We start from the raw sequence: 115,343 nt of genomic DNA, 5'->3' as shown, positions 1-115,343 counted from the left end.
TAAGGGCTACGTCGGTTTGGGGCTACTGACCCCGACCAAGCGTAAGCCTGGGCTGAAAATGCCCAAGGTTGTTAAAGATAACAATCGTGTCATCAATAAGTTGCGGGCGGTGGTGGAGCGTGTGATTGCGCAGATTAAGACCTGGCGTGTTTTGCATTCGGTTTTTCGTCGGCCGTTGGGTGTTTATGGGCGGGTGTTTTCGGTGGTGAGGGGGTTGGTGTTTTTGGCTGCTGGGCACCCCTTATGAATAAGCCTCACAGTAAATCATCTTTATCGGTCAAGGCCCCGGGCGGCCAGGGCGTCGCCGGTTTCTTGGGCGTAGGCCACTGTGGCAATCACTAGGGGAATGAAAAGCCGGAACTGGGCGACCTTGATCCCGCGGGCGGCCACCGCCGCCTGAATCAGCTGCCAGCTATCCATAATCACCGGAATAGAACGCACCATCAGGGCCAGAGCCAGCCCCACCCGCTCAGGGGAGCCGCCTACCCACTTCAGGGGGGTGCACAGCCAGATAAACCCGTCAATCAACACCGGCATAGGGGTCGACCACAGCAGCACCTTTGAAGCTGCAATCATGGTGAGCAGGGTCAGAAGGACGTCCGCCCCCGACTCAATCTTGACGCTCACCAGGTAGTAGACCAACAGAATCGCCAGCAACCAGGAAAGAGAAACCAGGGACTGCACCCAGGTGCGCCAGGGAATTTTTGCCAGGGCCCCAAGAGTCAGCACCAGCACGAGGGCTGCAAGGCCAAACCCCCAGTGGCTGGTAGCTGCCAGGTAGATGCCCAGCAGAAGAATGAAGACACCTTTGACCCACAGGGGTGCACGGTGCACCGGGGTGCCGAGGGGCTGGTAGGTGCCAAAGAGCTGGTTGGCAATGTTCACACATGCCCCCCGGGACGTTGGGGCTCAGCAGATTCAGGTGGGGCAGGGAAGTCCGTGGCACACCAGCGCTGGTAATCTGCCAGGACGTCTGCCGCCGGCCCCTGCGCCAGCAGGCGGCCCTCGTGGATGACGATTGCCTCATCGCAGGTAGCTGCCAGGTCAAGGTCGTGGGTGGAGATGACCTGCTGCTGGGGAAGCGAGTCGAGCAGGTCAAATAGCCTCAACCTATTCTTGAGGTCTAAAAGCGTTGTGGGTTCATCTAAAAGTAGAACCTTAGGGTTCACTGCAAGTACAGCAGCTAGGGCGGTCAACTGCTTTTCACCGCCTGAGAGGTTATAGACAGAGTCAAAAGCGCGGTGCTCAACCCCGCGCTCAGCAAGGGCCTCCAGAGCAGCGGCGCGGCGGGCGTCCTTGCCCTTGATGTGCTGAAGGGAGAGCTCGACATCCTCAACCCCCGTCGGCATCACCAGCTGGGCGCCGGGGTCTGAAAAGAGCATACCCACCCGCGAGCGCACCGCAGGTAGATGCTCGCTCACGCTCACCCCGTGTACGGTGACCTCGCCCGAGGTGAGCTGGGAGAGCCCGTTGAAGAGTCGTAGGAAGGTTGACTTGCCCGAGCCGTTGAGGCCGAGCACTGCGGTGCGTGGGGCAGAGAGCTCCACGGTGATGTTGTGTAAGAGAGTGCGGTCGCTGGTGCCGGTATCAACGGTAACGGTGGCTGAGTGGGTGGCAAGCAGCCCGTCGTCCGAAAACCGAGCCGACGGGCTTGTAGCGCTTGCGCGTGAAGAGCGAGAAAAAAACACGGGCTCTATCGTACCTAGCGGCGGGCCAGGGTGGGGAAGGCCCGGTGCACAGCCAGGGTAACCAGCACGGCTACCAGGCACTTAATGAGATCGCCGGGGATGTAAATCAGGGCAGCGGCAACGGCAGCACCCAGCTCAAGGTCGGCGTTGATCATCATGCCGGCAACACCAAAGACCTGGATGATGGCAAAACCTGCGAGCACAGCCACCACAAAGGCTCCAAACAGGCCGGCCCCGCTCATACGGCGGCGCAGGGCTGCGTAGGCAAGCCCACCGGTAACCAGGGCACCGGGAATAAAGCCCAGCAGGTAGCCAAAGGAGGGAGAGACAATGGTGCCGAAGCCGCCGCGTCCGCCCGAGAAAACCGGAAGGCCAATCAGGCCAGCGACGACATACAGGGTAACGGCAAGGGCAGCGCGGGTGCCACCTAAGGTCAGGGCTGCGATGTAAATCGCCAGGGTCTGGAGGGTAATCGGAACAGCGGCCGGGCCCACCGGAATAGCGGGCAACAGGGCACATACGGTAATAAAAGCGGCAAAAACAGCGATAAGAGCCAGATCGCGACCGGGATTGGCAGCGGCGCGCGCCGGGCGCGCGGAAGTCTGTGATGATGTCATGCCCACTACTATAAACAGGTTTTGAACACCGTTCAAAAACTCTGCCTTTCTTTCACTTCTGTGACGCCAGCCCGAACCAACGCCCCGGTGGCCCTTCCAACATCGACCAGCACCACACCGGGGCGGTAAGATAGATAGCTGGCCAACCCACCCCCCCCACCCAAGGAGCAGACCCGTGCTGTCAGTCAACAACCTCGAACTGCGAGCTGGCGCTCGCCTGCTCATGGAGGACGTCACCTTCCGCATCGATAAGGGCGATAAGGTTGGCCTCGTGGGTCGAAACGGCGCCGGTAAAACCACCATGACCAAGGTGCTGGCCGGGCTGACCCTGCCCGCTGACGGTACCGTCACCCGCGGCGGCACCATCGGCTACCTGCCCCAGGACCCCAAGGTCGATGACATGACCCAGCTCGCCAAGGACCGCATCTTCTCGGCCCGCGGCCTGGATGGGGTTGCCCGCAAAATGCGCCAGGCCCAGGAAATGATGGCTAGCGAAGACCCCGCAGAGCACGCCAAGGGCATGCGCCGCTACGACCGGCTCGAAGCTGAGTTCATTGCCGGTGGCGGCTATGCGGCCGAGTCTGAGGCAGCTACCATCACCGCCAATCTTGACCTGCCCGAGCGCGTCCTCAACCAGCCCCTCTCCACCCTCTCCGGTGGTCAGCGCCGCCGCGTCGAACTGGCCCGCATTCTCTTTGCCAACGCAGACACCATGCTGCTCGATGAGCCCACCAACCACCTGGACGCCGACTCGGTAGTCTGGCTGCGCGAGTTTTTGAAGAACTACCAGGGCGGCATCCTGGTCATCTCCCACGACGTGGAACTGATGGAACTGGTGGTCAACAAGGTCTTCTACCTGGATGCCAACCGCTGCGTCATCGATATCTACAACATGGGCTGGAAGAACTACCTGCTGCAGCGCGAGCAGGACGAGGCCCGCCGCAAGCGCGAGCGCGCCAACGCCCAGAAAAAGGCCTCGGCCCTGATGGAGCAGGCCAACAAGATGCGCGCCAAGGCAACCAAGGCGGTTGCAGCCCAGCAGATGATCAAGCGCGCCGAAAAGCTCATGCGCGGGCTGGAAGAAGAGCGCCAGGTTGATAAGGTGGCCGCGATTCGCTTCCCCGACCCTGCCCCCTGTGGCAAGACGCCCCTGTCGGCGACGGGGCTGTCCAAGAGCTACGGCTCCCTCGAAATTTTCACCGATGTCGACTTGGCGATTGACCGAGGCTCGCGCGTGGTGGTGCTGGGCTTTAACGGCGCCGGTAAGACCACCCTGCTGCGCATGCTGGCTAAGAGCACCCAGCCCGATACCGGCGAGGTCATCTACGGCCACGGGGCCAAGGTGGGCTACTTTGCCCAGGAACACGAAATTCTGGATCACGACCGCACCGTCTTTGAGAACATGAAGTCGGCGGCCCCCGACCTCGATGACACCCGCGTCCGCACTATTCTCGGCTCCTTCCTCTTCTCGGGGGATGATGTCGATAAGCCCGCCGGTGTGCTCTCCGGCGGTGAGAAGACCCGCCTGTCGCTGGCAACCTTGGTGGCCTCGTCCGCCAATGTTCTGCTGCTCGATGAGCCCACTAACAACCTCGACCCGGCCTCGCGCGAAGAGATTTTGAACGCCCTGAAAAACTATCGGGGGGCCATTGTAATGGTCTCTCACGATGAGGGGGCAGTTGAGGCCCTTGACCCCGAGCGCGTGCTACTGCTGCCCGATGCGGTAGAAGATTTGTGGAGCAAGGAATACCAGGACCTCATCTCCCTGGCTTAGGCAGGAACGAGCGGACGCCCGCCCCGCCCGGTAGCTGACCGGGCGGGGCGGTCTTGTATCAGCCCCCTTCTTTGGTCCGTACAAATAGGCTTGTGTGTCTGTTTCTTACACAAGCCCACTGTTGGGGCCACCACACTCTACGAAAAAGACCTGTGTGTTTCGTGGGTTTTTCTTCGCCAAACAAAGGTCACGAAATGATAACGGGCCTATTTCGCTAGTGCAGGGCGGGCCGGGCGGCGTAGAGTAAATACCAGCTTCGGAAGCCAATCTTCCCCAGCTGCACCTCAAGAACACCGCCTCACCGATGAGGCGGCACACAAATCCAACACCGACGTTGGGCCGAACCTTGAAAGGATGATTCAATGCTGGAATCACACGACGTACGTTACCCCGAAATCGCTGAAGAGGGCGTAGAGGTCGACGTTTTCTGGACCGAAGACTAAACATCGTTCGCCTCAGCGGCACAGATATATTTTTGTTTTCCTTCCCACCCCACCTCATGAGTGACTACATAGAAGTGATACACGGGTGAAAGACAGGGGCCCGGCACCATATGGTGCCGGGCCCCTGTTGTTGCCTGAAGTCTTAGGCTCCTGTGAAGAAGCCGCTGATCAGCTGGGTGGGGTAGCTGGTGAGGAAACCGAAAAAGGCCAGGGTGTAGGCCCCGATATAGACGGTTAGGGCTGCGGTGAGGAAGTTCTCGCGGGCTGAGCCAGCATCACCCAGGATAGGTAGGGCCATGTAGCCGCTCTTGCGCCAGAGCTTGCTGGGCACAACGGGCTTGATGGTGACGGGCCAGAAGGGGTTAACCCCGCGGGTGGTCAGGGCATCACCCAGAATGTGGGCGGTCGCCCCGGTAAGAACCGCCCAGGGCATCAGAGCCAGTGAATCGGTATAGATGGTTCCGGCAATAACCGCGAGCGCCCCCAGCCAGCCCCCCGGTGCCTTGAAGGTGCGCAGGGCCAGGCCGCCAGCAAAACCGGCTAGAGCCAGAGCTAGGACGGGGATACCCGCGTAGGTCAGGCGGTCGGCAAAAAAGGCCAGGGCCCAAAAGGCTGCTAGGCCAACCAGAGAATGGGTTCCCTTGCGGTGGCCGCCCGAGAGCCGCCCCACCAACAGGGCAACCCAGCGACTGACCGGCGGAATCGAGTGGGCGATGGTGCCGTTATGGTGATCAATATCGGGGAGCATGCCCGCACCGGCAGCCGCTAGGGTAGTGACGGCCAGAGTGGTGGGGTCATCAATGCCCAAGACTCCCGCCTCGTTGAGGGCTAGCCAGGCTGCTGCTGCGCTAATGGAGTGGGAATAACCCATCATGATGGTGCGATCCTTATGAATAATCCTCTGGAAGTGAAAGCACCACTTTAACACAGTTTCGAATATTTGTTCTAAAAGGACGCCGGTGGTCACGGAGTGAGCATAGCTGGGGGGTGTTCGCCCAGAGCGAGCAAGAAGCGTAGACTGAAACTAGGACCACCCCGCCCCGGCAGCCCTGCCGGGGGCGAGCGTCCTTACACCCACCACAACTACATACCGAAAGTCCTTCGTTGAACGAACATACCCAAGGGTCAGACCCCCAGACCCCTGCTGAAACTTCAACCGACATGCTCTACCAGATCGACGACACCCCACCCCTCGGTGTCTCTATCCTGCTAGCGCTCCAACACATCCTGGCAGCCTTCGCTGGAATCATCGCAGTACCCCTGGTCGTCTGTACCGCCCTCGGCTTTAACGTCGCCCAAACCTCACTGATGGTCAGCGCCTCCATCTTCGTCGCGGGCCTCACCACCTTCATCCAGTCCCGCGGCATCGGCCCCGTGGGCGCTCGCGTGCCCGGCATGATGGGCACCGACTTCACCTTCGTCAACCCCACCATCGCGGTTGGCTCCCAGTTCGGCATGGCCGGAATCGTGGCCGCCACCATCAGCGCCTCACTGGTTGAGATTGTGCTCTCCCGCTTCATTAAGCCCCTGATGCGCTTCTTCCCGCCGCTGATTACCGGTACCGTGGTGGCCCTCATCGGCATCACCCTGCTACCGGTCTCCATGGACTGGGCAGCAGGCGGTGCGGGCTCCGAAGACTACGGCTCCTTGCAGAACCTCACCATCGCCTTCGGCGTCATGGCCCTCACCCTCGCAATCGCCCACTTTGGCCGCGGTATTCTGCGCGCTGCTGCCGTCTTTATCGGCATGGTCGCCGGCTACCTGGTCTGCATTCCCCTGGGCCTAGTTGACCTTTCTGTCGTCTCAGACGCCGCCTGGTTCGCCCTGCCCAACATCTTCGCCTACGGCCTGCACTTTGACCTGGCCTCCACCCTGGCCTTCGTCCCCGCCTACATCGTCTCCACCATCGGAACGGTCGGCATCATGATGGCTATCGGCCAGGCCTCCGGCGCCACACTCGACAGCAAGCGCGTCTCTAACGGCGTACTTGCGGACGGCGTCGGCTCAGCTTTAGCAGGCGCTTTCGGCGCGGGCCCCAACACCGCCTTCTCCCAGAACGTCGGCCTGATTACCCTCACCAAGGTAGCCTCCCGCCGCGTCATGATTACCGCAGGCATTATCCTGGCTATCCTTGGCGTCTTCCCCAAGCTCTCAGCCCTGATTTCCGTGATGCCCCAGCCCGTCCTCGGTGGTGCAGGCGTCATCATGTTCGGTCTGGTCGCTGCTCAGGGCATCAAAACCCTCACCACCATCGAACTGGGTGACCGCGAACTGCTCATCGTCTCGGTGGCCTTCGCCCTGGGTATTGGCGTGACTGTGCGCCCCGACATGCTCGCCAACCTGCCCACCGCCCTGCAGATGATTCTCTCCTCCGGCATCTCCACCGGAACCCTGGCAGCCCTGCTGCTCAACATCATCCTGGTTGACCGAAAGAAGAAAACCGCATGAAACTCCTCGAAGACCGCATCCGCCGCGACGGCCGCATCCTGCCCGGCAACATCCTCAAAGTCGACCAGTTCGTCAACCACCAGGTCGACCCCCAGCTCATGATGGACATGGGCCGCGACTTCGCCGAGCACTTCAAGGACGCCGGAATCACCCGCGTCCTCACCCTCGAAGTCTCCGGCATCTCTATGGCCATGACCGCCGCCCTGCACCTGGGTGTGCCCATGGTCTTTGCCAAGAAGATTTCCTCCAAAACCCTCTCCACCGACACCTACCACTCCAAGGTCTTCTCGTACACCAAGAAAATTGAGTACGACATCCGCATCGACAAGCGTTTTGTCACCCCCGAAGACCGCATCCTGATTATCGATGACTTCCTCGCCAACGGCCAGGCCCTGCACGGCCTAACCCACCTCTGCGAACAGGGCGGGGCCCAGGTAGCCGGCATCGGTATCGCCATCGAAAAGGTCTTCCAGGGCGGCGGCAAAGAATTCCGCGACCGCGGCTACGACGTCTACTCCCTGGCCATGATCGACCACTTCACCGACGACGGGGTGGTCTTTACCCACGAGGTAGAAAAAACCCAGTAGCACAGCAAGCAGCTCAAGAAAATGCTCCCCTCCACCTGAAGCGGTGGAGGGGAGCATTTTCTTTTCTCAATCACCCACAAAGCCTAGCGGTAGAGCTGCTCATCGAGCAGGGCGTCCTCCACCTCTTCATCGGTAATCTTCTTACTGCGCTTAGGGGCCTTAGGGCGCACAATGGACTTCATATGCGCGGGCATATCATCCACAAACTCCATGCGGCGGCGCACCACCTCTTCGTCCTCATCGCCGATATAGGTGCCATCAGCATCGTAGAACTGACCAAAATAGGCCTCAAGCTCAGCGGCAACCTGCGCATCGAGCTCATCGTTACGTACCTTCTGGCGGGCAGACCAGAAATAGGCAATATAGAACATGGCCGCAAAACAGTACCACTGCACCGAATACGACAGGTTCGGCCCGTAATCTTCCTCCGGCTTATCCTTAGCAACCGGGGCGCTCGCCGGGGCCGGGCTCTCAGAAGCCAGCACACCGTAATTGACCGTGTCAACATCAAGACCGGTCACCTCAGCAACCTCGGGAAGGTCAATACTGCTAATCTGCCCATCCACCGATGAAGCACCCGTATCAATCTCACCCTCCACCAGGCGAACCGTAATCGTCACCTGCCCAGCCGGGGGAGCAGGCACCGGAGAAGCCGTCGAACCGGCATCCCCAAACGCAGCCTCCATCCAGCCGCGGTTGACCACCACAATATGGCCCTGATCGGTCTGGAAAGGTACCAGCACCTCATACCCGTTCAACCCGTTATAGGGCCGATTGCGCACCAGCAACTGGTGCTCACTCAGGTACTGGCCGGTCATGGTCACCGGCTGCCAGCGCAGCTCAGAATGAGCGGACGCAAACAGGCTAGAATCGTCCGCAAAATCCAGGGGAGCGGCATCATAGTTCTGCGAAATACGCTCATTCGAAAAATCAAGCGCCTCCTTGCGGCTCATCTGCCAGCTCGCCAAATACAGGCACACCAGCGAGGCGACCACCGTCAGCACAAACAGGCCAACCCACTTACCAGAGAGCAAAAAACCGTATTTCTTCACAAGCAACCACCCTATCCCAGAGGGACAGTCTGCTTCCAAAAACTACGCGCCACCAAAAAATCCTGCAAATACTGCACGTGCTCCTCACAGGCCGCCCAGCTCTTGAGCCGCTCCGGGGCATGCACCTTCGGGTTATTCCACAGCACCTCAAAACGAGCCTGCTCCTGGCAGCCCTTACGGCTACACTTCACAAACTCAGGCCCCTGGCCACTACCATCGGCCTGCCCCTGATTCAAAGAACCTAAAATATCCACCCGCTACTCCTTACCGTCCTCATCAAAAACCACTTCACCATCAATAATCACCGGATCACCAGAACCCTCAGCCGCAGAATCTGCCGGGTGAGCGCTCGCCTGGGTGCGGCTACCAGCTGGCCCACCGGCGTCCGCCCCCTCAGCTGCAGCGGCACGAGCCGCCCGATCAGCCTGAGCCGCCTCAATAGCAGCCTGCTGCTCCGGCGGCAGCATGGCAGAAAAACCGCCACCACCCTGCTTAGCCTCACCGTTAGCCACCACCACAGCCGTCCAAGGAATAATCGCAGCCGCCGCCAGGCACACCCACTGCCACACACCGTCCACCATCACCGCAGCAATAATAAAAACAATGCGCAAAAACATCTTGAAGGCATACACCTTAGCCCGCGAACTAACCCCCACCGACTGCCGCTCAGCAGCGTCCGTAATCTCAAAAACCTCAGAATCGCCCGAAGAATACCCGGCAGCCTTCAAATCCTCAGCAGTCCAATACTTCTGCGCCACCGGCACCCTCCTCACACAGGCTCAAACTCACCCCACCAGTCTACCCCTCGCACCCACACCCCGCCCGACCCCCTAACCAAACCCGCCAGGCCAAATAACACGCGCCTACTTGAACAAACCACCACTTTTTTCTCAAGAGCGTAAGATAGGGGCAGAAACAAAACCCCACAACAAGGTGAAACAATGACCAACCCCACCGTACTCATCACCGGCGGCAACCGCGGCATCGGCCACGCCATCGCCACCGAATTCAAAAAAGCCGGCTACAACGTCGCCATCACCTACCGCAGCGGCGAACCCCCCGCCGACTTCTTCGCTGTCAAAGCTGACGTCACCGACTCAGCCTCCATCGACGCAGCCTTCACCGCCGTCGAAGCAGAATTTGGCCCCGTCGGCGTCGTCATCGCCAACGCAGGCATCACCAAAGACACCCTGCTCATGCGCATGAAAGAAGACGACTTCACCTCCGTCATCGACACCAACCTCACCGGCGCCTTCCGCGTCGCCCAGCGCGCCACCAAGGGCCTACTCAAAAACAAGGGCGGCCGCATCATCTTCATATCTTCCGTCGTCGGTCTCTACGGCAACCCCGGCCAGGTCAACTACTCCGCCTCCAAAGCAGGCCTCGTCGGTATGGCCCGCTCCATCACCCGCGAACTCGGCGCCCGCAACATCACCGCCAACGTCATCGCCCCCGGCTTCATCAAAACCGACATGACCGAGGAACTCTCCGACGACCTCAAAAAGCAGTACACCGACTCCATCCCCGCCCGCCGCTTCGCCAAACCCAAAGAAATCGCCGACGTAGCCCTCTTCCTCGCCTCCGACGCCGCAGGGTACATCTCAGGTGCCGTGATTCCCGTCGATGGTGGCCTGGGTATGGGGCACTAATACAGCAGCCTGGCCGGTGTGTGCCCGTCCGCGACCCTCTCACCCCTCCCAGGCTGCTGTGTACGCCAGAGCAGGGGCGGTAGCTCCCCGGCAGCCGGCTGGCTGGGGCTGGCATGAATCGCATGTGAGCGCTAGCGAACCGGCGAGAAGGTTAGCCGGCAGAGGGGAGCTACCGCCTATCGCTCCTTAAACAAATCATTTGTACAACGCTTATAAGGACTAAGAATGTCACTTCAGAACAAGACCATTATCATTACCGGTTCCTCCCGCGGCGTGGGCGCAGATACCGCCCAGATTCTTGCCGCCCAGGGAGCCAACATCATCGTCAACTACCGCTCCAAGGCACCCCGTGCCACCAAGGTTGTTGCCTCCATTGAAGAAGCCGGCGGCAAGGCCGTTGCTGTACAGGGCGACGTGACCAAGGCTGAGGACGCCACCGCCCTGATAGAGGCTGCCATCGAGAACTTCGGCTCCCTGGACTACCTCATTCTCAACGCCTCTGGCGGCATGGAAGCCGGCATGCCCGACGACTACGCCATGGTGCTCAACCGCGACTCCCAGCTACGCCTGGCCCGCCTGGCAGCCGAAAAGATGCCTGAGGGCGGCCGCATCGTCTTTGTGACCAGCCACCAGGCCCACTTCATCCGCGAAGTAGAGACCATGCCCGAGTACAAGCCGGTTGCTGAGTCCAAGCGCGCCGGCGAGGACGCCCTGCTAGCAGAAATCCCCGCCCTCACTGAAAAGGGCATCTCCCTGGTGGTTATCTCCGCCGACATGATTGAAGGCACTGTCACCGCGGCCCTACTCAACCGCCTGCACCCCGGCGCCATTGAGGCCCGCCGCGAAGAAGCCGGCAAACTTTACACCGTCAACGAGTTCGCCCAGGAAGTTGCCAAGATGGTAACTGCCGACGTTGAAACCGGCCACATCGAGCTGGTCGGCGGCGCAGGCGGCTTCATCAAGTAGTTTCCTGTCGAACTTTGTACCGCACCCTGCCCATTTTTAAGGTTAAAAGTGGGCAGGGCATGGTACAAACCCGATGATTTCAGCACGTAAAAGGACGCTGGTAGCCACCTACCAGCGTCCTTTACCTATAGTGTGAGGGCAGCGCCCGCAAATCTTTAGAGCCCAGCGAAGTGGCGTACCGCGTCCAGGCGCAGGGTGTTGATCTGGGCGTCGGCGACCTCCAGCAGGGCAGTCTTGGCGTTGAAAGCAACACCCAGCTCTGCCTCAAGGATCATGAGCACATCGTTGGCACCATCGCCCACAGCAATGGTCTGGGAGGACTTAATATCGAACTCCTTAGCCCACTCCTTCAGCGACTCCTTCTTGACCTCACCGGTAATGACCTCGCCGGTGACCTTGCCGGTCAGCTTACCCTCGATGATCTCAAGGACGTTGGCGCGCGCCTTGGAAAGGTTCAGGTAGCCCGCCAGCGGGGAGAGCACCTGCACAAACCCGCCCGAGACCACGCAGACCTCGTGTCCGGCTGCCAGGAAAACCTCAACCAGCTTGGTAGCGCCGGGGGAGTACAGCACCTTGGAAGCCACCTCATCAATCACCGACTCCTCGAGACCGGCTAGGGTGGCAACCCGCTCACGCAAGGACGCCTCAAAATCGAGCTCCCCGCGCATCGCCCGCTCGGTCACCTCAGCGACCTCAGCGCCGCGTCCTGCCGCAGCTGCTAGCTCGTCAATGACCTCCTGACGGATCAGGGTAGAGTCAACATCCATAATGAGCAGCTTCTTCTCATCGTTGGCCAACTCAGCGGGCACCACATTCAGGTCAAAGCCCAGTGAGCGTGCCCCATCGAGCAGCCCCAGGGCGCCGCGGGCGTCCTCAACACCACCGCGCTCCCACGAAGCCGCAGCAATATAAACCGAGTAGGCCGGGCCCTCAGCCTCGCGCTCTACGCGAGAGGCAGGAACCTCCATCAAAAGACCCGACTCAAGCTCCAGGCCCTCAACCGCCTGCAGCGCAGCAACCAACTGCTCCTCGGTAGCAATCAGGGGGGCGTCCGCACGAGAAATAGCAACAATATTCACAGAAGTACTCATAGGCACCATTATCTACTAAAGTTGTGAACCATGGCATCAGTTCTTGAACTTAATAAGGTTACTGTCTCACGAAGCGGTAAGAACCTCATCCACAACATCACCTGGTCTGTCGAAGAAGGCGAACGCTGGGTCGTCCTTGGCCCCAACGGCGCGGGCAAAACCACTCTGCTCTCCATTGCCGCCGCCCGCCTGCACCCTACCCGCGGTGAAGTTGATATTCTCGATGAAATTCTCGGTGCTGTTGACGTTTTTGAACTGCGCCCCCGCATCGGTCTTTCCTCAGCCCCCATGGCCGCCCAAATCCCCGGCAACGAAACCGTGCTCGATGTCGTCATCACCGCAGCCTACGGTGTAGCAGGCCGCTGGAACGAAGAATACGACTCCTTCGACGACAACCAGGGCAAGGCCCTGCTCGACGACTGGGGGGTAGCCCACCTAGCTGACCGCCCCTTCGGCACCCTGTCTGAGGGCGAAAAAAAGCGCGTGCTCATCGCCCGCGCCCTCATGACCGACCCCGAAATGCTGATTCTCGATGAACCCGGCGCCGGCATGGACATCGCAGGCCGCGAAGACCTGGTCAAGCGCCTCACCCACCTGGCCCTCGACCCCTACGCCCCCGCCACCATCCTGGTCACCCACCACCTCGAAGAAATCCCCGCAGGCTTCACCCACGCCCTGCTCCTGCGCGAAGGCGAAATCGTAGCAGCAGGCCCCATCGAAGAAACCCTCACCCAGGCCAACGTCTCAGCCACCTACGGCCTCGACCTCGACCTGACCATTCACGAGTCCGGCCGCTACTCAGCCTTCGCCCGCTAGCTCCCAAGCATGAAACCCAAACAACTCACCCCCGAGCAGCTGGCAGAACGCTCAGCCCGCGTGACCGCCCTGCCCAACACACGCGCGCTCAGCACAGCCCCGAGCGAGGCCACCCGCTTCTACACGCACCTCACCGACGTCAAACTGCGCTCCATCAAAGAACCCGAATGGGGAATCTACATCGCAGAGTCCTCCAAGGTGATCCGCCGGGCGCTCGCCGCCGGGCACCGGCCTCTCTCGTTTCTCATGAGCGAAAAATGGGCCGATGACCTCATTGACGTGCTGCAGGAACACCCCGAGGTGCCCGCCTTTGTGGGAAGCGAGGACGAGCTGGAGCAGGTTACCGGCTTCGCCCTGCACCGTGGGGCCCTGGCCGCCATGGCCAGACCCGAGCCCGCCCCCTTGCAGACCCTGCTCGAGGGGGTGCGGCGCATCGCAATTCTAGAAGACATCGTGGACCACACCAACGTGGGCGCCATCTTCCGCTCAGCAGCCGCCCTCGACGTCGACCTGGTGCTGGTAACCCCGCGCTGCGCCGACCCGCTCTACCGGCGCTCAATCCGCGTCTCCATGGGAACCGTCTTCCAGGTACCCTGGGCCCGACTGGACTCCTGGCCCGGCGCCCTCGACACCCTGCACGCAGCGGGCTTCACCACCGCCGCGCTCGCCCTGGAAGAGGATTCTTTGAGCCTGACCGAACTGGCAGACCGCAAAGACGAGAAGCTAGCTCTGATTTTGGGCACCGAGGGGCACGGACTGGCCACATCCACCCTGGCAGCCACCCAGCACACCGTCATGATTCCCATGAGCCACGGGGTCGATTCCTTGAATGTAGCGGCCGCCTCAGCCGTTGCCTTCTGGGAAACCCGCCCAAAGATGGTAGAGTAGTTCCTCGGTTGTAAACCGCAACCACCGGTAGGCACCCGCCCCGGTAGCAACAAGATATGCACTGGCAAAATCCAGGGCACGAAGAAGGTAAATATCATGCAGGCTGGCATCCACCCTGAATACAACTACGTTCTCTTCCGCGACCTCGCATCAGGCGAGACCTTCCTGACCAAGTCAACTATGACTTCTCAGAAGACCGAAAAGTGGGAAGACGGCAACGAGTACCCCCTCGTAGAAGTTGAAATCTCATCAGCTTCACACCCCTTCTACACCGGCAAGCAGCGCATCATGGACGCCGCTGGCCGTGTTGAGCGCTTCAACGCTCGCTTCGCAAACTTCGGCAAGAAGGCCTAAGTTTACAGCCAGTCTATTCAGGCTTAATATCACACCCCGTGACCGTGATTTATCACGCGTTACGGGGTGTTTTTGTAGGTTCACTGCGTAGAATTGGGTTCGATTCACTCCGCGTACCGCACCCTTTTGCCGGGTAGGTGCGCCCCTTTTGAGATTAGTTAGGGAGGTACCGTGTCCGTCGAGGCTCACGAAGAACCTAAAAAGAAGAAAAGCAAAAAAGCCCTCTGGATTACCCTGCTCATTCTGCTGCTGATTCCGATTATCGCTGTGGGCGGCTACCTGTTCATGATCAATAAGGCCTGGAATAAGTCCGAGACCTTTGATAACGCCATGCCCAATGAGGACGGCACCGTCACCACCCCCCATAATGACGAGCTGCAGGCCCTGGTTGATCAGGCAGCTAACGCTACGATTACCAATGAGTCGGGCGCTACCCTAGAAAGCAACGTCTCTGAGGGTGATGCTAACGGCGACGGCATTTTGGATGCTGTAGCCGGTGGTGCTGTCACCGACCGCCCGGTCAACGCCGCCTCCACCGATATTCTGCTGCTGGGCTCTGATCAGCGCTCCGGTGCCGAAGCCCAGTATGTGACCGGTGCCCGTGCCGATACCATCATGGTGCTGCACATCCCTGAGGACGGCTCAGCCGCCTACCTGATCTCGGTAATGCGCGATACCTGGGTTAATATCCCCGGGTACGGCTCCCACAAGGTTAATGCCGGTCTGAACTACGGTGGTGTTGACTTGCAGGTTGCTACCATTGAGCAGCTCCTTGGTATTCAGATGGATCACGTTGCTGAAGTTGATTTCCAGGGCTTTAAGGCTCTGGTTGATACTCTCGGAGGAGTGACTGTTGATGTTCCTCTGTCCTTCACCGCTTCTGTGCCCGGCTACTCCTTTACCGCTGGCCCCCAAACTATGACCGGTGGCGAGGCACTGGTCTTTGTACGTGAACGGTACAAGTTCTCAGACGGTGACTACCAGCGCGTCCGTAACCAGCGTGCCTTCCTGCGCGGCGTCTACAACGAACTGAAGGCCGATGGCGCTCTGTCATCAGCTAGCAAGCTGCTGCAGGTCATCGAGTCTGTATCTCCCTACATGACCGTAGATCAGGGTCTATCCCCTTCAGCCATCGTGGGTATTGCCCAGCCTGTGCTTTCCAACGGTAATACCCAGCTGGTCTCCATGACCCTGCCGAATGCCGGTACCGGATGGTCCTGGGACGGCCAGTCCATCGTGGTCCTCGATGCCGCTGCAACCAGCGCCCTATCATATGCCTTGCAGACCGATACCATGCCTAACTACATTGCTACCTACGGGTCTGACTAAACCTAGGTAGCCCCTCGCCAGAGGATATAAGGGGAGCCCCACCAGTTTGGTGGGGCTCCCCTTATATTTTCTTTTTACCTTGAGGCTAGTGTTCGAGCGGGTCGGCAGATACTTCTTCTTCGGTATAGCTGTTATCGCGACCGACGAAGAGAGCCAGGAAGGCTACGGATGCGCCGAGCACTATACCTAAAATGCCGAGCAAGGGCTTGAAGAAGACAAGGACTAAACCCGTGACCAGGATTAGCCCGCCGACAAGCCCAAGGAGAACAGAGATGCGCTGTAGGCCCAGGGAGTTCGCTGTAGTGGGTTCTGCGGCTTCTACGCCGTTGGCTTCAACGGTAGTGGGCTCGCTTGCGGCCGGACGGCTGGGCATGAGTGAGCGCTTCTTCTTGGGGGCGTTGCTGCGGGTCGCTTCACCCTCGGTCGGCACGTAGGCGGGGGGCACCTCGTAGGAGGGTGCTGCCGGTAGAAGCTCGGGTAGGTAGTTGGGGAGTTCCTGGTACCATTCGGCGGGAATTTCAGAGGGGCGGACGGCCTGCACCGTCAGGGACAGCTCAAAGGAGTTACCGCGAATCGTGCCCCAGGCGCTGGTGAGCTTATCGTGCTCATAGGCGTAGCGGATAACGGGGGCTAGCTGCTCGGAGATCTGGGTGGAGAGACGGCCTACCACCTTGCGGTCGTGCAGGACGTCGACCGAGTCAACCACGCGCCCGTCCGCGTGCTTAATCTGGTTGTTCTCCAGGGAGAGAATCACCCGGCCCTCACCGGAGGGAGGCAGGATGGAGTGCAGGTACTCGGAATGGTCCTTCTCATCGAGCACCTTCATGGAGGCCCCCTGGGGTAACAGGGTTGCCTGGGTGGGGGCGTTATTGAGGGGGAAGAGAGAACCGGGGGCACTCAGGGAGAGCTGGCCGCTGCTTTCGATGTGGGTTTCACCGGTGACCCCGCGCAGAACAGCAGAAAGCTGCATGCGGGTCACCGCATCGTAGCCCGAGGCCACAACGCGGGTAATCGGGCTCCAGTAGGCAGCGGAGTCCTCGGGAGAAAGACGCCCCAGCTTAAGGTCGTCAGCATAGACCGCAATGGCCTGGGGCTGGTAGGGGTTATCGGGTTCTGGTACAAGGCGAACCTCACCGTTCCAGACCCGTTCACGGTCAATCAAGAGTTCTTCAAAAACCTGAAGAATTTCTGCATCGTAGTAGTCATCGGTGATGACCTGCACGGTGCCGCGATCGCCCAGTACGTAGTCGGTCACAGTAGGCTCCTTATCCCAAAAAGTTACTCTCTATAGCTTCTCACGAAAAAGCCGGTTTTGGTTTGCAATGCTGCGTCCCAAAACCGGCTTTCTGCGTAGATTCCCAGGTAAAGACCTAGTTACCTGCCACCTCTTCGGTGGCAGATGCGTTATAGGCCTGGGCGTTGAGGATGCGGACGGCATCATCGAGTAGCTCCCGCACCAGTCGCACCAGGGCGGTGGGGGCGTCCGTATGCTCGGCTAGCCAGCGCTCGGTGGCGCGGACGACCGGGTGTTCCGCCGCAGTACCCTCTGCCAGCTCTACTGCCGGGTAGAGGCCGCGAATAACGCGAGTAGCCATACCGCCGGTACGGGCAGCCCAGGTAGGGGCAAGAAGCTCAAAGAAAGCATCCCGGTAACCGGTGCGCAGCTCCTCCGGCCCGTGCTGGAAACCAGCAGCGGTCGCCGACAGCAACTCGTTAGAGAGGCTCATATCTTCAGTGACCAGGTTCCAGGCGGCCTGTTTCGCAGCCGCCACCGGCAGAGCAGCGGTCGCAAAAGCATAGCCACGCTCAGCTGTGGCAGAAGGACGGAAAGACCGCGCCTCATCCAGCTCCTGCCGAGTCACCGCGTCCTGAACCGCAAGCGCCCCCAGAGCCTTCCAACCCAGAGTCTGGTTATAGCTCATACCAGGAGCATCAGAAATAAAGCCCTCAACCTGCCCGCTCGCACCCCGCGCCAGATCCTGAGCGAACTCAAGACCCAGCTGCGAATGCGCCGACACAGACAGTAGCGCCCGCACCAGAATCAGCTGCTCATCGCTACCCTCCTTCGCGCTAGCAAGAGCCTCAGACAGCGCAGCATACAGGGCATCCCACAGCTCACCACGAGCACCCGCCGGGGTGTACAAAGAAATCGCAGCCTGCGCCTGATCCACAATATTCGACAGTAGGGTAGCGGACGGCTCAGCAGCGGCAGCCTGCCCCACAGCCAGCACAAACCGGCGGCTAGCAAGCTTGCCATCACGCACCATATTCCACAAGCTACCCCACAGCAGACCGCGCGACAGAGCATCCTCCACCGACGACACCTGACTCAAAGCAAACTCAAGCCCATCAGCCTCAGCCAGGGCAACCTTCGCATAGGTCAAATCCTCAGCATTGAGCAAAACCACATCAGCAGCAGCCACAAGAGCCTGCTCCTGCTCGGTCAACTCAACCAGCACCTCATTCTGACCCACAGGAATATCAGCCGAGACCACACCCGTGGGCACCAGACGCCCGCCCTCAGAGGCGAACAGGGCAATCTTCAACAGGTGCGGACGCCCCAACTCAGCCGGAACACCCACAGGCAACTGCTGACGCACCACCAACTGCACAGAACCATCAGCACCGGTTACACGCTCACACGACAGCTCAGACAAACCACTCGTCTGCAACCACGCCTCAGCCCAGGTGCGAACATCACGATCAGAGACCTCATCGAGCACACCCAAGAAATCATCAAGAGTCGTATTACCCCACTCAAACCGCTTAAAGTAAACCCGCGCAGCCTCAATAAACTGATCAAACCCAACATAAGCAACCAGCTGCTTCAGGGCGCTCGCACCCTTGGCGTAGGTAATACCGTCAAAGTTCTGACGGGCAGCTTCAAGGTGGGGGATATCCGCAACAATCGGGTGAGTAGTCGGCAGCTGATCCTGACGGTAAGCCCAAGCCTTACGGGAATTCGCAAAGGTGACCCAGGCGTCCTTATAGCCATTGGCCTCAGCAGCGCCCAGATGCCCCATGAAGTCTGCAAAAGACTCCTTGAGCCACAGATCATTCCACCACTTCATCGTGACCAGGTCACCAAACCACATGTGGCTCATCTCGTGGCAAATCACATTAGCCCGGCCCTCAAGCTGGGACTTATCAGCGCCGGAGACAAAAATGTACCCCTCGGTAAACGTTACCAAACCGGGGTTCTCCATCGCCCCCAGGTTGTACTCCGGCACAAAAGCCTGCTCGTACTTGGGGTAGGGGTAGGCATAGTCAAAGAGGTCCTGGAAGAAGTCCAGGCCCTGCTTGGTCACGGCAAAAATATTCTGGTAGTCAAAATGCTCTTTGAGGGACTGGCGGCAGTAAGCAACCAGGGGGATAGGCCCAGAATTAACAGCGGACGCCGGGGTATAGGTATCGAAAGCGGTAAAGTACTCGCCCGCCACAATAGCGGTGATATAGGTAGAAATACGGGCAGTCGGCTTGAAAACACGCTTAGAAATCGATGAATCTGACGGATCATCAATTTCGCGATCCAGTTCGGCATTCGAGCTCACCACCCAGCTCTTAGGGGCCGTAATACGGAAGTTGAATACAGCTTTGAGGTCGGGCTGTTCAAAATTCGGGAAAACCCGACGACAATCCGCCGGCTCATACTGGGTGTAGAGGTAAACCTTGCCATCGGCCGGGTCGATATAGCGGTGCAGACCTTCGCCTGAGCGACTAAAGTATGACCGGCCCTTGATAGTGAGAGTATTCTCCGCCTGCAAACCCGGCAGGGCAATACGGGAACCCTCAACCACCTCATCAACAGGCAGCGACACTCCGTTCAGCTTCACCGACTCCACCGACTGATGAATGTAGTCAATAAAAGTACTAGCACCCTCAGACGCCGTAAAACGAACAGTCGTAGCAACCGGATAAGTTTCAAAATCAGAGCTGGCATGAGTGAGATCAACATGCACATCGTAAGTATCAACGCTGATAGTGCGGGCGCGCAGAGCGGCCTCTTCTTGAGTCAAGTTTTCGTTATTCACATCACCATAGTAAGCCCCTGTATGTACAAGGTCGAGTTTGGAAGTGCTGGTGGGGTAGGGGAAGATGGATTTTGCACGTTCACTCAACATTGTGTATAGTAATAACTCGTTGCCAGCACAGCTTCGGTTGAAGAAGTGCAAGACACCTTGCGCGGGTGGCGGAATAGGCAGACGCGCTAGCTTGAGGTGCTAGTCCTCGTATTAGAGGGTGGGGGTTCAAGTCCCCCCTCGCGCACAAGAAAACCCCATGTGGGACATAGAAAAAACCGGCTCCTGTCAACAGGAGCCGGTTTTTTGTTGAATTAAGCCCTGCTGGTTTGGTCCATGTTGGGAATCTTGAGCGCTAACCCGTAGGGGAGCGCTTGTCTGATAGTCATCTAGTGCTTGGGTGTGATGGAGCTTATGCTACCAAAGCCCCTTTCTGGTTTGCGCGCACGAGAAGCGCCCGGTATAGTTATTACTCGTTGCCAGCACAGCTTCGGTTGAAGAAGTGCAAGACACCTTGCGCGGGTGGCGGAATAGGCAGACGCGCTAGCTTGAGGTGCTAGTCCTCGTATTAGAGGGTGGGGGTTCAAGTCCCCCCTCGCGCACAAGAAAACCCCATGTGGGACATAGAAAAAACCGGCTCCTGTTGACAGGGGCCGGTTTTTTTGTTGACTTAGGTCCTTCTGCTGCAAATCAGGCCCTGGCGGAATTTTATACCCCGGTAGATTATCAACTTTACTCATCAGTTAAACTGATTATTTTCGGCGGGCGCCCTTAAAAAATTTTGAAATCGGGGGCAGCTCCCAGCCTCCAAGCCAGTCTCTCTATCCTTAGACCGGGCGATAAACTAGCCCTATGCAGCCTACTGAACCCCGTGCGTCCGCCCCGCTCCTTGACCATACCTACAGCGAGACCTTCCCCGACCTCACCCGCCCTGCCCAGCCGGACATCCCGCAGGGTACCCGCCTGGCCTGGCTCAACGAGAATCTTGCCCGCGACTTGGGGCTGAACCCGGCCTGGTTGCGCACTGACGCCGGTCTAGCCTGGATGACCGGCAGGGGAGAGGCCCCCACGGTCGCCCTGGCCTACTCGGGTTACCAGTTCGGGCAGCTCTCGCCGGTGCTGGGCGACGGGCGGGCCCACCTCATTGGCGAACTGGCTATCCCCGCGCAAGAAGAAAGCGGTAGTGCTGCCCGCTGCGATCTTCACCTGAAAGGCAGTGGTCGGACGCCCTTCTCGCGCCCCGGTTCGGACGGTAAGGCGCCGCTGTCGGCAGCCTGGCGCGAGGCTGTCATCGGAGAGTCCCTGCATGCGCTCGGCCTACCGACCACCAGGGCCCTGGCCGTGTTCGAGACCGGAGAGAAAGTGCAGCGCCGCGCACCTGAACCAGAGCCGGCGGGTCTGGTTCTGCGTGTTGCCGTCAGCCATCTGCGGGTAGGTACTTTCCAGTTTGCCCAGTATCACTGCGACCCTGAGGTACGGGGGCAGCTGGTCGATTATGCCCTGGCCCGTCATTACCCCGACCTCGCTCCGGGGGAAACCCTCAGTGAGCGGGCCCTTGCCCTGCTTCGTGCTGTGGCGCAGCGGCAAGCTCACCTGGTAGCAAGCTGGCAGGCACTGGGGTTCGTGCACGGGGTACTCAACACCGATAACGTGACTATTTCCGGCGAGGCTATCGATTTTGGCCCCTGCGCTTTCATTGATGCTTTTGAGCGCGGCAAGGTTTTTAGTTCTATTGACCGCCAGGGCCGCTACGCCTACAATCACCAGCCCGGTATTACCGCCTGGAATCTTTCCCGTTTTGCCGAAACCCTGCTCGATATCATCGACCCTGAAGATCCGAACCGGGCAATCCACCTAGCCACCGAGGTTATTTCGGAGTTCGAAGATGAAGTGGTAGAGCAGCAAATAGCTGCTTTTGCTACCAAGCTGGGGCTAGACCTGGGTGGGGTTGGTGAGGACGTCCGCGCCCAGGTAGGCAGGTTTGGGCAGGCAACCCTGGGGCTACTTGAGCGCCACGCGCTGGACTTTACAGGGTTCTTTAGGTCTTTGACAGAAGGAACCTGCCTGCTACCCGAGGAAGACCGGCAGGGCTGGTTGACTCGGTGGGAAGAACTGAAGGTCGCTACAGGTACTACCCCTGAATGGGCCACGGAACTCATGCTGGCACATAACCCTGTCTACATCCCGAGAAATTTAGCCCTCGACGCTGCCCTACGGCAGATGGAGCGTGGAAACCAGCAACCGATTGAGGAGCTGCTGGAAGCCGTCAGTAACCCCTTTGAGCGCCATGCCGGCCTGGACTATCTGGAAGGCGCTCCTGCCGAGTCCCGCTTCTTCACGAGCTTTTGCGGAACGTAGAGTAACTTCTCTTATCTAGAATTTGGTTTAAAAAGGCCGGGGCCTACCACCGAACTTGTCGGTGGTAGGCCCCGGCCTTCTGCTATTGGGAGTGCCTAGCGGGAGCGGCATCTTCAGCCTGCTTGTTGCCCTGGGCGTTCTCCTGCAGACCCGAAGCTGCACGCAGCGGGGGAGTCTTGAAGAAGAGAGCCAGAACAAAGGCCAGAACGGTGGCAAAGAAGCCAACCCAGTAGACCGACAGGGTTGAAGCGTTGAAGCCAACCATGAAGGGGCGGGTGAGGCGGGCGTCCGCACCGGTGAGGTAAGAGGTATCAGAGGTTGAAACGCCTGATCCATCACCATCGGTGGAGGTAGAAGAAATCTGCTCTGCCAGGGTGGGGGTGAGCTGATCAACCCAGTAGGAGCGCTGGGTTTCATCGGACCAGTCAACGACCAGGGTACCGTCCTGAACCGACGCGTGAGCCTGCTCGGCGGCAGATGCCAGTGCAGCCTCTTCAGCGGCAGGGGTGGCTTCAGCTACCTGGGCGTCAATGAAGGTCTGGGCCTGGTCGGCAGGCAGGGCACCAGCGTCAACCTGGGCCTGAACCGCAGCAGAAACCTGCTGGTAGACCGCATCGTCGGCGGCGGTGCGAGCCTGATCAGAGGCAGTTGAGAGCTGAGAGGCGATAGAGCTCTGGGCGGGCTCCACAATCTGATTCCACATCTGCTCCATGATGCCCTGGTTTTCAGGAGCGGAGGCCACGGCGGGAGTCAGCGCAGCGTCAAGACCCGAACGCAGGTCGTCCTCGTTGCCCATGGCCTTCATGATGTTGCCGGGCATAGCTGAGAAGAGAACCGACAGCAGGACGGCGGTACCCATGGTGCCACCGATCTGACGGAAGAAGGTAGCGGCGGAGGACGCCACACCCATGTAGGAGGGAGCAACAGCATTCTGGGCTGCCAGGGTCAGGGACTGCATGAGCTGACCCAGGCCAAGACCCATGATGAACATGCCCAGCATGAGGAACCAGAGGGGGCGGTCCGCTGTCATGAAGGTCAGGTAGTAGTAGGCAACTACCATGAGGGCGGTGCCCAGAATGGGGAAGATGCGGTATTTACCGGTGCTAGCGACCATGCGACCCGACACGATGGAGGCGGTCATAATACCGGCCATCATGGGTAGGGTTGCGAAGCCCGACTCGGTGGGGGTTAGCCCGGTGACAATCTGCAGGTAGAGGGGGATGGTCATCATGGCGCCGAACATGCCGAAGCCAACCAGGAAGCCCAGAAGGGACGACATGGAGAAGGCACCGGAGCGGAAGAGGGCTAGGGGGATGATGGCGTCCTGGCCCATCTTGGATTCGATGATGAGGAAGGCTGCTAGACCCAGGGCGGAGATGACGAAGCAGGTGATGGACGCAGCGGAGGTCCAGCCCCATTCGCGACCCTGTTCAGCCACGAGCAGGAGGGGGACCAGAGCTACAACAACGCTGGTTGCACCCCACCAGTCAACGCGGGGCTTGAGGGCAGCATCGGTGATGCGGGGCAGGTGCAGGAACTTCCAGACCATAGCCAGGGCAATGATGCCGATGGGGACGTTGATGAGGAAGACCCAGCGCCAGCCGGTAATCCACAGAATTTCGTCGCTACCGGCAAAGAGGCCACCGGTGAGGGGGCCGAGCACGGATGAGATGCCAAAGACGGCCAGGAAGTAGCCCTGGTACTTGGCGCGCTCACGGGGAGCCAGCATATCACCCATAATCGCCATAGGCAGAGACATGAGGGCGCCCGCGCCGATGCCCTGGAAAGCGCGGAAGGCAGCCAGCATAATCATCGAGGTGGAGAAGCTGGAAAAAAGCGAACCCAGAATAAAGACGACGATACCGAAGAGGTAGAGGGGGCGACGGCCGAAGAGGTCGGAGAGCTTGCCGTAGATGGGGGTGGTGATCGTGGAGGTGATCATGTAGGCGGTGGTGACCCACGCCTGCTGTTCTAGGCCGTGGAGGTCATCACCGATCGTCCTGATAGCTGTAGAGACGATGGTTTGATCGAGGGATGAGAGGAACATGCCCGCCATAAGACCGACGATGACCAGCATGATTTGCCGATGGGTCATGAGGGGTTGGTCTTGGGCGGTTGTCTGCTCTGGTGTAGCTGGTGCTGTAGACATGACGAACCTTTAGGTCTGGAGTGAATTGCGGGTTCGCGCGGTTTTGCTTGGTCTACGGTGCGCGGACGCTTGTGGCGGGCGGTTGCGTAGTCTTGGGTTCGCGAACTTAACAAGTTTAAGTGCAGTTCTGCAAAAATACTTCCTTCTGAAAGCGTCTTGTGCGCCACAGTGGGCAGGGTAGCTTGAAATTATCTACGTAAGACCGGGTGTGAGCTTTCACAAAGGGTCAAGCTGCACATATTTGGTTTTGTGGGCTTTTCTGACTAAAGGTCAGTAAAACCCCAAATGAAAAGCAGATAAACCCACATAAAAGCGTATTTTTTCTGGCATACTTGAGATGTAACGAACACAAAACAACCCCACAGCATCTGCTGAAAGGAACCTCCCATGGCTCTCGAAAAGAAGAACACCAAGCTCGGCGTTATCGGCGCAGGTGGTGTTGGTTCAGCAACCGCCTACGCAGCAACCCTGCGCGGCGCAGCTGATGAAATCGTTATCTACGACATCGCGGGTGAGCGCGCTGAGGCAGAAGGCCTCGATATCGCCCACGGCACCATGTTCGCCCACGAAGCTGAAGTTGCAGGCAGCGGCGATGTAGAAATCCTGCGCGACTCAGACCTCATCATCGTTACCGCAGGCGCCCGCCAGAAGCCCGGCCAGCCCCGCCTCGAACTGGCAGAAGCAAACGTCAACATCTTCAAGTCCATGCTTCCCAAGGTCATGGAGGTAGCCCCCAACGCTATCCTCATGATCGTCACCAACCCCTGCGACGTCCTCGCCGTTGTTGCTCAGAAGATCACCGGCCTGCCCACCGAGCGCTGCTTCGCATCAGGTACCGTGCTCGACTCATCCCGCCTGCGCTGGCTGATCGCTGAAAAGGCCGGTGTCTCCATCAAGTCAGTTCACGCCAACATCGTTGGTGAGCACGGCGACTCAGAATTCCCCGTCTGGTCAGCAGCCAACATCGGCATGGTTCCCCTTGATGAGTGGACTAACGAAGACGGCGAAAAGGTCTTCACCGAAGAGGTCAAGGCAGAACTGGCAGAAGAAGCCATGCGTGCAGCCTACAAGGTCATCGAAGGTAAGGGTTCCACCAACTACGCCATCGGCATCTCGGCGACCCGCATCGCCGAAGCTATCCTGCACGGCCAGGACGCCGTACTCAACGTCGCAACCCAGGTACGCGGCCGTTACGGCATCGAGGGCGAAGCCGCTCTCTCACTGCCCTCAGTTGTCTCCCGTGACGGCGTCAAGCGCGTACTCGACGTCCCCATGACCGACGAGGAAATCGAGCGTCTGCGCGCCTCAGCCAACGCCATCAACTCCTCACTGGCAACCCTGGGCTTCTAAAACCGGATAAGCCACTAGCGCATCCGAAGCCTAGCCCTATAGACAGTGCCGCCCCGCTCCCACCCGAGCGGGGCGGCACTGTTATGTGTGATTCACCAAATTTTCACCGCCCGGTATTTCCCACGCACTGAGAAAGGGAGTAACGTCTACTGTATGAGTAATAACCCTCGTGCCGAACTGGCTCACCTGACCGCCGCCCTCGAAGAGCACCTCAACGCTATTATCAATAGCCGCGGTGAACACGACGCCGCCGTCGACAACACCTACGTAGCCATCGCAAACGCCTTTGAACGCTACGAAGAAGCCCTGTTCGACGCCTATGAAGAGGTCACACCGCTCGAAGTTTTCATCGAAGATGAAGACGACGACGATGACTTTGACTACGACTTCGATGATGAAGACGACGAAGACGATGACGAGGTAGAGTACTACCTCGATGAAGAGCAGAAGTAGACCGGTTACCTAGGTTCTACCTGTTATTCCAAGCACAGCACCGCGAGCGGTGCTGTGCTTTTTCTTTGACTCGCGTAGAGTTTTCTGCTGTGGAATGGATACAAGCAATCATCCTGGGTCTCGTCCAGGGTCTAACTGAGTTTTTGCCGATCTCGTCATCGGGTCATATTCGTATCGTGGGTCAGTTCTTGCCGAACAGCGAGGACCCCGGTGCGGCTTTTACCGCTATCACCCAGCTGGGTACTGAAGCGGCTGTTTTGGTCTTCTTCTGGAAAGACATCGTTCGCATCATCAAGAACTGGTTCGGTTCTCTGGTGGGCAAGGTTGATAAGAAGGATCCGGACGCCCGCATGGGCTGGTTCATTATCATCGGCTCCCTGCCGATTGGTATTCTGGGCATCCTGCTGGAGAACTACATCGATTCGACCTTCCGTAGCCTCTGGATTACCGCAACCATGCTGATTGTGTTCGCAATCTTCCTGGGTATCGCAGACCGTATCGGACGCGAACAGCGCGAGCTGAAAGACCTCACCATCAAGCACGGTATTCTGTACGGTTTCGCGCAGGCCCTGGCCCTGGTTCCCGGTGTTTCTCGCTCCGGCGGTACTATCATGGCCGGTCTGCTCATGGGCTACACCCGTGAGGCTGCCGCCCGTTACTCCTTCCTGCTGGCAATCCCCGCGGTTTTCGCATCGGGTCTCTACAAGCTGGCAGGCAGCATCTCCGAGGGCTTCACCGGCTACTACGGTTTCGGTTCTACCATGGTTGCAACCCTGGTTGCTTTCGTGGTCGGCTACCTGATTATTGGTTGGTTCCTCAAGTACGTTTCCAACAAGAGCTACAGCATCTTCGTCTGGTACCGTATCGCCCTGGGTCTTGCCCTGTACATCCTGCTGGGCACCGGCGTCCTCGCCGCGTAGACCTGTCTCACTTTTTACCCGCCCGGAAATACCTTTCCGGGCGGGTATTGTTTTAGGAAGAGAAAAAGTGCCGCCCGAGACTATTCGGGGTAGGTGCACATCAACTATCGTGAGGTTTTCATGCGAGCTTGGGACCAGCCCACCATTCCGTCACTCCCGGGGCAGGCGCCCCTTCCCACCGTCTTTGATACTGCGGCCGGAGGCAGGCAGACCCTTGAGCGTGAGAGCCGCGCCGGGCTGTATGTCTGCGGTATTACCCCCTACGACGCGACCCACATGGGGCACGCTTCTACCTATGTTGCTTTTGATGTGCTGAACCGAGCCTGGCGAGATGCCGGGGTAGAGGTAACCTTCGTACAGAACGTTACCGACGTTGATGATCCCCTGCTTGAACGCGCTGAAGCGACCGGCGTTGACTGGCGGCAGCTTGCTGAGGAACAGACCGAGCTGTTCCGCACCGATATGGTGGCCCTGAACGTCATTGCCCCCGACCACTACGTGAGCGTTGTTGACTCGGTGCCCTCTGTGGCGGCTGCTGTGCAGAAACTGCTGCACGAGGGTGTGGCCTACCGCGTGCCCGGTTTCACCGACGAGCATGGTGTTACCCAGCCCGACGGTGATATCTACTTCGATATTGAGGCCGCCCAGAAACTGGGTGAAGGCCGCGAAGGCGGCTGGTCGCTGGGTCAGGTGGCCCACTACAGCATTGAAGAGATGCTGACTATTTTTGGTGAGCGCGGCGGCGATCCTGATCGCCCCGGTAAGCGTAACGCCCTTGACCCCCTGCTGTGGCGCGTTGAGCGGGCGGGGGAGCCTGCCTGGGACGCGGGGGAGCTAGGACGCGGCCGCCCCGGCTGGCATATCGAGTGCAGTGTGATCTCGAGTGAGTTCCTGGGCGCACCCTTCTCTGTTCAGGGCGGTGGCTCTGACCTGATTTTCCCGCACCACGATCTGGGTTCGAGCCATTCCTTTGCCCTGAACGGTGAGCCTATGGCCCGCCACTACATGCATACCGGCATGGTGGGTCTTGACGGGGAGAAGATGAGCAAGTCTCTGGGTAACCTGGTGCTGGTGTCGAAGCTGCGGGCTGCCGGTGTAGAACCTGCTGCTATCCGCCTGGCGATTATGGATAACCACTACCGCACCGACTGGTTCTGGCAGGAAGATTTGCTGACCAAGGCCCAGGGGCGTCTGGAACTCTACCGCTCGGCTGCGGAAGCTGCCGAGGGGCAGGCTGATGAGGCCGCCCTTTCCCTGCTTGAGAGCGTCCGCCAGCATCTTGCCGACGACCTCAACACTCCCGCCGCCCTGGTTGCCCTTGACCAGTGGGCCCTCTCTACCCTTGAGAACGGTGGTGCCGGCGGTCAGCTGGTAGCCGACCTGCTCATGGCCCGCCTGGGTGTTGATTTGGTACCTGCTGCCTAGTTGTCGTCCTGGTCCTTGAGGAATTTCTCGAACTGGGCCGCAATATCTATTTGGCTGAGGTCAGCGATATCGTCGTTGGCCTCAGCTATTGATTCTAGGGTTCGTACGTAGCTGGCCAGCTCGGGCTCGTCCTCGATGAGGGCGTCGGCCTGGTGGTTCCAGCTGGCGATGTCGTCTGCGCTGCGCTCTAGGGGCATGGGGAAGCCCAGAATCGCTTCGAGGGCAGAGAGCAGGGTGAAGGTTGCCTTGGGGTGGGGCGGCTCAGGCAGGTAGTGCGGAACCGAGACCCAGAGGGAAAGTGCCGGTATGTGAGCCTGCCCGGCTTTAAACGCCAGCACGCCAATCAGGCCGGTTGGGCCCTGGTAGGTATTGGCTTCTACGCCCTCTAAGGCGAGGACGCTGCTGGTATAGCTGGTAACGCTCAGCGGCAGGGGCCGGGTATGGGGGACCTCATCGAGCAGGGCCCCGCAGAAAACAACCAGGTCAACCTGTTCCCGCTGCACCAGGTCTTTAAAACGCTCGATGTAGGCCTGCCAGTTCATGGAGGGTTCGGGGCCCGAGAGGGTGAGCAGACGGACGCCGGCGGTGGTGTGTGCCTCGGTGAAGACTGTATCGGGCCAGGTAATGCGCTGGGTGCCGTCCTCGTCGATACTCAGAAGAGGCCGGGTTTCGGTGTAGTTGTAGCAGCCGCTCACGTCAAAGCCGGGTGCCGGTGTGGCGGGGTAGTGCTCCCACAGCGCGCGGAAGGCGTCGATGACGGCGTCGCCGGCGTCATTCCACCCTGTGAAACCGACCAGGAGCACGGTGGGGGCGTGAGCCGGTAGGGTGGAGGTGCTTGCGAAATGGTTCAGAGCGTTGAGGGGGAGGGGCTGATTAATCACCCCCATATCCTACTCCTGATAGGCCGTAACCTCTACAGGCAATAGACTAGAGAGTTCCGGGGCGGTAGCTCCGGTGATGTAGCGCTCAGGAGGTAAAGGTATGACGTCCCATCCGGGTCTTCGGATTGGTTCTTTCGCGGGGGCGCCAATATATCTGCGCCTCTCCTGGTTCCCCCTCATGGCTTTGGTCGTGGTGGGTTACGGTATGAACCTGGCGTCATTGCGGTCTTTAACGGATGTGCAGGGCTATCTTGCTGCCGGTGTGGTTGCCGGCACCCTGGCGCTGGGAGTCTTCGCCCACGAACTGGCACACGCTGCGGTGGGCCGGGCACGGGGGGTGCGGATTTCGTCCATCTCTCTGAACATGTGGGGCGGGCAGACCAAGATGCAGACCGCTTCGGCGGCTACCTCGCTACTGGTGTCGGTGGCTGGCCCGCTGGTGAACTTTGCGGTAGCGGCCCTGTGCCAGCTTATCTGGCTGGTGACGGGTTCCGCCGACTTCTTTGGCTTCGCCTTAGCAGCCCAGGTCAACCTTGCTATCGGTATTTTTAACCTGATACCTGCCTTCCCCCTCGACGGCGGTTATGCCCTCGAAGCCCTTGTCTTTATCCTGGTAGGCCGCCGGTCGGTGGCAACCCGGGTGACGGCCTATACGGGCCTTCTGCTCCTTGCCCTCTTAGCTAGCGCCCTGCTCTTTACCGGCCTGTGGCGATCCCCCTGGGTACTACTGGTGGCCGCTGCCCTGGCCTTTTATCTGTGGAGCGGTACCAACCACTCCCTCAAACAACTCGCGCAGGATTCCGACCCTCGCCACCCCCTACGGGCGTCCGCCCTGATGGTCCCCGCCCAGCTCGCTGACCCGCACAGCAGCATCGGTGGTGCCCACCAGCGCTGGGACGGCGTATCCCACCTGCTTCTGGTAGAGCAGCAGGGAGCATCCGTGCGCCCCCTTGCCCTCGTTGACCCTACAACACTCGCTGCCTCGCTGGGCTCTCTTGACCAGCAGCCCCTGGCCGCTATCGCCCAGCCCCTTGCAGCCCGCACTCTGGGCATCCAGACCGGTTACATCGACACCCTCGATGAGTACAGCGGCTTTGCCCACTACCGCTTGCCCGAAGAGCAGCGGGGGCAGAACCTCACCTGGGTAGTGATGGACGCCGCCACCCCCGTAGGGCTGGTGACCTCCCAGGCCATGACTCAGGCGGTGCTCGCCACCGTGGGCGCTGGCACGTCTTCATCTAAATGACCCCACCGCGCTTTTCTGAGACAATAGAAGAAACCAGACCAAAAACGAAAGAGAAATCTGACCTTATGAGCACCCCTACCGGTAGTGTCAACCGTCGTGGCCCCTTCCGCCCGGGAGAGCGCGTCCAGCTAACCGACGAGCGCGGACGCATGACCACCATTACCCTGGCTGAAGGCGGGGAGTACCACTCTCACCGCGGTTTTTTTAAGCACAGCGAGCTCATCGGCAACGTTGAGGGCACCGTGATTGAAAACTCCGAGGGGTTCAAGTTCCAGGCCCTGCGCCCGCTCTACAAGGATTTTGTGCTTTCTATGCCCCGCGGCGCTGCCGTGGTCTACCCCAAGGATGCCGGCCAGATTGTGGCCATGGCCGATATCTTCCCCGGTGCCCGCGTGATTGAAGCTGGCGTCGGCTCCGGTGCCCTCTCTATCGCCCTGCTGCGGGCCGTGGGGGACGGCGGCCACCTGCGCTCTTTCGAACGCCGAGAAGAATTTGCCGATATCGCCCGCGGCAACATCGAGACCTTCTTCGGTGGGGAGCACCCCGCCTGGTCGCTGACCCTGGGCGATTTGGCTGAAGCACTGGGCGAGGTTGAAGAACCCGGTAGCGTAGACCGCGCCGTCCTCGACATGCTGGCCCCCTGGGAGTGCCTGGATGCTGTAGCCACCGCCCTGGCGCCCGGTGGCGTCATCATCTGCTACGTTGCAACCGTAACCCAGCTCTCCCGCGTGGCTGAGGCCCTGCGCGCCGATGGCCGCTTCACCGAGCCCGAATCCCACGAAACCATGGTACGAGGCTGGCACGTTGAGGGCCTGGCAGTGCGCCCCGACCACCGCATGGTAGCCCACACCGGCTTCCTCATTACCGCCCGCCGCCTAGCTGACGGGGCAGAGCGTCTGGCCCCCAAGCGCCGTGCCTCAAAGACCGATTTCTCAGAAGAGGATATGAACGCCTGGACTCCCGCAGCCCTGGGCGAGCGCAATGTCTCTGACCGTAAGCTCCGCCGGGCCGGTCGCGATGCCCTGAACCTGGCTGAAAAGGCCGCCTCCGCCGCCCAAAAGGCTGAGGCAGCGCAGGCTGACCAGGATTCCGAAAACTAAAACCCCATGACGGCCCCGCCACCCGATGATTGGGGTGGCGGGGTTCTGACTCACCGGTGAGTCGTCACCAGAAGGAAGTGCCCCAGCATGAGTGAACGTTTAACCGTTTCGTCGGTAGATTACGAGCGTATTCTGCGGCAGCTCAATATCGCTAACGATAACCGCCGCAATCTTGATCGGCAGTTGCGGGCGGCTGGCGAGCGCAACCAGAAGCTGGTGACGGCTCTGACCAAGACGAAGAACGAAATTGAGCATTTGCGCATGGCGCTGGCTCAGGAGGTGGCTCCGCCGCTGAATTCTGCCCTGGTGCTGGGGGTGCACGGGGCGACGATGACCTACCAGGATCTTGCCGAGGGCAAGACTCCGGCTGAGATTGAGGAGCATCTTGATGTGCTCTTGGGCGGCCGTCTGGTGCGTATCACCTGCTCACCCCTGTTGCCGATTGCCCAGGTGAAGCCGGGTATGACCGTCTTGCTCAACGAGCAGACCCAGGCCGTGGTGTCGCTGGGGTTTGAGGGCTACGGTGATGTGGTGACGGTGCGTGAGGTGCTCGATCACGATCACCTGGTGGTTGACCTGCCCAACCAGTCAAAGGCTGTGGCCCGCATCTCGGGCGCTCTGGACCCGGACGAGCTGCGGGTGGGGGATACCGTCACCTACGATTCGCGTATTCAGATGGTGACCTCCCTGGTTCCCCATACCGATGCCCAGGAGCTGGTGCTGGAAGAGGTACCCGATGTTACCTATGACAATATCGGTGGCCTGGGTGACCAGATTGACCTGATTAGGGACGCCGTTGAACTGCCCTTCCTGCACCCCGATATTTACCGCCAGTACCGCCTCACCCCGCCCAAGGGTATCTTGCTCTACGGCCCTCCCGGCAACGGTAAGACCCTGATTGCCAAGGCTGTGGCTAACTCTCTGGCTGCGCGGGCTGCGGAGCGGTCTGAGAATGGTAAAAAGACCGGCTACTTCTTGAACATCAAGGGCCCGGAGCTGCTGGATAAGTATGTGGGTGAGACCGAGCGACAGATTCGCGATATCTTCTCTGCTGCCCGCGACAAGGCACGAGCGGGCCACCCCGTGGTGGTTTTCTTTGACGAGATGGAGTCGCTCTTCCGCACCCGCGGTTCGGGCCGGTCTTCGGACGTAGAAACCACCATTGTGCCCCAGCTTCTGGCTGAGATTGACGGGGTTGAGAGCCTGGATAACGTCATTGTGATTGGTGCGACCAACCGCGAAGACATGATTGACCCGGCCGTGCTGCGCCCGGGGCGTTTGGACGTGAAGATCCGCATTAACCGCCCCAACAGGGCCGGCACTGCCGAAATCTTCGGGCTTTACCTGACAGAGGACCTGCCGATTAGTCAGGCTGAGGTGGCACGAGCCGGGTCCCAGCAGAAAGCTGTTGCCAGCATGATTGAGACGGTCATTGAACACCTCTTCTCCGCTGAGCCGGCGAACCGTTACATCAGCGTTGATCTAGAGAACGGCGTGAGCCGCTGGCTCTTCAGGGGCGACTTCCTCTCGGGCGCAGTGATCCGCAATATCGTCGATCAGGCTAAGAAGCTGGCGATTAAGTCTTACCTGTCTACCGGGGCTGAGGGCATCAGCACCGAGCACCTGCTTGAGGCCGTGCGCGCAGAATTCGAGGACCAGGTCGAGGTGCCCCAGGCCAGCGAAATTGAGGACGTCCTCTCCACCCTCAATATTCGTTTGCGCGTGCTTAACGCAGCCCCGGTTCGTGCCGTCGATACCGGAGCGGGGGTCTAGCGATGACTGTTCGCCGTATCATGGGGGCCGAGACCGAGTACGGGGTGCACGCCCCGGAAAAGCCCCACGCCAACCCCACGGTGCTCTCTGCTTTTGTGGTCAACACCTACGACACCCTTTTCAAGCAGGAGCTCTCAGCGGCCCTTGAAACCCGCTGGGAGTACGGTTCAGAAGCACCGTTAGCCGATGCTCGCGGTTTCGACATGCCGCGCGAGCAGGCCCACCCCACCCAGCTGACCGATACCGCCCACGTGCTCACCAGCGAAGACATCGCAGCAGAAGCCCTGAGCGAGGCCGGGCATTTTGCCGAGCGTATCGACTGGGATGCGGTCACCATGAACTCGATTCTGCCCAACGGGGCCCGTTTCTATGTGGACCATGCCCACCCCGAATACTCCTCGCCCGAGGTGACTAACCCGCGCGACGCTGTCCTCTGGGATGCGGCAGGCGACCACATCGCCGCACAAACCGTAGCTACCATTGAAAAGGTGACCGCTAGCCAGAGCTCGGCTATGCCCGCGGTCAACCTCTACAAGAACAATACGGACGGCAAGGGCCAGTCCTACGGTTCCCACGAGAACTATCTGGTGCCCCGCACCGTCGATTTTGAGTACCTGGCAGCTAGCCTGCTGCCCTTCTTCGCTACCCGTCAGGTCATGGTGGGGGCAGGACGGCTGGGCTTGGGTACAGCGGGGGAGCAGGCAGGTTTTCAGATTTCCCAGCGTGCTGACTTCTTTGAGCGCACCGTCGGTCTGGAAACCACCGTCCGCCGCCCGCTGATTAACACCCGCGACGAGCCCCACGCCGACAGCAACCGTTATCGCCGCCTGCACGTGATTACCGGTGACGCTAACCTGTCGCACACCTCCAACCTGCTCAAGTTCGGCACCATGTCCCTGGTACTGAACCTCATCGAGGCCAAGACTGCTCCTGCCATTAAACTGGCTGACCCGGTTGCTGCCATGCACACGGTCAGCCACGACCTGACCCTGAGCGCCAAGCTGCCCCTCGCGGGCGGGGGCAGCATGAGCGCCCTGCAGATTCAGCGGGCCTACCTCGATGCTGCCATCGCGCTAGAGACCAACCCCGATGAGGCAACCGCCGAGATTCTGCAGCTTTGGGGCGAGGTGCTAGAGGCCCTGGCAGATAACCCCCTATCCCTGGCCGACCGCCTGGACTGGGTTGCCAAGTACGCCCTACTGAAGGGCTACGTTGACCGGGGCCTGAGCTGGGACGACCCCAAGCTGGCCGCCATCGACCTGCAGTATTCGGACGTCCGCCCCGGCAAGGGCCTGTACCACAAGCTGGTAGCCCTGGGCCGCATGAAGACACTCTTCAGCCCCGAAGACATTGCCCGGGCCGCCGCCGAGCCGCCGCGCGACACCCGTGCCTACTTGCGCGGTAAACTCATCACCACCTGGCCCGACGAGGTCGTGGGAGCCAACTGGGACACCCTCTCGGTACGCAACCCGCTCTCCATCGACCTGCACCGTCTGACCATGGATAACCCCGAGTACTTTACCGCCGAAATCGTTGAACCCCACCTGGGGCTAGAGCACGCAGACCAGCTTTTTGCCCTACTGGCCGGCCAGCAGCAGCACAGCTAGCCGTCATACCACATAGAAAGAGAGACATCATGGACCGCATTCAGCGTCAGAACACCACCTCAACCACCTCCCAGCAGGTAGAAGAAGTAGCCATCGCCCACCAGAACACCGAGGTGAACGAGCAGGCAGTATCAGACATCGATGACCTGCTGGCAGAAATCGACGGCGTGCTCGAAGAGAACGCCGAAGACTTCGTCAAGGGCTTCGTCCAAAAGGGCGGCCAGTAGGCCCAGCCCCTCACAAGCAGCCAGTACCCGCCCCAACGCCTAAGGAAGACCCGTGGAACGCAGAATATTCGGCATCGAAACCGAGTTCGGCATCAGATACATCCCGAAAGGGCTTGGCCCCCTGGCCCCAGAAGAGGCCGCCCGCAAGCTCTTCAAACCGGTGGTAGACACCTGGCGTTCCTCCAACGTCTTCCTGCCCAACGGCGGGCGACTCTACCTCGATGTGGGATCCCACCCCGAATACGCCACCGCCGAGACCGCCTCGGTTCGCGATGCCCTGATTCAGGACAAGGCGGGGGAGTACCTGCTCAATGACCTGGTCAACCAGGCAGAAGATTCCCTCGAAGCAGAGGGCTATCAGGGGCAGATCTTCCTCTTCAAAAACAATGTTGACTCGGCGGGCAACTCTTTCGGCTCCCACGAGAACTACATGCTAGAGCGCAAGGTGGAGTTCTCCCGCCTGGTCCGCTCCCTGAATCCCTTCCTGATTACCCGCCAGATTGTGGTGGGGGCGGGTAAGGTACACCCGGCAGGCCCCCCGCAGTGGGGCGGACGTCCGCTCGGGCCAGAGGGGCAGACCAGCTTCTCCTTCTCCCAGCGCGCCGACTACATCTGGGAGGGCTCATCAACAGCCACCACCAGGGCCCGCCCCATCATCAACACCCGCGACGAGCCCCACGCCGACGCCTCGCTCTACCGTCGTATGCACGTCATCAACGGGGATTCCAACATGTCGCAGGCCACCACCCTGCTCAAACTCGGAGCCACCGACCTGGTGCTTCGCATGCTTGAGGACTACTACCCCCTCGAGAACTTCGAAATCAAAGACACCGCCACCGCCCTGCGCGTTATCTCCCACGACCTGACCGGCACAGCAACCTTCCCCCTGGCGGACGGCCGTGAAGCCAACGCCCTGACCCTGCAACGTCACTACCAGGTGGCCGCCACCCGCTACATCGAAGAGAAAGGGGCCCACCACGAGGACGTGCCCTATATCCTGGATCTCTGGGGCCGGGCCCTGGATGCGGTGGAAAGCGGCGATACCTCCCAGATCGATACCGAAATTGACTGGGCCATCAAAAAGAAGCTACTCGATACCTACATCGCCCGCGGGGCCAGCGGCTACGACGACCCCAAAATCCAGCAGCTTGATTTGGCCTACCACGATATCGACCCCGCACGAGGCGTCTTTGGCCTGCTCACCCGCAAGGGCCTGGTCAAGAACCTGGTCAGCCCCGATGACATTGCCCATGCCACCGTGCACCCTCCTGCCACCAGGGCCTCCCTGCGCGGCCGCTTCATCAGTGCTGCCCGCAACGCCGGCGAGCCCTTCACCGTGGACTGGGTACACCTGAAACTCAACAACAAGCCCCACCTGACCGTCATGTGCAAGGACCCCTTCGCCACCGAAAGCGCCGCCATGGACGACCTGCTGGCCACCCTCAACCCCGGCCCCCAGGACGCCTGGTCCCCACCCTTTATCTAGGCAAACCGGCAAATTACCAGACCCCACCCAGCTCTATCCGCTAGTATGTACGCGGTGAAGAAAAGCGTTCTGCTGAAGAGCGCAACCTCAAGGAAAGTGAAACCAGTGAAGAAAAAGTCAGCCCTTTTCGCATCCAGCGGCGCCATGCTCGCCCTCGTTCTGTCTGCCTGCGGCGGCTCCGGCAGCGGCAGCAGCCTCTCAGATATCGACTACTCCATGAACGGGGCAACCGCCGAACCCTCGGTTTCCTTCGCAACCCCCTTCGCAGCCAACGGCACCGAAGCCTACAAGATTGAGGACGGCGACGGCGCCACCATCGAGGACGGCGACAGCCTGCTCGTTGACGCCACCGTCTTCAGCGGAGCCGACGGCACCTCCCTGGGCACCACCTACACCGACGCACCCATGATTATCCCCGTGGGCGAAGACCTGAAGAACGCCGCCCCCGAGCTATACGACATTCTGATCGGCTCAAAGGTCGGTATGTCCTTCTCTTACTCCACCAACATCGATACCACCTCCACCTCAACCGCTGAGGCAACCCCCACCGTTTCAGCAGGCACCGCCACCAACGTAGAGGTCTACACCGTCTCCGGTAAGCTGCTCAAGAGCGCTGAAGGCACCGAGAACGAGAAGAAGTCATCTGCCCTGGAAAGCTTCTCCCTTGCCGATGACGGCACCGCCACCCTGACCCTGTCACCAGACCGCGGCGATGCCCCCACCGAGCTTTACACCGAAGACCTCATCACCGGCACCGGTGCAACCGTGAGTGAATCCGACACCCTCTACGTCAACTACGTTGGCGTGACCTGGTCAGACGGCACCCAGTTCGACGGTAACTTCGGCGCTACCCCCACCGCCCTCTCCCTGAACGGCGTCATCGAGGGCTGGAAGCAGGGCCTGGCCGGTAAGACCGTCGGTTCCCGCGTCCTGCTGGTCATCCCCAGCGAGCTGGCCTACGGTGAGGACGCCGCCACCAGCGGCGCCCCCGAAGGTGCCCTGGTCTTCGTGGTAGACATCCTGGGCTCCTCACCCACCCGCACCGCCGCAGCATCAGCTAGCGCCTCAGCCGACGCGTCCGCAGCTGCAACCGCAGATGCCAGCGCAAACGCTACCGAGTCTGCGAGCGCTGAAGCTACCGCCTCAGCCAGCGAATAAGACCTCTATTATCACTCGATTAGAAAAGGTAAAACCTCATGTCATTTGGTCAGCGTAATCTCGACCGTAGCAAGCCCGAAATTGATTTCCCCGAAGGTGGCACCCCCGAAGAACTCATCATCATCGATGAGATTGAGGGTGCCGGTGAGGTCGTTGAGGCTGGCGATACCGTGTCAGCCCACTACGTGGGTGTAGCTTTCTCCACCGGTGAAGAGTTTGACTCTTCCTGGGGTCGCGGTGAGCCCCTGCGTTTCCAGGTCGGTGTCGGTATGGTGATCCGCGGATGGGACGAGGGCCTGCTGGGTATGAAGGTAGGCGGCCGCCGTCGCCTGGAGATCCCCAGCGAGATGGCCTACGGTTCCCGCGGTGCCGGTTCTGCTATTGGTCCTAACGAATCACTGATTTTTGTGGTTGACCTGGTAGACGTCATCAAGCGTTAATTCTCGCTGTGGGCTTGTGCCTGCGCGTGTTTGGCCCCCGGTTCGAAAGAGCCGGGGGCTATCTTTATGTATGTGACTTCTAAAGCTGTTGAACGTGCTGCTGCCTTACTTGATGTGCTCTCGTCTGCCCCTTGGGGGCTGGACCGGGATGCTGTGCGCCAGCGGGTGCCGGGCTATGACCAGGCGGCGACCGATGCTGCGTTTGAGCGTATGTTTGAGCGCGATAAGCAGGTCTTACGGGCCCTGGGCGTTGAGCTGGTGGCTGAGCGGGCTGATCGTTCTCGGCTGGGCTTTGTGTATCGGCTGGAGGCTAGGTCGCAGGCGGTGGCTGATTTTTCGGCCTTGGACGTGGTGGTGCTGAGCCACTGTGCGCGGGCCTGGGAAGGCACCGAGGTGGAGCGGCTGGCTCGTGCTGCCCTGCTCAAGGTGGGGGCGAGTGTGGGCCAGCGTCTTGGTGGTGAGCTGGGGGAGCCCGCCCGGTTCACCACGGTCCCCGGGGTTGCAGAGTGCCTGGCGGCGGTGGCTGAGGGTAAGGGCGTGAGTTTTCGCTATGCCGGTAGGGACGAGGTGCGCTCGGTTGCCTGCTGGGGGCTGGGTTTGCGCTTTGGTCACTGGTACCTGGTGGGCTGGGATCGGGCCCGTCAGGGGCAGCGTATTTTTAGGCTTGATCGGGCGGCAGGTTTGTCTGTTTTGGCTGTTGAGGGGCCGCAGCCCCCTGCCACTTTTTCGATGGTACGGGAGTTGGCCGCGCTTGAACCTGAGCAGGTTCCGCAGGTAGCTACCGTGCCCCTGCTGCCCGGGAAGGGGGCGGACGGGGTGCAGCTGGCTCCCTCCTACGGGGTAGTGGAGTCTGCCCTGCAGGCAATGAAGGACGGACGCACCCACCGGCTCCCGGAGGGCACATCAGCTCCTGGCGTGGTGGGGGACTACCAGCGAAAGGTCGCTGATGAAGAGGAAAGGCTTCGGCAGGAGCTGCGGGCCTGGCACACCCCGGCGCCCAATATCGCTGCTCCTGAACGAACAAAGGCCTGGAAGCCTGTAGCTGCTCAGCGGGCCCGTGAAAGTGCTTCAGACCAGCTCATGAGGCTTCTGCTGATGGTGTCCCTGATCGAGAGCACCGGGGGTCTGCCCCTTACTACCCTGGCAGATTTCTTTTCAACGACGGAGCAGAAGGCCCGTACCCAGCTAGAAGGTTTAGCCAGCAGCGTTGGGTTTGAGTCCTTGGATCTAGCCATTAACTCGGCTGGGTTTGTGACCCTGCGGGGGCAGCAGGTGCTGACCCGCGGTGTGTCTCTGACTGAAACAGAAGCCCTGGCGCTGAGCCTGGCTCTCGACCTGTCGGCCAGCCTCGATACAGAGTCCTTTTACAGCCACCTGCGCCAGAAGATATGGGCCTCGGTTGCTACCGAGAACCTACCCGAGGTTGCGCCCATGCCTGAACGGGTAGGGGTCTATCGGGCCGACCTTGACCCCCTAGTACAGCGGGCTCTTGATCAGCAGATTCCCCTCGATATCACCTACAGCTCCCACCGGTCTGTCTCCCGCCGCGTTATTGAACCGCTGGCCCTCATCGTTGATAACGGGCCTCGCTACCTGCAAGCTTGGTGCCGGTTGAGCGGGCAGGTGCGGCACTTTAGGCTTGACCAGATATTGAGTATGGCCCCGGTCGAGGGTGATAGCTTCACCCAGCAGGTGCTGACTGAACCCGAGGCGGGGGAGGACGCGTCCGCCCCCGTTAGCCCTCGCAGCTGGCTCACCCAGTTGACCAGCGGCCAAGTTGCTGCCGAGACCATGATTCTGGCTGTCGCTAAAAGTCTGCCGGTAGCCCAGCGCGAAAAAACCCACAGCACCCTCTACCGCTACGCCCTTGAAACAGCCGAAGAAAACGGTGTGACCTTCTACAAAATACCGGTCGCCCACACCGCCTGGGCCCTCAACCTGCTCATAGACCTGGGCCCGACCGTCCGCCTGCTCATCCCTGCCCACCTGCGGCAAGACCTACTAGAGCTACTGGGTGACTAGGGGCCACAAACAACTGCCCCGGCACATTACCCACCCATATCCCAGCAGAATCGGTGCAAGCCCACAGCAAAATATTCTCAAAACTAAAGCCGCTTGGGATATATAATTGTCACTATGCCTTGGTGGTTTTGGATAGTTTTATGGACCGTGCTCGTAGTGAGCTCGCTCTGCCTGCTAGCCTGGCTGCTATACCGCGTCTTCCGCAAAGCCTTAGGGGCACTCGATGCCGCCCAAGACTGGGAGTCCAGCATTACAGATGCGCTTGGGCAGGCCAACCACGCCCAGCCCCTCAGAGAAGAACCGCAACCGGCTCTTTTCATCCCGGTAGGAACCGCCTACGCAGACTACATCCAGGGCAAGAACACTCGAACGCTCGACCGAGCCCGCCGCCGCTCTCAGCGCCGCGACGAACTCGGACAGCCCCAACTCGTCGGAGACCTCAAACGTCTTCAAGAAAGGTGACGCTCGTGCTCGGTAACCTCGGCCCCGTCCATCTCATCATCCTCCTTGTCATCATCATCCTGCTCTTCGGTGCCCCCAAGCTCCCCGGCATGGCCCGCAGCCTCGGCCAGTCCATGCGTATCTTCAAGTCAGAAGTTGACGGCTTGAAGAACGACTCCAAGAAGAACAACGAAGCAAACGGCGACACCAACGGTTCCGTTGTTTCCGGTGAGGTCATCAACAACCCCACCACCACCGACCAGAACAAGGGCTCACAGAACTAAGTTCTCGCCCCCCAGAGCGTTCGTGAGTTAACCGCCCGACCCGTGCCCTGGCCACCCAGGGCGCGGGTTTATGGGCTCCCAGAGTTTCAGTAGAAGGCACCCATGGCTAAATCAACCAGCCGAAAGAACAACCCCCAGGCCACCATGGCCCTCGGCGAGCACTTTCGCGAATTCCGCAACCGCCTCATTAAAGCGGCTGTTGCTACCTTTATCTGCGCTATCGGCGGCTTCTTCCTCTACGAGCCCTTCATGGAGGCCATCAGCGCCCCGGTCTACGCCATCAACACCGAAGCTGGCCGCACCGCAGCCCTGAACTACTCCACCGCAACATCTCCCTTCGACCAGATGGTGCGTATCTCCCTCTACATCGGCCTGGTCATCGCAAGCCCCGTCTGGCTCTACCAACTCTGGGCCTTCATCACCCCGGCCCTCTACCGCAAGGAAAAGCTCTACACCCTGGGCTTCACCTTCACCGCCATCCCCATGTTCCTTCTGGGCACCGGCCTGGCCTGGTGGGTGCTACCCACCGCCGTCCGCACCCTGACCATGTTCAGCCCCGATGGCGCAACCAACCTCTTCACCGCCGACGTCTACGTCAGCTTCGTGGTTAAATTCATGCTGGTCTTCGGTATCGCCTTCGTACTGCCCGTTATCCTGGTCGGCCTCAACTTCATCGGCCTGATCCGCGGTAAGACCATTCTCAAGTCCTGGCGCTGGGTAGTCGTGCTCGTTGGTCTGCTCGCAGCTATGGCAGCTCCCGGTAACGACATCATGTCCATGCTCTACCTCATGCTGCCCCTGCTCTTCTTCTTCTTTGTTGCTATCGGTATCGCCATGCTTAACGACAAGCGCCGCGACCGCCGCAACGCTAAACTCGCAGAGGGACTCACCGACGACGAACTCAACCGAGCCACCAGCCTAGAAGAACTCGACCAGCTCGGTCGCTCCTAAAACTTTCCCGCCCCGGCACGCTGTGTCGGGGCGGTTTTTTGTTCGCGCTGGAACGAAAGCTGACTGCGGGGTGCCTCTGGCCGAAATCTACCGCCTAAGATTAGACATATGGCTAGCTACGCTGAACAGTACCTGCGCGCCAAAGAACGCGCCACCTTCTCAAAGACCGCTCTCTACCGTTTTGAGCAGACCCTGAGCTTTGACCTGGATGACTTCCAGCGCCGGGCCTGCACTTCGGTTGAGGACGGCCGGGGCGTGCTGGTTGCTGCCCCCACTGGGGCGGGCAAGACGATCGTGGGAGAGTTCGCTATCTACCTGGCTCTATCGCAGGGTAAAAAGGCCTTTTACACCACCCCGATTAAGGCTCTGAGTAACCAGAAGTACAACGACCTGGTGGCAGCCTACGGTGAGGACGCCGTGGGGCTGCTGACCGGCGACACCTCCATCAACTCCGAAGCCCCCGTGGTCGTGATGACCACCGAGGTGCTCCGCAACATGCTCTATGCAGATTCCGCCACTCTGGCCAACCTGGGCTATGTGGTGATGGACGAGGTGCACTACCTGGCTGACCGCTCCCGCGGGGCGGTGTGGGAAGAGTGCATTATTCACCTGCCCGAATCGATCTCTGTTATCGCCCTATCGGCCACTATCTCTAACGCTGAGGAGTTCGGTGCCTGGCTCGATACCGTGCGCGGGCAGACCGACATTATCGTTTCTGAACATCGCCCGGTTCCCCTCTGGCAGCACGTGATGGTGGGACGCCACCTTATGGACCTCTTCGCTGGCGATACCACCGTTGAGGACGCCGCAGCCGCCACAGACCTACCCGAGGTCAACCCGGAGCTGGTGCGGGTCGGACGCCGCCCCCGCCCTTCACGGGGCCCCGGCGGTAAGTCCTTCTCCCGGCTGGGCAAGGGAAAACGTGGTCGTAACCAGGGCTACCAGTCCCAGGGCTATGACCGCGAGCGCCGCAGCAGCGCGGATGAGGTGAGCACCCCCGTCCGCCCCCAGCGCATTAGTCGCCCAGAGATGATTCGTTCCCTCGATAAGGCGGGTCTGCTGCCCGGTATCTGTTTTATTTTCTCGCGGGTGGGCTGCGATGCTGCGGTATCGCAGTGTATCGATGCCGACATTCGCCTAACAACCGAGGCTGAGGCCCAGGCTATTCGGGCCTATATCGCTGAGGCTACCGCTAGCCTTGAGACCAGTGACCTGGCGGTGCTCGGTTTTTACGAGTGGCGTGAGGGCCTGATGCGGGGTGTAGCGGCCCACCATGCGGGTCTGCTGCCGGTCTTCAAGGAGGTTGTTGAGACCCTCTTTTCTGAGGGACTGATTCGCATGGTCTTTGCGACCGAGACCCTGGCGCTGGGCATCAATATGCCGGCCCGGTCGGTGGTGCTTGAGAAGCTCACCAAGTTCAACGGTGAGACCCACGTGGATATCACGCCGGGGGAGTACACCCAGCTGACCGGACGCGCGGGCCGCCGCGGTATCGACGTTGAGGGTCATGCTGTGGTTATGTGGCGCCCAGGTCTAGAGCCCCAGCAGGTAGCGGGCCTGGCCTCGAAGCGCACCTACCCCCTCAATTCTTCCTTCAAGCCCACCTACAATATGAGCGCCAACCTGATTGCCCAGTTTGGCACTGAGCGTACCAAGAAGATTCTGGAAAGTTCCTTTGCCCAGTTCCAGGCTGATAAGTCGGTGGTGGGGGTGGCTTCTCGGGTGAGGAAGAACGAAAAGGCTCTGGCAGGTTTCGAAGAGGCGATGACCTGCCATCTGGGTGATTTTACCGAGTACGCCCGCATCCGCCGTGACCTTTCTGATCTTGAGAAAAAGGCCGAGAAGGGCCGTAGTCGTCTGCGGCAGTCCCAGGCGGTGGCGTCCGTCCTTGACCTGCTGCCCGGCGATATCATCGAGATCCCCCGGGGCCGTAATGCGGGGCCTGCCGTGGTGCTGGCCAGGGCCGAGTCTCTGGACGACCCACGCCCGTCCATCCTGACGATGGCAGCGCAGCTGCGCCGCCTCGACCCCCGCGACCTCGACGGGCCTGTTCTGCCGGTTTCGAAGATTAAGGTGTCAAAGAAGTTCACCGGTAAGACCCCCAAGGACCGCCGGGACATGGCCTCTCGTATGCGTGAGGCCCTCTATCAGGGGCTTCCTGCCCGCTCGGGGTCTCAGAAGAAGTACTTCAACGAGCGCGAGCGCGGGGACGAACAGAAGATTGAGGAGCTGCGCCGGGCTCTGCGTAACCACCCCTGCCATGGGTGCTCTGACCGCGAGAATCATGCCCGGTGGGCTGAGCGCTGGTACCGCCTGTCGCGCGATACCGACGGTTTGCGCCGTCAGATTGAGCGCCGCACCAACACTATCGCCCAAGTCTTTGAGCGCATCACTCAGTTGCTGGCTAGCTACGGTTACGTTGAGACAGTGGAGGGGCGTCGCATGCTCACCGCCCGAGGGGCCTCACTGCGTCGGGTTTACGGTGAAAAGGACCTGCTGACCTCCCTCTGCCTTGAGGACGGCTTCTTGCAGGGCCTTGACCCGGCTTCTACCGCTGCGGTGGTCTCAGCCCTGGTCTATGAGGCTAAACGCGATGAGCTGGGTCTGCTATCTCGCTACCCCGGTCACGGGGTTGAGGGGGCACTGATGACCGTGCTGAAGCACTGGAACAAGCTCAACGACGCCGAAAAACTCCACCGGCTACCGCAGACCGCTTCACCCGACTTCGGTATGGTCTGGCCCGTCTATAAGTGGGCGCGGGGCAAGAGCCTTGCCCAGGCGATCGATAGTACCGACCTGGCCGCTGGCGACTTCGTGCGCTGGACCAAGCAGGTCATCGACAGCCTTGATCAGATTGCCCACGTGGCGTCGTCTGACCCCCAGCTGCGCACCCAGTGCGAGGCCGCTATTAACCTGCTGCGCCGCGGCGTGGTGGCAACCCAGCTTTAGTCTGTTTTACTGTCAGTATTTTGAAAGGACGGCAATGATGCCCGCAACTGTCATGCTCGATGGCTCTGTCTACAGCCCCGCTGACCCCTTTGCTGCCGCCCTGGTCATGAACGAGGGGCGGGTGGAGTGGGTGGGGCAGGACGCCGGTGCCCGCTCCATCGCGGATTCCTCCATGACCGTGCAGGAGCTGGGCGGACGTCTGGTCACCCCCAGCTTTGCTCTAGCGGCGGCTTCTACGACCGGGGCGGACGCTCCCGCCCTGCTTGATGAGCTAGCGGCAGCTGGCTACGGTTATGCCCGCCTGCTGCTCACTGATTTCGCGCAGGAGCTCCCGGCAGCTCACCCTGCGGTAGCTGCTGACTACTACCTCCCCGTAAGCAGCCTTGAGAGTGGCAGGGAGCTGCCCGCTGGCGTCCGCGGTGTTTTTGTCTCATCCCCGGGAGAGCTTAACTCGCAGTTACTGGCTTTGCTGGCCGAAAAGCGCCTGCAGCTCATGTTGGTGGTCACCGAGGCGGCTCAGGTAGGGGAGTACCTGGCTCATCTGGCGCCTCTTGATGGGCTCACCCGTCTGCGTATCAGCCCCAGCCTGGAGGGTCTCACCAAGCTAGCTCAGGATGAGCTGGAGCAAGCGAAAGACCTTCAGGTCACCCTCGGTTTCTCAGGTGACTTCGATCGTTCCGGCGAAGCCTTTGGCCGGGCCCTGGCGGCAGGGGCTGCAGTTACCCTAGGGTCAGACCCGGGTGACCGGCCTTCACTGTTGGGCTGGGAACTGGTGAACGCCGCCGTCAACCCTGCTCAGGCAGAACAGGCAGTATCGGCTCGCGCCGCTTTTGCCGCCTGCACCCGCGCAGTCTACCGCGCCGCGTCCGCCCCCAACCCCTTCACCGGACAGCTCGTGCCCGGAGCCCCCGCCCACTGCGCCCTCTGGACCATCACCGAACTCATCGTGCAGACCCCCGACAGCCGCATTGCAGCCTGGAGTACCGACCCGCGCGCCCGCACCCCCCTGCTCCCTGTCCTTGCCCCCGACGTACCCCGCCCTGAACTGGTCAGCCTGTACCGCAGCGGCCGCAAAGTGGGCTAGGCGTCACCTCAGACCCAGGCCCGCGATACACGCTCGGGCACCTGCACCCTATATAATGAAAAACTGGTTTACACGCCGTCCCACGATTCGGATGGGCCATGACAAGGAGACCGCATGCGAGTACTAACCGTGATTCCTACCTACAATGAGAAGGAAAACCTTCCCATCGTAGTAGAGCGCCTGCGCGCAGCCGTGCCCGACTGCGACATCCTCGTCGTCGACGACAACAGCCCCGACGGCACCGGCCAGCTTGCCGACTCCATGGCAGCAGAAGACAGCCACATCAACGTCCTCCACCGCACCGTCAAGGACGGCCTGGGTGGCGCCTACCTGGCAGGCTTCGACTGGGGCCTAGAAGCTGGCTACGACGTGCTCGTTGAGATGGACGCCGACTGCTCCCACCAGCCCGAACAGCTGCCCCTGCTCCTGCAGGCAATCGAAGGGGGAGCCGACCTAGCTATCGGTTCCCGCTACGTACCCGGCGGCAAAACCAAAAACTGGCCCCTGCACCGCCAGATCCTTTCCCGCGGCGCCAACCTTTATACCCGCCTGATTCTGGGCACCAAGGTCAAAGATATCACCGCGGGCTACCGCGCCTACCGCCGCGAAGCCCTGCAGAAGCTTAACCTCGAAGGTATCGACTCCAAGGGCTACGTCTTCCAGGTTGATTTGGCCTGGCGCTCCGAACAGGCCGGCCTGAAAATTGTAGAAGTACCCATCACCTTCGTAGAGCGTGAAATCGGTAGCTCCAAGATGGACGGCAACATCATCGTTGACTCCATGACCAAGGTAACCCGCTGGGGCCTGACCGCCCGGGCAGAGCGCGTCCGCTCCATCATCAAGAAGTAATAGCAGTTGATAGACGAAGGGCCCCGCCAGATAACTGGCGGGGCCCTTCGTCTTAGAGGGAAGCTAGCCTAGAGGGCGTGACGCTCCCGGTAAATCTCAAGACGCTGCTGCAGGGTCTCTTCGAGTTCTTCGACGCTACGGCGCTCCAGGAGCATGTCCCAGTGGGTACGAACAGGCTTTTCAGCGTTCTCTTCAACCTTGCCGTCGCCAGAAACCAGGAAGGCTTCCTTGCCGGACTTGGCGGTCCAGGTTGCGGGAATCTCAGCTTCCTGCGCGAAGGTAACGAAGACTCGTTCACCGTCTTCGGTGCGGTATTCCACACGCTGGCGGGGAGCCGGCTCCACGCCTGATTCGGTTTCCATTGACTGTGAACCCAGGCGCATACCGCGCAGGCTGCGATCGCTCATTTTCTTCCTCCATAAACGGTGACTGAAGTGCTTGCAGGTTTGTAACTACTCAAAGGCGGGTAAACCGTGCAGGCCAAATACCCATTATAACCTTTAGGCGCCGGGGGTGTGGGGGTCTGTGCCCTCAGCTGATTCGTCGGTAGGGAGCTCGCCCTCCTGAGGGATTTCAACGCCGCTATCGAGCTTGTCGAGGTTGGGGTTGAGGTCTTCAGGGGTCACGCGGATCACCGGGGTGTCGACCAGGGGAGAGGACGGGGGAGTCGCAGGGGTAGATTCTCCCTCAGTCTCAGGTGCACCCTCGCTACCCAGGGGTGAGAAGGCGTTGCCGATACCGCGCAGGGCATCGCCCAGCTCGGTGGGAATGAACCAGAGCTTGTTAGCATCGCCCTCGGCCAGCTTGGGCAGGGTCTGCAGGTACTGGTAGGTCAGTAGCTTTTGGCTGGGGTTCGAGGCGTGGATTGCGTGGAAGACCTTCTGGATAGCCTGGGCTTCACCGTCAGCACGCAGGATAGCTGCCTTAGCGTCACCCTCAGCGGTCAGAATCTGGGACTGCTTTTCACCTTCAGCTCGTAGAATCGCAGCACGGGAGTCACCTTCGGCGGTTAGAATCTGGGACTGCTTCTGGCCTTCAGCGGTCAGGATTGCGGCTCGGCGGTCACGCTCGGCTCGCATCTGCTTTTCCATGGAGTCCTGGATGGAGTGCGGAGGCTGAATTTCTTTGATATCGACGCGGGAGACGCGGATACCCCAGCGGCCGGTGGTGCTGTCGAGAACCCCTCGCAGCTCGCTGTTAATCTGATCGCGGGAGGTCAGGGTTTCTTCGAGGTTGAGACCACCGACGACGTTGCGCAGGGTGGCGCTGGTTAGCTCGTCTACGGCCTGGATGTAGTTGGTGATTTCGTAAGTCGCTGCCTTGGGGTCGGTCACCTGGAAGTAGACCACGGTATCGATACCCACAACCAGGTTATCTTCGGTGATAACGGACTGGGCTGGGAAAGATACGACCTGTTCACGCAGGTCAATGAGGGGCAGGACGCGGTCGATAAAGGGGACGGTCACATGAAAGCCCGGGTTGAGGGTGGTGTGGTACTTACCCAGACGCTCGACAATGCCAGCGCGGGCCTGAGGAATAATGCGCACAGCCTTGAGCAGGGTGATGAGCACCAAGAGCACGAGGGCTGTAAGCAGGATGGTTGTGGTGATGGTTGAAGCTGTCATAGGTTACGACCTTAATCTTTAAGTTAAAGGTTATTTTGTGGTGTGAGGGGCTAGGTAGGCAGTTGCACCGCGAATGGCTACCACGGTTGCTGTTGACCCTTCAGGGAGAACCAGCTGGTTGCTTTCGGGGCGGGCCGTCCAGGTGTCACCGGCGATATGGGCAAGACCTGTCTGCTCTGTGACCGTCTGGGTAATAAGAGCGTCCTGGCCAATAAGCCCATTAGAGTTCATCGCAATATTGGGCGAGCTTTGATGGAAACGCTTAATAAGCGGTGGGCGGAGCCCTAAGAGAAGGGCGATACTAACAACTGCAAAAAGAACAACCTGACCAACAAAGGAGTCGAGGAAGGTGGTGCTCAGTGTTGCCGACAGGGCAGCTAGGGCCATCATCAGAAAGACGAAGTCGAGCATCAAAATCTCAATAATGGCTAGAACAATGGCAGCGGTGAGCCAGAAAGCCCAGAGGTTCTGTGCGAACCATTCAATCATGTGTACCTCCCACAGGTAGGTGTGTGTTAGTACTTATCTATTCTCCCTGATGTGGTTTCTCTGTGCTAGTCATTACGTGAGTTATGAGAGGATTTGGTCAGCTCAGCTAGGCTTTCTAGTAAGCCGATAATATACATTATGTAAAGTAAAGCTAAAAATGCTCCCCTGACGCCCTCGACTTACTCCACAGCTGCTGAGCTTAGCGCTCCTGCGTTAGAGTAAAACTATGCTCAGTTCAGTTGATTCAGGTAAATATTTTTCCCAGCCGGTTCGCGCCGTGGTTGACCTGGCCCTCGTCCTTCTTTTTATTGCCATCGGGCTCACTAGCCACCAGGAACCGCTATCCCAGCTATTAGCCACCGCCGCACCTTTCTTACTGGCAGCCTGCGCTGGCCATATTGGTGTGTGGGCCGTGAGCTCCAGGCGGCAGCTTCCCCTCTTGCTTGAAGGTTTTATGATGTGGGTCAGCACCCTGGTGCTTGGGCTTGGCTTGCGCCTCTCCTTCGGCGATACTGCGGCAACTGCTTTTGTTCTTGTCTCAGCTCTTACTCTCTTGGTCTTCTTGGTGGGCTGGCGCCTTATCCTTGGCTTGGTACGCCGCAAGGCCTAAATTTCTTGATGTAGACAGTCTTTAAAAAGGTGTGGCCCCAGAAAGTCTGGGGCCACACCTTTATGTTGTTATTTACTGTTGCTGTAAGCAATCCAACGTTCAAGCACAGCCTTAGCTTTACCTGACTCCACTGAGTGGCGAGCGTCCTGCAGGGCTTCCTCAAAGCGCTCTGCGAAAGGCCTATTGTTAACCGGGCGGTAAGCAGTCAAGCCTGCTGCAGCATTCAGTAAAACCGCGTTGAGGATTGGGCCGGGAGTCTCGTCGAGAACCTGATGCACAACCTGGGCGTTATGCTGGGCATCTCCCCCGCGTAGATCGTCCAGGCTGGCACAATCGATACCAAAATCGGTGGGGGTTAGTGAGTGGTGCTCAACTCCCCCATTGAAGGTTTCCCAAACTTGCGACTCACCGGTGATGGTAATTTCGTCCAGGCCGTCATTCCCGCGGAAAATCAGGGCATGGTCCCCGCGGGAAGCGAAAACGGCGGCGATTTTCTCAGCCATCTCGGGGTCTGCTACACCGATGGCTGAAGCCCGGACCCGGGCGGGGTTGGTCATGGGGCCAAGATAGTTGAAGGCTGTGGGTACGCCAATGGAGCGCCGGGCAGGTGCTACATGGCGCATGGAGGGGTGGAAGACCTGGGCGAAGAGGAAAGTGATACCCGCAGCATCCACCGCACCTGCCACATCTTTAATGTTTAGGTTTAGATTTATGCCTAGCTCAGCCAGCACATCTGCACTTCCACTTGATGATGAAGAGGCCCTGTTGCCGTGCTTAATGACGGGTACACCCGCCCCCGCAATCACCAGTGAGGCCATAGTGGAAATATTGACGGTATTCTGCTGGTCTCCCCCAGTGCCCACAATGTCTACAGCATCTCTGGTAACTTCTATGTGTTCTGCCTTATCAAGCATGCCTTGCGCAAGTGCAGCAAGTTCTTCAGGAGTTTCACCTTTAACATGAAGTCCAACTAGGAAAGCTCCGATAATAGCTTCCGGGGTTGATCCCGCCATGATGTCTTGCATAGCCCAGTTAATCTGGTCTGACGAGAGGTCCTGCTGGGCTACGAGTTGATTGAGAATAAGTTTCCACGTGATGGTGCCTGTCATGGCTCACATTCTACGGTTCTTTTAGTTCCCGGGCGAGCTCGTGAGACGGACGTTCGCGGGGACTTTCCATCCCAGGGTGGCTGGTCGTTGGGTTACGCAAGTTTTACACACAACGTGTCGCCAAGCCTGTACTAAAAACCCCTAGATTAGGGGGAGATATGCAGGATTTACAACACACCTCCTAGCAAACCCCCTTACCTATTGGTTCACGGGCACTTTTACAGACATAATGTCTATGTGACAACTGCAACCCATACCCCAAGTAAGTCGGCACACGCCGCTCTGAATCGACCCAACCAGGTGTCTGTCGGCACCGTCGTTTGGCTTGCCTCAGAGCTCATGTTCTTCGCCGGCCTGTTCGCAATGTACTTCACTCTGCGCGCTTCTCGCCCCGATATTTGGGCTGAGAACACCCCGCTGCTTGAAGTCCCTCTCGCTCTCGCCAACACCATCGTGCTGGTGCTGAGCTCCGTTACCTGCCAGTTTGGTGTTTTCAAGGCTGAACAGCTCAAGCCCCGCCGCACCGGTTCCCTCTTCAATGTCCGTGAATGGGGCATGGTTGAGTGGTTCCTGCTCACCTTCATCATGGGTGCGTTCTTCGTTTCCGTCCAGGCTTACGAATACGCAAACCTTGTAGCTGAAGGTATGACTATCGCGTCAAGTGCTTATGGCTCAGCTTTCTACATCACCACCGGTTTCCACGCACTCCACGTAACCGGCGGCCTGATCGCCTTCCTGCTGATCATCGGCCGTGCCTATGTTGCTAAGCGTTTCGGTCACTACGAAGCAACCTCAGCAATCGTTGTTTCTTACTACTGGCACTTCGTAGACGTCGTCTGGATCGCCCTGTTCCTTATCGTCTACTTCCTCAAGTAACCGGTAACCGCTAAAAGTAAACCAACTAGCACACACACAAAGGAACAACGACGTGAAGGCACTTTCTCAAAAGCGACGTCATCCGCTCGCAGCTCTCGTGTTGCTTGCCCTTGCCCTCCTCCTATCTGGTGGCCTCTACGCAGTTGCCACGGCTACTAACGAGGCTCAAGCCGCTACAAGCACCACCTACACTGCAGAAGACATCTCAGAAGGCCAGAAACTCTTTCTGGCCAACTGTGCAACCTGCCACGGTACTAACGCAGAAGGCTCAGTAGACGGCCCCTCACTGATCGGTGTTGGCGCTGCTGCTGTTGACTTCCAGGTAGGCACCGGCCGCATGCCCATGCAGATGCAGGGCGTTCAGGCTCAGCTGAAGCCCGGCCAGTTCAACGATGAGCAGACTAAGCAGCTCGCAGCCTACGTTGCATCACTCGGTGCAGGCCCCACCATCCCCGAGGAAGAGTACCTCGATGTTTCCAAGGGCGATGCAGCCAATGGCGCAAAGGTATTCCTCGCAAACTGCGCTATGTGCCATAACGCTGCTGGCGTTGGTGGTGCTCTTACCCGCGGTAAGTTTGCTCCTACCCTGATGGGCGTTTCAGAGAAGCACATCTACGAGGCTATGGAAACTGGCCCGCAGAACATGCCCGTCTTTAACGACGCAAACATCACCCCCGAAGAAAAGCGCGATGTCATTACCTACCTGAAGTCCCAGGAAGTTAACGCATCGGTTGGTGGTTTCAAGCTTGGCTCACTCGGCCCCGTGTCTGAAGGTCTTCTGATCTGGACCCTCGGCCTGGTCATCGTCATTGCATTCACCCTCTGGCTGACTTCACGAGCTGCATAAGCTCACGCACACACATAAATTTCGTACCAAGGAAGATTTGAGGCAACACATGGGAAACCATAGTGACGGCGCACATGAAAAGGCTGCCGTAGTTACCTCTCAAGAGGCAAGTCAGGAGAAGTTCGCTAACCCCGGACTTCCCCCGCATGCTCCCCGACTCACCGACGTCGATTCCAAAAAAGCTAAGGGTGCCGAGCGACAGGTAGTTCTGCTATTCGTCATCTCCATGCTGGGCTCCCTGCTTTTCTGGATTGGCTACTTCGGTGTAGAGGTAAGCGGCAACTTCTACGATGTCATGAACCCCGAAGCAAACAACATGCTTCGTCTGCAGAACCTTCTGCTGGGTCTCGGCATCGCTTTTGCCATGTTCGGTATCGGTATCGGTATCGTCCACTGGGCACGCTCACTCATGCCCGACCACGAAATGGTCGAAGAGCGTCACGCGGTTACCTCTGAAGAGGACCGCGCAGAGGCTCAGGAAATCGTTGAAACCATCATCGAAGAATCAGGCATCAAGCGTCGCCCGCTTCTTCGTAATACCCTCATCGGTTCCGTTATCCTCGCTCCCCTGACCTTCGTCACCCTGTTCCGTGACCTGGGCCCCGCAGACCCCTCAGTACTCAAGTACACCCTGTGGGACGAAGGCGTCCGCCTCGTGCGCGACCCCTCCGGCACCCCCATCAAGGCTGCTGACGTTACTCTGGGTTCTGCCTACCACGTCCTGCCCGAAACCCTCTCTAGCCTGACCCACGAGAACGGCTACCTCGAGGAAAAGGCCAAGGCCGTTGTGCTGCTCATGCGTCTGGATCCCGCTGACATCAAGAAGGTCACCCCCGGTCGCGAAAACTGGAACGTTGACGGCATCTACGCCTACTCCAAGGTTTGCACCCACGTAGGCTGCCCCATCGCTCTGTACGAGCAGCGCACCCACCACCTGCTCTGCCCCTGCCACCAGTCAACCTTTGACGCGGCAGAAGAGTGCAAGGTTATCTTCGGCCCCGCAGGCCACGCCCTGCCCCAGCTGCCCATCGCAGTTGACTCCGAAGGCTACCTGGTCGCCCAGAGTGACTTCCACGAGCCCGTTGGCCCCGGCTACTGGGAGCGTGCAAAGCACATCAAGGAAATGGCAGGTGAAGCATAATGTCGACTTCAATGCAGTCTGATTACAAGGCAAAGACCTCAACCGGTCGTATCGCCCACTACGTTGATCAGCGTGTTGGTGCTTCAGGCATCATCAAGGAATTCGGTCGCAAAATCTTCCCCGATCACTGGTCATTCATGTTCGGTGAAGTTGCGCTCTACAGCCTGGTTATCCTGATCATCTCAGGTACCTTCCTCACCTTCTTCTTCAACCCCACCATGGTGTCGGTAACCTACGACGGTTCCTACGTCCCCATGAAGGGCACCCACATGTCTGCCGCCTACGCCTCTGCCCTGGACATCTCCTTTGACGTCCGCGGTGGTCTGCTGATGCGTCAGATTCACCACTGGGCAGCTCTGATGTTCATGATGGCGATGACTGTGCACATGCTGCGCGTCTTCTTCACCGGCGCTTTCCGCCGTCCTCGTGAACTGAACTGGGTTGTTGGTTGCACCCTGCTCATCATCGGTATTCTGGCTGGCTTCACCGGCTACTCACTGCCCGATGACGTGCTCTCAGGTAACGGTCTGCGCATTATTGACGGTATTTTCAAGTCAATCCCGCTGGTTGGTACCTACATCTCGCTCTTCTTCTTCGGTGGCGAGTTCCCCGGTACCGCTGTGATTGGTCGCCTCTACACCCTGCACATCATGATTATCCCCGCGATGCTTCTGCTGCTCGTGGCTATTCACATGTTCATGGTTGTACTGCACAAGCACACCCAGTACCCCGGCCCCGGCCGCACCGAGAACAACGTCGTTGGCTTCCCCGTGGGCCCCGTCTACGCAGCCAAGGCTGGCGGTTTCTTCTTCATCGTGTTCGGTATCATCGCCTTCCTCGGCGCAACCTTTACCATCAACGCGATTTGGAACTACGGCCCCTACGACCCCTCACCGGTACAGGCCGGTACCCAGCCTGACTGGTACGTAGGCTTCGGTGACGGCGCCCTGCGTCTGTGGCCCGGCGTCTGGCCCTGGCCCTGGGAATTCGAATTCCTCGGTGGCACCTGGGTTCTGAGTGTCCTTCTCCCCTTCGCTCTGATGGCTGGCTCAGTCATGATGGCCATGGTCTTCTGGCCCTGGATTGAGCAGTGGGTTACCAAGGACAACCGCGTCCACAACATCCTGGACCGCCCCCGCAACGCCCCCTTCCGTACCGGTGTGGGTGTAGCAGGCATCATTGGCTACGCATCCCTGATGATCGCGGCAAGCTCCGACCTAATCGCAACTCACTTCCATGTATCGCTGAACGACGTTGCCTACTGGCTCCGCTTTACCTTCGTATTCGGTCCCCTCATTGGCTTCTTCATCACCCAGCGCATCTGCCTGGCTCTGCAGCGTAAGGACCGTGAGCTCGTACTGCACGGTATCGAAACCGGTAAGGTCGTCCAGCTCCCCCACGGTGAGTTCATCGAGGTTCACAAGCCTCTCGATGAATACCGCCGCTACGAGCTGGTCTCCTTCGAGTCACCCGAGCCCATCCCGGCTCAGCCCAACAAGAAGGGCAAGGTTGGCCTAATCGAGAAGACCCGCGCAGGTCTCTCAAAGATCTGGTTCGAAGACCGCGTAGTTGCCGTAACTCCCGCTGAGCTCGAAGCAGCTCACCATGAGCACCACGGTGCACATGAGGTTGACGGCCACAAGGCCGACTCAATCGAAAAATAACATACGGTTGTAGTAACAGTGTGGGGCACCCCTGACGGGGTGCCCCACACGTGTTTTAACAGGCTTTTACTGGCCCCGCGTGATTGGTTATCAATGACCGAGCCAATCATCGCCTCTAAGGGCTTCCTGAGCCTTTTAGGAGCCAAAACTAGTTTGTTGGGTTTAGCTCTGCTCCCCTATGCAGCCATGACGGCTCTGAAAAAAGTAGCGCACTCCCGAGGCCGCGTGTGCTGGCCCCGTTCTGCGCAAGGTGCAGGGGGATTATGCAGGGTAAATGAGGTGGCTCTCCCCTAGCTCACGGAGGCCCTTATACCTCTTTGAACTGCTTTTCTGTGCATCGAGGACGCGGGGGGGCACAGCGCGCCGTCTGAACCGGGGGCGTGTCGCTGAGCGCCCGCCACAGGGATGGTCTCCCAGCTCAGGGAGCTATGTTGGCGGGTGCTCTTGACGGTTCATCACATAGTTAAAGATTCTTTGAGCGGTTCGGCGTGTCGCACTCCTAGGGTGGGCTGGCAGGGTCAGGCTGGCTCCTGTGCCGTCCTGTGCCGTCCTGTGCCGTCCTGTGCCGTCCTGTGCCGTCCTGTGCCGTCCTGTGCCGTCCTGTGCCGTCCTCCCAACCTCCCCTCAGCAATCTAAAAATGGCACAAAAAAGGGTGGGGCCCCTATCCGAGAGGATAGGGGCCCCACCCCTTGAGCCAGGTAAGACTCTTAGTGGGCGTGGTCGCCGCGGTTGTATTCGTAAACCCAACCCAGAACAGCTGCTGCTGCGAAGGGGATGGCAACGAGTACGATCCACCAGTCGATAGCCAGACCTACAACAACGATGGTGCAAGCAACACCGATGAAGAGGGGCCACCATGACCACGGTGAGTAGAAGCCGTAGTCGCCAGCGCCATCAGCGATTTCACCTTCGAGGTTCTCGTAGGGCATGTCGGGGTGCTTCTTGTCGGTGAAGTTCAGGAAGTACCAGAGGAAGAGACACATCACGGCGGTAGCCAGAATCGCGGGGAAACCGGCCCACTCGGTGAAGTCAGTCATCAGACCGTAGACAATGCCAACGGGAATCAGGAAGACGCCGATGAAACCGAAAATCTTAGCAAGAAGTTTCACAGTGGCCTCCTAGCGTGCAGTTGCCTGGCGGGCTGCTGCAGCGACGTCATTGTTGGTGGACAGTTCAGGGTGGTGCAGGTCAAGTGCAGGACGCTCTGAACGGATACGGGGCAGGGCGGTGAAGTTGTGGCGCGGGGGCGGGCAAGAAGTTGCCCATTCCAGTGAGCCACCGAAGCCCCAGGGGTCATCAACCTCAACACGCTTGCCGTTGCGGGCAGTGGTGTAGACGTTCCAGAACCAGGGAATCATGGAGATTGCCAGAATCATGGAGCCTACGGTTGAGAGCTGGTTCATCCAGGTGAAGCCATCTTCAGGCATGTAGTCTGCGTAGCGGCGGGGCATGCCGTCGACACCGAGCCAGTGCTGGATGAGGAAGGTCATGTGGAAGCCGATGAACAGCAGCCAGAAGTGGATCTTGCCCAGGCGCTCGTTCAGCATCTTGCCGGTGAACTTGGGCCACCAGAAGTAGAGAGCTGCGAACATACCGAAGACGAGGGTACCGAAGATGACGTAGTGGAAGTGAGCGACCACGAAGTAGGAGTCAGACAGGTGGAAGTCCAGCGGCGGGGTTGCCAGGATAATACCGGTGATACCACCGAAGAGGAAGGTGATCAGGAAGCCGATAACCCAGAGCATGGGGGTCTCAAAGGTGATGGAGCCCTGCCACATGGTGCCGATCCAGTTGAAGAACTTCACGCCGGTAGGAATACCAATCAGCATGGTCATGAAGGAGAAGAAGGGCAGCATGACCGCGCCGGTGACGTACATGTGGTGTGCCCACACGGTAACTGACAGAGCCGCAATAGCGATGGTTGCAAAAATCAGACCCTTGTAACCGAAAATCGGCTTACGTGAGAAGACGGGGATGATTTCTGAAACGATGCCGAAGAAGGGCAGAGCCAGAACGTAAACCTCGGGGTGACCGAAGAACCAGAAGAGGTGCTGCCAGAGGACGGCGCCACCGTTTTCGGGGTCGAAGATGTGGCCACCGAGACGGCGATCCATACCGAGGGCGAACAGGGCGGACGCCAGCGGCGGGAAGATCATGATGATCAGGATTGCGGTGATCAGGGTGGTCCAGGTGAAGACCGACATACGCCACATGGTCATACCGGGGGCGCGCATGCAGAGGATGGTGGTCAGGAAGTTGACGCCACCCATGATGGTGCCGAAGCCCTGAAGAGCCAGACCGAAGATCCAGAGGTCACCACCGACAGAGGGGCTGTAGGTGGTGCTGTTCAGCGGAGCGTATGCGAACCAGCCGAAGGAAGCTGCACCCTGGGGGGTAAGGAAGCCAGCGATGGCGACCAGTGAGCCGAACAGGAAGAACCAGAAGGCCAGGGAGTTCAGGCGGGGGAAGGCAACGTCGGGTGCACCAATCTGCAGGGGTACCAGGACGTTAGCGAAACCGGTGAACAGCGGGGTACCAAACATGAGCAGCATCAGGGTGCCGTGCATGGTGAAGAGCTGGTTGAACTGTTCCTTGGTTTCGAGGAACTGCATACCGGGGGTGAAGAGCTCCAGGCGCATAAGCAGAGCCATGACACCGGCAAAGCAGAAGAAAATAAACGCGGCGATCAGGTACATGTACCCGATGGTCTTGTGGTCGGTGGAAGTCAGCCAATTGACGATGATTCGTCCCTTGGACTTAGGAACCACCCGCGGGACAACGCTACCGGTTGTCTCAGCTGAATACTCAAGAGTAGTCACGGGTTACCTCTTAGTTGTTGGTGTTCATGTTGGGGTTACGGTTGTACTCGTCACCCAGACGGCCAATGTTGCCTTCATCTTCCAGTGACTGGATGTAGGCGTCGTAGTCTTCCTGGCTGACAACTTCAACGTTGAAGAGCATCTCTGAGTGGTACTCACCGCAGAGTTCGGCACACTTACCCTGGTAGCGAGCAGGCTCGGAACCGGTGGTGAAGTACATGTGGTTGGTCATGCCGGGAATGGTGTCGCGCTTCTCAAGGAAGGCGGGAATCCAGAAGGAGTGGATGACGTCACGGGACTTGAGCTGCAGGTCTACGGTTGAGTTGACCGGCAGGTAGAGGGTGGGGAGGGTTTCCTCAACGCCTACGTTGCCTTCCTTGTCGAGGCGAGCCTGGACGCCGGCGAAGTAGACGTTTTCGTCGAGGTAGTTGAAGTCCCATGCCCACTGCTTACCGTAAACCTCGATGGTGACATCGGCGGTTTCAGACTTGGGAGCGGTGATTTCGCGCTCAGCACGGTCTGAGAAGGTGAAGAAGCTGACGATCAGGATGATCGGGATAGCGGTGTAGAAAATTTCCAGCGGAGCGTGGTAGCTCACCTGGCGGGGGTAGCCGGTTTCGTACTTGCGACGGCGGTAGGCGATGATGCACCAAAGCATGAGGCCCCAGGTCACAAGACCTACAGCCAACGCGGCGATCCATGTACCAATCCAGAGGTCCATGATGGTATCGGCGTTATCGGTTACACCACGCTGAGTGGGCAGCCAGCCCACTGATGCCTGTTCTGAACAACCGGTCAAGAGCAGCGCTGAAACGGCTGTGGCAGCGGCTACTGCCTTGCCCTTAAGCCCCTTGCTGCTGGTTCGATGCTGCGAACTCACAGACGGCCCTTCCTGTAGCGATGTGCGTGTCACCTGGTGCTGTGTGTGGACAGCATTAACCCAGGTGTTAATTCTTTCAATACGAGCTTACCCTCAAACGGGCGTTTCTGGTGACAACCTGTCAATGAACTGACGTGTCATTACATAAGTATTTCATGTTTGGGCGGGCTGAAACAGAAAAGTGGGGGTATGCCGGAGCATACCCCCACCTGTGAAGCGGGCTGGGCGGACGCTTAGTGGAAGGAATCTCCACAGGCGCAGGAGCCCTGGGCGTTGGGGTTATCGATGGAGAACCCCTGCTTCTGAATGGTGTCTTCGAAGTCGATGGTTGAGCCTTCGAGGTAGGGAACACTCATACGATCAACGATGACTTCTACGCCGTCGAAGTCGCGGACGGCATCACCGTCGAGCACGCGCTCGTCGAAGTAGAGCTGGTAAATCAGGCCTGAACAGCCGCCGGGCTGCACGGCGATGCGCAGGCGCAGGTCGGTGCGTCCTTCCTGCTCAAGCAGGGAACGAACCTTACCGGCTGCAACCTCGGTGAGGTTAACGCCGTGGTTGGGAAGATCTTCAAGTACTGCCTCAGACATGAGCAATCCTTTCGTGGGGTGTTTTGATGTCAATCTTACGCCTCTTGGGTGCGGGGCGCGAGATGTTCGCAGTCAAGTGAATTTCCTAGTTGCCGGTGTGAGCTGCCGCCAGCATAAGGGCCTCAGCCAGGATTGCCTTTTGGAAGTCGGGGATGAACAGAGACTCGTTGGCGCTGTGGGCACGGGTGTCGGGGTCTTCGATACCGGTAATCAGAATGTGGGCATCGGGGTAGACCTCGGTGAGGGTCGCAATGAAGGGGATGGACCCGCCCATGCCGGTGGTGACAGGCTCAACTCCCCAGGCCTCCCCCAGTGCTGCCAGGGCTAGCTGGGCGCCACTGCCAGAAAGGTCGGCCTGGTAGGGCTGGCCGGAGTCTTCTGCGTGGTAGGTCACCTCTGCCCCGTGATGGTTGTGGCGGGCGAAGTGCTCGGCAAGTGCCCGGTGGGCTGCGGCGGGATCCTGGCCGGGAGCCAGGCGGACGCTGATGCGCGCCTTGGCTGTGGCAGCAATAGTATTTGAGGACTCGGCAACCGAGGTGATGTCCATACCGATGACGGAGATAGCGGGCTGGGACCAGAGGCGGGAGGAGATGGACCCCTGACCTGCCAGCTTCATGCTGTCGAGAATGCCAGAATCGGTGCGGAAATCGGTCTCAGGGTATTCAACGTCAGGTTCAGGTGCAGTAACTAAACCTTCAACCGCAACTGAACCTTGAGTATCGTGCAGGGTGGCGAGTAGCTGGATAAGGACGGTGTTAGCGTCCAGCAGGGGGCCGCCGAACATGCCGGAGTGAACCGAGTGGCTGCTCACGCGTACAGAAATATCACCGCTCGCCACACCACGCAGGCCCGCGGTAAGGGCCGGTACGCCGGTTTTCCAGTTAGCCGAGTCTGCTACAACGATGTAGTCGCCAGCAAGCTTGTCACGGTAGGTATGCAGGAAGTTATCAAAGCTGGGTGAACCAGCCTCTTCCTCGCCCTCGATAAAGAGGGTGACGCCAACCTTAAAGTCGTCACCTAGTACTTCGCGCGCAGCCTTAAAGGCAGCCAGGTGGGCGATGACGCCAGCCTTGTCGTCCGCAGCTCCGCGGCCGTAGAGGCGATCGCCCTTGCGAGTGGCGACAAAAGGCTCGGTTTCCCAGAGGGAGCGGTCGCCAGCTGGCTGCACATCGTGGTGGGCATAGAGCAAGAAGGTGGGGAAGCCAGGTGCAGCCGGTGAGTGGGCTACGACCGCAGGCATACCCTGCTGGCCTTCCCCATAGGACGCTGAGAGAATCTCAACACTTTCAAAACCGGCTTCCTCAGCCAGGCTCTTCACCTTTTCGGCACTGCGCTGTACCTCAGTAAGATCAAAAGACTCCCAGGCAACAGAAGGGATAGCCACGAGCTCAGCTAGATGTTCAAGCTGAGCTTCAAAGTTCTCTTCGATGTAGGTTGCTAGAGCCGGGCGGGCAGAAAAATCAAAATCGTGTGTTGTCATACATCTCAGAATACGCTCTGACTGTATATCTACGCACGAACTTGGTTATTCTTAAGGGGTGTTTGGTCGTAATAAGAAATCATCAGAAAATGCTGGTTCTGTGGTTGCCGAGGCTACTCCGGTAGCAAGCGAAACCCCTGAAACCACCCAGCCGGGGTACACCGCGCCCAAGGGGCGTCCTACCCCTTCCCGAAAAGAACGTGAAGCTGCCCGCCGCACTCCCCTGGTTCCCGCAGACCGCAAGGCCGCAAAGGACGCCCAGCGTGAAGCCGACCGCGAGTTCCGGGCGAAGCAGCAGCAGGCCCTGCAAACCGGCGATGAGCGCTACCTGCCCGCCAACGATCGTGGCCCCCAGCGCCGCTATATCCGTGACTACGTTGATGCCCGTTTCAACGTAGGTGACATCATGCTTATCGTTATTCTGGCTGTCTTCATTGTCGGCCTTTTCACCCCCAGCATGCGGGAGTACACCACCTTGTTGATGTGGGGCATGATTCTGCTCTGGGTCATCGACTACATGATTATGTGGCGCGGGCTCAAGAAGAAGTTGACCGAAAAGTTTGGCTCCATCGAGCCCCGCTCCGGCTTCTACGCCTTCAACCGCGTCATGATGATTCGCCGTTTCCGCCTGCCCAAGCCTCAGGTTAAGCGCGGCGAATACCCCAAGTAAGGCCACGACGGAGTAAATCCGCTAGCTTTCAACCTTAAATTCAAAGTGGCGCTACCTCTCTAGAGAGGTAGCGCCACTTTGTGTCATGATCGCACGTGTCTAGTCTAGCGGGTTTTCCGCAATTTCAATAGTCCACGATTAATATGAGCTGCCCACAGGGGGCCTTCGTAGATGAAAGCAGAGTAACCCTGCACCAGATTGGCGCCCGCATCCAGGCGGTCGGTGACGTCCTGAGCGGTGGTAACGCCACCTACCGAGATAAGAGCCAGCTGGTCCCCCACCTCAGCTTTCAGCAGGCTGAGAACCTCAAGGGAACGCTTCTTGAGGGGCTCGCCTGAGAGGCCACCCGCACCAATTTCCTTAACCTTAGCTTGAGGGCTAACCAGGCCCAGCCCATCACGGGCAATCGTGGTGTTCGTGGCGATAATGCCGTCTAGCCCCAGACGCAGAGCCATCGCGGCAACGTCCTTAATATCTTCATCGGCCAGATCAGGAGCAATCTTCACGACCAGGGGCACACGGCGCCCCTGCACGACGCGGTCGGCTTCAGCACGTACAGCCTCAAGTAGAGGTTCAAGGGTCTCAATCGCCTGAAGGTATCGCAGACCCGGGGTATTCGGCGAGCTGACATTCACAGCGAGATAGTCAGCCTGGGGCGCAAGAACCCGAGTGCTCACCAGGTAGTCCTCGATAGCGTCCTCAAGGGCTACCACCTTGGTTTTACCGATATTGACACCAATAACGGGGCGTACCTTACCCCGATATTCGGCTTCAAGATCCGCGCGGGCAGCTGCAACACGGGGGCCAGCTGCTGCCGCCCCATCGTTATTGAAGCCCATGCGGTTAATAATGGCTTTATCATCTACCAGACGGAAAAGACGGGGCTGGGGGTTGCCCGGCTGATCCTGGCCGGTAATCGTACCGATTTCAATGTGCCCAAAACCCAGGTTACCTAGCGCCGGAATTGCCTTACCGCCCTTATCAAAACCAGCGGCAACGCCGAAAGGCGAGGGGAAAGTAAGGCCCATGACCTCGGTAGCCAGTGACGGGTGAGGCGCAAAGTAGCGACCCCCCAGGCGAGAAATGCCGGTGCGGCGAAGGGTCTGTATTCCCCACATGCCCACATGGTGAGCCTTCTCAGCGTCCATGGGTTTGAAGAAGAGTTTGAACAGGGTTGGGTAGATCCGCATATCGGACCCCTTTCAGCCGCGGCTTTCGCCTAGTGTGGGAGGAAACTTAGGGTTGGGTCACCTTATCAACGGCCCCACCGTAGCGGCGGTCACGGCGGGCGTATTCTTCTACCGCCTGCCACAGTACCGTACGGTCAACATCGGGCCAGAGTACGTTCATAAAGACCATCTCGGCATAGGCACTCTGCCAGAGAAGGAAGTTAGAGAAACGCTGTTCACCAGAGGTGCGGAGGAAAAGATCAACGTCGGGCAGATCAGGCTCGTCGAGGTATTTCTGGAAGATTTTTTCGTTGACGTGCTTGGGCTTGAGGCGGCCGGCTGCGACGTCCTCGGCAATCAGGGCGGCGGCGTCCGCAATTTCTGCCCTACCCCCGTAGTTGACGCACATGGTCAGGGTGCACAGGGTGTTGTGCTTGGTTTCTTCTTCGCACTTTTCGAGCAGTTTGATAACCGACTTCCAGAGCTTGGGCCGACGGCCAGCCCAGCGGATGCGAACCCCCCAGCTTTTGAGGGTCTCTAGCTGACGTTCTAGAACCTCAGAGGAGAACCGCATGAGGAAGGCGACCTCATCGGGGCTACGACGCCAGTTCTCGGTTGAAAAAGCGTAGGCAGAAACATAGGGAATACCCATTTCGATAGCACCAGCAACCACATCGAGTAGGGCTGCTTCACCGGCTCGGTGGCCCTCATTGCGGGGTAGGCCGCGTTCGTTGGCCCAGCGTCCATTGCCGTCCATCACCACGGCCACGTGCTGGGGCACGAACTTGCGCGGAATCGCAGGGGCTACGGCGCCGCTGGGGTGGCTGTAGGGCTTCACCGGTGTCATCTACTAGATTTCCTTCTCTAGGGTGGTCAGAGTTTTGAGCGGCCGCTCAAGCTGCCACTGCACATAGTCCATGATATGCCGTTCTGCCCGCTGCCGGAGCGCGGGTGGGTGCTCGCTCAAAATGTCGGGCCAGTCGCCGGTGGCCAGAGCCGCTAAATAGGCAGGTTCTTCAGGAGCCAGTGGGCTGAGCTGAGGGAAATCACCGGTGCGCGCACACCCGGTGCACAGCACCCCCAGGGAGGGGGAAAAATAGGTGAGGTCATCCAGGCTACCGCAGGCGGCACAGGCACCAATGGCCATGCTCCAGCCCGCCCTGTGCAGGGCTCGTAGCAGGTAGGAGTCAAGGACGCGGTGGGGCGGGTAGGTACCCCGCGCTAGGGCTGAGAGAGCCCCGGCTAACAGCGTGAACTGCTCCTCTAAGCGCTCTTGTTCGTGGTTGAGCAGTTGTTCTGCCACCTCGGCTAAGACAGCCGCGACCGTGTAACGGGTGTAGTCGTTGATAATCGGCCCCAAATAGGCGCGGCGGGTAACAACCTGCGAAATCGTAGCGAGTTTTTTACCGGGGGCAGCCGAAATGTCGACCAGCATGAAGGGCTCGAGCCGGGCACCAATTTTGGAGCTGCTCTTGCGCACTCCCCTGGCTACTGCGTGCACAATTCCCCGCTGCCGGGTAGCCAGGATAATAATGCGGTCGTACTCCCCCAAATCCTGGGTGCGTAAAACAATAGCGCTATCACGAATGGTCTTAGTCGTAGATAGCGCTGAAGTCACGTCTTTATTCTCCCACATTCAGTGTGCCAGGTCTCTACCTTGACCTGTTATACGGGGCACTGTCAAAAGATGGGCCGTACCGGAAGTCCCGGCACGGCCCACACTTATGCTCTACTCAGCAGAGTCACGCAGTGCGCGGTTCACCGCTGAAATCATAGCCTTGAGTGAAGCACGGGTAGTTGAGCTGTCGATACCGACACCCCACAGCACCCGGCTCCCCACCGCTGCCTCAATGTATGAGGCCGCCTGGGCGCTCGCCGCAGAAGCCAGGGTGTGCTCCGAGTAGTCGAGCACGCGGACGTCCACGCCCTCCTTGGCCAAAATCGACTGCAGGGCCTCGATAGGGCCACTACCCTGACCCACTCGGTTGTAGGTATGGCCAGCAATATTCAGGCCAACCCGCATAGTGGTCTCACCGTGCTCCTCAGAGTCAATAGAGAGCGATTCAATGCGGTACTTACCCCAGCGGGCGTCCGCCTCCCTGCTCGGCAGGTACTCATCAGCAAAAATATCCCACAGGGCCTTGCTCTCAACCTCGCCACCCTGGGCATCGGTCTGAGCCTGCACAATAGCAGAGAACTCCTGCTGGGCGCGCTTGGGCAAATCGAGCCCAAAGTCCTTCTTGAGCAGGTAGGCCACACCACCCTTGCCCGACTGGGAGTTCACACGAATCACAGCCTCGTAGGTACGGCCCAAATCCTTGGGATCAATGGGTAGGTAGGGAACAGCCCATACCAAATCATCGACGCTCTTACCCTGCTCGGCAGCGTCCTTCTCCATACGCTCGAAGCCCTTCTTGATGGCGTCCTGGTGTGAGCCTGAGAAGGCGGTGAAGACCAGGTCGCCACCGTAGGGGGAACGCTCGTGAACGGGCAGCTGGTTGCAGTACTCAACGGTTCGACGAATCTCGTCGATGTCGGAGAAGTCAATTTCGGGGTCAATCCCCTGGGTGTACATGTTCAGGCCCAGGGTAATCAGGTCAACGTTACCGGTGCGCTCACCGTTGCCAAAGAGGCAGCCCTCGATACGGTCTGCACCGGCCAGGTAGCCCAGCTCAGCTGCAGCTACACCGGTGCCCCGGTCGTTGTGGGGGTGCAGGGAGAGAATGACGTGCTCCCGGTTGGTCAGGTTGCGGCTGACCCATTCTACGGAGTCGGCATATACGTTAGGGGTAGCCATCTCAACGGTGGCAGGAAGGTTGATAATAACCTCGTTGCCCTCGCCAATACCCAGCTCATCGGTCACAGCATTGCAGACGCGCACCGCGTATTCCAGCTCGGTACCGGTGAAGGACTCCGGTGAGTACTCGTAGGTAATCTTGGTGTCGCCAGCCAGCTGCTCTTCGTACTTCTTGCAGAGACGGGCACCGGTGAGGGCGATGTCCAAGATGCCGTCCTGGTCCTGGTTGAAAACCACGCGGCGCTGCAGCACAGAGGTGGAGTTGTAGAAGTGGACGATAGCCTTGGGGGCCCCGTCGATAGCCTCAAAGGTCTTCTGAATCAGGTGCTCACGGCACTGTACCAGCACCTGGATGGTGACGTCGTTGGGAATGTGGCCCTCTTCGATGAGGGTGCGCACGAAGTTGAAGTCGGTGGCCGAAGCTGAGGGGAAGCCGACCTCAATTTCCTTGTAGCCCATCTTGACCAAGAGCTTAAACATGGCGAGCTTGCGCTCGGTATCCATGGGGTCAATCAGGGCCTGGTTACCGTCACGCAGGTCAACAGCGCACCAGCGGGGGGCCTTTGTCATGGTCTTGTTAGGCCAGGTGCGGTCGGGCAAAGAAACCTGAATCTGCTGGTCAAATGGCACGTACTTGTGCACGGGCATGGGTGAGGGCTTCTGAAAGTTTTTCATCGTGATGACCTTAGATGTTGAGATCGGTGAGGAAGGGGTATCGTCCCGGGTAGCACTGACCCGTATCGAAGCTACACCCGGGGCGCTTCGATACGGCAGATAAGGAGTACCAGTGTCATCTCACTCATACTGTCACGGTATCATGCAGAGACGGGCGGCGGCAGAACCTGCCGCCGCCCGTCCACTATATGGAACTACAGGGTGGGTGCTTAGTAGCTGAAGGACTGCTGGCAGGTTACCTGGTCAGCGGTCTGGCCGGTAGCCCCGGCCGCAATCTCCGAGGTGGGCGCGGCAACGGTATCGTTCTCAGCCAAGTCAGACCCCAGAATAACGGCAATACCCACATACTGGTCCGAGGGAGTCAGCGAGGTAATACCGAAGAGGTCAGCAATAGCCTGAGCCTCGGCATCGTAGCCGTAGGGGTAGTAAATGGCCGACTCGGTGTAGACCGCATCGGTGGTATCTACCGTGACCGAGGTAAAGCCAGCCTGCTCAATCTTGGGGGCTAGCTCTTGGGCCCGGTCTTCTACACCGGTAGCGTCGGTGACGCTCACGCCCAGGGAGTAGGCCAGTTCAACGGCAGGTGCGGACGATTCACTCGCGCTGGCAGTAGCAGCGGGGGCAGGCTCGACCAGGGATTCATCCTTCTGAAGTTTGGTGAAGAAATCCTCTGCATCGGCAGAGAGCTGGAGCTTGTTCTCGTCGTAGATGTAGGGCTCGTTGGGGACGGTTGCAAAGACGACCTTGCTCAGGTCGATGTTGGCAAAGATAGAGCCGATGCTCACCAGGTTACCCAGGTTAGTCAGTTCCTTATCGACGGTGACGTTCTGGGTAATAGCCTCAGCGATGTTGAGTAGCATAGCCGGGTTGGTGAGAGTTCCCTCAGCCTGGACCTTCCGCAGTAGGGAGGCGAGGAAGCTCTGCTGGGCCTGGATACGGGCGGTATCGCTGCCGTCGCCAAAGCCGTGACGAGAACGTAGGAAGGCCAGAGCCTGTTCACCCTCAACGCTGGAGGTTCCGGCGGGGAGCTTGAGCCCGCTGTAGGTGTCGTCAATCGGCTCAGTTACACAGACCTCAACGCCACCCACAACGCTCGATAGGGCTTTGACGGCGTTAAAGTCCACCAGCATAAAGTGGTCGATAGCTACGCCAGTGAGGTTGCTGATTGTGGCCACGGTGCAGCCGGGGCCACCGCGTTCGAGAGACTCGTTAATCTGGGTTTCTTCGGTGGCGGGGTAGACCTCACCGGTTTCGGCGTCCGTGCACTTGGGAATATCGACCATCAGGTCGCGGGGGAAGGATATGACGTTGACGTTTGAACGGTCTTCGCTCACCTGAACCAGCATCATCACATCGGAGCGGGCTCCGGCTGCGGCGTCCTCAGCAGTACCGTAGGCCCCGTTGTTCCCGGCACGGGTATCGGAGCCAATCACAAGAATATCGAGAGGGCCGCTGGCAAGATTCGATGATAGCTCACCAATGTTCATCTCGGCGGTCTGCACGTTGCTGCGCAAACGCACCAGGGCAAAACCGCTAAAAGCAACCACCATAGCGAGAAGGGCAACGCACGAGAGCGCTATCCACTTGACCCGCTGAGACTTAAGAGGCTGGTTGCTCATATGACGCCCCAGGGGCGTAACAACTCGCTGCGGGGGCTGACCCTGTGGCGCCATAAAAGGTATCTCCGATTCGTCTACGGTACGGGGGTGACCGATTCTTCAGCCCAGCTTAGGGGGTAAAACTGGGAGGAAACTCCTGATAAGAGGGGAAAACTTAGAAGCCCAGCTTGCCCAGAGCGCGGGGGTCGCGCTGCCAGTCCTTGGCAACCTTCACATGAATGGAGAGGAAGACCTTGGTGCCGAGCAGGGCCTCGATGTTCTTACGGGCGGTTTGACCGATTTCTTTCAGGCGAGCTCCCCGCTTACCGATAATAATTCCTTTTTGGGAGTCTCGCTCTACAAATAGGTTTACGTGAATGTCGAGCAGGGGGTTATCCTCGCTGCGGCCCTCGCGCAGTTCCATCTCTTCAACGGTGACGGCTACTGAGTGGGGCAGTTCGTCCTGCACGCCTTCCAGAGCCGCTTCTCGCACCAGCTCAGCTACCAGGGTGGCCTCAGGCTCGTCGGTCAGCTCGCCGGTGGGGTACAGCGGGGGTGAGTCAGGCAGGTAGGACGAAAGGAGCTTCGCGACCTCTTCTACCTGGTAGTCCTTAACCGCAGAAACCGGGATGATATCTGCCCAGCCGCCACGGCCGTCATTAACCGGAGCAGGCGTGGCCTGACCCTTCTCACGGGTAGCGGCCGGGCCGCTACCCTTACGGAAGGGAAGCTCCTCCCCCTTCTTCTTGCGTTCCTGACGTTCGCGGCGCTGCTGGCGGGCAGCCCGCTCAGCGCTCATGACCTCATCGCCCAGCGCCGAAACGGCAAGGAGCTGCTCTGTCAGTTGCTCGTGACCCACCTTATCGGCCTTGGTGACGATAGCGACGATGGGCTTGTTGCCCGAGGCAGCCAGCTGCTGCGCAATGTAGCGGTCACCGGGGCCGATTTTTTCGTCGGCAGGAATGCAGAAACCAATGACGTCGACCTCAGAGAGAGTCTGCGCCACCATGTCGTTCAGACGCTCACCCAGCAGGGTACGGGGGCGGTGCAGACCGGGAGTATCAACCAGCACCAGCTGGAAGTCCTCACGGTGCACAATACCGCGGATGGTGTGGCGGGTAGTCTGCGGGCGGTTGGAGGTAATAGCGACCTTCTGCCCGACCAGCGCATTGGTGAGGGTTGACTTACCGGCGTTGGGGCGGCCTACCAGAACGGCAAAGCCCGCAGTGTAGTCGTCGGGGAAGGAAGCAAACTCCATGCAGATACTCCAATGATGGGATTAAGTAATGTCTTGGCTTTACTTTACAGGGTGTTGCGGCGCAGGGTCTGCCCAAACAGAGAGCGTGCCAATCTTATTGCGGCGCCCACGAGAACCAATAGCCTTAATGTGAATACCCTCAACAACAACTTCGCTGCCGATAATCGGTACCCGACCCAGGTGTTTAGCTAGCAGACCGCCGACCGTATCGACGTCCTCATCATCAAGTTCTAGGCCGAAGAGCTCGCCCAGTTCCCAAATACTCAGGCGGGAGCTGATCTTGAAGGTGCCGTCGTCTTGCAGGGTGATTTCGGGCTTCTCGTTGTCGTACTCGTCAGAGATGTCGCCGACCAGTTCTTCAATGAGATCTTCTAGGGTTACAAGACCGGCGGTTCCGCCATACTCATCAACAACCACAGCGACGTGGGTAGATTCACGCTGCATTTCCTTGAGCAGGTCCATCACGCGCTTGGATTCTGGCTCATAGCGGACCGGGCGCATCAGAGAGGTAATCCCCAAGCTCTTAAGGTCTGCCCCCGCCTCGCGTGAGGCGGCCAGGGCGTCCTTGAGGTAGAGCATGCCACGCACATCGTCAAAGGACTCCCCCAGCACCGGCACGCGGGAATAGCCCGACCGCAGGAAGAGGGAGATAGCGTCGTCCAGGCTTTCGGTGACGTCAACCGTCACCATATCGGCACGCGGCACCATAATTGAGCGGATGCGGGTCTCATCGAGTTCAAAAATGGACTGCACCATCTCTGCCTCGTCGTCTTCGATAGCCTCAGAAGAACTGGCGCGGTCAACGAACTCAAGAATCTCATCTTCAGTGAAGATGCCGGTAACCTGCTCGGAGTCCTTGGGGCTGACCTTGCGGGACAGGGCGGTGAGAGCGGACGAGAAGGGGCGGGTCAGCACGCCCAGCCCGTAAACCACCCCGGCCATCGCCGAGAAGACCTGAGTATGCTTGGTGCGGCCCACCAGGCGGGGGGCAACCCCGAAGAAGGCAAAGACCACAACGGTCATGACAAGTAGGGTGACCAGGACGCTCACCCAGGTGCGGCTGAACAGGTCGTGGACGAGCAGGAAGAAACAGACGACTGAAGACACCTCAGCCAGAACCCGCCAGATACGCAGGGACCGGAAGTAGGGCTCGGGGTCAGCGAGAATAGCCCGAATGCTCTTGTTCTCGGGCTCCTCCCCCAGACGCTGGGCCTCAGAGCGGGGCAGGTAGGTGTAGGACGACTCAACGGCGGTGAGCAGGTAGCCCACCAAGACTAAGAGCAGGACGGCACAGGCCAGCAAAGCATAAGAAAACACCGGTTAGTGCCTCGTCTCTACAGGTGCAGGGCGCCCCAGAAACTCTTCAAGAATGGTGCGCTGAATACCGAACATTTCAGCCTCTTCTTCCGCCGTGGCGTGGTCAAAGCCCAGGCAGTGCAGGATGCCGTGGGTGGTGAGCAGGCAGAGCTCATCGAGGGTACTGTGGCCTGCGTCCACCCCCTGACGGGCAGCAACGGGCGGGCACAAGACAATATCACCGAGGACGCCGGTGGCAGGCTGATCGTCGGTGCCGGGGGTGAGCTCGTCCATGGGGAAGCTCATCACGTCGGTGGAGCCGGGCAAATCCATCCAATCGATGTGGATGCGCTCCATTTCACTTTCGCCCACAATAGCGATAGACAGCTCGGTCTCAGGTGAGACCTTCATATGGGCAAAGGCGTGGGCTACCAGCTTCTCCAACACACCGGTATCGACAGCCTCAAAAGACTCACGCACAAAGTCGCTCGCCTCTGCGCCGGGCTCTTCAATATCAAACTCAATATTCACGGGGCTAGGCCTTCTCTTCGGGGGTTACATCGATACCTGACTGCTGCAGCAGCTTTTCGGCCGCAGCCTCAATGGTCTGGCGCTTGACCTTGCGATTACGGCGGCGCTCCATCGAGGTCTTGGCATCGTCCCACTTATCGTAGGCACTCACAATATCCGAGACCAGGGAGTGGCGCACCACGTCCTCGGCCTGCAGAACCGCGAAATGGATATCGTCAATACCTTCAAGAATCTGACGAATCTGCTTCAGACCTGAGGCCTGACCACCGGGCAGGTCCACCTGGGTGACGTCGCCGGTAATCGCCATCTTGGAGCCAAAGCCCAAGCGGGTCAGGAACATCTTCATCTGCTCCACCGTAGTGTTCTGCGCTTCATCCAAAATAATGAAAGCGTCGTTCAGGGTACGACCGCGCATATAGGCCAGGGGCGCCACCTCGATGGTCCCGGCCTCCATCAGGCGGGGAATGGTCTCGGGATCCATCATGTCGTGCAGCGCATCGTAGAGCGGGCGTAGATAGGGGTCAATCTTCTCGTTCAGCGACCCAGGCAGGAAGCCCAGGCGCTCGCCAGCTTCGACAGCTGGGCGGGTCAGAATGATGCGGTTGACTTCCTTTGACTGGAGGGCCTGTACCGCCTTGGCCATGGCCAGGTAGGTCTTACCGGTACCTGCCGGGCCGATGCCAAAGACCACGGTGTTGGCATCGATGGCATCGACATAGGACTTCTGGTTAATGGTCTTCGGGCGAATATTCTTGCCCCGGGAGCTCAGAATATTCTGGCTGATCGCGGTTGCTGGGTGTGAGAGGCTGGCGGTCATCATGCCCATGATGCGCTTGACCACCTCGCCGGTGACCTGGGTGTCGTTCTCTACCAAAATGGTGAGTTCAGCCAGCAGACGGACGGTGGTGGCTACGGTTTCTGAGGGGCCGGTAACGATGACGTCTAGCCCCTTGGGGCGGATAGTGAGACCGGGGAAAGCCTGCTCAATCAGGGTGATATTTCCGTCGTGGGGGCCAAGTACCGCGACCATCTCTTCGGTTGACCGGAAGGAGAAGGTGCGGGCAACAGAGAGGGGGCGGCTGCTAGCCGTAGATGAGGTAGTCATAGATGCCCGTGCGGGCTGTCAGAGCTCCTTGAAATACAAAGCGTACGCGGTAGTTCTTACTTTACCTGTAGCAGAACGGGGTTTACCAGCGTCCTAACGCAACGTTGAGGGCAGAAATAGCGGCTGCACCGGCGGTAGAACTGCGGAGGATTTCTGGGCCAAGCAGCACCGTGTGGGCCCCGGCTTCTGCGAGCAGGTCGAGTTCTCGGGGGCTGATACCACCTTCGGGGCCAACGATGAAGTAGACCTCTTTTACCCGATCGGTCAGGTGCCGCTCAAGAGCTTGGGTGAGACGGTAGTCTGCCTGTTCGTGGAGAACCAGGAAGAGGCCGTCCTCCCCCAGCTCGTGGGCAAGGTCGGCTAAATCTGCGGTTGAGTGCTGCTCGTAGACCGGGGGCAGCAGGGCCCGGCGGGACTGCTTAGCTGCTGCCCGCACCGTATTCTGCCACTTAGCCCGTGCTTTGACGGCCCGCTCCATCTTCCAGCGCACAATCGACCGGTCGGCGCTCCAAGGCACAATACCGTGGGCACCCAGCTCGGTGGCCATCTCAATGGCCTGGATATCCCTATCCCCCTTAGCTAGGGCCTGCACAAGGTATATCTCTACCCCCACCGTATCTTCGGTGAGTTCGAGGACTTCAAGCACGGGTCCGTCCTGACCCAGCTCAGTAACCCGGGTGATAGCGCGGTTACCCTCACCGTCTACTACGTCGAGCCCTTCCCCAAGCTCCGGACGTTTGACGAGGGCATGGTGCCCCTCGTCGCCGGTCAGGTGCAGGGTGGCACCTGGCGTCAGGGCAGCTAGCTCGTCAGGTTCGATGTAGTAGACAGCGTTGCTCATGGGGTAGTCCTATTTGAGGTGGTCTTTGAGGCGGGAGAAGAAGCCGCCCTGCTTATGGGTGACGGTTTCGCTGACCTGCAGGTCCTCGCCGCGAAGCTCGGAGAACTGCTTGAGCAGGTTCTTCTGTTCCTCGGTGAGGGCGGTGGGGGTGCGCACCTCAATCTGTACACGGATGTCGCCGCGGCCGCCGCCGCGCAGGTGGGTGACGCCCAGGTCCTTGAGGGTGACCACGTCACCTGACTGGGTTCCGGTGGGAATCTGTACCTGCTGGGGGCCGTCGAAGGTATCGAGGGTAATGGTGGTGCCCAGGGCCGCTGCGGTCATGGGCACACCTACGGTGGCTACCAGGTCATCGCCGTCCCGGCTGAAGGTGGGGTCGGGGTTGACGCGCAGCTCAACGTAGAGGTCGCCGTTGGGGCCGCCTGCGGTACCGGCTTCACCCTGGCCTGCCAGGCGGATGCGGGCGCCGTTGGTGACGCCGGCGGGAATTTTGATGGTGAGGGGCTTGCGTTCCCGCACGCGACCTTCGCCGTAGCATTCGGCGCAGGGGTGCTTGATAACGGTGCCGAACCCGCGGCAGGTGGGGCATTCAACGGGCTGCACGACGGTGCCCAGAATCGACTGGACCTGGCGCTGCATGTAGCCCTGGCCGTGGCAGGTATCGCAGGTTTCGGGGTGGGTGCCCTCAGCGGTTCCTTCACCCTTGCAGAGGTCACAGGTGACGGCGGTATCAACGGTGATGGGCTTGTTGGTGCCAAAGACGGCATCTTTGAGGTCGATCTTGACGTTGATGAGGGCATCCTGGCCCTGGCGGACGCGGCTCTGGGGGCCGCGCGGGGTAGAGTTGAAGAAGGTGTCGAAGATGTCTTGGAAGCCGCCAAAGCCCCCGCCGAAGCCGCCTGCTCCTGCACCGAAGCCACCGGCGGTGCCGTTTTCGTTGCCGGTCTGGTCGTAGATGCGACGCTTTTCGGGGTCAGAGAGCACATCGTGGGCGAGGGAGACGCGCTTGAACTCCTCGGCAGCTTCTTCTGAAGGGTTGATGTCGGGGTGCAACTGGCGGGCCTTCTTGCGGTAGGCCTTCTTGATTTCTTCGGGGCTGGCATCGCGTGAGACGCCGAGGGTTTCGTAGTGACTGCTCACTGGTTCTCTCTTTCGATGGGCTGGTTTAAAGGGGGGTAGGCGCAGGGCTAGGCCTGGCTCAAAATCTTGGATAGGTACCGGGCTACGGCGTTGACCTTGGAGACGGTGCTGGTGTAGTCCATGCGGGTGGGCCCAACGACTCCCACGTGGGCAGCTCCCCCGGGCCCGTAGCTACTGGCTACGACCGAGGTTTCGGCCAGGGATTCGCTGCGGTTCTCAGAGCCGATACTCACGGCAAATCCGCGTTCATCGTGGTCTAGGTCGGTGAGTAACTTGAGCAGCACAACCTGCTCTTCTAGGGCATCGAGCACCGGGGCGATGCTGCCTCTAAAATCTACGGTCGAGGCGGCAAGGTAGGAGGTGCCCGCAATCAGCACCTGAGAAGAGGCACCCTGGGCTGCGAGTAGGTGCAGGGCCTCGGTGAGGGGGCTGAGCAGGTTATTGCCGGGGGCGGACGCCGGTGCTGCGGCTATGCTGTCGAGCGTACGGTTGGCGTAGAGGTCAAGGAGCTGCTGGCGGGCCACTGCAAGCTCTTCGGGGCTGTGGGCAAGGGTGAGGGTGCGCTGGTTAACCTGGCCGGAGTCGGTAATAAGAATCAGCAGCACCGTGGTGCTGGAGAGGGAGACCAGCTCGATATGGCGCACGCTGGTAGCCGGGCCGGTGGGGTACTGCACCATAGCTACCTGGTGGGTGAGCGATGAGAGCAGACGCACGCTGGTCTTCATCATCTCATCAACGCTTTCGGCGCTATCGAGCAGGGTGTGAATTGCCCGTTTTTCAGCGTCAGAGAGGGGCTGTAGGGACGATATCTGGTCAACGAAAAGTCGGTAGCCCCGGTCGGTGGGCACTCGCCCGGCACTGGCATGAGGAGCCTGGATCAGGCCCTGCTCTTCGAGGGCCGCCATGTCGTTGCGCACGGTGGCGCTTGAGACCCCCAGCTGGTGCCGCTCGAGCAGGGTTTTAGACCCTACGGGCTCACGGGTGTGCACGTATTCTTCGACGATGGCTTGCAGAACTTGCAAGCGTCTCGGGTGGTTCACGGCACCTCCTGGGCTCATAGGTCTTCGCCTGGTGGGCGAAGAGGTCTGCGGGGCTAGATTAGCACTTGATGACCTTGAGTGCTAAGTTACCCGTTAACTCTAATACCACTGAACTAGAATCAGAACTCGGTACGCTGATGGCTAATGCACTGGATGAGAGAGTGAGAGACACACCGATGGACTACCGCGATACCTGGGGTCAGGCTGACCTCACCTCCCACCGTCCTACCCTGCCCAAGGTACCTCTTGTCCCCGGCATGGTGCTAGAGGACGCCGCCACCGGCTTTGTGGGGGCGGCAGTGACCCTGCGGGCTACGGCGTCCGGCCCCCAGGTGGGCCTCGAAGACCGGCGGGGCCGTATCAAGTTCTTCCCCCTGGGCCCGGGGTTTTTGCTTGAGGGCCGCAGCATTGATCTGACCAAGCCTCAGCAGAAGCCTAAGACCGCTACACGGCAGGTTTCTCAGTCGGGGTCGGTTGCGGTGGAGAACGCTCCGGCACGGACGGCCAGGGCCAGCCGTATCTGGGTGGAGGGCGTGCACGATGCTGAGCTTATTGAGAAGGTCTGGGGCCACGACCTACGGGTTGAGGGTATCGTGGTGGAACCCCTGCACGGGGTTGACGATCTCGCCGCAGCGGTTACAGGTTTTGGCCCGGCCTCCCACCGCAAACTCGGAATTCTGGTAGACCACCTGGTGGCAGGGAGTAAGGAAGAGCGCATCGCGCAAGAGGCTATGGCTGTGGCAGGTGCCCGCGATAACGTGCTGATTGTGGGCCACCCCTTTGTGGATATTTGGCAGGCCGTCAAGCCCCAGGTATTGGGCTTACAGGCCTGGCCCGAGGTTCCCCGCGGGGAAGACTGGAAGACAGGCATACTGCGGCGTTTCGGGCGGGCGGCGGATACCCCCGAGGACGTCCGCGCCGGCTGGGATTCCATTCTCAAGAGGGTCAATTCCTACACCGACCTTGAACCAAGTCTCTTAGGGCCGGTAGAACACCTCATTGACTTCGTCACCCTTGACGGGCCCGCAGGCTAGAGCGGGTACAGGCGGTGTGACAAATATCGTCCTGCTCCCCCATAAATTCGTAGGCTTCACATATACCGCCCTCCCCCGGCTTTGACTAAAATTGTGACTGGTGGGCTTAAAAGCCTGCGCATCACTCATTCGCCCTTCAACCTCAAAGAGAAGAATTCTTGAAGACCGCATCAGCACCTTCCTCGACCACCTACAAGGGGTCACCTGCAACCGCTGCACACCTGTCTGTTAGCGCAGACCGTAATATCGCAACCGCTGCACACTTTGGGGGCGTGCTAGGTTGTATTCCCGCGGCCGTCATCTACTACCTCTACCGAGGCCGCGGCCCCTTCACCGAGCAGGAATCCCGTGAAGCTCTCGACTTCACCCTGCTGCCCACCCTGGTTCTGGCCGTCTCTATTATGCTCAGCAACATTCCGGCTATCGGCTGGCTCTTTGGCCTGATTGCTGCCCTGGCCTGGACCTACCTGGCTATCTCAGCTCTGATCGCCGGTGTAAAGGTAACCCGCGGCAACCCCTACCAGTACAAGGGTAATACCCGTCTTTTCAGCAAGCTCACTCGTCGCGGTAAGTAGGCACCCGGGCTGCTAGAACATGAAGGGGGCGGTCTGACTCAGCTGAGTCAGACCGCCCCCTTTCGTTTCCCCTGGTGGGGAAAAGCAGTTAGCTGTCAATATCGGGGAGGAGCTCCCTGGTCACCGCGTCGCCCAGTAGGCGCCCCTGGAGGGTGAGCTGCACGCGTCCGCCCGCTCTTGCCTCGGGGTCAACCAAGCCCTGCCCCTCAAGCCAGTTCAGGGACGCCTCGATTCGGGCAGCATCGCCACCCTCCAGCAGGCGGGAAATGTCTAGGCCGTCAATGACCCTGACCTGTAGCATGATGTCCTCAAACCTACGGGTCTGCTCCCCCAAAACCTCGCGGGCAGCAGCCGGGCTTTGACCAGTCCGGACTCGGTTGGCATAGGGTACCGGGTGTTTGAGGTTCCACCAGCGGGTGCCGTTTACATGCGAGTGGGCGCCGGGGCCAATTCCCCACCAGTCCTGGTTGCGCCAGTAGGCATAGTTATGGCGGGAACGATACTCCGGTGACTTGGCGTAGTTCGACACTTCATACCAGTGGTAGCCGGCCTCATTGAAGATCTGCTCAGCCAGCAGGTACATATCCGCCATCAGGTCCTCATCGGGCATGGTGTAATCGCCCCGCCGAATCTGGGCAGCCAGCTTGGTACCCTCTTCAACAATGAGCGAATAAGCAGAAATATGGTCGGGGGCATACGACACCGCAGCCCGCACCGACTGCTCCCACTGGGCCAGACTCTCCCCCGGCGACCCGTAAATCAGATCAACCGATACCTGCAGCCCAACCTCTTTGGCCCAGGCAACCACCTTGGGAACATTCGCCGGAGTGTGGGTACGATCAAGCACCTCAAGTACCTCAGGTACCACCGACTGCATACCGAAGGACACCCGGGTAAAGCCACCGGCCTTCAGCGTCTCGAGGTCCTCGCGGGTCACCGAGTCGGGGTTGGCCTCGGTCGTTACCTCGGCACCCTCTTCTACACCAAACAGCTCAACCGCTTCGCGCAGAATCCTCACAAGGTCGGCTGCGGGCAGCTTGGTGGGGGTTCCCCCACCAAAAAAGACAGAGTAGAGCGGACGGTCAGCGACACCCGACTCGCGCAAAACCTGCCGGGCAAAGCGCAACTCGGCGATGGCGTCCTCGGCATAGGTACCCAAACCCACCCCGTTGCCAAAATCCTCGGTGGCGTAGGTATTGAAGTCGCAGTAGCCACACCGTACCGAGCAAAAGGGCACGTGTACGTAGAGAGAAAAATCGCGCTCAACGCCGTGGACGGCAGAATCAACGGGGATTCTGCCGTCCAAAGGGGCTGGAGCACCCAGAGGTTGGGCTGGCATTACTTCTTGCCCTTGTCCTTACCTTCTTCACCGGAAGACAGGGCTGCGATGAAGGCTTCCTGGGGAACCTCAACACGGCCCACCATCTTCATACGCTTCTTACCTTCCTTCTGCTTCTCCAGCAGCTTACGCTTACGCGAAATATCGCCACCGTAGCACTTAGACAGAACGTCCTTACGCATAGCGCGGATATTCTCACGGGCAATAATGCGAGAGCCAATAGCAGCCTGAATCGGCACCTCGAACTGCTGACGAGGAATCAGCTCGCGCAGCTTGCCGGTCATCATCACGCCGTAGGAGTAGGCCTTATCGCGGTGGGTAATGGCCGAGAAAGCGTCGACCTTCTCGCCCTGCAGCAGAATATCGACCTTGACCAGATCGGCTTCTTCCTCACCGTCAAACTTCCAGTCCAGGGAGGCATAACCGCGGGTCTTGGACTTGAGCTGGTCGAAGAAGTCAAACACAATTTCGGCCAGGGGTAGGCGGTAGCGCAGTTCCACGCGATCCTGGGAAAGGTAGTCCATGCCGCCCATGGTGCCGCGGCGGGACTGGCACAGCTCCATAATCGCGCCCACAAACTCGTTCGGGGCAATGATGGTGCAGGCCACCATCGGTTCGCGAATGGTAGCGACCTTACCCTCGGGGAACTCGGAAGGGTTGGTCACGCGCTGGGCGGTGCCGTCCTCAGCCACCACATCGTAGATAACGTTGGGGGCAGTAGAAATCAGGTCGAGATTGAACTCGCGTTCCAGGCGCTCACGCACAATTTCAAGGTGAAGCAGACCCAGGAAGCCACAACGGAAACCAAAGCCCAGAGCCGCAGAGGTCTCAGGCTCGAAAATCAGGGCGGCATCGTTGAGCTGCAGCTTATCGAGGGCGTCACGCAGGGCCGGGTAATCAGAGCCGTCAATCGGGAAGAGACCCGAGAAAACCATGGGCTTGGGGTCCTCGTAGCCACCCAGCTCTTCTGCGGCAGGCTTGTGGGCACCGGTGACGGTATCACCCACGCGGGACAGGCGGACGTCCTTCACACCGGTAATCAGATAGCCTACCTCGCCCACGCCCAGGCCGTCGGTCGGCTTGGGCTCGGGAGAAATCACACCGATTTCCAGCAGGTCATGCTCTGCACCGGTAGACATCATCTTAATCTTCTGGCGGGGTTCCAGCTTGCCGTCCACCACACGAACGTAGGTGACCACACCGCGGTAGGAATCGTAGACAGAGTCAAAAATCATGGCGCGAGCGGGGGCATCAGCCTGACCCTCGGGCGCGGGCAGCAGCTCAACGATACGGTCCAGCAGCTCGGGTACGCCCTCACCGGTCTTACCCGAAACCCGCAGCACATCCTCAGGCTCAACGCCAATCAGGTTAGCCAGCTCCTCGGCATACTTATCGGGCTGGGCTGCCGGAAGGTCAATCTTATTGAGCACCGGAATAATGGTCAGGTCATTTTCCATAGCCAGGTAGAGGTTAGCCAGGGTCTGAGCCTCAATACCCTGAGCAGCATCAACCAGCAGCAGGGCGCCCTCACACGCAGCCAGAGAACGGGAGACCTCGTAGGTGAAGTCAACGTGACCGGGGGTGTCAATCATGTTCAGGGCATAGTTGACGCCGTCCACCTCCCAGGGCATACGAACAGCCTGGGACTTAATAGTGATACCGCGCTCACGCTCGATATCCATGCGGTCAAGGTACTGGGCCTTCATCTCGCGCGGAGTAACCACGCCGGTGGCCTGCAGCATGCGGTCAGCCAGGGTGGACTTACCGTGGTCAATATGCGCAATGATGCAGAAGTTACGGATAACGGAAGGGTCAGTGGCCGCCGGTTTGGGCGGGTTGGTCGCCAAGGGTGACACGTGTGTTGGGTCCTTTCACGACTCTCAGAAAGCTCATGGGAGCCTACCGGGTCTCTGACGGTAGAAATCAGTTAACCAGTTTCTCACATTTAGCCGGTGCGTGTCTGCTCGCGCGCCGATGAGCAGCGATTATTGTAGTGACCATGAAGATCAACATGCGAACCATCCAGCAGGCACTGAACATCGGCCAGCGCATCTACCGGGAATGGAACAAATACCAGAACCAGAAGAATAAGCAGCAGGGCACCGGTACCCGCCCCTCTGATGGCAGGAGCCAGGCAGGCACGCGCACCCGGCAGCATCCGGACGCCGGCAACGGCAATTTTGGTACTTTCGGCTCCGGCAGTAACCAGCAGGCCCCTGCCGGTCAGTCCACCGGAAGCTGGGAACAGGGCGGCTACCCCGGCGACTACTTCGGCTCGGTAGCCTTTGACTACTCCCCCGCTCTCGACGGCGACGCCGACCCCGGCGAGGTCGTCTGGGCCTGGGTCCCCTTCGAAGAGGACTACAGCCAGGGCAAGGACCGCCCTGTCCTGGTCATCGGACGTTCCGGTTCCTACCTTCTGGGACTGATGCTCACCAGCAAGGACCATTCCAACTCCCGCACCGCCGACCCCAACTACCTGGACATTGGTACAGGCGTATGGGACAAGGAAGGGCGCGACTCCGAAGTCAAACTCAACCGTGTCATCCAGCTCAACCCGAACGGTATCCGCCGTGAAGGAGCCATCATGGACCGGGCAACCTTCGACTTCATCGCCGAGGCCTACCGCCGTCGCTAAGAAACTTGCTCACAAGGGGTTACACAGGCTCGCGCTCGCTGCCGACCCTCTCGCTGGTTCGCTTCGCTCACAAGCGATTCACGCCAGCCCCGAAGCCAGCAGCTTCGCTGCGAGCCTGCTCCACCCAACCTGGCAGGGTCTAAGAAAAATTGTTGCTTATATCTCTGCCCTAAGCTGGGGCGGAGCTGATAAAGTTAACCCTTGTGTGTCCGATGGTCATCGGGCACTGCTGACTGGTTGCCATAGGCATCCCCACGCCGCTCAGTCGATGACCGGTCAGCGCAGCCCTCACCGACCAATTAGACAAAAACAGAAAGTTTTTAATCGTGGCTAACATCAAGTCCCAGAAGAAGCGCATCCTCACCAACGAGAAGGCTCGTCTGCGCAACAACGCAATCAAGTCAGATCTCAAGACCTCCATCCGTAAGGTCAACGAGGCAGTTGAAGCTCAGAACGTTGAAGCAGCAACTGAAGCTCTTCGTGTTGCGAACCGCAAGCTGGACAAGGCTGTTTCTAAGGGTGTTCTGCACAAGAAGAACGCAGCTAACAAGAAGTCCGGTCTGACCGTTCTCGTCAACAAGCTTTCCTAAGTTCTATATTCCGGCCCCTCTAGCCGGCGTCTAAGAGCGAAGTGACACAAGGCCCCGCTCCCTTTCATGGGAGCGGGGCCTTGTGCTTTCTTGCCCTGTCGCTAGTGGGTACGGGAGGCCTGAGAAATAGCCAGGACGGCTTTTTCTAGGGGGTAGAAAGAGTCAAGATTCTCACCCTTGAGCTGGGCATCAGTATCGGCCAGCAGGGCAAGGACGCGGGCCAGGTCGGCAGGCGCATACCTGCGGGAATCCCGCTGGGCAGCTTCTACCTGCCAGGGAGCCATCTTAAGGTCGCCCGCCAGCTGGTTTGAGTTGCCACGCACCCCGTGCACTTTGGCAATGTTACGCATACGGGCGGCCAGAGCACCCAGGATAGGGATAGGGTCGCTTCCGGTATCGATTGCCTGGCGGAGCAGTTTAATGGCTTCCCTGCTGTTGCCCGCTACCGCAGCATCGCCCACCTTAAAGGCGGTGACCTCGGTACGGCCGCCAAAGTAGCGGTCGATGGTATCTACAGTGATGGTACCCGGCTCATCTGCAATAAGCTGGCGGGCAGCCGAGGCTAGTTCTGAGATATCACTGGTTGCTGCCGCAAGAGCTGCCGCTGCGGGCGGGTCAATAGAGCGCTGGGCCGAGCGGAACTCGTAAATGACGAAGTCCAGCCGGTCGCGTTCATTCTTAAGGGCCTTACACTCGACCACCGGGTAGGACTTATTGGCCTTGATAGTATCAATGAGCTTTTTGCCCCTGTTACCGCCTGCGTGGTGCAGTATCACCAGGGTGGAGTCGTGGGGCGCAGCGGCATAGGCAAGGGCGTCCTGCAGGAAGGCGTCGCTCATGGAGGCGACCTGGGTGACCTCAATGATTTTGGGTTCATCAAAAAGGGAGGGGCTGGCAAGGACGTCTAGCTGCCCGGCCCGGTAATCTTTGGCCGAAAGGCTGGTGAGTTCGTAGCTGCCGTGGGCCTCTTCAAAGAGCTGGCGGAGCCGCTGGGTAGCCCGGGAGGCAAAGTATTCTTCGGGGCCGTAGAGCAAAACGAGCGGAGCAAGCGGAACCGATCGCCAGCCGTTATCTGGACCAGCTGAGCGGGTGCGGGGTGTGCGTGCCATGTATCCTCCTTGGGTGCCTTTCTATCTTGTCAGATAAAGCGCTTTTGTGCAGGTTTAGCCCGAGGCGGTCACCTCAATCCCCCGGTCACTGGTGGTCAGAGCCAGATGCCCCGAAAGGTCTGTGCGGGCAGCGGGGATAGAACGTTGGTTCAGGAAGCTGAGAATACTCTCATGCGGGTGCCCATAACTGTTGCCTGCTCCCACAGGGATGAGCGCTAGGGAGGGGCTGGCTGCGATGATCAGGTCGGTTCCGCTGCCCGCCGAGCCGTGGTGGGCTATTTTAAGGACGTCGGCAGGCACCTGCCCTGCCGATTCGGCAAGAAGCCGGTGGGCGGCGTCCGCTTCAAGATCCCCCGTGGTGAGCACGGTCAGCGGCCTCTGGCCGGTCTCCCTGGCAGGCAGGGTCCAATGGATGACGAGGGAGGAATTGTTAATCCAGCTAGAGGAGCCGGTTGCGCCGGGAATCCTCTGGGCCTGGGCCGGGGGCCAGAGCACCCGGCCCAGGGGCTGACCGGCTACCTCGTACCGCCCTGCGGTAACGGACTCTTCGGGGAAGGCCGAGCCCGCAAAAAGCCGATAGGCAGCTGTTCCTTGCGTGACCGGGGTCTGCTGCCCCTGCCTGCTGTAATGGGGTGACGTCACCAGCGTCGGCTGGGCGAAGTCACTTTGAACCTGTTCTAGCGCCCCATCGTGGTCGCTATGTGCATGGGTAATAAGCACAGCTTCCAGCTGATCAATACCAGCCCAGTCTAGACACGATGTAAGAGCAGGGTAATCGTCCCCGGTATCGAGTAGGTAGGCTGATTTCTGCCCGGTGCGTATGAGATGGGCATCCCCCTGGCCTACATCGCAAGTGATCCATTGCCAGTGGTCAGGGGCTCGGTTAGAGGACGGCCAGCGGTTCTGTAGCAGGAAGACCGCTAGACCAATCACCAGAGTTATGAGGGCCGTATCAATGAGGGCTTTGTGTCTTCTGCGATTCACGGCCTGCCCCCTAGCAGCCGAGGCAAGCGAGCCTGAGGCAGGGAGTTGAGAGACCTGTCCGCTGCGAGAACCAGCCAGCTGATACCCACAACGGCCAGCAGGGTCAACCCTAGAGTAAGCGGTGAAAGTGCCAAGGGTAGCTGGCTTGCCGGTAGCTTGTAGCACCAGGCAGCAACCGCTAGCAGCCCCTGGGTAAGAAAGCCACCGAGGTTCATGAGGGCATCGAGCAGGGGTTGGGCTAGCCCCAGGGTATAGCCGATGAGGGCAAGTAACCCCAGCACGGTAATGGGTGCTACCAAAGGGGCGGCCAGAAGGTTAGCTAGGACTGTATAGGGATAGATGGACTCAGAAAGTATCAGGATCACCGGCGTGCACCAGAGGCTAGCTGCACAGGGTAGGGCTACCAGATCAGCAAGCAGAAGGGGCAGCGCTCTACTGAGGAGGCGCGAGAGAGCCGGTGCCAGTATCAGGAGGGAAGCTGTAGCCACGACCGAGAGAATAAAGCCGTAGTGGGTGGCAAGGGGTGGCGCTGCCAGAAGAAGAGCCATCACGCAGGTTGAGAGGAAAGCCAGGCGGTAGGCTCCGTGGCCAAGAATCAGACCTAGAGCTCCCAGTAACCCCATTACCCAGGCTCTGAGTACAGAACCGTCAAGCCCTACCAGCACGACGTAGGCCGATGACGCGGCTACTCCGACTGCTATGAGGGCAGGGCGCCGGGGCCACAGCGGGTAGAGCAGACGGTAGGCGACGACAAAAATCAGAGTAATGTTGGCCCCCGAAACAGCTGTCAGGTGCGTTAGACCGGCCACCCGCAAAGATGAAAGAGCCGCTGCAGGAAGTGAAGAGTCATCGCCGTAGGCCATACCCAGGAGCAGGCCAGCCCGTTCGGCACCCAGATGGCCCACTGCCCTATCGCGCAACCCGCTCTTAAGTTCGAAGAGAGGGGCTACAGAAGCCGGTTGCTCCAGCAGGCTCACAGCTCCCTGCAACCGGTAGTAGGTTCCGCTGACCTTCAACTCCCCCACCGCGCTGACAGTGCTCCCCGGAATAAAAAGTTTATCTGTATAGATGCTGAGCGGTACCCGCTGGCTCCAGGTCCTAGTAGCCTGTCTCATCTCCACGGTTTCTACCTGCAACCTATACCCACCCGTCGGAGCAGGCCGGGCCTCAGTTACTTCAGCCGTCACTCGTATTCCCTGCCCGTTCAGAGTCTGCATCAGCTCCCACTGCTGAGGGTAGCCCCGGGCCTGAAGGGCAACAGTCTGTAAGGCAGCGAGCAGGCAGGTTAGCGCCAGAGTATATGACACAGAGACCGGTACCTGGGTCAGTGGACCTTTCACCTTCGCAATACTTTTCCGAACTAAAATCTGGGCGCTGCACCAGGAGCCCAGAGCAAGACAAGCGAGCAGGGCCCCAGCCCAGAGCGCACACCGGGCCCCGGCAAGAATCCACAGAGCAGTAAAACACCAGAGCCCCACAGCAGGTACCACAAGACGGGCATCGGTCAGACGCGGTTGCACCCGCCGATGTTCGGCCCGTTCAGCCTGTGCCTGCTGCCAGCTCCGCCCAGCAGCCAGTACCCTTTTCATACCGTCACCAGCGGGCGGAGAGCTTCAAGAGTGGCTGGACCAATGCCCGAAACCTGGTCCAGCTCATCCACCGAGCTGAAACCCCCGTACTGCTCCCGCCAGCTAATAATCGATGCAGCCAGCACCGGGCCGACCTTCGGCAGGGTCTGAAGCTCTTCGGTGCTTGCCGTATTGATATTCACTAGCCCGGCGGCGTCCGCGCCCCGGTCTGTACCGGGAAACGTGCCAGCCGACCCGTGAGCGGCCTCGGCGCCACCCTCTGAACTAGGTGGTGCCTCGCCCTGCACCGGAATATACACCTGGCTCCCGTCGCTGGCAGGGGCTGCCAGGTTGATCGCCGATGTATCAGCATCGTCCCTGAGCCCGCCGGCAGCTGTGACCGCATCGTTTACCCGGCTCCCAGAATCCAGCTCATAGACTCCCGGGGTCTGCACCGCGCCGGCAACATGAACCACCACAGGCGCACCTCCCCCATGAGCGGCAACTGAAGTAGCGTCCGCCCCGGTGCTCAGCCCCTGACCAGCCTCATCACCCTGCACCGGGCTACCCCCATCAGCCTGCACCGTGGCTTCCCCAGAAGGGGCCACAGGAACCGCCGACACAGACGAGCCGCCACCAGAAAACACCACAGGCCACAGAGCAACAAGACCCAAGACAAGAGCAAGAATCACCAGAGCACCTGTAGGCACCCGCCATCGGGTCACCGAAGCCTGCGGGCCAAGACCGGGAGCCTCCGAATCGGAAGACGCCAAAGCACGCTCAAGAAGCACCCGATGGCGGGGGCTCCGTGTGGCGCTCGCAGGAGCAGGGCCGTGGCGCCTGCTGCGCAAGAGATAGTCAGTCTGACTCGGCTGACCTGTATCGATATCGGCAGGTTCAATCGAAACAGACGGTAGGGTATCAGCGGGGTACCTAGAGTTCTGAGACATGGCCCCAGGCTAAGAGCTTCCGAGCGGCTAGGCCAAGGCCAAAGGCACCTGTGGATAAAGCCCCTCCCACCAATCTGCGGAAATTAGCCCCAGAAACCTCGTAGGTGGTGCACCCGAGTCACAAGATGACGCGACTCAGGCCCCTATCCACAGGGGCTCTGCACCATCTTGAACATAACTCTAGAAAATAACGGCTGCCAGGGCCCCTAAGCCCGCATGGGCAGAGAGCACCGGGGGCAGGGGCGTCAGCACGGCCCCAGAGGCGATAGACCCCAGGGTCTGCTGAAACTCCCGCGCCTGCTCCTCATTACCGCTGTAATGGATGGCAACCACCTGCCCCTGGCGTCTGAGCAGGTTGGCTGACTCCCTATCCTTCAGCGGCACATCTAGCGGTAATTCACCGGCCCGCTCGGCACTGGCCTGTTCGGTCAAAACTGCAAGCCGTTCAATCGCCTTAGCTGTAGTGCGGGGGCGCTCAACGTAGTGCAGTTTGCCATCGAGCACGGTAGCCACAGGCCGAATCTGAAACATCTGGCCCACCATAGCTAGAGCGGGGCTGACGCGTCCGCCCCGTTTAAGAGCGTCCAGGGTAGGGATGAAGAAAAAGAGTTCGGTAGAAGCACAGAGCTCCTCGGCTACAGCGGTGGCCTGTTCTAAGTCCTGCTCTCGGGCAAGGAGACGGTGCAGGCGGAGCACGGGCTCGCCCAGCCCCATCGCCAAGTTGAACGAGTCAACCACCACCACCGGCACATCGACCAGGTGCGCCGCTAAACGGGCCGCATCGCAGGTACCCGACAGCTCCCCCGATAAGTGAACCGAAATAATCGCAGAGTAGCCTTGTGCTGCCAGCTGCTCGTAGGCGTCCACCAGGGTGCCCGGCGCAACGCCGGAGGTCAGCACCTGCTCCCCCTGAACATGAGCCAAAGCGATAGCGGCATCTATCTGATCGGCCGGTAGGTCATCCAAAGCACGGTCGCCCACGGTAACCGGTAGCTCAACCAGACTAAACCCGCCTTCGGCCTTGAGCTCTTCAAGGGTAGCGGCGGGCAGGGCAGCAGATGAATCGGTGACCAGGGCTATAGAACGCACCTCACTACTCTACCGCCTAGCCAAGCCCTTGGAGTGACTCAGTCCATAGCAATCACCCAAAAGATAGAAAATCGGGTGCCCCTCGCTACGGAAGGAGCACCCGATGATATCTATCTAGATCTCACTAGATCACAATGTTGACCAGCTTGGGGGCACGCACAATAACCTTGCGTACTTCAGCGTCGCCTAGGGCTCGCTGAACGGCCTCTGACCCCAGGGCCAGGGCTTCAAGATCGGCTTCGGAAATATCCTTGGCGACCTCCAGGCGGTCCTTGACCTTGCCCTTGACCTGCACGATTGCAGTGACGGTATCGTCTACCAGCTGGGCCGGGTCGACCTCGGGCCAGCCGGCGGTCAGTACCGGGGTATCGTGGCCGAGCAGATGCCAGGCGTCCTCTGCGGTGTAGGGGGCGTAGAGGGAGAGCAGGATGGCGATAGTCTCAGCAGCCTCGCGGACGGCCGGGTCGGCAGCACCTGCACCGGAGTCAATGACCTTGCGGGTAGCGTTGACCAGCTCCATGGTCTTGGCCACGGCAACGTTGAACTTGCCGTTCTCTACCAGGGCATCGACGTCGTGGACGGTGCGGTGCACCAGCTTGTGCAGGGCAGCGTCGCCGCTTGCGCCGTCCGCCCCCACCTCGCTGGTGACGTCCTGGGCAACGCGCCAGGCGCGGGCCAGGAACTTCTGCATACCTGCGGGGGAAACGTCAGCCCAGTCGACATCGTCCTCGGGCGGGGAGGCGAAGACCATGACGGTGCGGACGGCATCGACGCCGAACTTATCGAGCTGCTGGCCCAGGTCAACACCGTTACCCAGTGACTTGGACATAGCCTTACCCTGGTTGAGCACCTGGCCCTGGTTCATCAGGGCCTTGAAGGGCTCAGAGTGTTCAATCAGGCCCAGGTCGCGGATGACCTTGGTGAAGAAGCGGGCGTAGAGCAGGTGCAGAATCGCGTGCTCAACACCGCCGACGTACATGTCGACCTGGTTCCACTTCTTCATCTGCTCGGGGTCGAAGATAGCCTGGTCGTAATTCGGTGAGACGTAGCGCAGGAAGTACCAGGAGGAATCCACGAAGGTGTCCATGGTGTCTGAGTCGCGCTTGGCGTCCTTACCGCAGACGGGGCAGGGAACGGTGTTCCAGTCGGTGGCAGCTGCCAGGGGTGATTGGCCCTTGGGCGCCAGGTCTTCACCGGCCAGGTTATCGGGAAGCAGGACGGGCAGCTGCTCTTCCGGAACCAGCTGTTCGCCGTGCTCTTCACAGTGGATGACGGGGATGGGGCAGCCCCAGAAGCGCTGGCGGGAGAGCAGCCAGTCACGCAGGCGGAAGTTGACCTTGCCGGTGCCTACACCCTTCTCTTCAAGAATCTCGATGGCCTTTGAGATACCGTCAGCTTTGTTCAGGCCATCCAGCGGGCCGGAGTTGATGTGTACACCATCGCCGGTGGTAGCGACGCCGGTTTCTGCCGGGTCGTCCTCACCGGTGTCGAGAACGGTGATGACGGGGATATCGAACTTGCGGGCGAAGTCCAGGTCGCGCTGGTCGTGGGCGGGAACCGCCATCAGCGCACCGGTGCCGTAGTCGGCCAGGGCGTAGTCCGAGGCCCACAGGGGCAGTTTATCGCCGGTCAGGGGGTTGATAGCGTAACGGCCCAGGAAAACGCCGGTCTTCTCGCGGTCGGTGGACTGGCGGTCGATATCCGACAGAACCTTGATCTCTTCGCGGTAGGCTTCCAGGGCTTCCCGCTGGTCGTCGGTTACCAGGTCGAGGGCCAGGTCGGCGTCGGCTGCCACGATGAAGAAGGTTGCTCCGTAGAGGGTATCGGGGCGGGTGGTGAAGACGTCTACGGTGGTGGCGGGCTTGTTGCCGGCAGCCTCAACCTCAAAAGTAACCTCGGCACCCTCGGAACGGCCGATCCAGTTGCGCTGCATAGCCAGCACGCGGTCGGGCCAGTGGCCCTCCAGTTCCTTCATGTCGTCCAGCAGTTCCTGGGCGTAGTCGGTGATCTTGAAGTACCACTGGTTCAGAGACTTCTTGGTCACGGGGGTGTGGCAACGTTCGCACTCGCCGTTGACAACCTGCTCGTTGGCCAGCACGGTCTGGTCCTTGGGGCACCAGTTGACCTGGGAGTACTTACGGTAGGCCAGGCCCTTCTTGTAGAACTGCTGGAAGAGCCACTGGGTCCACTTGTAGTATTCGGGGTCAGAGGTGTGCAGGCGGCGGGACCAGTCGGTCATAATGCCGTAGCGCTTGAAAGAACCGGCCTGGGTCTCGATGTTCTTGTAGGTCCACTCTTTGGGGTGGGTGTTGTTCTTGATGGCTGCGTTTTCTGCGGGCAGGCCGAAGGAGTCCCAGCCGATGGGGTGCAGCACATCGTAGCCCTTTTGCTTCCAGAAGCGGGCGGTGACGTCGCCAATGGCGAAGGCTTCGGCGTGGCCCATGTGGAGGTCGCCGGAGGGGTAAGGGAACATGTCCGCTACGTAGCGGGTTTCCTTGCCTTCTTCGTTGGTGGGTTCAAAAACCTTGGTTTCTTCCCAGTAGGGCTGCCACTTGGCTTCCATGGAGCGGAAGTCCCAGGTGGTTTCGTTCTGTTCGGTAGGTTCTACCTCAGCAGTCACCGTGTTTCCTGTCTGTCGAGTGGTGCTTACGCTTTTTGGGCGCGCACGAGTCTGAGCTGTCAATAGTTTGCTTCCTAGTGTACCGCGCTTGGGCTTGCTTTGCCCGGTGGCAGTTTGCCCACTGAGAAGTGGGCGGTGAGGCGGTACAGTGGTGGGGGTAGAGAGAAGGAGTCACCATGTCTGCAAGCCCCCACTCGGCCGGTGTTTTTGAGCCGGTACCTCAGCAGGTTCCTGCCGGGACGCGCTACGAGGGCTGGGCTGGTGGCACCTATAGTCGCTGGTGGGTGTATGGAAACGCGGACGCCGCTCCCCTGGTTTTGGTGCACGGCTTTAGGGGCGATCACCACGGCCTCGAAATCATTGCCACCGGCCTGAAGGATTTTTGTGTTTATATCCCTGATCTGCCGGGCTTTGGCAAAACTGCCCCGATTGAGGGGGCTGAGCATGCGGTGAGCACCTATGCTGCCTGGTTGGTTGATTTCATTGAGACCGCTGTGGGCAGCCCGGTGCACCTGGTGGGTCACTCTTTCGGGTCGATCGTGAGCTCTTATACCGCCCTGGTGCGCCCCCATCTGGTAGAGCGTTTGACCCTGATTAACCCCATCTGCCAGCCTGCCCTTGAGGGGGACCAAAAGGTGATGAGTCGCCTGGCTGAGCTCTATTACGGTGCGGGAGCTGCCCTACCTGCTTCCCTGGGCTTTGCCCTGCTGCGTTCCCGCCTGGTGACCAGATTGAGCAGTGAGTTCATGATGAAAAATCACGACCCCGCCCTGCGCCGGTTCATCAACGGCCAGCACGATGCCTACTTCGGTGCCTTTGCCTCCCGCGAGGCGGTTCTACAGGCCTACCGGGCTTCTATCAGTTCTACCGCAGCTGATTTCACCTCGGCCCTGCCGATGCCGGTCCAGCTCATTGTGGCAGAGAAAGACGACCTGGGTACCCTAGAACTTCAGCAGGCCATGGCCCGTAAACTCCAGCGGGGGCGGCTTGATATCATTCCCGAGGTCGGCCATCTGATTCACTACGAGACTCCCCTGCGGGCTGCCTCCCTGATTGCTGACTTTCATTCCCAAGACCTGGAGGAGGGCAAGTAGCATGAAACTCTTTATTGATGCTCGCTATACCCGCATCGGTTTTCACGACGGGATTAGCCGCTACACCGCGTCCTTACTCTTTGCCCTCAAGGAGCTCGCGGACGCCGGTGACCGGCGCCTGCCCGAAGGCCTGGAGCTCACCATGGTGGTGAGTGATGAACGTCAGCTTGAGATGCTCCCCGACCTGCCGTCCGTGCAGATCTGTGCACCGACGTCTGCTCTGGAACCCACCGCCGCCCTGCAGCTCAACCGCTACTTACCCGACGTGGTCTTTTCGCCCATGCAAACCATCGGGCTGGGTGGGCTGGGCAGGCAGTTCAAGCTGATCCTGACCCTGCACGATTTGATTTACTACTCCCACCCCACGCCGCCGGGCTTCCTCCCCCTGCCGGTTCGGCTGGGCTGGCGGGCCTTCCACACCACCTACGCGCCCCAGCGCTACCTGCTGAACCGGGCGGACGCCGTCGCTACGGTCTCGCAGACCACGGCGGCTTTGATGCGGGAGCACGAGCTGACCACCAACCCCATTACGGTGATACCCAATGCCCCCCAGACTAAGGACTTTGTGACCCAGGAGCAGGCGCTCGAATTGGCCACGGCGCGTACTAAAGACCTGATCTACATGGGCTCCTTCATGCCCTACAAAAACGTTGAAACCCTGCTGCAGGCCATGAAGTTCCTACCGGACTACCGCCTGCACCTACTCTCCAAGGCAGCCCCGGCACGTCTGGAGGAACTTGCCCCTCTTGCGGGAGAAAACGTGGTGTTCCACGGGGGAACCAGCGATGAAGACTACCGCCAGCTGCTCCGTACCGCCGCCGCCCTGCTCACCGCCTCGCGGGAAGAAGGCTACGGGCTGCCAGTAGTGGAGGCCCAGTCGGCGGGCTGCCCCGTAGTGCTGTCGGATATCCCGATTTTCCGGGAAATTGCCCCTTCAGCCCTCTTTGCTGAGACCAACTCCCCCTTTGCCTTTGCGCAGGCGGTACGCGACCTAGAAGACCGGCAAGTCCAGCAGAGAAGCATTGTGAACGGTCTTGCGGACGCCGCCCGCTACACCTGGGAACAGAGCGCCCTCACCCTACTAGATTTAGCTTCTTCCCTTCATCGGCAGTAGAAGCCTAGCCGCCCCGGGCGCTTGCCCCCGCTACCCCAGGCACCGGGCAGACCTAGAGAATATCGAGCCCGTCGCAGCGTATCTGCACGGGCTCGCTCTTTTTCAGGGCAGCTAGTGAAGCCTTGATAGAGCGCAGGTGGTGGGTGAGTTTGGGTCCCACGGCATAGGGGAAGAAGATAATGGCGCGGTAGAGGTCGCTGTCGACCTCCCCCTCGTAGTAGCCGGTTGAATCGGCCAGGGGCATGGGGCCGTTGACGCGGGCCTCATCGGGCAGGGTAATAGCCTCCAAAAAGACCTGCACGGCACGCTCACTACCGGTAATGGCGGCGGTGCGGACGGCCGGGGGTAGGCCAATTTCGGCACGCTCGTCCATTTCCCAGAGGGCAAAGCCCATGGGGTCCCAGCGCACCAGGGCTTCAAGAGCTGCCGAGGGGCTGGCCGTGGTGACGACGCGGCCGCCCACGGCAAAGGAGCGCACCAGGGCTGCCGCGTTGAGCCAGCGCCGAAGGGCGGTTTCAGGGGCGCGCAGGGAGTCGAACTGGAGCATTCGGTCGGCATCGAGCAGCAGGGCGGCCGCATAGCCGCCCTCAGCTACCGGTTCGCCGCCGGGGGTGGCGATGACCAGGGCCGGTTCTGGGCCGATACTGGTTTTGATGTTCTCGCCGCTGGAGGTGATCACCGGAACCCCTGGAAAGGCCCGCCCCAGTTCTTCTGCGGTTCGCAGGGCACCGGCGATACCGGTACGCCAGCGGTTATACCCGCAGTCAAGGCAGTGCCAGTGGTGGGCCAGGTGGCCGCACCAGCCGCACTGGGGGGCACTTCCCCCGGCGGGCTGGGTCAGGGGGCCGCGACAGTTATCGCAGCGGGCGGGCATGCGGCAGCGCTGGCAGGCCAGGGCGGGGATGTAGCCGGCACGGGCCACCTGGATTAGCACGGGCCCCGTAGCGAGGGCGTCCTTGGCTACGGCGAAAGCCTGGTGGGGTATGCGGGCAATAGCTGCCAGGGGGTCGCGGGCAAGCTGATAGTCATCGCCGGTGGGCATCACCCGGGGAGTAAAAGACCTGACCAGGGCCCTGTCTGCCCCCAGGTAGCTAGCCCAGCGGGTGCGGACCAGGCGGGCTGCCTCGCTGGATACCGCATAGCCCATGAAGAGCGCCGCCGTTTTTTCGAGGGTGGCCCGCAGTAGAAGAACGTCACGGGCCTGGCAGTAGGGGGCCCGCTGCTCAACCAGGGAAGAGTCCCCGTCATCCCAGCAGGCAACCAGACCCAGGTTTGCTACGGGAGCGTAGGCAGCTGAACGAGTACCGATCACGATACGCACCTGGCCGCTTTGCGCTTTCAGATAACTGCGGTAGCGGGGGGTGGGCTTGTCGTTGGCAGTCAACCGCACAAAGGCGCTCTCGTCTACCAGCTCTTCGAGGGCGGCTGTGAGCCGGTCAAGGCTCTTATGATCTGGCACCACGGCTAGGGCTCCCCTGCCGGTGGAGGCGGTAGCTACCAGGGCGGACGCCAGCAGCTGCTCCCAGCTCCGTTCAGGGTGGGAGGGTAGCACGGCCATCACCGCCCGGGCCTGATGGCCGGCAAGCAGGTCTTCACAGAACTCTGCCCCCTGGGCGTAGTCGGAGAAGCCGGTGAGGTCGGGGCAGTCTGGTGTGGGCGCTTCGGCCGGGTCTTCGGACTCTATAAAAGCTTTCTCAACGCTAGCGACCCGCGGGGGTACAGCCAGGCGAAGCACATCGGGAACCAGCCCCGCGTAGCGCTCCGCTAGGGCATCGGCTAACTCAAAGACTTCGGGGGTAACAACAGGCAGGGGCGAAATCACCTTGTGCAGGGGTACCAGGCGGGCGGGGGCGTCCGAATGTTCTACCCGCTCCCGCAACCAGCCAGTGACCTCTCTCCCCCCGAACTTAACCCGCACCCGTACCCCGGGCTGGGCCTCTTCATCAAGAGCCGCTGGTACCCGGTAGTCAAAGAGCCTATCGAGGTGGGGCACATGGGTGTCGATGTGTACGCGGGCAATCGGCAGCTGCACCGCAGCGTCCTCGGCTGCCGTGGAGCCGACCAGGTGCGCATCGGGTATATCGAATCCCTGCAACAAATCAGGTTGCAGGGATTCGGGGGTGGGTGCCGTTGTCATACAGACATTTTAGCTTAGAGGCCTACAGCCGCCTTGAGTTCGTTGACGCGGTTGGTGCGCTCCCAGGTGAACTCGCGCTCTTCGCGGCCGAAGTGGCCGTTGGCTGCGGTCTTGGCGTAGATAGGACGGCGCAGCTCTAGGTCGCGAATGATGGCCAGTGGGCGCAGGTCGAAGACCTCGCGGATAGCCTGTTCAATCTTGAAGATTTCGACCTTTTCGGTGCCGAAGGTTTCAACGTAGATACCAACAGGTGCAGCCTGGCCAATAGCGTAGGCGACCTGGACCTCGGCACGGTCGGCGAGTCCGGCAGCAACGATGTTCTTGGCAACCCAGCGCATGGCGTAGGCGGCAGAACGATCAACCTTGGAGGGGTCCTTACCTGAGAAGGCACCGCCACCATGGCGGGCCATACCACCGTAGGTATCCACAATAATCTTGCGGCCGGTCAGACCGGCATCGCCCACGGGGCCGCCCTGAACGAAGCGACCTGCGGGGTTGATGATGAACTTGGCCTGGGAAGAGTCAAAGTCGAAGCTGGCCAGAACCGGCTCAATCACGTACTGCTGAATATCGGCTGCAAGCTGGTCGAGATCGTAGTCTGCGGTGTGCTGGGTTGAGACCACAACGGTATCAATCATGACGGGCTTGAAGTTCTCGTCGTAGCCCAGGGTGACCTGGGTCTTACCGTCGGGGCGCAGGTTGGGCAGGGTGCCGTCCTTGCGCACCTTGGTCAGCTGCTCGGCCAGGCGGTGCGCAACGTAAATAGGGGCGGGCATGAGCACTTCGGTCTCATTGGTGGCGTAACCGAACATGATGCCCTGGTCGCCTGCGCCCTGGCGGTCCAGGTCGTCGGCTGCGGTGCCCTGGCGGGCTTCGAGGGAGTTGTAAACACCCGAGTTAATGTCGGGTGACTGCTCGCCAATCGATACAGATACGCCACAGAATTCGCCGTCGAAGCCGTGGGTGGATGAGTTATAGCCGATGTTGAGGATAGTCTTGCGCACAATGCTGGGGATGTCGACGTAACCGTTGGTGGTTACCTCACCCGCTACGTGCACCTGGCCGGTGGTGACCAGGGTTTCAACCGCTACGTTTGAGAGCGGATCAACGGTCAGTAGGGCGTCCAGGATTGAGTCAGAGATCTGGTCACAAATCTTGTCGGGGTGGCCCTCGGTCACGGACTCACTGGTGAATAAACGAAGATGATTATTTTCAGTCACGGTTTTTACTGTACTTCTCTCGGCCCGGTGGGGCTACTTGGTGAATGATTGTTGAATTCTTGCGCTATATGACGAAGTATTACGCGGGAGACGTCGAGCTTGCTGCCTTGGAGGGTTACCTCGCGGTCATTCTGGCCTGAGAGCAGGGTAATAGTGTTGCTATCGGCCCCAAACCCCTGGGTTTCGCTCACGGTATTCACCGCCAGGTAGTCACAGCCCTTGCGCGCCAGCTTGGCGCGGCCGTAGTCGAGCGGGCTGGTGGTAGCATCCCCGGTCTCGGCGGCAAAACCAACGATGGTGTGGGGTGCTCGCTGCGGGTTTTCCTCACGGTAGAGCACGGCTTCTTTGAGGACGTCGGGATTGCGCACCAGCCTAATCACGGGGTCTTGGCCGGGGTCGTCCGTCTTTTTAATCTTGGCGTCCGCGTACTCTGCCGGCCTGAAGTCGGCCACTGCCGCGGTCATTATCAGGACGTCGGTGGCTGCCAGGTGCTCAAACACGGCTTCGCGTAGCTGCAGGGCACTCGATACCCGGGTGACCCGGTGCAGGTTACCCGGTATCTCGACCTCAACATGAGCTGCTATGAGGTGTACCTGGGCGCCGAGTTCGGTAGCGGCAGTAGCAAGGGCGATGCCCTGCTTGCCCGAGGACCGGTTGCCCAGAAAGCGCACCGGATCAAGGGCTTCTCGGGTACCGCCGGCTGTAATGAGCAGTCGCTGCCCAGCTAGGGGCTGCTCCCCTGCCTCAACCGGCTGGCCCTCCCCCGCGGCATCCTGATCCCAGCCCAAAAGGGCTAGGGCCTGGGCATAGATATCCTCGGGTTCAGGCAGGCGCCCCACGCCGGAGTCGGGGCCGGTCAGACGGCCCACGGCAGGCTCGATGACGTGGTAGCCGTAGGATTTCAGGGTCGCTACGTTGGCCTGGGTAGCCGGGTGCTCCCACATCTGGGTGTGCATCGCCGGCGCTAAAATGACCGGGGCGTGAGTGGTCAGCACGGTTGCGGTCAGCAGATCGTTAGCCCGCCCAGCCGCTAAACGGGCCATGAGGTCGGCTGTCGCCGGGGCAACGATCACAGCGTCAGCCTGCTCAGCCTGCTGCACATGATTGACCTCGGGAACCCGCTCAAAGACGTCCACCGACACCGGGTTGCCGCTCAGGGCTTCAAGAGTAGGCTGCCCCACAAACTTGAGGGCAGCCTCGGTGGGCACCGCAATAACCTCGTGCCCGGCCTTACCAAAAAGACGAAGGAGCATTGCCGCCTTATAGGCAGCAATGCCCCCTCCAATGCCAATAACAACTCGCATGAGCTACTGCAGATTAGGCCTGATCTGCATCTTCAGCGTCGACGTATTCAACGAAGGGCTCGTCGATGTAGAAGTCGCCACCGGCCAGGAATGCGCTGGGCTCATCCTCGTGCAGCAGGGTGCCGTTTTCATCGAACTGGCCATCAGTAATATGGCGGGCCTCAATCAGGCCTTCGTTGATTTCACGCATAGCCACAGAGAGCGACTTCTCGTTGGGCTCAGAATCTACCAGGGGGCCTACGTGATCGTACAGGTTCTCGTGAAGCTGTGAGTAGTAGGCGTTGATCTGGCGAGCACGGCGAGCACCAAAAATCACCAGACCGTACTTCGACTCAGCTTTTTGGATCAGAGCGTCTGCGCTGGGATTGATGATACCTTCATCGTTGTGTGCGTTTGCCACGTAAGACTCCATCTTGACTGTGCTTGCTCGCCACCGGGTCTACCGGTGGCATAAAACTCTACCTATACTATCGGTCAACCGTTTTTTTGTCACGCAAAAGGGCGGCGGTGCAGGGGTGATATTCCCCTAAACCGCCGCCCTAGCGACTCCCTGGCTTACTTGCGGTGAGCACCCATGAGGCGCACGATTTCTTCCGCCGCTTCTGCCACGGTTTCGTTGATGACGGTGTAATCAAACTCGGGCTCAGCAGCCAGCTCAATCTTGGCAGTATCGAGGCGGGCTTCCTGCTCCTGCGGTGACTCAGTTCCTCGACCAATAAGGCGGGAAACCAGTTCGTCCCAGCTGGGAGGGGCCAAGAAAATGAGCTGCGCTTCGGGCATGGCGTTGCGCACCTGGCGGGCGCCCTGCAGGTCGATTTCAAGTAGGACATGCTTACCGGCGTCGAGCTGCTTCTGCACCATGGAGCGGATCGTGCCGTACTTGTAGGAGTTGTGCACGGTGGCCCATTCCAGCATCTGGCGGTTCTCTACCATCGACTCAAACTCTTCGTCTGAGACGAAGTAGTAGTGCACGCCATCTTCTTCGCCCGGGCGGGGGTCGCGGGTAGTGGCGGAGACAGAGAACCACACCTCGGGGTAGTGCTCACGAATGTAAGCAGAAACGGTTCCCTTGCCAACAGCGGTGGGGCCAGCTAGCACGGTCAGTTTAGGTGCGGCAGTCTGTTCAGCCATGGTTTCCCTTATCGGTCGAGAAGATTGATGAGTGCCTTGCGCTGGTGGATACCAAGACCACGCAGACGGCGGGACGCAGCAATGTTCAGTTCGTTCAAAATGTTCTCGGTACGAACCTCGCCCACACCCGGCAGGGAGGTGAGCAGGTCGGTTACCTTCAGTCTAGCGACTGCTTCGTCAGTTTCGGCACGCTTGAGAACTTCTGCGATAGTAATCTGCTTGTTCTTTACAGCGTCCTTGATTTCGGCGCGGGTAACACGGGCCTTCTTGGCCTTTTCGCGGGCGGCGGCGCGCTGTTCTTCGGTGAGGGGCTGAAGAGGCATAATCCTTGTCCTTCTGTGCGAGATGCCGTGTAAGGCAAAAGGGGTGGGGTGTGTTGGAATAAACAAGCAACCGAGCAGCTTTGCTCGTTCTTGGGGGTTGTTGCTTATCTATTTGCGAACCAACAATTACAAAATAGCATGTCAGAAACGGTTATGGAAGATAGTTACTCGTCGGTAACCTCTTTTAAAGAAAAATGGTGGGAGTTTTTTCAAATTCCCACCATTTTTGTTGGTCTAGACTCTACCGGGCGTTTACAAGCTCGTCACGAGCCTTTTCAGCCGCCTGACGAAGCCCCTGAACCGACGGACCCGCCGCCAGCACACCTCGGCTCGAGTTCACCAACACCTGGTTCTCAATACCGGCAAAAACGGTATAGAGGTCGTGCGCTGTAGCTCCCTGGGCGCCGAAACCCGGTGCCAGAATGGGCCCGTTGAAGGTTGAGAGGTCAATCTCTAGCTTCTGCAGGGCATCAGCAACGGTGGCACCTACCACCAGCCCGCACGGCCCCATAGCCTCCCACTGGCGCTGGTCGTTCTCGGCACGGGCCGCGGCGATAATCGATGCGGCAACAGATGAGGTACCGCCGACATGCTGCACGGTCTGCCCCTCGGGGTTCGAGGTCAGTGCCAGCACGAAGGTACCCCGGTCATTGCGGGCGGCCAGGTCAAGGGCCGGACGCAGGGACTCAAAACCCAGGTAAGGGCTCAAGGTCACTGAATCGGTGCCCAGCGGCGAGGTCTCCCCCAGCCAAGCGTCCGCATAGGCAGCCATGGTCGAGCCGATATCACCGCGCTTGGCGTCGGCGACAACCAGCACACCGGCGTCCGCAGCATCGCGCTGAAGTTGCTCCAGAGCGGCAAGACCCGCAGAGCCGTGGCGCTCAAAGAGCGCCACCTGGGGCTTGAGGGCTGCGGCCACCGAGCCACAGGCCTCAAGCACGGTCGAGGCAAAGGTGCTTAAGGACGCCGCGGTGTCGGGCAGCCCCCAGGCATCAAGGAGGGAGGGGTGGGGGTCTATACCCACGCAGAGGGGCCCCTTCTCCCCCATGGCCGCAGCCAGGCGATCACCAAAACCGCGTGACATTAGGCCTCCCGGGCTTTCAGGGTAGCCTCAATGGAGGCGCCGTGTTCCTGCAGGCTCATGACGTCCCAGCTGTATTCGCGCAGGGCGTTAATACCCTGAACTGCGGCACCGAACTCAGAGACGGTGGTCATCACGGGGCAGCCTACCGAGGTGGCCGCAGCGCGAATCTCGTAGCCATCGCCACGGGCCTGACCGCCAGAGGGGGTGTTGAAAATCAGGTCGATGTCGCCATCGCGCACCATATCGACGATGGAGCGCTCCCCGTCCTTGGTTTCTGCAATCTTGGGGACGACCAGGGACTCCACCCCGTTGCGGCGCAGAACGTCTGCGGTACCGCCAGTGGAGACAATCTCGAAGCCTAGCTGCTGCAGCATCTTCACGTAGATGATGGAGTTGCGCTTGTCGCGGTTAGCTACGGAGACAAAGACCTTACCCTCGGTCGGCAGCTTAGAACCTGCAGATGCTTCAGCCTTAGCGAAGGCAGTATCGAAGTGGCGGTCCAGGCCCATGACCTCACCTGTTGAGCGCATTTCGGGGCCGAGTAGGGAGTCAACCACGATGCCCTCGGGGGTGCGGAAGCGGCTGAAGGGCAGCACAGCTTCCTTGACTGCGATGGCGGTTTCAGCGGGCAGGGAGGCACCGTCCATATTTGCGGGCAGGTAGCCTTCGACCTTGAGATCGGCAATAGTCTTACCGGTTCCAATCAGGGCCGCTGCCTTCGCCATCTGCACACCGGTTGCCTTTGAAACAAAGGGCACGGTGCGAGAAGCGCGGGGATTAGCCTCGATGACGTAGAGGATCTCAGAAGCTACGGCGAACTGAATGTTGATCAAACCGCGTACGCCCACGCCGGCGGCAATCTTGTAGGTTGCCTCCTTGACCTGCTCGATGACGTCCGGCCCCAGGGTAATGGGGGGCAGGGTGCAGGCAGAGTCGCCCGAGTGAATACCGGCCTCTTCGATGTGCTCCATGACGCCGCCCAGGTAAAGCTCTTCACCGTCAAAGAGAGCGTCGACGTCGATTTCGACGGCGTCCTCAAGGAACTTATCAATCAGTGCGGGCTGGGAGGGGGAAACCTCGGTGGCGTTCTCTAGGTAGCGGGCCAGCTGGGCCTCTGAGTAGACAATTTCCATGCCGCGGCCACCCAGTACGTAGGAGGGGCGCACCAGCACGGGGTAGCCAATCTCGTCCGCAATCTTCTTGGCATTCTCAAAGGTGTAGGCGGTGCCGTTCTTGGGGGAAAGCAAACCAGCTTCTTCGAGCACACGGGAGAATTCGCCGCGGTCCTCGGCCAGGTCGATAGCCTCGGGTGAGGTGCCCAGAATCGGGATGCCCGCTGCCTTGAGTTCCTGGGCCAGCTTGAGCGGGGTCTGGCCACCGAGCTGCACGAAGACGCCCAACAGGCCACCGGTACGACGCTCAGCCTCAACGATTTCGAGCACGTCTTCCAAGGTGAGGGGCTCGAAGTAGAGGCGGGTTGAGATGTCGTAGTCGGTTGATACGGTCTCGGGGTTGCAGTTGACCATGACGGTCTCGTAGCCGGCCTCGCGCAGCACCATGGAAGCGTGCACGCAGGAGTAGTCGAACTCGATACCCTGGCCGATGCGGTTGGGGCCGGAGCCCAGAATCATGATTGAGGGCTTCTCGTGGTGGGCTACCTCGTCCTCCTGGTCGTAGGAAGAGTAGTGGTAGGGGGTGAAGGCCTCAAACTCGGCGGCGCAGGTATCGACGGTCTTGAAGACGGGGCGGATGTTCAGGGCGTGGCGGATACCGCGCACCACTGCCTCGCTCATGCCGAGAATCTCACCGATCTGAGCGTCGGAGAAACCGTGACGCTTGGCCAGGCGCAGGGTGCGCTCGTCCAGGGTCTTTGAGGCGGCGATTTCTGCGGCAACCTCGTTGAGGAGCACCAGCTGGTCGAGGAACCAGGGGTCAATGGCGGTCGCCTCGTACATCTGCTCGACGGTAGCACCAGCCAGCAGGGCTCGCTGGACCTGGAAGATACGGTCGGTGGTAGCGGTCTTGCTCTGCTCAATCAGGGCGGCTAGCTCGTTCGCACCGAGTTCGGGGTTGTCGAAGTGGAAGGTTGAGCCCTTCTGCTCCATGGAGCGCATTGCCTTCTGCAGGGCTTCGGTGAAGTTGCGGCCCAGGGCCATGGCCTCGCCCACCGACTTCATGGTGGTGGTCAGGGTGGGGTCTGCTGCCGGGAACTTCTCAAAGGCAAAGCGGGGTACCTTGACCACGACGTAGTCGAGGGTGGGCTCGAAGGAGGCCGGGGTCTTCTGGGTGATGTCGTTGGGAATTTCGTCCAGGGTGTAGCCCAGGGAGAGCTTGGTAGCGATCTTTGCAATCGGGAAGCCGGTTGCCTTTGAAGCCAGAGCGGACGAGCGGGAGACACGGGGGTTCATCTCAATGACGATGACGCGGCCAGTCGCGGGATCAATAGCGAACTGGATGTTGCAGCCACCGGTATCGACGCCAACTTCGCGAATCACGTTGATAGCGATATCGCGAAGCTTCTGGTACTCGCGGTCGGTGAGGGTGAGGGCGGGAGCCACGGTGATGGAGTCGCCGGTGTGCACGCCCACGGGGTCGAAGTTTTCGATGGAGCAGACGACAACCACGTTGTCGTTCTTATCTCGCATCATTTCCAGTTCGTATTCCTTCCAGCCCAAGATGGATTCTTCGAGAAGAACCTCGCTGGTGGGGCTGTACTGGATACCGGCACCGGCGATGCGGTGCAGGTCTTCTTCGTTGTAGGCCATGCCTGAGCCCAGGCCGCCCATGGTGAAGGAGGGGCGCACGACCATGGGGTAGCCCAGTTCCTTGGCAGCTTCGAGGGCTTCGTCCATGGTGTGGACGATAACGGAGCGGGCAGACTCGCCACCGGCACGTTCGACAACGCCCTTGAAGGCCTCACGGTCTTCGCCCAGGTTAATGGCTTCAATGTTAGCGCCAATGAGCTCAACACCGTACTTATCGAGAATGCCCTGCTCATCGAGGGCGATAGCGGCGTTGAGGGCGGTCTGACCACCGAGGGTGGGCAGAATGGCGTCAGGCTTTTCCTTGGCGATAATCTTTTCGATGACCTCGGGGGTAATCGGTTCGATGTAGGTGGCGTCGGCGAACTCGGGGTCGGTCATGATGGTGGCCGGGTTGGAGTTGACTAGAATGACGCGCACGCCTTCTTCTTTGAGAACGCGCAGGGCCTGGGTGCCCGAGTAGTCGAATTCGGCGGCCTGACCAATGACGATCGGGCCAGAACCGATGACGAGGATTGAGTTGAGATCGTTACGCTTCGGCATGGTTCGGTGTCCTTAGTTCTTCTTCTCGAGCATGAGATCGATGAAACGGTCAAAGAGGTAGGCAGCGTCGTGGGGGCCAGCGGCTGCTTCGGGGTGGTACTGCACCGAGAAGGCGGGGATGTCGAGGCAGCGGAGGCCTTCGACCACCTGGTCGTTGAGGCCCACGTGGGAGACCTCGACTCGGCCGAATTCTTCGTTAGGGGCAGTGACGGCGCCGTCCAGCGGGGCGTCTACGGCGAAGCCGTGGTTCTGGGCGGTGATTTCTACCTTGCCGGTGGTGCGGTCCATGACGGGCTGGTTGATACCGCGGTGGCCGAAGGGCAGCTTGTAGGTGCCAAAGCCCAGGGCGCGGCCCAGCAGCTGGTTGCCGAAGCAGATACCGAAGAAGGGGGTTCCGGTGCGCAGGACGGACTGCAGGAGCTGAACCTGGTCGTCCGCTGTTGCGGGGTCGCCGGGGCCGTTGGAGAAGAAGACACCGTCGGGGTTGAGGGCGGTGATGTCTTCGAGGGTGGCGGTTGCGGGCAGCACGTGCACGCGGACGCCGCGCTCGGCAAAGCGCTTCGGGGTCATTGCCTTGATACCCAGGTCGACGGCAACCAGGGTAGCCTTGACGTCGCCGTCCCAGCCCTGGTCAGCGGGTTCTACGGTGTAGGCCTCTTCGATAGAAACGGAGTCAGCCAGTTTCTGGCCCTTCATTTCGGCTGCTGCCTGTACCTGGGCAACCAGGTCTGCCAGGGGCAGCTCGGCGTCTGCACCGGTGAAGATACCGGCGCGCATGGAACCGGCGCTGCGTAGGTGGCGGGTCAGAGCACGGGTGTCGATGCCCTGAATACCCACGATGCCCTGCTCTACCAGCTCTTCATCGAGAGAGCGCTCTGAGCGCCAGTTGGAGGGGCGGCGGGCGGCGTCGCGCACGGCGTAGCCTGCAACCCAGATTTTGCGGGATTCGGCGTCCTCGGTGTTAACGCCGGTGTTGCCGATATGGGGTGCGGTCTGAACCACAATCTGCCCCGCGTAGGAGGGGTCGGTCAGGGTTTCCTGGTAGCCGGTCATGCCGGTTGAGAAGACCGCTTCGCCAAGGGTCTTGCCGGTAGCGCCGTAGCTTTCGCCGCGGTAGAAGGTACCGTCTTCAAGGACGAGTACTGCTGCACGTGGGGTGGGTGCTAGGTGGGACATTCACACACTTCCTGTTGGTTGGTGTAGTCACCTGCAATCAGCAGGTGGAAACTTAGGGTCGGGCCAGGGTATCGTGGCCGACAGTTGCCTGGGGTGCGATAGCTGCAACGGCATCGAGGATTGATTTTTTGTCAGCCGCATAGCGGGTGCGGAAGCCGGTATCGACGGGGTTGCCGTTGAGGGACCAGGAGAGGACGGCCAGGCCGTCCTTCTCGACGAACTTACCGTTCATACCGGCTTCAGTGCGCACACCGATAATGTCGCTAGCGGGAATCCAGATATCTTGGGAGCCGTTGCGCATGATGATGACAGCGTCTTCGTACACGAAGAAGACACCGGTTGATTTCACGCCCAGGGTGTTGGTGGCGATACGGTCGAGCCAGTCCCCCATGACGGTGGTGGCAACATAGGTGCCGGGTACCGCAAGCAGGGATTCGGCGTCGTCGTAGCGTTCGGGCACATCAAGCAGGGTGCCCGTGTGGATCTGACGCTGTTTCCTGTTCTTCCAGCCCTGCCACATAGCCCAAAAGATGAGGGCGGCGATCAGGGCCAAAATCAGGGTGGGTATCAGCTTGTCAGACACGGGCGCTCCTAGCGGTTAGTTTGCGGTCGGGGTGTTGAGCTTACCGTCGAGCACGGTGGGGTGGCCGCCGAAGAAGGTGGCTACGACCGCGCCGGGAACTTCCAGGCCCCGGTAGGGGTTGTTCTTACCCTTGGTTGCCTGAGCGGCAGGGTCAATGACGCGGGTGGCTGCGGGGTCAACCAAGACCAGGTGGGCGGGCTCCCCCGCTTCGAGCGGACGGCCCTGGTCGGCTGCCAGCCCGATTTCGGCGGGCTTGGTGCTCATGATGCGGGCAACGTCGGCCCAGGTGATGTAGCCGGTATCGACCAAGGTCTTCTGGATGATGGACAGTGCCTGCTCAAGGCCGGTCATACCGTTAGCAGCGCAGGCCCACTCGCAGTCCTTGGATTCGGCGGGGTGGGGCGCGTGGTCGGTGCCAATGATGTCGATAATGCCGTCGGCAACAGCCTGGCGCAGGGCCAGAACGTCCTCTTCGGTGCGCAGGGGCGGGTTGACCTTGTAGACGGGGTCGTAGGTGCGTACCAGCTCATCGGTCAGCAGCAGGTGGTGGGGGGTAACTTCGGCAGTTACCTTGATACCGCGCTCCTTAGCCCAGCGCACGATCTCAACCGAACCCTTGGTTGAAAGGTGGCAGATATGCAGACGGGAGCCAACATGTTCTGCCAGCAGCACGTCGCGGGCAATGATGGATTCTTCAGCAACAGCGGGCCAACCAGCCAGACCGAGCTCGGCAGAAACCTTACCCTCGTTCATCTGAGCGCCCTCGGTCAGGCGGGGTTCCTGGGCGTGCTGGGCGATGACACCGTTGAAGGTCTTGACGTATTCCAGGGCTCTGCGCATCAGGGCGGGGTCCCAGACACACATACCGTCATCTGAGAAGACGCGCACCTGGGCACGGGATTCAGCCATGGCCCCGATATCGGAGAGGCGCTCCCCTGCCAGGCCAACGGTCACAGCTCCGATGGGTTGCACCTTAACCCAGCCCGAGTTCTTTCCCAGTTCATAGACCTGTTCCACCACACCGGCAGTGTCAGCAACGGGGTTGGAGTTGGCCATAGCGAAGACGGCGGTGTAGCCGCCCAGAGCTGCGGCACGGGTACCGGTTTCAACGGTTTCGGCATCTTCCTGGCCGGGTTCGCGCAGGTGGGTGTGCAGATCGACCAGGCCGGGGAGAGCAATCAGCCCCTGGGCCTCGACAACCTGAGCTGCGGCGTCCTCAAGGTTTTCGCCAATCTCGGCGATAGTGCCGCCCTTAATCAGAATATCGGCGGTCTTCTCACCAAGCAGTGAGGCGCCCTTGATAAGGTAAACAGATTCAGTCATTGTTTCTCTTTCGTGCAGGGCTTAGGAGCCGGGGTAGAAATCGTTGGCAGAGCCACCGGTCATGAGCAGGTAGAGCACCGCCATGCGTACAGACACACCATTGGTGACCTGGCGCAGCACCCAGGAGCGGGGTGAGTCTGCTGCTTCGGCGCAGATTTCGAGGCCGCGGTTCATGGGGCCGGGGTGCAGGATAGCGGTTTCGTGGGCGGACGCGTCGAGGCGGGCAAAGCGCTCGGGGGTAAGCCCCCACAGGCGGGAGTATTCCTCGGATGAGGGGAAGAAGGCAGCGTTCATGCGTTCTTTCTGGATACGCAGCATCATCACCGCGTCAACTCCCGACTCGATGGCGTCGTCGAGGTTGTAGTAAATCTCTGCCGGCCAGTTTTCGATATCTACCGGGAGCAGGGTGGGTGGGGCAACGAACTTGACGGTTGCTCCCAGGGTGTGGAGCAGCCAGAGGTTGGAGCGGGCCACGCGGGAGTGCAGGATATCGCCCACGATCGCCACCCGCAGACCCTCTAGGGTGAGGCCACGGGTTGTGACGCCCTCAACCTGGGCCTTGAACTGGCGCAGGGTCATGGCGTCCAGCAGGGCCTGGGTGGGGTGGGCGTGGGTGCCGTCACCGGCGTTGAGCACGGGCACGTCAATCCAGCCAGCTTCAGCCAGACGCTGGGGGGCACCCGATGCGCTGTGGCGAATTACCACGGCGTCGGCGTTGATTGCTGCCAGGGTCTGGGCGGTGTCTTTGAGGGACTCCCCCTTAGAGACAGATGAGCCCTTGGCCGAGAAGTTGATGATGTCGGCAGATAGGCGCTTTTCGGCAGCTTCGAAGGACAGGCGGGTGCGGGTCGAGTCTTCAAAGAAGAGGTTGACCACGGTGCGCCCCTGGAGCACGGGGAGTTTCTTGACTTCGCGCTGGCCGACCTCGCCCATGTAGTCGGCGGTATCGAGAATGTTGAGGGCGTCGTCAAGGGAGAGATCCTTGGTATCGAGCAGGTGACGCACGGCTACTCCCCTCCTTCCTGGGCTGAGGTAGCGGAGTGGGCGGGCTGAGAAATAATCACCTTGTCGTCCTCACCGTCGATGGACGAGAGCAGCACCTTAACCGACTCATGGGTGCTAGTGGGCAGGTTCTTTCCTACATGATCTGCACGGATGGGTAGCTGGCGGTGGCCGCGGTCAACCAGTACTGCCAGGCGGACGGCTTCGGGGCGGCCGTAGTCCTTGAGGGCATCGAGGGCGGCGCGGATAGTGCGCCCTGAAAAAAGTACATCGTCAACGAGGACGACGGTGCGCCCCTCTATCCCTGCTGCGGGCAGACGGGTGGGCTCAGGCGTCCGCCCAGGTTTTGAGAGTAAATCATCACGGTACATGGTGATGTCGAGTTGTCCCAGAGAAAAAGCGGGATTAAAGCCGGAATCGGTCTGGGCAATCTTTGCTGCCAGACGCTCGGCTAGAGGGAAGCCTCGGCGCGGAATACCTAGTAGAACCAGGTTCTCGCTACCCTTGTTGGCTTCAAGAATTTCGTGGGCGATGCGAGTAAGAGCTCGCTCAATGTCGGCTGACTCCAGGATGACCCGGTGGGCTCCTGCAGATACGTCGGTGGGTACACCGGTGGTATCGGTCATGTGCCGGCCTCCTTCCCCGCCTCACAGGACGGACTTAAAGGTTGCTGTCACACCTCAATGTATCACGTCCACCCCTCACCGCGGCTGAATTTGAGACAGTTTTCAGTAGGTACCGTTTAAATCAGAAAAACCCACCTCGTTGGTGGGTTTTTCTGATTTAGATGGTACCTATGGGCCTAGGCCAGCAGGGTGGGCTTCACCTGGCGCAGGCGGTCGAGCAGGCCATTCACAAACTTGGGTGAATCGTCGGTCGACAGCAGGCGAACCAGGCCGGTAGCCTCTGAGATAGCTACGGCATCGGGAATCTCATCGTTAAAGAGGAGCTCCCAAGCGCCGAGCCGCAGAGCCACGCGGTCCACGCTGGGCATGCGGTCCATGGTCCAGTCCTGGGCGTAGGTTTCGATGTACTCGCGAATCTCTTCGTCGTGGTCGCGTACGCCACGAACAATCTGCTCGGAGTAGAGCGAAATCTGCGCTGAGGTGTAGGTGCGGCGGCGAATTAGGACGTCTATGACGTCATCGCCGCGCTGGTCGGCCTCAAACAGGACTTCGAGGGCGCGAAGTCTAGCTTTGGTTCTTGAATTCACGGTACTTAGTCGTTGACGCGGCCGAGGTAGTCACCGGTGCGGGTGTCGACCTTGACCTTGGTGCCGGTTTCGAGGAAGAGGGGCACCTGAATCTCGGCGCCGGTCTCGACGGTTGCGGGCTTGGTGCCGCCGGTGGAGCGGTCACCCTGCAGGCCGGGCTCGGTGTAGGTGATTTCGAGGACGACTGAGGCGGGAAGCTCGATGTAGAGGGGTGAACCTTCGTGCATGGCGATGGTTGCGGTCTGGTTTTCGAGCATGTACTTGGCGGCGTCGCCAACGGTGACCTCTGAGACGTTGATCTGGTCGTAGGTCTTCAGGTCCATGAAGACGTAGTCGGTGCCGTCCTGGTAGAGGTACTGGTAGTCGGAGCGGTCGACGGTTGCGGTCTCAACCTTAGCGCCGGCGTTGAAGGTCTTATCAACTACCTTGCCTGAGGTGACGTTACGCAGCTTGGTACGGACGAAAGCGCCGCCCTTACCGGGCTTGACGTGCTGGAATTCGATGACGGACCAGAGGTTGCCGTCAATCTTGAGAACGACACCGTTCTTGATATCTGCGGTAGTAGCCAACAGACTCTCCTCTAAACTGAAATTTTCAATAAGCGTTGCGGGGTAAACCGTAGACCAGTCTACCGGCTCCCCCGCCGCTTTGCGCTATTAGTTAGCGAGTTTCACACCTAGCTGGCAATTTCCTGGTAGGTCATAAACAGGATCGAGTCGTCGGGTACCTCGTAAATGCGGGGCTTGCCCAGGCTTTCCAGAACGACGAAGCGCAGCATGTTGCCGCGGGCCTTCTTGTCGCGGCGCATGGTTTCAAGCAGCTTGGGCCAGCGGTCTGCCGGGTAGGTGGTGGGCAGATCGAGGGCGGTGCAGATGGCACGGGTTCGCTCGACGGTGGCCTCGTCAAGGTAGCCAGCGGCGAGGGACAGTTCTGCGGCGAAGACCATGCCTACTGCTACAGCAGCCCCATGGCGCCACTGGTAGCGTTCTGCGTGCTCGATGGCATGGCCCAGGGTGTGCCCGTAGTTCAGGAATTCACGGCGGCCCGACTCCTTCAGGTCTTCAGACACCACCTCAGCCTTAACCCGAATAGAGCGCTCAATGAGCTCTCGCACTACCTCAGACTGGGAGTCCCGAATCTTGCCGGGGTTCGCTTCAATCAGGTTGAGAATCGTCGGGTCTGCGATGAAGCCGCACTTAATCACTTCGGCCATACCGGTGAGCAGCTCGTGCTGCGGCAGGGTGCGTAGCACGCCCAGTTCGCAGAGGACGGCTGCGGGCGGGTGGAAGGCCCCCACCAGGTTCTTGCCCTCTGCGGTGTTGATGCCGGTCTTGCCGCCGACTGCGGCGTCCACCATGCCCAGCAGGGTGGTGGGGATGTGGATGACGCGGACGCCGCGCAGCCAGGTCGCTGCCACAAAGCCAGCAAGATCGGTGACGGCGCCGCCACCGACGGAAATAATCGCGTCGGTGCGGGTGAAGTCGTTCTGGCCCAGCACCTGCCAGCAGAAAGCGGCGACCTGGATATGCTTGCCCTCTTCGGCGTCCGGAATTTCAGCCGAGTATGCCTCAAAACCCGCTGTACGCATCTGCTCCATCACCAGCTCACCGGTGGAGCGCAGGGCGCGGGGGTGGATAACGAGAATGCGCTGTGTTCGGTTGCCCAGAATCTCGGGGATAGTACCGAGCAGGTTGTGGCCTACGTAAACGTCGTAGTTTTCTGAAGGCTGGGTGCCGGTGACGGGTATGACGGTGGTGGGCTGGTCGCTCACGCTTGACCCTTTCGGTTCTTGATGATGAAGTTCTGAATTTCGGCTGCCATGTCGGCTATTCCCCGGCCTCCGCAGGCGTCCAGGGTGTAGCTGGCGAGCTCTTCGTAGCGGTCCCGCCGGGCCTCAAATATTTCGGTCCATTTTTGCACCGGGTTGGGCTGGAGCAGGGGCCGGGTTTTGCTGTTCTGAATACGAGGGGCCACGGTTTCGGCGTCAACCTTGATGTAGATAACGGTCTCGTCTTTGAGGACGTCGGCTACCTCCGGCGTCATGGGTGCTCCCCCGCCCAGGGAGAAGATGGTGTTGCGCCGGGCAGGTGAAGTGAGCACCTCACGGATTACTTCAGCCTCGATACGGCGGAACTCAGCTTCGCCGTAGTCGGCAAAGATTTGTGACACCTCACCGTATTTTTCGACGATGAGGTGGTCAGAGTCGAGGAACTCGTAGCCGTAGAAGCGCGCGAGGTGCGTGCCTATGTACGATTTGCCCGCCGCCATGGGGCCGATGATCACGACCGGGCGGGATTTTTCGATATAGGTTTCTTGCACCTCGCGCACCTGGTTGGGTGCGAGCACCTCGGTCATGTCGATCGCGTGGTCACGTGATCGGGGGGTCATGGTTAGGCGTCCCACCCTGCTACGTTGGATTCCCAGGCCAGGGATTCGGGGATGGCTGCCAGGTAGGAGTCCATGTTGCGGCGGGTTTCGGTGATGGAGTCGCCGCCGAACTTTTCGAGGGCTGCCTCTGCCAGCACCAGGGCGACCATGGCTTCTGCTACGACGCCGGCTGCGGGCACAGCACAGACGTCTGAGCGCTGGTGGTGGGCACGGGCAACTTCACCGGTGGAGGTGTCGATGGTGGCCAGTGCCTTGGGTACGGTGGCGATGGGCTTCATGGCGGCGCGTACGCGTAGCAGGTCACCGATGGTCATGCCACCTTCGATACCGCCTGCGCGGTTTGAGACGCGCTGGACGCCGTGCTCACCGGGTACGATTTCGTCGTGGGCGCGGGTGCCGGGGCGCTTTGCGGTTTCAAAGCCGTCGCCTACTTCTACACCCTTGATGGCCTGAATACCCATGAGGGCTGCGGCCAGGCGGGCGTCGAGGCGGCGGTCCCAGTGCACGTAGGAGCCGAGTCCCGGGGGAAGACCGTAGGCCAGAACTTCTACCACGCCGCCCAGGGTCTCGCCGTCCTTGTGGGCCTTATCGACGGTAGCGACCATGGCTTCGGAGGTTGCGGTGTCGAAGCAGCGCAGGGGGTCGGCGTCGAGGGCAGCAACATCGCGAGGGGTAGGACGCGGGGCGTCGGCGGGGGCTGCTACCTCAGCGATAGCGGTGGTGTGGCTGACCAGTTCTACACCGAGAGCCTTGAGAATCTGGGCTGCAACGACGCCCAGGGCTACGCGGGTTGCGGTTTCGCGGGCGCTGGCGCGTTCAAGGACGGGGCGGGACTCGTCGAAGCCGTACTTCTGCATACCGGCGAAGTCTGCGTGGCCGGGGCGGGGGCGGGTGAGGGCCGCGTTGCGGGCGCGACCCTCGATCAGAGCGGGGTCAACGGGGTCTGATGACATCACATCAACCCACTTGGGCCATTCGGTGTTGGCGATTTCGATGGCTACAGGGCCGCCCTGGGTTTTACCGTGACGGACACCGCCGAGGATGCGCACGCGGTCCTCTTCGAACTTCATACGGGCACCACGGCCGTAGCCGAGGCGGCGGCGGGCTAGAGCATCGCGCACCATCTCGCTGGTGAGTTCGACACCTGCCGGTACGCCTTCAATAATTCCTACCAGGGCTTCACCGTGGGATTCACCGGCTGTGAGCCAACGTAGCATCTCTAACCTTCTTTACGTTTGCCTGTGGGTCTTGTGTTCTAAGATTTCCAAAAATAGCGGTCGATAGCAAACCGCTACTTCACGATTCGGTATGAGTAGTCTCAGCGTGTGAGCCAGGCTGATTCGTTCACCGATTCGGGTTCAAAGCCTGTAATGGGTAGCCTTACCGCCTGACGCATGGCGGTGAGCACTTCTTCCTGCCGGGGTAAGGGGCGGCTCCTGTCGTGGCCGGTAAAGAGCTTGACCTGGTCTACTGCCTGGTACATCAGCATCTCAAGGCCGCTGGTCACGGTACCGCCGCGGGCTTCCCACTCCCCCGCTAGAACCGAGGGCCAGGGGTCATAGGAGACATCAAGCAGATAGCCCGCAGATTCACCCCGTTCTGCGGTAGCCAGCAGCCCGTCGGCTGCTCCCGCAGGAAGGGTACAGACGGTTACATCAAACTCCGCATAGCTTTTTGCGAAGCTGTCAATCGGCAGAAAGTCAAGGTGCAGACCCAGGCGGGTGGCGGCGTCCGCAACCCCCTGAGCCCGGCTAGCGTCGCGCACAAAGACGCGGACGCCCTCCGCCCCCATGGCACGCAAGGCGGCAAGGGCGGCGGTGGCGGTACCACCGCCACCAATAATCGCAGCACGAGCGGGCCTACCGACGAAACCGGCCTGGCGCAGGGCATTGACGATACCCGACACATCGGTGTTATCGCCCCAGGAGACCAGCCGGCCATCAGTTTCGTGCTGCCAGTAGACGGTATTGACCACACCGACCGCTTGGGCGAAGGGGGTCAGATAGTCCAGCTGCTCTTTGACCGCTGATTTCAGCGGCATGGTGACAGAAAAGCCGCGGGTGCCCCGCTCGGGAGTGTAGCGGGCAAAAACGTCGGCCAGCTGGTCCTCGCGAGTATCTAGCCGGTCGTAGCCCATCTCAAGCCCCATAGCCCGGTAAGCGGCCAGATGCAGCAGGGGTGATTTACTGTGCTTAATGGGGTGCCCCAAGACATAAGCCTTGGGGCACTCGGTAATCTGCTTACTCATTAGGAGCAGACACCCTCGTGAGCTTTACAGAATTCATCGTATACTTCAACATTCTTCAGATGCTGTTCGTAGGTCTTAGCGAAGAGGGTCTCACCGGTGAAGAGATCAACGGTGACCCAGAAGTAGTAATCGTTCTTCTCAGGGTTGGCAGCTGCCTTAATAGCCGCTAGACCGGGTGAACCGATAGGACCTTCGGGCAGGCCCTTGTAGTAGAAAGTGTTGTACTTGTTACTGGCGTCCTGCTTCTGTTCATTAGAGATATGGTAGCTCTGAATGCCCAGACCGTAGGCTACGGTTGCGTCTGACTGTAGGTAGCCGCTGGTTTCGCCATCTGGGTTATTCAGGCGGTTCTCGATAGCACCGGCAATTGGGTAGTAGTCAGCCTCGCGACCTTCGAACTCCAGGATTGAGGCAACGGTAATCACGTGGAAGATTCGGTCATCGCCAGAAACACCGGCCTCTTCTAGAGCGTTGAAGGTGTTATCAACCATCATTTGCAGGATTTCTTCAGCACCGGCGTCCTTGGGGAAGCGGTATTCGCCGGGGAAGAGGAAGCCCTCAACCGTGGGGAACTGAGAGGGAATACCGAAACGTGCAGGATCCGTCGATAGCGCCTTGAACTCCTGGGCACTGATACCGGTACCTGTAGCTAGAGCTTCAAAGGTCTTATCCATACGCCAGGTACGGGCAACCGCCACATAGTTGGTGTTGGCCTCGTCAAAACGCAGCAGCTCACTCAAGGCTGAGGCACTGCTCATTTCCTCCTGCAACTTGTACTCACCGGGCTGGAAGAACTGCTCCTGGCCGTTTTCAGCGTATTCCTGCAAGAAACGGTCGGCGTTAGCAATAATGCCCTGCTCTTCCAGAGAGTTAGCAATACCTATAGCCGATGCACCCTCGGGGATTGTGAAAGTAACTTCGGTGCCGTTACCTTCACCGGCAAAGTCTTTTCGCTCGAACCAGCCAAACTTGGGGGCAAGAATGGAAACAACCAGAACGAGTGCAACAGCAAAAACTAGAGCAGCTGAGATAACAAAGTTGCGGGAACGACGGCGGGTGCGATCTCGATCGTCCTTGGTGTATTCCTCTTCTTCAACGGCGCTGAAGAAACCACCGTTAGCTCCGTCTTCGGTGGAGGCCAGCAGGCCGTCCAGGTCGGTCTGCTGGTTCTTGGTGCGGCGGCGCGGCGGGCGGCTAGAACTCGAGTTCTCAGACATTCGGGTTCTCCGTTTCGTCGTTGGAGGTGCTGGAATCAAGCTCACCGTGAGGGGCAGTGAGCTCAAGGCGGTAGCCGGCCAGGTGTTGGCCAGCCTTGAGGGTGTCGACAGCATGCTGCAGGATATTGACGGCAGCTACCTGATCGACCATGTTTTTAAAGTCTCTGCTCGATACACCTGCCTCGTGCAGGGACCGGTGGGCGCTCACGGTAGTGAGTCGTTCATCGACCAGCCACACGGGCACGGAAGCATCGTCAGCGGCTAGTTCCTGCACCAGGGCCTCGGCATACTCGCGGGCCATGAGGGTCGAGGGGCTCTCTCCCCCGCGCATGGTTTTTGGTAGCCCCACAAACACTTCGGTCACGTCGTTAACTTCAATGAGCTTACGAAGGACTCGCCGGTCCGAGTTCTTTTTCAGATCGCGGCGTAGGGTTTTGAGGGGCGTTGCGAGTATGCCGTCGGGGTCGCACAGGGCCAGGCCGACGCGGGCATTGCCCACGTCGACTCCCATGCGGCGGCCTCTGGTGAAGGTCACTGGGTTAGGCCCCCAGCTCTGAAATGGTGGATCGGATAGCGGTGAAGGCTTCGTCGATCTTGGTGGTGTCCTGGCCACCGCCCTGGGCGACGTCGTCCTTACCGCCACCGCCACCGCCGAGTACACCGGCAGCGACGCGGACGAGGGCGCCCGCCTTGATACCAGCATCGCGGGCAGCCTGGTTGGTGGCAACCAGAACAACGGGACGACCATTGTTCACACCTGCTACCGCTACGGTAGCGGCCTCTTCACCCAGGCGAGAGCGCAGGTCAAGGGCGAGTTCGCGCACGGCGTTGGCGTCCAGTTCCCCTGCGTTGTGCAGAAGGGTGCGGACGGAGCCCACCATCTGGGCGTTTTCGGTCAGCTTACCGGCCTCAGCCTGCAGCTTTTCCTTGCGAAGCTTAGCCAGTTCCTTCTCGGCTTCCTTGAGCTTGGTCAGGGTCTGGTTAATCTTCTCGGGCAGTTCGGTAGAGGACTGCACCTTCATCAAACCGGTCAGCTGGTTGACCAGGGTGCGCTCGGCAGCCAGGTGGTTGAAGGAGTCCAGACCCACCAGAGCTTCAACACGGCGGTTACCCGAGCCAACAGACTGCTCGGTGAGCAGGGTTAGGGATCCGATCTGAGCGGTTGAGCCGACGTGGGTACCGCCGCAGAGCTCGCGGGAGAAGTCGCCGCCCATTTCGACCACGCGCACGGTGTCGCCGTATTTCTCACCAAAGAGGCTCATGGCACCGAGCTTCTTGGCCTCGTCCAGCGGCATTTCGCGGGTAATGGTCTGGAAGTTATCACGGATAGCGGTGTTAGCAACCTCTTCGACTTCCTGCTTGGCGGCCTCGGATAGGCCCTCGCCCCAGGCGAAGTCAAAACGCAGGTAGCCCTCCTTGTTGAAGGAACCGCGCTGGGTTGCTTCGTTACCGAGCACCTGGTGCAGGGCTGCGTGGATGATGTGGGTACCGGAGTGGGCCTTTTCGCCGTCCTGACGGCGCTGTACATCAACCTGGGCAAGAACGGGAGTGCCAGTAGCAACCTCGCCCTCGCGCACAACTGCACGGTGGACGGAAAGGCCCTTGACGGGCTGCTGTACGTCTGAAACGTCAATCATAAAACCATTGCCAGAAATGACGCCAGTATCGGCTGCCTGACCACCGGCTTCTGCGTAGAAGGGGGTTTCGTCCAGTACGATTTCAACCTTCTGACCTGCGGACGCCGCGGGCACAGAAACACCGTCAACCAGGATGGCGCGCAGGGTGGTTTCGGTGCGCAGTTCGTCGTAGCCGGTGAAGATGGAACCGCGTTCGTCAGCCAGTTCGCGGAAGACAGAGAGG

At 59.9% G+C, this 115,343-nt stretch carries 105 protein-coding genes and 2 tRNA genes (2 of these 107 only partly in view); 44 read left to right on the top strand and 63 right to left on the bottom strand.

What is annotated here, in order from left to right; genetic code table 11:
- On the top strand, positions 1-247 hold the 3' portion of the coding sequence (locus tag ACFP6B_RS09380) for a transposase family protein (protein ID WP_377129493.1). 170 nt of this gene lie to the left of the window's left edge; the window shows 247 of its 417 coding nt (coding positions 171-417); its start codon lies off the left edge, out of view; it ends in the stop codon at positions 245-247.
- 23 nt (positions 248-270) lie between these two features.
- Here ACFP6B_RS09380 and ACFP6B_RS09375 read toward each other — a convergent pair whose 3' ends face one another.
- The 3 genes from ACFP6B_RS09375 to ACFP6B_RS09365 are packed head-to-tail and all read right to left on the bottom strand — an operon-like array spanning position 271 to position 2,305.
- Positions 271-885 (bottom strand): energy-coupling factor transporter transmembrane component T family protein, encoded by a 615-nt coding sequence (locus ACFP6B_RS09375; RefSeq protein ID WP_377129463.1) that lies wholly within the window; start codon positions 883-885, stop codon positions 271-273.
- Positions 882-1,688: an energy-coupling factor ABC transporter ATP-binding protein gene (locus ACFP6B_RS09370; protein WP_377129461.1), complete on the bottom strand. Its 807-nt coding sequence runs from the start codon at positions 1,686-1,688 to the stop codon at positions 882-884. Before ACFP6B_RS09370 ends, ACFP6B_RS09375 begins: the two co-directional genes overlap by 4 nt.
- Positions 1,689-1,702: 14 nt before the next feature.
- Positions 1,703-2,305, bottom strand: a complete 603-nt coding sequence (locus ACFP6B_RS09365) for a biotin transporter BioY (RefSeq protein ID WP_377129459.1) — start codon at positions 2,303-2,305, stop codon at positions 1,703-1,705.
- A gap of 175 nt (positions 2,306-2,480) precedes the next feature.
- Between ACFP6B_RS09365 and abc-f the strand changes: the two genes are divergently transcribed.
- Positions 2,481-4,079, top strand: coding sequence for a ribosomal protection-like ABC-F family protein (gene abc-f, locus ACFP6B_RS09360; protein WP_237199046.1), 1,599 nt, complete (start codon positions 2,481-2,483; stop codon positions 4,077-4,079).
- 585 nt (positions 4,080-4,664) lie between these two features.
- On the opposite strand, the gene ACFP6B_RS09355 is transcribed toward abc-f, so the two are convergent.
- The gene (locus ACFP6B_RS09355; protein ID WP_237209381.1) at positions 4,665-5,396 is read right to left on the bottom strand and encodes a metal-dependent hydrolase; all 732 of its coding nucleotides are present in this window, start codon (positions 5,394-5,396) and stop codon (positions 4,665-4,667) included.
- Between the two features lie 230 nt (positions 5,397-5,626).
- On the opposite strand from ACFP6B_RS09355, the gene ACFP6B_RS09350 reads away from it, so the two are divergent.
- Both ACFP6B_RS09350 and ACFP6B_RS09345 read left to right on the top strand, forming a co-directional pair.
- Positions 5,627-6,970 carry a nucleobase:cation symporter-2 family protein gene (locus tag ACFP6B_RS09350; protein ID WP_377129457.1) on the top strand — a complete coding sequence of 448 codons (1,344 nt, stop codon included), beginning with the start codon at positions 5,627-5,629 and terminating at the stop codon, positions 6,968-6,970.
- Positions 6,967-7,557, top strand: a complete 591-nt coding sequence (locus ACFP6B_RS09345; RefSeq protein ID WP_237185644.1) for a xanthine phosphoribosyltransferase — start codon at positions 6,967-6,969, stop codon at positions 7,555-7,557. Before ACFP6B_RS09350 ends, ACFP6B_RS09345 begins: the two co-directional genes overlap by 4 nt.
- A gap of 83 nt (positions 7,558-7,640) precedes the next feature.
- Here ACFP6B_RS09345 and ACFP6B_RS09340 read toward each other — a convergent pair whose 3' ends face one another.
- From ACFP6B_RS09340 to ACFP6B_RS09330, 3 genes are read right to left on the bottom strand one after another with little or no spacing between them, the layout of a single operon-like run.
- On the bottom strand, positions 7,641-8,609 hold the full coding sequence (locus tag ACFP6B_RS09340) for an SURF1 family cytochrome oxidase biogenesis protein (protein WP_377129454.1): 969 nt from the start codon (positions 8,607-8,609) through the stop codon (positions 7,641-7,643).
- Positions 8,610-8,620: 11 nt separating this feature from the next.
- The gene (locus tag ACFP6B_RS09335; protein WP_237195938.1) at positions 8,621-8,863 is read right to left on the bottom strand and encodes an acetone carboxylase; all 243 of its coding nucleotides are present in this window, start codon (positions 8,861-8,863) and stop codon (positions 8,621-8,623) included.
- 3 nt (positions 8,864-8,866) lie between these two features.
- Positions 8,867-9,367: a DUF3099 domain-containing protein gene (locus ACFP6B_RS09330; RefSeq protein WP_377129452.1), complete on the bottom strand. Its 501-nt coding sequence runs from the start codon at positions 9,365-9,367 to the stop codon at positions 8,867-8,869.
- 183 nt (positions 9,368-9,550) lie between these two features.
- On the opposite strand from ACFP6B_RS09330, the gene ACFP6B_RS09325 reads away from it, so the two are divergent.
- Together ACFP6B_RS09325 and ACFP6B_RS09320 are read left to right on the top strand one after the other, a co-directional pair.
- Positions 9,551-10,258: a beta-ketoacyl-ACP reductase gene (locus tag ACFP6B_RS09325; RefSeq protein ID WP_377129450.1), complete on the top strand. Its 708-nt coding sequence runs from the start codon at positions 9,551-9,553 to the stop codon at positions 10,256-10,258.
- A gap of 225 nt (positions 10,259-10,483) precedes the next feature.
- Complete coding sequence (locus tag ACFP6B_RS09320) at positions 10,484-11,224, top strand: SDR family oxidoreductase (protein WP_377129448.1); 741 nt, start codon at positions 10,484-10,486, stop codon at positions 11,222-11,224.
- Between the two features lie 155 nt (positions 11,225-11,379).
- Here ACFP6B_RS09320 and serB read toward each other — a convergent pair whose 3' ends face one another.
- Entirely contained in the window at positions 11,380-12,315 is a 936-nt protein-coding gene (gene serB / locus ACFP6B_RS09315) for a phosphoserine phosphatase SerB (protein WP_237199053.1), read from the bottom strand.
- Between the two features lie 30 nt (positions 12,316-12,345).
- Between serB and ACFP6B_RS09310 the strand changes: the two genes are divergently transcribed.
- From ACFP6B_RS09310 to ACFP6B_RS09295, 4 genes are all read left to right on the top strand, one after another.
- On the top strand, positions 12,346-13,131 hold the full coding sequence (locus tag ACFP6B_RS09310) for an ABC transporter ATP-binding protein (protein ID WP_237185651.1): 786 nt from the start codon (positions 12,346-12,348) through the stop codon (positions 13,129-13,131).
- 9 nt (positions 13,132-13,140) lie between these two features.
- Positions 13,141-14,019 carry a TrmH family RNA methyltransferase gene (locus ACFP6B_RS09305; protein WP_377129445.1) on the top strand — a complete coding sequence of 293 codons (879 nt, stop codon included), beginning with the start codon at positions 13,141-13,143 and terminating at the stop codon, positions 14,017-14,019.
- A 96-nt stretch (positions 14,020-14,115) separates the two neighbouring features.
- Positions 14,116-14,373: a type B 50S ribosomal protein L31 gene (locus ACFP6B_RS09300; RefSeq protein WP_083091002.1), complete on the top strand. Its 258-nt coding sequence runs from the start codon at positions 14,116-14,118 to the stop codon at positions 14,371-14,373.
- Between the two features lie 171 nt (positions 14,374-14,544).
- Positions 14,545-15,702 (top strand): LCP family protein, encoded by a 1,158-nt coding sequence (locus ACFP6B_RS09295; RefSeq protein ID WP_377129443.1) that lies wholly within the window; start codon positions 14,545-14,547, stop codon positions 15,700-15,702.
- Positions 15,703-15,787: 85 nt separating this feature from the next.
- Here ACFP6B_RS09295 and ACFP6B_RS09290 read toward each other — a convergent pair whose 3' ends face one another.
- Together ACFP6B_RS09290 and pepN are read right to left on the bottom strand one after the other, a co-directional pair.
- The gene (locus ACFP6B_RS09290; RefSeq protein WP_377129441.1) at positions 15,788-16,957 is read right to left on the bottom strand and encodes a hypothetical protein; all 1,170 of its coding nucleotides are present in this window, start codon (positions 16,955-16,957) and stop codon (positions 15,788-15,790) included.
- A gap of 115 nt (positions 16,958-17,072) precedes the next feature.
- A complete protein-coding gene (pepN, locus tag ACFP6B_RS09285) occupies positions 17,073-19,733 on the bottom strand; it encodes an aminopeptidase N (protein ID WP_377129439.1) in 2,661 nt (886 codons plus the stop codon).
- Positions 19,734-19,882: 149 nt separating this feature from the next.
- Between pepN and ACFP6B_RS09280 the strand changes: the two genes are divergently transcribed.
- The 3 genes from ACFP6B_RS09280 (at position 19,883) to ACFP6B_RS09270 (ending at position 22,079) form a co-directional block, all read left to right on the top strand.
- Positions 19,883-19,968, top strand: a tRNA-Leu gene (locus ACFP6B_RS09280).
- A 269-nt stretch (positions 19,969-20,237) separates the two neighbouring features.
- Positions 20,238-20,323: transfer RNA gene (locus ACFP6B_RS09275), tRNA-Leu, on the top strand.
- Between the two features lie 250 nt (positions 20,324-20,573).
- Complete coding sequence (locus tag ACFP6B_RS09270; protein ID WP_377129437.1) at positions 20,574-22,079, top strand: protein adenylyltransferase SelO family protein; 1,506 nt, start codon at positions 20,574-20,576, stop codon at positions 22,077-22,079.
- 82 nt (positions 22,080-22,161) lie between these two features.
- On the opposite strand, the gene ACFP6B_RS09265 is transcribed toward ACFP6B_RS09270, so the two are convergent.
- On the bottom strand, positions 22,162-24,228 hold the full coding sequence (locus ACFP6B_RS09265; protein ID WP_377129435.1) for an MDR family MFS transporter: 2,067 nt from the start codon (positions 24,226-24,228) through the stop codon (positions 22,162-22,164).
- Between the two features lie 387 nt (positions 24,229-24,615).
- On the opposite strand from ACFP6B_RS09265, the gene ACFP6B_RS09260 reads away from it, so the two are divergent.
- From ACFP6B_RS09260 to mshC, 4 genes are all read left to right on the top strand, one after another.
- Complete coding sequence (locus ACFP6B_RS09260) at positions 24,616-25,578, top strand: L-lactate dehydrogenase (protein WP_185172935.1); 963 nt, start codon at positions 24,616-24,618, stop codon at positions 25,576-25,578.
- Between the two features lie 153 nt (positions 25,579-25,731).
- Complete coding sequence (locus ACFP6B_RS09255; protein WP_237185658.1) at positions 25,732-26,031, top strand: hypothetical protein; 300 nt, start codon at positions 25,732-25,734, stop codon at positions 26,029-26,031.
- Between the two features lie 89 nt (positions 26,032-26,120).
- Positions 26,121-26,951, top strand: a complete 831-nt coding sequence (locus tag ACFP6B_RS09250) for an undecaprenyl-diphosphate phosphatase (RefSeq protein WP_237206644.1) — start codon at positions 26,121-26,123, stop codon at positions 26,949-26,951.
- A gap of 120 nt (positions 26,952-27,071) precedes the next feature.
- Positions 27,072-28,376, top strand: coding sequence for a cysteine--1-D-myo-inosityl 2-amino-2-deoxy-alpha-D-glucopyranoside ligase (gene mshC, locus ACFP6B_RS09245; RefSeq protein WP_377129432.1), 1,305 nt, complete (start codon positions 27,072-27,074; stop codon positions 28,374-28,376).
- Here the strand turns inward: mshC and ACFP6B_RS09240 are convergent.
- Positions 28,373-29,263 (bottom strand): PAC2 family protein, encoded by an 891-nt coding sequence (locus tag ACFP6B_RS09240; RefSeq protein ID WP_377129429.1) that lies wholly within the window; start codon positions 29,261-29,263, stop codon positions 28,373-28,375. The two genes, mshC and ACFP6B_RS09240, sit on opposite strands and share 4 nt — an antisense overlap.
- A gap of 94 nt (positions 29,264-29,357) precedes the next feature.
- Between ACFP6B_RS09240 and ACFP6B_RS09235 the strand changes: the two genes are divergently transcribed.
- From ACFP6B_RS09235 to ACFP6B_RS09165, 15 genes are all read left to right on the top strand, one after another.
- The gene (locus ACFP6B_RS09235; RefSeq protein ID WP_377129427.1) at positions 29,358-30,503 is read left to right on the top strand and encodes a site-2 protease family protein; all 1,146 of its coding nucleotides are present in this window, start codon (positions 29,358-29,360) and stop codon (positions 30,501-30,503) included.
- A 65-nt stretch (positions 30,504-30,568) separates the two neighbouring features.
- On the top strand, positions 30,569-31,603 hold the full coding sequence (locus ACFP6B_RS09230; RefSeq protein ID WP_237185663.1) for a tRNA (adenine-N1)-methyltransferase: 1,035 nt from the start codon (positions 30,569-30,571) through the stop codon (positions 31,601-31,603).
- Positions 31,604-31,690: 87 nt separating this feature from the next.
- A complete protein-coding gene (gene arc / locus ACFP6B_RS09225; protein WP_377129425.1) occupies positions 31,691-33,376 on the top strand; it encodes a proteasome ATPase in 1,686 nt (561 codons plus the stop codon).
- A gap of 2 nt (positions 33,377-33,378) precedes the next feature.
- Positions 33,379-34,983: a depupylase/deamidase Dop gene (dop, locus tag ACFP6B_RS09220; RefSeq protein ID WP_377129423.1), complete on the top strand. Its 1,605-nt coding sequence runs from the start codon at positions 33,379-33,381 to the stop codon at positions 34,981-34,983.
- A gap of 29 nt (positions 34,984-35,012) precedes the next feature.
- The gene (locus ACFP6B_RS09215) at positions 35,013-35,210 is read left to right on the top strand and encodes a ubiquitin-like protein Pup (protein ID WP_237185666.1); all 198 of its coding nucleotides are present in this window, start codon (positions 35,013-35,015) and stop codon (positions 35,208-35,210) included.
- Between the two features lie 52 nt (positions 35,211-35,262).
- Positions 35,263-36,696, top strand: a complete 1,434-nt coding sequence (pafA, locus tag ACFP6B_RS09210) for a Pup--protein ligase (protein WP_377129420.1) — start codon at positions 35,263-35,265, stop codon at positions 36,694-36,696.
- Between the two features lie 105 nt (positions 36,697-36,801).
- Positions 36,802-37,854, top strand: coding sequence for an FKBP-type peptidyl-prolyl cis-trans isomerase (locus ACFP6B_RS09205; RefSeq protein WP_377129418.1), 1,053 nt, complete (start codon positions 36,802-36,804; stop codon positions 37,852-37,854).
- 38 nt (positions 37,855-37,892) lie between these two features.
- Positions 37,893-38,294, top strand: coding sequence for an FKBP-type peptidyl-prolyl cis-trans isomerase (locus tag ACFP6B_RS09200; RefSeq protein WP_237185669.1), 402 nt, complete (start codon positions 37,893-37,895; stop codon positions 38,292-38,294).
- Between the two features lie 72 nt (positions 38,295-38,366).
- Positions 38,367-40,316: a helix-turn-helix transcriptional regulator gene (locus tag ACFP6B_RS09195; RefSeq protein ID WP_377129416.1), complete on the top strand. Its 1,950-nt coding sequence runs from the start codon at positions 38,367-38,369 to the stop codon at positions 40,314-40,316.
- A 147-nt stretch (positions 40,317-40,463) separates the two neighbouring features.
- Positions 40,464-40,778, top strand: coding sequence for a hypothetical protein (locus ACFP6B_RS09190; protein ID WP_377129414.1), 315 nt, complete (start codon positions 40,464-40,466; stop codon positions 40,776-40,778).
- 5 nt (positions 40,779-40,783) lie between these two features.
- Positions 40,784-41,041: a Sec-independent protein translocase subunit TatA gene (gene tatA / locus ACFP6B_RS09185; protein WP_135013989.1), complete on the top strand. Its 258-nt coding sequence runs from the start codon at positions 40,784-40,786 to the stop codon at positions 41,039-41,041.
- 102 nt (positions 41,042-41,143) lie between these two features.
- Positions 41,144-41,992: a twin-arginine translocase subunit TatC gene (gene tatC, locus ACFP6B_RS09180; RefSeq protein ID WP_237185672.1), complete on the top strand. Its 849-nt coding sequence runs from the start codon at positions 41,144-41,146 to the stop codon at positions 41,990-41,992.
- A gap of 108 nt (positions 41,993-42,100) precedes the next feature.
- The gene (locus ACFP6B_RS09175; RefSeq protein WP_377129411.1) at positions 42,101-44,941 is read left to right on the top strand and encodes a DEAD/DEAH box helicase; all 2,841 of its coding nucleotides are present in this window, start codon (positions 42,101-42,103) and stop codon (positions 44,939-44,941) included.
- 34 nt (positions 44,942-44,975) lie between these two features.
- A complete protein-coding gene (locus ACFP6B_RS09170; protein WP_377129410.1) occupies positions 44,976-46,025 on the top strand; it encodes a hypothetical protein in 1,050 nt (349 codons plus the stop codon).
- 114 nt (positions 46,026-46,139) lie between these two features.
- Positions 46,140-46,874: a polyprenol monophosphomannose synthase gene (locus tag ACFP6B_RS09165; RefSeq protein ID WP_237204941.1), complete on the top strand. Its 735-nt coding sequence runs from the start codon at positions 46,140-46,142 to the stop codon at positions 46,872-46,874.
- Positions 46,875-46,942: 68 nt separating this feature from the next.
- Here ACFP6B_RS09165 and ACFP6B_RS09160 read toward each other — a convergent pair whose 3' ends face one another.
- The 3 genes from ACFP6B_RS09160 to ACFP6B_RS09150 form a co-directional block, all read right to left on the bottom strand.
- Positions 46,943-47,281, bottom strand: a complete 339-nt coding sequence (locus ACFP6B_RS09160) for an RNA polymerase-binding protein RbpA (RefSeq protein ID WP_135011868.1) — start codon at positions 47,279-47,281, stop codon at positions 46,943-46,945.
- Positions 47,282-47,374: 93 nt separating this feature from the next.
- Complete coding sequence (locus ACFP6B_RS09155) at positions 47,375-48,499, bottom strand: SPFH domain-containing protein (protein WP_377129407.1); 1,125 nt, start codon at positions 48,497-48,499, stop codon at positions 47,375-47,377.
- 30 nt (positions 48,500-48,529) lie between these two features.
- A complete protein-coding gene (locus ACFP6B_RS09150; protein WP_377129405.1) occupies positions 48,530-48,988 on the bottom strand; it encodes an NfeD family protein in 459 nt (152 codons plus the stop codon).
- A 226-nt stretch (positions 48,989-49,214) separates the two neighbouring features.
- Between ACFP6B_RS09150 and ACFP6B_RS09145 the strand changes: the two genes are divergently transcribed.
- On the top strand, positions 49,215-49,598 hold the full coding sequence (locus ACFP6B_RS09145; RefSeq protein ID WP_237185678.1) for a DUF3054 domain-containing protein: 384 nt from the start codon (positions 49,215-49,217) through the stop codon (positions 49,596-49,598).
- Between the two features lie 68 nt (positions 49,599-49,666).
- Here the strand turns inward: ACFP6B_RS09145 and trpD are convergent, their stop codons facing one another.
- Positions 49,667-50,707 (bottom strand): anthranilate phosphoribosyltransferase, encoded by a 1,041-nt coding sequence (gene trpD, locus ACFP6B_RS09140; protein WP_377129403.1) that lies wholly within the window; start codon positions 50,705-50,707, stop codon positions 49,667-49,669.
- Between the two features lie 237 nt (positions 50,708-50,944).
- Between trpD and ctaE the strand changes: the two genes are divergently transcribed.
- The 4 genes from ctaE to qcrB are packed head-to-tail and all read left to right on the top strand — an operon-like array spanning position 50,945 to position 55,235.
- Positions 50,945-51,583, top strand: coding sequence for an aa3-type cytochrome oxidase subunit III (gene ctaE / locus ACFP6B_RS09135; protein WP_185172915.1), 639 nt, complete (start codon positions 50,945-50,947; stop codon positions 51,581-51,583).
- A 52-nt stretch (positions 51,584-51,635) separates the two neighbouring features.
- A complete protein-coding gene (qcrC, locus tag ACFP6B_RS09130) occupies positions 51,636-52,430 on the top strand; it encodes a cytochrome bc1 complex diheme cytochrome c subunit (protein WP_237193731.1) in 795 nt (264 codons plus the stop codon).
- A 49-nt stretch (positions 52,431-52,479) separates the two neighbouring features.
- Positions 52,480-53,571: a cytochrome bc1 complex Rieske iron-sulfur subunit gene (qcrA, locus tag ACFP6B_RS09125; RefSeq protein ID WP_185172913.1), complete on the top strand. Its 1,092-nt coding sequence runs from the start codon at positions 52,480-52,482 to the stop codon at positions 53,569-53,571.
- Positions 53,571-55,235 carry a cytochrome bc1 complex cytochrome b subunit gene (qcrB, locus tag ACFP6B_RS09120; RefSeq protein ID WP_237204948.1) on the top strand — a complete coding sequence of 555 codons (1,665 nt, stop codon included), beginning with the start codon at positions 53,571-53,573 and terminating at the stop codon, positions 55,233-55,235. The genes qcrA and qcrB overlap by 1 nt, the downstream gene beginning before the upstream one ends.
- Before the next feature lie 708 nt (positions 55,236-55,943).
- Here qcrB and ACFP6B_RS09115 read toward each other — a convergent pair.
- The 5 genes from ACFP6B_RS09115 to ACFP6B_RS09095 form a co-directional block, all read right to left on the bottom strand.
- Positions 55,944-56,345 (bottom strand): cytochrome c oxidase subunit 4, encoded by a 402-nt coding sequence (locus ACFP6B_RS09115; protein WP_185172911.1) that lies wholly within the window; start codon positions 56,343-56,345, stop codon positions 55,944-55,946.
- A gap of 9 nt (positions 56,346-56,354) precedes the next feature.
- Complete coding sequence (gene ctaD / locus ACFP6B_RS09110; protein WP_185172910.1) at positions 56,355-58,055, bottom strand: aa3-type cytochrome oxidase subunit I; 1,701 nt, start codon at positions 58,053-58,055, stop codon at positions 56,355-56,357.
- 10 nt (positions 58,056-58,065) lie between these two features.
- Positions 58,066-58,935: an aa3-type cytochrome oxidase subunit II gene (gene ctaC / locus ACFP6B_RS09105; RefSeq protein WP_237205234.1), complete on the bottom strand. Its 870-nt coding sequence runs from the start codon at positions 58,933-58,935 to the stop codon at positions 58,066-58,068.
- A gap of 233 nt (positions 58,936-59,168) precedes the next feature.
- On the bottom strand, positions 59,169-59,525 hold the full coding sequence (locus ACFP6B_RS09100) for a HesB/IscA family protein (RefSeq protein ID WP_377129399.1): 357 nt from the start codon (positions 59,523-59,525) through the stop codon (positions 59,169-59,171).
- Between the two features lie 85 nt (positions 59,526-59,610).
- A complete protein-coding gene (locus tag ACFP6B_RS09095) occupies positions 59,611-61,005 on the bottom strand; it encodes a M20/M25/M40 family metallo-hydrolase (RefSeq protein ID WP_377129397.1) in 1,395 nt (464 codons plus the stop codon).
- Between the two features lie 100 nt (positions 61,006-61,105).
- Between ACFP6B_RS09095 and ACFP6B_RS09090 the strand changes: the two genes are divergently transcribed.
- Positions 61,106-61,675 (top strand): DUF3043 domain-containing protein, encoded by a 570-nt coding sequence (locus ACFP6B_RS09090; protein ID WP_377129395.1) that lies wholly within the window; start codon positions 61,106-61,108, stop codon positions 61,673-61,675.
- Positions 61,676-61,779: 104 nt separating this feature from the next.
- On the opposite strand, the gene ACFP6B_RS09085 is transcribed toward ACFP6B_RS09090, so the two are convergent.
- The 12 genes from ACFP6B_RS09085 to hrcA all read right to left on the bottom strand — a co-directional run bounded on the left by ACFP6B_RS09085 (position 61,780) and on the right by hrcA (position 75,125).
- Positions 61,780-62,865, bottom strand: coding sequence for a quinone-dependent dihydroorotate dehydrogenase (locus ACFP6B_RS09085; RefSeq protein WP_377129393.1), 1,086 nt, complete (start codon positions 62,863-62,865; stop codon positions 61,780-61,782).
- Positions 62,866-62,911: 46 nt separating this feature from the next.
- Entirely contained in the window at positions 62,912-63,691 is a 780-nt protein-coding gene (locus ACFP6B_RS09080; RefSeq protein ID WP_377129391.1) for an isoprenyl transferase, read from the bottom strand.
- Between the two features lie 3 nt (positions 63,692-63,694).
- On the bottom strand, positions 63,695-64,462 hold the full coding sequence (gene recO / locus ACFP6B_RS09075; RefSeq protein WP_377129389.1) for a DNA repair protein RecO: 768 nt from the start codon (positions 64,460-64,462) through the stop codon (positions 63,695-63,697).
- Between the two features lie 111 nt (positions 64,463-64,573).
- Positions 64,574-66,316 carry a 2-isopropylmalate synthase gene (leuA, locus tag ACFP6B_RS09070; RefSeq protein ID WP_237198957.1) on the bottom strand — a complete coding sequence of 581 codons (1,743 nt, stop codon included), beginning with the start codon at positions 66,314-66,316 and terminating at the stop codon, positions 64,574-64,576.
- Between the two features lie 209 nt (positions 66,317-66,525).
- The gene (locus ACFP6B_RS09065) at positions 66,526-67,935 is read right to left on the bottom strand and encodes an LCP family protein (RefSeq protein ID WP_377129386.1); all 1,410 of its coding nucleotides are present in this window, start codon (positions 67,933-67,935) and stop codon (positions 66,526-66,528) included.
- Between the two features lie 154 nt (positions 67,936-68,089).
- Positions 68,090-69,172 carry a GTPase Era gene (locus tag ACFP6B_RS09060; RefSeq protein ID WP_237185691.1) on the bottom strand — a complete coding sequence of 361 codons (1,083 nt, stop codon included), beginning with the start codon at positions 69,170-69,172 and terminating at the stop codon, positions 68,090-68,092.
- Between the two features lie 39 nt (positions 69,173-69,211).
- Positions 69,212-70,489, bottom strand: coding sequence for a hemolysin family protein (locus ACFP6B_RS09055; RefSeq protein ID WP_377129384.1), 1,278 nt, complete (start codon positions 70,487-70,489; stop codon positions 69,212-69,214).
- Between the two features lie 3 nt (positions 70,490-70,492).
- The gene (gene ybeY / locus ACFP6B_RS09050; RefSeq protein WP_237205240.1) at positions 70,493-70,999 is read right to left on the bottom strand and encodes an rRNA maturation RNase YbeY; all 507 of its coding nucleotides are present in this window, start codon (positions 70,997-70,999) and stop codon (positions 70,493-70,495) included.
- Between the two features lie 4 nt (positions 71,000-71,003).
- The gene (locus ACFP6B_RS09045; RefSeq protein WP_377129381.1) at positions 71,004-72,104 is read right to left on the bottom strand and encodes a PhoH family protein; all 1,101 of its coding nucleotides are present in this window, start codon (positions 72,102-72,104) and stop codon (positions 71,004-71,006) included.
- Positions 72,105-72,186: 82 nt separating this feature from the next.
- On the bottom strand, positions 72,187-72,945 hold the full coding sequence (locus ACFP6B_RS09040) for a 16S rRNA (uracil(1498)-N(3))-methyltransferase (protein WP_377129379.1): 759 nt from the start codon (positions 72,943-72,945) through the stop codon (positions 72,187-72,189).
- A 9-nt stretch (positions 72,946-72,954) separates the two neighbouring features.
- Positions 72,955-74,085, bottom strand: a complete 1,131-nt coding sequence (gene dnaJ / locus ACFP6B_RS09035; protein ID WP_377129377.1) for a molecular chaperone DnaJ — start codon at positions 74,083-74,085, stop codon at positions 72,955-72,957.
- Positions 74,086-74,132: 47 nt separating this feature from the next.
- Positions 74,133-75,125 (bottom strand): heat-inducible transcriptional repressor HrcA, encoded by a 993-nt coding sequence (hrcA, locus tag ACFP6B_RS09030; protein ID WP_377129375.1) that lies wholly within the window; start codon positions 75,123-75,125, stop codon positions 74,133-74,135.
- A 176-nt stretch (positions 75,126-75,301) separates the two neighbouring features.
- On the opposite strand from hrcA, the gene ACFP6B_RS09025 reads away from it, so the two are divergent.
- Together ACFP6B_RS09025 and ACFP6B_RS09020 are read left to right on the top strand one after the other, a co-directional pair.
- Positions 75,302-76,159, top strand: coding sequence for a DUF3097 family protein (locus tag ACFP6B_RS09025; RefSeq protein WP_377129491.1), 858 nt, complete (start codon positions 75,302-75,304; stop codon positions 76,157-76,159).
- Positions 76,160-76,317: 158 nt separating this feature from the next.
- Positions 76,318-76,734 carry a DUF4870 domain-containing protein gene (locus ACFP6B_RS09020; RefSeq protein ID WP_237198969.1) on the top strand — a complete coding sequence of 139 codons (417 nt, stop codon included), beginning with the start codon at positions 76,318-76,320 and terminating at the stop codon, positions 76,732-76,734.
- An 88-nt stretch (positions 76,735-76,822) separates the two neighbouring features.
- On the opposite strand, the gene hemW is transcribed toward ACFP6B_RS09020, so the two are convergent.
- Together hemW and lepA are read right to left on the bottom strand one after the other, a co-directional pair.
- The gene (gene hemW / locus ACFP6B_RS09015) at positions 76,823-78,073 is read right to left on the bottom strand and encodes a radical SAM family heme chaperone HemW (RefSeq protein WP_377129372.1); all 1,251 of its coding nucleotides are present in this window, start codon (positions 78,071-78,073) and stop codon (positions 76,823-76,825) included.
- Positions 78,073-79,929 (bottom strand): translation elongation factor 4, encoded by a 1,857-nt coding sequence (lepA, locus tag ACFP6B_RS09010; RefSeq protein ID WP_377129370.1) that lies wholly within the window; start codon positions 79,927-79,929, stop codon positions 78,073-78,075. The genes hemW and lepA overlap by 1 nt, the downstream gene beginning before the upstream one ends.
- A 143-nt stretch (positions 79,930-80,072) precedes the next feature.
- Between lepA and ACFP6B_RS09005 the strand changes: the two genes are divergently transcribed.
- The gene (locus tag ACFP6B_RS09005; protein WP_237185702.1) at positions 80,073-80,711 is read left to right on the top strand and encodes a type II toxin-antitoxin system PemK/MazF family toxin; all 639 of its coding nucleotides are present in this window, start codon (positions 80,073-80,075) and stop codon (positions 80,709-80,711) included.
- Between the two features lie 326 nt (positions 80,712-81,037).
- Complete coding sequence (gene rpsT, locus ACFP6B_RS09000; RefSeq protein WP_185172890.1) at positions 81,038-81,301, top strand: 30S ribosomal protein S20; 264 nt, start codon at positions 81,038-81,040, stop codon at positions 81,299-81,301.
- A 101-nt stretch (positions 81,302-81,402) separates the two neighbouring features.
- Here the strand turns inward: rpsT and holA are convergent, their stop codons facing one another.
- The 6 genes from holA to leuS all read right to left on the bottom strand — a co-directional run bounded on the left by holA (position 81,403) and on the right by leuS (position 89,564).
- A complete protein-coding gene (gene holA, locus ACFP6B_RS08995) occupies positions 81,403-82,410 on the bottom strand; it encodes a DNA polymerase III subunit delta (RefSeq protein ID WP_237206612.1) in 1,008 nt (335 codons plus the stop codon).
- A gap of 54 nt (positions 82,411-82,464) precedes the next feature.
- Positions 82,465-83,394: a ComEC/Rec2 family competence protein gene (locus tag ACFP6B_RS08990; protein ID WP_377129367.1), complete on the bottom strand. Its 930-nt coding sequence runs from the start codon at positions 83,392-83,394 to the stop codon at positions 82,465-82,467.
- Entirely contained in the window at positions 83,391-84,734 is a 1,344-nt protein-coding gene (locus tag ACFP6B_RS08985; protein WP_377129365.1) for a ComEC/Rec2 family competence protein, read from the bottom strand. Before ACFP6B_RS08985 ends, ACFP6B_RS08990 begins: the two co-directional genes overlap by 4 nt.
- 245 nt (positions 84,735-84,979) lie before the next feature.
- Positions 84,980-85,912, bottom strand: a complete 933-nt coding sequence (locus ACFP6B_RS08980) for a helix-hairpin-helix domain-containing protein (RefSeq protein WP_377129363.1) — start codon at positions 85,910-85,912, stop codon at positions 84,980-84,982.
- 180 nt (positions 85,913-86,092) lie between these two features.
- Complete coding sequence (locus ACFP6B_RS08975) at positions 86,093-87,001, bottom strand: DegV family protein (RefSeq protein WP_377129361.1); 909 nt, start codon at positions 86,999-87,001, stop codon at positions 86,093-86,095.
- A gap of 124 nt (positions 87,002-87,125) precedes the next feature.
- Positions 87,126-89,564 (bottom strand): leucine--tRNA ligase, encoded by a 2,439-nt coding sequence (leuS, locus tag ACFP6B_RS08970; protein WP_237185766.1) that lies wholly within the window; start codon positions 89,562-89,564, stop codon positions 87,126-87,128.
- A 233-nt stretch (positions 89,565-89,797) separates the two neighbouring features.
- On the opposite strand from leuS, the gene ACFP6B_RS08965 reads away from it, so the two are divergent.
- Entirely contained in the window at positions 89,798-90,715 is a 918-nt protein-coding gene (locus tag ACFP6B_RS08965; RefSeq protein WP_377129359.1) for an alpha/beta fold hydrolase, read from the top strand.
- Position 90,716: 1 nt separating this feature from the next.
- Positions 90,717-91,829 (top strand): glycosyltransferase family 4 protein, encoded by a 1,113-nt coding sequence (locus ACFP6B_RS08960; RefSeq protein ID WP_377129357.1) that lies wholly within the window; start codon positions 90,717-90,719, stop codon positions 91,827-91,829.
- Positions 91,830-91,881: 52 nt separating this feature from the next.
- Here ACFP6B_RS08960 and ACFP6B_RS08955 read toward each other — a convergent pair whose 3' ends face one another.
- From ACFP6B_RS08955 to alaS, 22 genes are all read right to left on the bottom strand, one after another.
- Positions 91,882-93,966, bottom strand: coding sequence for a primosomal protein N' (locus ACFP6B_RS08955; protein ID WP_377129355.1), 2,085 nt, complete (start codon positions 93,964-93,966; stop codon positions 91,882-91,884).
- A 14-nt stretch (positions 93,967-93,980) separates the two neighbouring features.
- Positions 93,981-95,186, bottom strand: a complete 1,206-nt coding sequence (gene metK, locus ACFP6B_RS08950) for a methionine adenosyltransferase (RefSeq protein WP_237237286.1) — start codon at positions 95,184-95,186, stop codon at positions 93,981-93,983.
- Between the two features lie 5 nt (positions 95,187-95,191).
- Positions 95,192-96,490, bottom strand: coding sequence for a bifunctional phosphopantothenoylcysteine decarboxylase/phosphopantothenate--cysteine ligase CoaBC (gene coaBC, locus ACFP6B_RS08945; RefSeq protein ID WP_377129352.1), 1,299 nt, complete (start codon positions 96,488-96,490; stop codon positions 95,192-95,194).
- A gap of 13 nt (positions 96,491-96,503) precedes the next feature.
- Positions 96,504-96,890: a DNA-directed RNA polymerase subunit omega gene (gene rpoZ / locus ACFP6B_RS08940; RefSeq protein WP_377129350.1), complete on the bottom strand. Its 387-nt coding sequence runs from the start codon at positions 96,888-96,890 to the stop codon at positions 96,504-96,506.
- Positions 96,891-97,045: 155 nt separating this feature from the next.
- Positions 97,046-97,621: a guanylate kinase gene (gene gmk, locus ACFP6B_RS08935; protein ID WP_185172879.1), complete on the bottom strand. Its 576-nt coding sequence runs from the start codon at positions 97,619-97,621 to the stop codon at positions 97,046-97,048.
- 8 nt (positions 97,622-97,629) lie between these two features.
- Positions 97,630-97,944 carry an integration host factor, actinobacterial type gene (mihF, locus tag ACFP6B_RS08930; RefSeq protein WP_237193816.1) on the bottom strand — a complete coding sequence of 105 codons (315 nt, stop codon included), beginning with the start codon at positions 97,942-97,944 and terminating at the stop codon, positions 97,630-97,632.
- Positions 97,945-98,185: 241 nt separating this feature from the next.
- Positions 98,186-99,028, bottom strand: a complete 843-nt coding sequence (gene pyrF / locus ACFP6B_RS08925) for an orotidine-5'-phosphate decarboxylase (RefSeq protein WP_377129347.1) — start codon at positions 99,026-99,028, stop codon at positions 98,186-98,188.
- Positions 99,028-102,333 (bottom strand): carbamoyl-phosphate synthase large subunit, encoded by a 3,306-nt coding sequence (gene carB, locus ACFP6B_RS08920; protein ID WP_377129345.1) that lies wholly within the window; start codon positions 102,331-102,333, stop codon positions 99,028-99,030. The genes pyrF and carB overlap by 1 nt, the downstream gene beginning before the upstream one ends.
- A 12-nt stretch (positions 102,334-102,345) precedes the next feature.
- The gene (gene carA, locus ACFP6B_RS08915) at positions 102,346-103,509 is read right to left on the bottom strand and encodes a glutamine-hydrolyzing carbamoyl-phosphate synthase small subunit (protein ID WP_377129343.1); all 1,164 of its coding nucleotides are present in this window, start codon (positions 103,507-103,509) and stop codon (positions 102,346-102,348) included.
- A 52-nt stretch (positions 103,510-103,561) separates the two neighbouring features.
- Positions 103,562-104,092 (bottom strand): PH-like domain-containing protein, encoded by a 531-nt coding sequence (locus ACFP6B_RS08910; RefSeq protein WP_377129342.1) that lies wholly within the window; start codon positions 104,090-104,092, stop codon positions 103,562-103,564.
- A gap of 15 nt (positions 104,093-104,107) precedes the next feature.
- Positions 104,108-105,415, bottom strand: a complete 1,308-nt coding sequence (locus tag ACFP6B_RS08905) for a dihydroorotase (RefSeq protein WP_377129340.1) — start codon at positions 105,413-105,415, stop codon at positions 104,108-104,110.
- Between the two features lie 21 nt (positions 105,416-105,436).
- The gene (locus tag ACFP6B_RS08900; protein WP_237185721.1) at positions 105,437-106,420 is read right to left on the bottom strand and encodes an aspartate carbamoyltransferase catalytic subunit; all 984 of its coding nucleotides are present in this window, start codon (positions 106,418-106,420) and stop codon (positions 105,437-105,439) included.
- Positions 106,421-106,422: 2 nt separating this feature from the next.
- Positions 106,423-107,043 carry a bifunctional pyr operon transcriptional regulator/uracil phosphoribosyltransferase PyrR gene (pyrR, locus tag ACFP6B_RS08895; protein ID WP_377129337.1) on the bottom strand — a complete coding sequence of 207 codons (621 nt, stop codon included), beginning with the start codon at positions 107,041-107,043 and terminating at the stop codon, positions 106,423-106,425.
- A 176-nt stretch (positions 107,044-107,219) separates the two neighbouring features.
- On the bottom strand, positions 107,220-107,630 hold the full coding sequence (gene nusB / locus ACFP6B_RS08890) for a transcription antitermination factor NusB (protein WP_135012288.1): 411 nt from the start codon (positions 107,628-107,630) through the stop codon (positions 107,220-107,222).
- Positions 107,631-107,635: 5 nt separating this feature from the next.
- Positions 107,636-108,199, bottom strand: a complete 564-nt coding sequence (efp, locus tag ACFP6B_RS08885; protein WP_237185723.1) for an elongation factor P — start codon at positions 108,197-108,199, stop codon at positions 107,636-107,638.
- 107 nt (positions 108,200-108,306) lie between these two features.
- Positions 108,307-109,401 carry a 3-dehydroquinate synthase gene (gene aroB, locus ACFP6B_RS08880; RefSeq protein ID WP_377129334.1) on the bottom strand — a complete coding sequence of 365 codons (1,095 nt, stop codon included), beginning with the start codon at positions 109,399-109,401 and terminating at the stop codon, positions 108,307-108,309.
- Complete coding sequence (locus ACFP6B_RS08875) at positions 109,398-110,018, bottom strand: shikimate kinase (RefSeq protein ID WP_237199007.1); 621 nt, start codon at positions 110,016-110,018, stop codon at positions 109,398-109,400. The genes aroB and ACFP6B_RS08875 overlap by 4 nt, the downstream gene beginning before the upstream one ends.
- Positions 110,019-110,020: 2 nt before the next feature.
- Positions 110,021-111,235, bottom strand: coding sequence for a chorismate synthase (aroC, locus tag ACFP6B_RS08870; RefSeq protein ID WP_377129331.1), 1,215 nt, complete (start codon positions 111,233-111,235; stop codon positions 110,021-110,023).
- 101 nt (positions 111,236-111,336) lie between these two features.
- Entirely contained in the window at positions 111,337-112,266 is a 930-nt protein-coding gene (locus tag ACFP6B_RS08865) for a shikimate dehydrogenase (RefSeq protein WP_377129329.1), read from the bottom strand.
- Positions 112,266-113,483, bottom strand: a complete 1,218-nt coding sequence (mltG, locus tag ACFP6B_RS08860) for an endolytic transglycosylase MltG (protein ID WP_377129327.1) — start codon at positions 113,481-113,483, stop codon at positions 112,266-112,268. Before mltG ends, ACFP6B_RS08865 begins: the two co-directional genes overlap by 1 nt.
- Positions 113,476-113,994, bottom strand: a complete 519-nt coding sequence (ruvX, locus tag ACFP6B_RS08855; protein WP_377129489.1) for a Holliday junction resolvase RuvX — start codon at positions 113,992-113,994, stop codon at positions 113,476-113,478. Before ruvX ends, mltG begins: the two co-directional genes overlap by 8 nt.
- Positions 113,995-114,022: 28 nt before the next feature.
- A protein-coding gene (gene alaS / locus ACFP6B_RS08850) for an alanine--tRNA ligase (RefSeq protein ID WP_377129325.1) crosses the window boundary here: on the bottom strand, positions 114,023-115,343 show its final stretch. 1,367 nt of this gene lie beyond the right edge of the window; only the last 1,321 of its 2,688 coding nucleotides appear in the window; its start codon lies off the right edge, out of view; it ends in the stop codon at positions 114,023-114,025.

This window comes from Rothia nasimurium (genome assembly GCF_042660305.1).
Taxonomy (GTDB): Bacteria; Actinomycetota; Actinomycetes; order Actinomycetales; family Micrococcaceae; genus Rothia; species Rothia nasimurium.
Note: the sequence above shows the minus strand (reverse complement) of the source record. Positions and strands in the feature narration are given on the sequence as shown.

Bases quoted from the DNA above. Each gene is read 5' to 3' on its own strand.
- ACFP6B_RS09365 (WP_377129459.1), bottom strand. From the start codon at position 2,305: ATGACATCATCACAGACTTCCGCGCGCCCGGCGCGCGCCGCTGCCAAT.
- ACFP6B_RS09355 (WP_237209381.1), bottom strand. From the start codon at position 5,396: ATGATGGGTTATTCCCACTCCATTAGCGCAGCAGCAGCCTGGCTAGCC.
- ACFP6B_RS09345 (WP_237185644.1), top strand. From the start codon at position 6,967: ATGAAACTCCTCGAAGACCGCATCCGCCGCGACGGCCGCATCCTGCCC.
- ACFP6B_RS09325 (WP_377129450.1), top strand. From the start codon at position 9,551: ATGACCAACCCCACCGTACTCATCACCGGCGGCAACCGCGGCATCGGC.
- ACFP6B_RS09320 (WP_377129448.1), top strand. From the start codon at position 10,484: ATGTCACTTCAGAACAAGACCATTATCATTACCGGTTCCTCCCGCGGC.
- serB (WP_237199053.1), bottom strand. From the start codon at position 12,315: ATGAGTACTTCTGTGAATATTGTTGCTATTTCTCGTGCGGACGCCCCC.
- ACFP6B_RS09310 (WP_237185651.1), top strand. From the start codon at position 12,346: ATGGCATCAGTTCTTGAACTTAATAAGGTTACTGTCTCACGAAGCGGT.
- ACFP6B_RS09305 (WP_377129445.1), top strand. From the start codon at position 13,141: ATGAAACCCAAACAACTCACCCCCGAGCAGCTGGCAGAACGCTCAGCC.
- ACFP6B_RS09300 (WP_083091002.1), top strand. From the start codon at position 14,116: ATGCAGGCTGGCATCCACCCTGAATACAACTACGTTCTCTTCCGCGAC.
- ACFP6B_RS09270 (WP_377129437.1), top strand. From the start codon at position 20,574: ATGCAGCCTACTGAACCCCGTGCGTCCGCCCCGCTCCTTGACCATACC.
- ACFP6B_RS09265 (WP_377129435.1), bottom strand. From the start codon at position 24,228: ATGTCTACAGCACCAGCTACACCAGAGCAGACAACCGCCCAAGACCAA.
- ACFP6B_RS09260 (WP_185172935.1), top strand. From the start codon at position 24,616: ATGGCTCTCGAAAAGAAGAACACCAAGCTCGGCGTTATCGGCGCAGGT.
- ACFP6B_RS09255 (WP_237185658.1), top strand. From the start codon at position 25,732: ATGAGTAATAACCCTCGTGCCGAACTGGCTCACCTGACCGCCGCCCTC.
- mshC (WP_377129432.1), top strand. From the start codon at position 27,072: ATGCGAGCTTGGGACCAGCCCACCATTCCGTCACTCCCGGGGCAGGCG.
- ACFP6B_RS09240 (WP_377129429.1), bottom strand. From the start codon at position 29,263: ATGGGGGTGATTAATCAGCCCCTCCCCCTCAACGCTCTGAACCATTTC.
- ACFP6B_RS09235 (WP_377129427.1), top strand. From the start codon at position 29,358: ATGACGTCCCATCCGGGTCTTCGGATTGGTTCTTTCGCGGGGGCGCCA.
- ACFP6B_RS09230 (WP_237185663.1), top strand. From the start codon at position 30,569: ATGAGCACCCCTACCGGTAGTGTCAACCGTCGTGGCCCCTTCCGCCCG.
- arc (WP_377129425.1), top strand. From the start codon at position 31,691: ATGAGTGAACGTTTAACCGTTTCGTCGGTAGATTACGAGCGTATTCTG.
- dop (WP_377129423.1), top strand. From the start codon at position 33,379: ATGACTGTTCGCCGTATCATGGGGGCCGAGACCGAGTACGGGGTGCAC.
- ACFP6B_RS09215 (WP_237185666.1), top strand. From the start codon at position 35,013: ATGGACCGCATTCAGCGTCAGAACACCACCTCAACCACCTCCCAGCAG.
- ACFP6B_RS09200 (WP_237185669.1), top strand. From the start codon at position 37,893: ATGTCATTTGGTCAGCGTAATCTCGACCGTAGCAAGCCCGAAATTGAT.
- tatC (WP_237185672.1), top strand. From the start codon at position 41,144: ATGGCTAAATCAACCAGCCGAAAGAACAACCCCCAGGCCACCATGGCC.
- ACFP6B_RS09175 (WP_377129411.1), top strand. From the start codon at position 42,101: ATGGCTAGCTACGCTGAACAGTACCTGCGCGCCAAAGAACGCGCCACC.
- ACFP6B_RS09170 (WP_377129410.1), top strand. From the start codon at position 44,976: ATGATGCCCGCAACTGTCATGCTCGATGGCTCTGTCTACAGCCCCGCT.
- ACFP6B_RS09165 (WP_237204941.1), top strand. From the start codon at position 46,140: ATGCGAGTACTAACCGTGATTCCTACCTACAATGAGAAGGAAAACCTT.
- ACFP6B_RS09160 (WP_135011868.1), bottom strand. From the start codon at position 47,281: ATGAGCGATCGCAGCCTGCGCGGTATGCGCCTGGGTTCACAGTCAATG.
- ACFP6B_RS09155 (WP_377129407.1), bottom strand. From the start codon at position 48,499: ATGACAGCTTCAACCATCACCACAACCATCCTGCTTACAGCCCTCGTG.
- ACFP6B_RS09150 (WP_377129405.1), bottom strand. From the start codon at position 48,988: ATGATTGAATGGTTCGCACAGAACCTCTGGGCTTTCTGGCTCACCGCT.
- ACFP6B_RS09145 (WP_237185678.1), top strand. From the start codon at position 49,215: ATGCTCAGTTCAGTTGATTCAGGTAAATATTTTTCCCAGCCGGTTCGC.
- trpD (WP_377129403.1), bottom strand. From the start codon at position 50,707: ATGACAGGCACCATCACGTGGAAACTTATTCTCAATCAACTCGTAGCC.
- qcrA (WP_185172913.1), top strand. From the start codon at position 52,480: ATGGGAAACCATAGTGACGGCGCACATGAAAAGGCTGCCGTAGTTACC.
- qcrB (WP_237204948.1), top strand. From the start codon at position 53,571: ATGTCGACTTCAATGCAGTCTGATTACAAGGCAAAGACCTCAACCGGT.
- ACFP6B_RS09100 (WP_377129399.1), bottom strand. From the start codon at position 59,525: ATGTCTGAGGCAGTACTTGAAGATCTTCCCAACCACGGCGTTAACCTC.
- ACFP6B_RS09095 (WP_377129397.1), bottom strand. From the start codon at position 61,005: ATGACAACACACGATTTTGATTTTTCTGCCCGCCCGGCTCTAGCAACC.
- ACFP6B_RS09085 (WP_377129393.1), bottom strand. From the start codon at position 62,865: ATGCGGATCTACCCAACCCTGTTCAAACTCTTCTTCAAACCCATGGAC.
- ACFP6B_RS09080 (WP_377129391.1), bottom strand. From the start codon at position 63,691: ATGACACCGGTGAAGCCCTACAGCCACCCCAGCGGCGCCGTAGCCCCT.
- leuA (WP_237198957.1), bottom strand. From the start codon at position 66,316: ATGAAAAACTTTCAGAAGCCCTCACCCATGCCCGTGCACAAGTACGTG.
- ACFP6B_RS09065 (WP_377129386.1), bottom strand. From the start codon at position 67,935: ATGAGCAACCAGCCTCTTAAGTCTCAGCGGGTCAAGTGGATAGCGCTC.
- ACFP6B_RS09060 (WP_237185691.1), bottom strand. From the start codon at position 69,172: ATGGAGTTTGCTTCCTTCCCCGACGACTACACTGCGGGCTTTGCCGTT.
- ACFP6B_RS09045 (WP_377129381.1), bottom strand. From the start codon at position 72,104: ATGACTACCTCATCTACGGCTAGCAGCCGCCCCCTCTCTGTTGCCCGC.
- ACFP6B_RS09040 (WP_377129379.1), bottom strand. From the start codon at position 72,945: ATGAGCAACGCTGTCTACTACATCGAACCTGACGAGCTAGCTGCCCTG.
- ACFP6B_RS09025 (WP_377129491.1), top strand. From the start codon at position 75,302: ATGGACTACCGCGATACCTGGGGTCAGGCTGACCTCACCTCCCACCGT.
- hemW (WP_377129372.1), bottom strand. From the start codon at position 78,073: ATGCCAGCCCAACCTCTGGGTGCTCCAGCCCCTTTGGACGGCAGAATC.
- ACFP6B_RS09005 (WP_237185702.1), top strand. From the start codon at position 80,073: ATGAAGATCAACATGCGAACCATCCAGCAGGCACTGAACATCGGCCAG.
- holA (WP_237206612.1), bottom strand. From the start codon at position 82,410: ATGGCACGCACACCCCGCACCCGCTCAGCTGGTCCAGATAACGGCTGG.
- ACFP6B_RS08980 (WP_377129363.1), bottom strand. From the start codon at position 85,912: ATGTCTCAGAACTCTAGGTACCCCGCTGATACCCTACCGTCTGTTTCG.
- leuS (WP_237185766.1), bottom strand. From the start codon at position 89,564: ATGGAAGCCAAGTGGCAGCCCTACTGGGAAGAAACCAAGGTTTTTGAA.
- ACFP6B_RS08965 (WP_377129359.1), top strand. From the start codon at position 89,798: ATGTCTGCAAGCCCCCACTCGGCCGGTGTTTTTGAGCCGGTACCTCAG.
- ACFP6B_RS08960 (WP_377129357.1), top strand. From the start codon at position 90,717: ATGAAACTCTTTATTGATGCTCGCTATACCCGCATCGGTTTTCACGAC.
- ACFP6B_RS08955 (WP_377129355.1), bottom strand. From the start codon at position 93,966: ATGACAACGGCACCCACCCCCGAATCCCTGCAACCTGATTTGTTGCAG.
- coaBC (WP_377129352.1), bottom strand. From the start codon at position 96,490: ATGCGAGTTGTTATTGGCATTGGAGGGGGCATTGCTGCCTATAAGGCG.
- gmk (WP_185172879.1), bottom strand. From the start codon at position 97,621: ATGGCTGAACAGACTGCCGCACCTAAACTGACCGTGCTAGCTGGCCCC.
- mihF (WP_237193816.1), bottom strand. From the start codon at position 97,944: ATGCCTCTTCAGCCCCTCACCGAAGAACAGCGCGCCGCCGCCCGCGAA.
- pyrF (WP_377129347.1), bottom strand. From the start codon at position 99,028: ATGTCACGCGGTTTTGGTGATCGCCTGGCTGCGGCCATGGGGGAGAAG.
- carB (WP_377129345.1), bottom strand. From the start codon at position 102,333: ATGCCGAAGCGTAACGATCTCAACTCAATCCTCGTCATCGGTTCTGGC.
- carA (WP_377129343.1), bottom strand. From the start codon at position 103,509: ATGTCCCACCTAGCACCCACCCCACGTGCAGCAGTACTCGTCCTTGAA.
- ACFP6B_RS08905 (WP_377129340.1), bottom strand. From the start codon at position 105,415: ATGACTGAATCTGTTTACCTTATCAAGGGCGCCTCACTGCTTGGTGAG.
- pyrR (WP_377129337.1), bottom strand. From the start codon at position 107,043: ATGACCGATACCACCGGTGTACCCACCGACGTATCTGCAGGAGCCCAC.
- ACFP6B_RS08875 (WP_237199007.1), bottom strand. From the start codon at position 110,018: ATGACCCCCCGATCACGTGACCACGCGATCGACATGACCGAGGTGCTC.
- aroC (WP_377129331.1), bottom strand. From the start codon at position 111,235: ATGCTACGTTGGCTCACAGCCGGTGAATCCCACGGTGAAGCCCTGGTA.
- ACFP6B_RS08865 (WP_377129329.1), bottom strand. From the start codon at position 112,266: ATGAGTAAGCAGATTACCGAGTGCCCCAAGGCTTATGTCTTGGGGCAC.
- mltG (WP_377129327.1), bottom strand. From the start codon at position 113,483: ATGTCTGAGAACTCGAGTTCTAGCCGCCCGCCGCGCCGCCGCACCAAG.
- ruvX (WP_377129489.1), bottom strand. From the start codon at position 113,994: ATGGGAGTCGACGTGGGCAATGCCCGCGTCGGCCTGGCCCTGTGCGAC.